The organism is Nostoc sp. EspVER01, assembly GCF_034530635.1.
Taxonomy (GTDB): domain Bacteria; phylum Cyanobacteriota; class Cyanobacteriia; order Cyanobacteriales; family Nostocaceae; genus Nostoc.
Genome location: NZ_JAVRCS010000012.1, coordinates 1 through 115,343, shown reverse-complemented (window position 1 = coordinate 115,343; position 115,343 = coordinate 1). Strand labels below are relative to the sequence as shown.

Here is a 115,343-nt window from a genome sequence, read left to right as displayed (position 1 = left end):
TGCTTTTTGTCATTCCCTCTTGCTTCTTTCCAGAACTAATGTTGACGTTCCTTAAAATGCATATACCAGAGCCAATTATCTGGGTTCGTGCTGCGGGAATGCTGTTGTTTATTATTAGTGCATTTTATATTCCTGGGGCACTTGACCCGTATCGATATCAGGCAACTGCCTGGATATCAATATTTCCTTCAAGAGCTTTTGGATCAACATTTTTCATTTGTGCAGTACTTTTCTTTGGACAAGATAAAGGATTTTTATCCATTGCCTTTGTAGACCTGTTTTTTGGATTAGCGGAACTAATTCTTCTGACCTTAGCGATGCGTAGCAAAATGCAATCGCTGCAATTCCAGTGAAGCAATTCTTCTAATTTTATCCCTAGTCTAGTGTAGGTATATTGCCTGCACTACAAACAGATTCTTCTGCAAAGGAGCAAAAGAGTGCCATGACAATACTCAAAAATAAAATAGGTAGGGTAATCACAAGCATTGTTTTAATTGTGATCCTTTTAGCTGGTGTAGTTGGGTATGTGGGATGGTACAACCTTTTTCGAGAGGTTCCCACATATTATGAATCGCCTGAAGAACACTTTAAATATGGTTCTATTGGCACAGAAGAAGCGCAAGGTGTTCCCTATTGGATTTGGCTGGTACTACCAAGAATATTCCCTGATAAATTACCAGGGCCAGGTGGTTATACTTCCTTGGGAATCACATGGGAAGAGGGTAAAGAAATGCCAGTTGGGTTTACGAAAAAAACTATTGGCTTCCCTCGTGTCGGTATAACTTGCGCTGTTTGCCATACTGCTACCTATAGAAAAACAGAGAAAGATAAACCCACAATTGTAGCTGCTGCTCCTGCTAATAAGTTTGATTCGCAAGGCTATTTACGATTTTTGAGTTCAACTGCTGGTGATGCCAGATTTACAGCAGATTATATCCTTGACGAAATCAAATATAATTACAACCTTTCATGGTTAGAAAATTTACTTTATCGCTATGTGCTAATTCCTCAAACTAAGAAAGCACTGCTGCAACAAAAAGAAGACTATAGTTGGACAGATTCTCGTCCTAACTGGGGGCCTGGTCGAATTGACCCTTTTAATCCAGTTAAATTCAATACTTTAAAGTTGCCCAAAGATAACACTATTGGCAACTCTGATATGATGTCTCTTTGGAATCAAAAGATGCACAAAGGGTTTGCACTTCATTGGGATGGGTTAGAAACTTCACTAACAGAAACTGTTCAAACTGGAGCAATTGGTGACGGTGCAACCAAAAAATCACTTCCTGTAGCAGATTTACAACGAGTAGAAGATTTTATTCAAGAACTACCACCTCCTAAATATCCATTTGCGATTGATGAGCAAGTGGCTGCAAAAGGAAGTCAAATTTTTGCTAATACTTGTGCATCTTGCCACGCTTTTGGTGGTGAAAGAACGGGTACTGTTATCCCTGTGGAAGAAGTGGGAACTGACCGCCATCGGTTAGATATGTGGACGCAAGAAGGAGCGGATACTTACAATCATTTTGGTGATGGCTACCCTTGGGACTTTAAGAACTTACGTAAAACTAATGGGTATGTATCTGTTTCTCTAGATGGATTATGGTTAAGAGCGCCATATTTACATAATGGTTCAGTTCCATCTCTACAAGATTTGTTCGAGAAACCAGAGAATCGTCCTCAAGTTTTTTATCGGGGATATGATGTCTACGATCCGAAAAAAGTCGGCTTTATTACTGAGGGAGATGAAGCCAAAGCTATAGGTTTTAAATACGATACGACGGTAACTGCTAATTCAAATCAGGGACATATTTATGGCACTGATTTATCTGATGAAAAGAAAAAAGCTCTGATTGAGTATCTGAAAACTCTGTAATTCAAGTTGTTGCTATATCCTGACGTAATTTAGTAACTTTTTGACGTTAATCATTTACTACCAAACGCTAAAAACCCGAATTGGAGATAATCGTGAAACCATATTTACCACAAAAAGATCCTGATGTTAATGTCCGAATCAATTGGCTAGATAAAAATCGAGAAGAGTACAAATTTAATTACGATTATCTAGCTCCTCTACCAGTCATTGATAAAGTTCCTCATAAAGAAATATTCTCGGCGGAATATACTGCTAAACGTTTGGCAAGTATGGCAAGTCTTGTACCAAATATGCTAGCTGCCAAAGCCAGAAATTTCTTAGACCCATTAGATGAATTGGAAGAATATGAAGAACTTTTGTCACTACTACAAAAACCCGATGTCATAAAAAATTACAAAACAGACTCTTGTTTTGCGGAACAACGACTCTCTGGAGCGAACCCATTAGCTATCCAAAAAATTGATGTATTACCTGATAGTTTTGCTGTAACTGATTCCCATTTTCAGAAGGTAGCAGGTACAGAACTTACTTTGGAAAAGGCACTTAAGGAAGGCAAGCTGTATTTCTTAGATTATCCTTTGTTATCTGATATTAAAGGTGGTGTCTATGAGAATGTTAAAAAGTACCTTCCCAAGCCACAAGCTCTATTTTATTGGCAAAGTAATGATAGTCCTAATGGTGGTTCTCTAGTACCTGTTGCCATCCAGATTAATCATGATTCTGGTGCAAAAAGCGTAATTTATACACCAGATGACCCCCATTTAGATTGGTTTTTGGCAAAAACCTGCGTTCAAATTGCTGATGGCAACCATCAAGAATTGGGTAGTCATTTCGCCTATACCCATGCAGTTATGGCTCCGTTTGCAATTGTCACTGCGCGGCAACTAGCAGAAAATCATCCCATCGCTTTACTGTTAAAACCCCACTTCCGTTTTATGCTATTTGATAACGATTTGGGGCGCACTCAGTTTTTACAACCTGGAGGCCCGGTTGATGAGTTTATGGCAGGTTCATTGGCGGAGTCTCTTGGGTTTGTGGCGAAGGTTTATGAAGAATGGAGTGTGGAAAAGTTTACTTTCCCTCGGTTAATAAAAAGTCGGCGAACGGATGACCCAGAAATTTTACCGCACTTTCCTTTCCGGGACGATGGCATATTAATTTGGAATGCTGTCGAAAAGTTTGTGGCTGAATACTTGCAACTCTATTACAAAACCTCACAAGATATCATTGATGACTATGAGTTGCAAAATTGGGCTAGAGAATTAGTGGCTCAAGATGGTGGTAGAGTCAAGGGAATGCCAGCCAAGATTGAGACTCTAGAACAACTGATTGAAATCATCAGTGTGGTAGTATTCACTTGCGCTCCTCTACACTCTGCTTTAAATTTTTCTCAGTACGAATATATGGCCTTTGTACCCAATATGCCCTATGCAGCCTACCACCCAATTCCAGAAACTAAGGGTGTAGACTTGGAAACTATTATGAAGATACTTCCTCCCTTTAAACAAGCTGCCGACCAGGTGATGTGGACTGAGATTTTAACATCGTACCACTATGATAAATTGGGTTTTTATGATGAGGAGTTTGCCGACCCATTGGCGCAGGAAATTGTGGTGCAATTTCAACAGAATTTACATGAAATAGAACGGCAAATAGACATTAGAAATCAGACTCGTCCCATACCTTATAACTACTTCAAGCCTTCGGAAATTATTAACAGCATTAATACTTGAATTAGTTTTAGTAAAAAAGAGGAACCACAATGTCAAATCAGAAAGTAACTGTCACCGCTCGACTAAAAGTAAAGCCAGGTTTGGAAGACAATTTTAAGCAGGAATTTCAACCTGTAATAGCTCTCACTCTTGCAGAAGAAGGTTGTATTAATTACGATTTGCACCAATCTGTTGATGACCCATCTTTGTTTCTGTTACATGAAAACTGGGTCAGCCAAGAAATTTTGGCTCAACACTTAGAGCAGCCGTATATTAAAGCTTTAGGGGAAAAATCAGGACAATTTTTAGTTGAACCACCTGAAGTCAGGTTATGGCAGCAGATTGCGAACAACTCCTAGCTGGTGATAATTAATGACATCAAGGGTGTTATTGTATGGTGCAACTGGCTATGCTGGAAAACTCATTGCTGAATCTGCTAAAAATAACGGACTGGAATTAATTTTAGCTGGACGCAATCAAAATTCACTAGCAGCTGTAGCCAATGAATTAAGTTTGGACTTTCGGGTTTTTGGCTTAAATGAGCCGCGATCGCTCGCTCGCTCTCTTGAGGATATAATTGCTGTCATCAACTGCTCTGGGCCTTTCTCCAAAACCTCAAAGCCACTTGTCGATGCTTGCCTCCAAACTAAAACTCACTATTTAGACATAGCTGGCGAAGTACCTGAATTTCAGGCGCTACAAGCACGAGATGCTGAGGCTAAAAGTGCAGGGATCATGCTTCTCCCTGGTGTGGGATTTGGAGTTGTCCCTACTGATTGTGTAGCTGCTTACCTCAAACAGAAGTTAGCAGCTGCAACGCGACTGATTTTAATCTATGAAACAGTAGGCGGTGTATCTCAGGGAACTGCAAATACAGTACTGCCAACTTTACATCATATCGGGGTAGTTCGAGAAGCAGGTAAGCTCATCCCATCTGCTCCAGCATCGAAAAGACGTAAGGTTGATTTTGGTTATGGCCCGGTGACAGCAGTAACAAACCCTTGGCGTGCTGATATTATCACTGCGTTCCAAACTACGGGTATTCCCAATATTGAGGTTTATACCGTATTCCCTAATCCTGTGCGCTTCCTGATGGAGTTGAGCCAGTATTTGGGATGGTTATTTAACTCGTCTTTATTCCAAAGTGCTTTAGCAAGTCTAATTAAAACTCTACCCACTGGGCCAACGGCGGCAGAACGAGCCAAGGGGCAAGTTCGAGTAATTGGTATTGCTGAAGATGAAACTGGTCAACAAGTAACTGCAAAGCTTTTAGGGCCGGAAGCATACGATTTTACGGCATTAGCGGCTGTAGCAGTGATCAAACGCGTGATTCAAGGCGAAGTTAAAGTAGGATTCCAGACTCCTGCATCTGTATATGGGGCAGATTTTGTCCTTGAAATTCCGGGAGTTACCGGGTTCGAGTAAAAATATAAAAGAAAGCTGGGTTTTTTAGGCTTGATAGCGAAAAAACCCGGCTTTTTTTTGCAGACTTAACAAATAAGCCCTTATTACGATCGATAAAAATTCAATTTTATTGAGATTTATTATCTTGCAAAACATCCTCAAGCATAGATGCTAATTCTTTATTTAACCGACCAGATTTGACAAATTCTGCATAAGTATCTGCCTCAATTGCCAACAGTTCTCCTCGAAATTGTTCTGTTGTAAAGCTCTGAAGATTCGGATATTCACCCTGTAATTTGTCAATTTCCATCCGTAGATCTACAAGTTCACCTTTGATTAGTGTCTCTTGATAACGGCGAAATTCTGGGTCAATACCGGGGCGTTGGTCTGCCTGGAGGTGTTCTAAAACGCGTTCTAAGGCAACATGACGGGCAACGAATTCTAAATATTGCTCGCGCAAGGGTGCATCACCAAGCAAATTGAGTTTTTCCAGCAAAGGTTTGATGGTCAATCCCTGAACAAGCAGAGTAAATAAAACTACTCCAAATACTGTTGCAATGATTTTTTCTCGCTCTGGCAGTGTCGTCGATACACTCAATGCCAGGGCAATGGAGACGGAACCGCGTAACCCACCCCACCAGAGGATAGTTTGTTCTGGTAAAGAAATGTCCGATTTGGTGATGCTAGTACTCAATTTGCTGAGAATGTAAATACCAACTGCCCGCATTACAATCATTGCTGCGACTGTCACCATTATGATTTGCAGGTTTTCGCCTAAACTAGCAAAGCGTATTTGGTCGCCAATTAGCAGAAAGACAATTGAATTAACAAAGAATGCCAGAAATTCCCAAAACTCGGAGACAATAATCCGGGTGCGGGGATTCATGCCGATACGAGAGCCAAAGTTGCCTAAAATCAAACCTGTGGTGACAACTCCAATTACTCCAGAACCGCCTAAGTCTTCGACAATTAGGTAAGTGCCGTAGGCGGAAACTAAAGTTAAGGATTGTTCCACTAAAGGCAAATCGAAACGCTGGGTAAGGTAGGAAATACCAAATCCGATAAAAGCTCCCACCCCTATACCAATGCCAACAACTGTAAATAACTGTAATAAAATTGGCTGGAATTCCAATTCTACAGTTCCCAAAGATAAGGCTACCAAAAAACCAAAGGCAACTACAGCCATACCATCATTAAACAAGCTTTCGCCTTCCATTAAGGTGGTAAGACGACTACCTACGCCGAGTTGGCGAAACAAAGCGGTGACAGAAACAGGGTCAGTTGCAGATAGACTGGCTGCAATGAGTAAAGCTGTAGTTAGGGAAATACCAACGAGTTGATTGAGAGCGATCGCTACCCCGGCGATCGCAATTAACACCCCGAACACTGCATACAGGCAAATTGGCACTAAATCTCGCTTCAGTTCCGCCCATTTCAAATTCCATGCGGCTTCAAATAGTAGCGGTGGTAAGAAAATGAACAAAATTAATTCGGGGGAAAGGGTTACTAAACGGACATCGACAAAGGCCAAACCTAACCCGACAATCACCAATAGTAAGGTGTAAGGTATATTGCGAAACCAGCTAAATATCTGCGGTAGTGTCGCCACGCCTAGAGACACCGAAAGTACCAACAGAAATTGCTTGAGATTATTTGTAATGACTTCCTCGGCGATCGCTGATTCAAGTACCATAAGTAAATTCCTGGTATAATTTTGCATTTATCGAAACAGAATTCAAAATAAAGCCGTGAATTCTGTACGTCTGGTGGACTTCAACATGACTATTTTCAGATGACACTAGTTCAATGTAAGACTTTAATTAACAGAGAAAGAAGATTTTACAGTTAACCGAACATTTAGGAGGAAGGTCTTGGGTAATAACATTCGAGACCGGTTTAAAAATTTCCGCCGCCGGGGTTCGCAGCCGGAACAACTACAACAGCTACAAACCGACTTGCTGGCTGAATCGACTCTAGATTCAGCTTACATAATTTTAATTATTAGCTCTTGTGCGATCGCAACTTTGGGTTTATTATCCAACAGTGCGGCCGTGATTATCGGTGCAATGATTATTGCCCCCCTGATGTTGCCGATTCGTGGGTTAGCTTTTGGTGCTTTGCAAGCAGATATTACTTTGTTTCGCAAGGGGATAATTGCTGTAGCAGTAGGCACTATGTTAGCGGTAGCGATCGCTTTTACTCTGGGCTTGCTGGTGGGATTGCCGAGTTATGGTGGCGAAGTACTGGCTCGATCTAGACCAACATTGTTAGATTTGGGAATTGCTGTAGCAGCTGGTGGTATTAGTGGCTACGCGAAAATTGAAACGAAAATATCTACTAGTTTAGCAGGAACTGCGATCGCTGTTGCCCTCATGCCCCCCATTTGTGTCATTGGTTTAGGCTTGGCACAAGGAAATTGGTCACTCAGTTTGGGGGCAACTCTACTTTATCTCACCAACTTATTAGGTATTGCCCTCTCCTGTATGGTGACATTCTTAGTAGCAGGTTACACTTCAATGGCGCGAGCCCGTCAACCCCTAATTTGGACTATGGCTTTGACAGCTATTCTACTAATTCCCTTGGGAGTCAGCTTTGCCCGACTTGTACGACAAGCACAACTAGAAACCAGCTTACGACGGGCATTATTGAATCGAACTGTCACCTTTGGCCGCTTGCAGTTGCTTAATAGTAATACCAATTGGTTGACAAATCCCCCAGAAGTGCGTTTGAGCGTCCGAGCAAGAGAACCTGTCACACCTCGGCAAGTAGAATTATTAGAAGCATTTATCAAACGAGAGATGGGGCAACCATTCACCCTAATTTTTGAAGTTGGTCAAGTGGAGGAAATTAGAAGTTCTGAAACCACACCCTGAACTTGCTAATTTGGTATGAATGAAGAGAGAATCTATCAGCAAAGTCAAAATAGCTTTTCTAATGTGGATGTTACTGAATTAGTCAAAGTTTCAATTATCCTCTTGCTGCTTGCTACAGGAGTAGCTTTGCTATCCCGACGGTTGGGAATCCCTTATGTTACAGGTTTAGTATTAGCAGGTTTGCCCATCACTGAGTTATTGTCTCGTCGGATTGGTTTAAATCCAACCCTTGTTTTAAATCTTTTCTTGCCAATTCTCATCTTTGAAGCTGGTATTAATACAGATGTTAGCCGCCTACGCAGCACCTTTAAACCAATTGCCCTACTAGCTGGGCCAGGGGCTGTGATTTCCAGTGCGATTATTGCCCTCCTGTTGAAATTTGGGCTGGGACTGAGTTGGATACCTGCGTTATTTGTCGGAGTAATTCTGGCAAACACTGATACTGTTTCCATGATTGCTGTATTTAAGGATATACCAGTACCCTCGCGGCTTTCCACCATCGTTGAAGGGGAAACCCTATTCAATGATGCCGCTGCCCTAGTTTCCTTCAACTTGATTGTGCAAGTATATTCAACAGGCTCACTCACATTTATAGAGGGAATCCAACAACTGCTATTTATCTCTCTAGGAGGCTGCGTTGTGGGGTTGGTCTTGGGCTACTTGAGTATACCTGTATTCGCCCGTTTAGATGATGCTCTTAGCAGTCTTTTGCTGACAGTCGCAGTTGCATTAGGAACTTTTCAGGTTGGGCAATTTCTCGGTGTATCAGGTCCTGTGGCCGTAGTTGTCGCTGGATTAATTTTTGGGAATTTTGGGCTTTCTCGCAATACTTCTGCCTCTAGCCGCATTACCTTGTTGAGTTTCTGGGAATATGCCAGTTTTACTGTCAACACCTTTATTTTTCTGTTGATTGGTGTAGAAATAAATTTGGTAACGCTCTGGAAAACTTTACCTGCAATTCTACTTGCAGTTTTGGCTTATCAAATCGGGCGAGTTCTTACGGTGTATCCACTGCTAGCAGTAGTTCGTTGGATTGACCGCCCAATTCCGCTGCGCTGGCAACATTTACTGTTTTTAGGCAACATCAAAGGTTCACTCTCAATGGCTCTGGCATTGAGTTTACCCACTACATTACCAGGGCGAGAAGTCCTGATCGCTATAGTCTTCGGCTGTGTGCTGGTTTCGTTAGTGGGACAGGGTTTAAGTTTGCCTTGGGTGGTAAAACGCTTAAAGTTATCTAAATTTTCTGAAGTTCAACAACAGGTTGAAGAGTTGCAAGCCCAGTTGATGACGGGTAAGGCGGCACAAGATGAATTAGATAGCCTGTTAAAATCAGGGGTATTACCAAAAGCCGTTTATGAAGAGATGCGTTCAGCTTATCAGGTACGAATTGCCGGTGCAGAAAAGACACTGCGGGAATTATATAATCGTCGCCCTGATGAGGTGGAAGCTAGAAGTGGCAAGAGCAGTAAACTTGAGGCTATTCGCCGACGTTTACTGCTGGCAGAAAAAGGAGCGCTCAATGAGGCAATGCGGAAGCGAATTCTTTCAGAAGAAATTGTGCGCGGACGGATACAAATTCTCGATGAACAATTACTGAAATTAGAAGATGATTAACCCGGATTTCTCAGCACACCTCTTAAAGCCTGCGCATGTGCCGGGGAGAAGTAATGAGTAAGAAGTAAGAAGTTTTTACTCATTACTCATTACTTATTACTCATTACTTATTACTCATTACTTATTACTCATTACTCATTTGTGGGATTCTTTCTTCAAGTTGGTATTAACAAAGTGCTAGGTGATTACAGTTGGCTGTTCCCGTCCTGTCAGTTCGCGAATCTGGACTATCTCTTGAGCAATAGTGATTAAAGAAGCAAGTGCTTGCTGTGGCTCAAGGTCATGTTTGGCGGGATCTGGCTCGTAGCTTTCTAGATAAACTCTTAGGGTTGCACCTTGAGTGCCCGTGCCAGAAAGTCGCACGACAATGCGGGAGCCATCGGTAAAGCCAATGCGAACACCCTGTTGATGGCTAATGCTACCATCAACAGGGTCGGTATAACTAAAGTCATCACTGTATTCAACTTGATAGTTACCGAATTGCTTGCCTTTAAGATTTGGCAATAAGGAACGCAGTCTTTCTATTAAAGTGTTGGCTGGACCTGTCTCTATCTCTTCATAGTCATGGCGTGAGTAATAATTGCGTCCATAGGTTTGCCAGTGTTCCCGGACAATCTGCTCAACAGATTGTTGCCGGACTGCTAGGATATTCAGCCAAAACAGGACAGCCCATAGCCCATCTTTTTCACGGATATGATTAGAGCCGGTACCAAAACTTTCTTCACCGCACAGAGTTGCTTTCCCCGCGTCTAAGAGATTGCCGAAAAACTTCCAGCCTGTGGGTGTTTCATAAGATTCAATCCCAATCTGAGCAGCAACTCGATCTACTGCTTGGCTAGTAGGCATCGATCGCGCTACCCCGGCTAAACCTGCACTATAACCAGGGACTAGCTTGGCGTTTGCGGCTAACACTGCGAGGCTATCGCTAGGGGTGACAAAGAATTTACGCCCTAAGATCATATTGCGATCGCCATCTCCATCAAAAGCTGCCCCAAAGTCGGGCGCATTCTCTCCGTACAAAATATCTACTAAATCATGGGCATAAACCAGATTTGGGTCAGGGTGGCCGCCGCCAAAGTCTTCTAGGGGTGTACCATTTTGCACAGTTCCCACTGGTGCGCCTAAACGTTGCTCGAAAATAGCATGGGCATAAGGGCCAGCCACCGCATGTAAGGCATCGATGCTGAACCGAAAATTTCCTTTTGTCAACAGTTGGTGAATCTGTTCAAAATCAAACAGGGACTCCATTAACTCTTGATAATCATGTACGGAGTCAATCACCTCAACTACCGTCTCTCCTAAATGTGACTCACCCAAAGTTTCTAAATCTACATCTGATGCTTCCAGAATTTGGTAGCTATCAATCACTTTACTGCGATTGTACATAGCCTCTGTCACCTTTTCCGGGGCTGGGCCACCGTTGTTAATGTTATATTTCACGCCAAAGTCACCATTTGGCCCGCCCGGATTATGGCTAGCAGACAAGATGATGCCACCAATAGCCTCGTACTTGCGAATAATCGCGGAAGTTGCAGGAGTAGACAAAATCCCCCGTTGGCCAACTTTAATCCGCCCAATTCCATTGGCCGCAGCCATTTTCAAAATGATTTGAATGGCTTGGCGATTGTAATAACGACCATCACCACCCAGGACTATGGTTTGTCCCTGCAAGTCCCCTACAGAATCGAAGATGGATTGGATAAAATTTTCCAGGTAGTGGGGCTGCTGAAAAACCTTAACTGCTTTCCGCAGCCCAGAAGTACCAGGCTTTTGGTCGCTGAAGGGAGTAGTAGAGACTTTATGGATGTTCATAGATTTAACAAGGCATTTTTCTTTTACAGCTTTACATAAGTTCGTTACAAAAAAAAATTGCTTACGTATTATCTACCTATCGGCTATCAACTTCCCTATTCTGCGATTCCCGATAGCGCCGCATCACACAAGTCCCCTTTACCATACTGAGTGCTGACTCCTGAATTCTGTTCGATAAATTAGCTTTTGAAAAATTCTATTTTAAAGGCGATCGCTTATAGTTATTTTGACTTTTAATCACTCTACCAGGACTGATAAAAGAAATTCCTTGCTGAAAGTCAGTACCAATCATGACTGCCTCCACTATCGGTTCGGATATTTCTGTTTGGGCTACCCACTCGACAATGAAGTTTGCGCCTAAACCTCCACTGGTGTCATTTCTATTGATAAAAAAATCTGTCGAAGCTAGGGCATCAAGTTGAATAGGGCGCTCCAAATACTGCTTAATTAGTTTCCCTTCCGAGTTGTAGTAACGTACAGAAGTAATAATCATCGGATTGGTCAAATCTGTATTCCGAATACTAAGCGTAGCTGCTAACTCAAAAATCTCTTGGCGATTGTGATGATAGATATGAGAGTAGACAGGAACATAAACAGTTTGACCGCTTGCTATCTTAAAATTCTTATCCAACGTCACTGTTTTTTGCAATGGGGTTGCTGGAATGGCATTGGGTTGTGACTTGGGTGTTGATTCACAAGATGCAAGAATAATAACAGCGATCGCTAAATAAATATATCTATACAGCTTCATCAAAACTCACCAATTTTTTATATGTGTAGCTAACCCTACCTAATAAACAATTTAGGTAGGAACTACGCTCAACATCTTTGTTCAATAAAATCAATGACTTGATGTAAGCATCTTGGTTTAGTCACAATCAGCACAGTTGAATGAGGTTCCAGTATTGTACTGCCGTTAGGAATCATCAAATCTTCGTGGGGATGAGATTGATAGCCAATAATTAGCGAACCAGTGGGGAATTGGGGATCTTGAGCAATTTCGGCAACACTACGACCGGCAACATAGCAATTGTTGGGGATGGAAAGTTTCAGAACCTCAATCTGTCCCTGCTCAAAATGCATCATTGATTCTACTTGCGGATACTCAATGGCATTCACCATTGTTGAAACTGATAGTTCAACAGTACTGATAATATGGTTAGCTCCAGCTATCCGCAGCGGTTCGGCAAAATCGGGGTGGCGCATCCGACTCAAAATATGGGTGACGCCGTAGTGTTTAGCAAGAGTTACCATTGCCAAGTTTAAGGCATCACTTCTCAGAACTGCTGCCAAGGAACCGGCTTTGCGAATCCCCGCTTCTAATAATACTTCTGTACTCACAGCACTGCCTTCAAAAGCCATTGCTCCTACTTGTTCGCGGGCGTAGCGACAAGCAATAGGGTCAATGTCAATTACGGCAACAGTATGTCCTAGTTCTACCAGTTTTTGCGCTAAACTTAAGCCTACTAAGCCGGCTCCACCAATTAGTACGTACATTAATTCTCTTTATGCTCTCTTCCACTTACTTTACAAGTTAGCAGAGGATTGACATACTCACCGAGAAAGAAGGGTCGGTGATTCTGGAATAATAAGTAATGAGTAAATACCCATTTCTCATCCACTCATTACTCATTACTCATTTAAAGTCCTATGATTTCAACTGTTGGGAATGTCAAAAACTCGCCATTCCTGAATACCCCAACGCCTAAGAATAGATTCAGCTTGACGGATATCGTCTTCTGTACTTTCTATCGTCACTAAATAATCACCTTGGAATACTCGGTCATTGTAGAGTTGGGCAACTTCTTCAGGAAGAAACCAACCTCGTAGTGCGCCAATCAGACCGCCAGCAGCTGCGCTAGCTCCACTTCCTAACAGGGTGGCTAAAACAGACTCTGCTGCTAGCGCTGGGCCAAAACCAGGAATAAGCAAAATACCCAAACCCGCAACTAAGGTAAGTAAACCTCCCGCCGTAGCGCCTGCTAATCCACCCGCCCTAGCACCTTCAGCAGGAGCAATATTACTTTCACTCGTGTCGGAACTGTCAAGTTGCTCATTGAGCTTGGGTTTTTTAGTGATTACAGAAATTTTATTCATCGAAAAGCCACTACTTCTCAGTTCGTCGAGCGCCTGTAGTGCAATTTTGCGATTACGAAATATGCCAATAGCGTGTTGAATTTGACCAGAAGCCATTTTGCCTCCCAAGCTTTTGCTGGTAATTGATTTGTTTAGAGTATTACAAACAATTGTTACCAGAAAGTGTTAGCACTTGTGAGCAATTAGGTTTATTAGTAGCCAAGAAATTAACCTTGTGATTATTTTGATTTATGCCTAGTTGAAGATGGCAGAACAAAGCTAATATGAACCTTTGCGTTATTTTTAACTACAAAGTTATTTTTACTATGTTGCACTTATAAGTAATATCAATTGTACTTTTGGAATTGGTATTTTTCGAGTAACTCTTTAACTTGAGCAACTACCAAAGGATGTGGATCTTTTTGTAGCTGGGGGAGGATTTGCAGGAGAACGCGATGTGAAACCATATTTAAATATGCGATCGCAGCTTCTCTGACAAAGCCGGTGGGATGACGCAAACTCACTAATATCTCAGAACTGGTCAGTCGGATGCGTGTAACTTGAGCATAATGAAAACAGCAAGCTAGACACCAGTCAGAAAGGAAATTACCCAACATCAGCAATCTGTGGAGGCGATCGCTAACTATCATATTCTCATATTCTACGATCTTGGCTTCGACAAGATATTGTAATTTTTCTGCCTGTGGTCGGTTATCTAAAATATTCAGCAATAAAGATTTTGAAGACAAAGTGACAGTATGCTCTAATATTTCTAAGCCCCGCGCTAAGTTTACCACTGAGAGCGATCGCAGATTAAATGCTGCTGCCTGCATCTTTTCTGGCGAATAAAGCAGTTTCAATAGCAGTAGCAGCCGCTCTTTGACATCCAATTCCAATTCTAAAAGGGCGCGTTGCAGTAATTCCGAGACAATCACAATCCTTTGATTGGATTGATAATTTTCTTTTTGGTCTAGTGTTTGCAAGTCAATGTATGCGGCGTAAATTTCACCTAAAAATTTTAATTCCTGCTTAATTAAATTTTCTACCCGACTTTCATAAAATCGATCTACTAAACCTTTAATTCCTGGTTGTTTGTGAATTTTTAGTAAGCTGCGGAGAATATGATCCCTAGTAGTACCCCAGGATATTTCCAAGTTTTCCCATAAAGTCTCTAATGCTTGCTGGGTACCGACTTGAGCAATGGTACGCCAAGCATACATCCGCACTACTTCTGGTTTGTAAATATTGGTTGCCAACCGCAACAGCATTTCTAAAGCTTCATTTTCTAGTCGCACTAGGGCTGACATGGCTGTGCTGCGCGTTGATTTGTAATAAAGTGCTGCAATCAGTGCCGAATAGTACTCTTCTAAATGGGTGGCTGAAATCATTTCTAATACGGCACAGCGCACCCGTAAGGACTCATCTTGTAATAAATTCGGGATATGAATCCGCAACGCCTGCAAATAAACTGCTTCTCTCAGCGCTCTAACTCCATTCACCCGTTCCCGTTCTTGCTTATGAGTCAGCATCCGGCGCATGGTTTGAGTAGCTGCTACCTTTTGCATCGGCGTTCCCTGGCGTAAGACTAAAGCGGCGGCAGTAGCGCGGATGAGTGAGTTTTGGCGCGGGTGTAAATATCCTTCTAAAAGGCTTAAATTGGGATTTGGTTCAGCCAGCCAAACGTAGCGCAGCGCTAAGGCAAAAACTTCGGGGTTAGTTTCTTGGGATTCTTCTAATAAAGGACGGATGGCGGCTAAATAAACCGGATTTACACCTCCCATCAGCATCACTTCCAAACTTTGGCGCTGCAAATCTGGGGTTAACTTCACTAGTAGCGGGGCTAAAACTTCCGCCGCGCCTTGGGAGTCAATTTGGGCTAAAAGTTCAATACAAGAGCGTTTATCAGCCTCACTGCCTTTTTCTGCTAAAGCTTTAACTACTCCCTGCTTGAAAAAACGTAAGCCGACATTGCTTGCACTCAAGTGACCCCGCGCCACACTCAAGACTAACAGTTCCACATAGCGCGATCGCAATTCCCAAACTACTGTTAAACAAGTGCCAGTTATCAGCATGGTTTCTGCTACCAACACCCATCTTTGTAGTGGTTCGGGTACAAACCGCCCACAAAACAAGATAGTTGCAAAAATTAGCACTCCTGTCAAACCTGTGGCGATCGCTTCGGCGGTTCCACCAGATAAAGTCTGCATCCGGCTGCGAATTCCCTCTGGAATCGGTTGGTACAGGATGGGGCCGCTACTCATCACAAAGGTGTAGCGCAAAAGTTCATCAAAGAATTTGACAATTATCAAACCCCAGAAAAAGCTTTGCGATTGCATGGCTGGAATTAAATGCAGCAATACCAGCACTCCTGGGAGTGAAAAGCCGACGGTAATTGGTAAAAGCGTCGCAGTGAAAAATACCCCCATCCGTTCGATGAGCCGACTGGAAAAAAACCACTGCAACAACAACTCACACAGTCCCAACATCCCCCCAAACAGACCCAAAAAGCTCGCAAGTTCTCGGTCGCTCAAATTGGATTGGAGTTCGCGCAGATACTGAAAATCTATTAACAAGCCAATAACTTGCAACAGTCCCACAAAAGCAAACAACTGCCAGACGTACCGCTTCAGCGGGCTTTTAATGAAACGCTCCCGTGAAGCTTGTTGTTCGGGAACTAGTCTTTGTGGGGTTTCAGGGAAAGCTGCTCGATAGTGATGAGTTAAATAGAATAGAATCGCCGATCCTAATAAAATCACAATACAGGCGATGAGGATGATCTTATTCAGCGTGGTGTATTGCACTAGCCAAGGCAAACTAAAGCCACTGATCACATCTGCTACCAAAAGACCACTACTCACCAGTGGGTAAGTCCGTTTAATCTCCCGAATATTAAATATTTGGTTGGCGACAATAGAAGTGTTGAGGTCATTGACCACATAAAGTGCATCTACCCACAGCCGCAGCAGAAATGCCGAAATCACAGCCAGGTAGGAAAAATGATATCCCCAACGTAATACAACTAATAAAACTAATGGCATCAACATGCAAGGTGCGATCGCCACAATTACCCGACGTAAGGGAAAAATCTTTTGCAGCCAAGAGTATAAAAAAACCAGTCCGGCACTCATTACCGCACTAGCAATATACATCCACGGCAGCAGGTGAGTTCCATATTCATCCAAAAACAGCGCCACCGTACTGTCTTCTGCCCACCGCAATCCTACACAGACAATTGTGTAAAAAAGAAACATTATCTGGGTTCGTTCGCTCTCCTCTGGTCGGAGATTCACCCACTGTAGTAGTCGTGGTAAAGCAACTTTATTTGCAGCCAACCAGTGATTTTTCAGTTCCATGCAGTTTTATTTTCTGGTAGTATCACCGCGTAATGGGGAGGCAGGGGAGCAGGGGGCAGAGGGGAAAGAAATATACCTCCTTGTCCCCTTGTCCTCCTAGCTCCTTTGGAAATAGCAAAAGTCCTGAGCAACTGAGTATTATGTTTCCCACTCAGCGTTCAGGACTATCGATTTTAGATAAATTTAAATGCTTTCGTAGGAGTGCATAGCTAAGGGACTTCCAAGAAATAAATTATCCATTTTGTGGGGTGGGCAACATGAGCGCCCTAAATCTGGGACGGGTGGGGACACCCATCCCACAAGAAAATTTGGGATGTTTTTTTATTTGGAAGTCCCTAACTATGCGCTCAAAGCGTATATTGCATTCAAATAAAACATGAAAAAATCCCCCGACTTCTAGTCAGGGGATTTTCAAACTTGGTCTATTAAACAGTTAGAGAATTATTTTTTAGGCGAAATGAGCATCATCATGTTTCGTCCTTCTTTTTTAGGGGCTTGTTGAAGCTCACCAAAAGGCTCCAAATCCGTTGCCATTCGCTTGAGCAAATCTTCTGCTAGGTCGCTGTGTTGAATTTCTCGACCCCGGAACATCACAGTCGCTTTGACTTTATCGCCATCTTTCAAAAAGCGCTCTGCTTGCTTAACACGCACGTTGTAGTCGTGTTCTTCTATTTTGTAGCGCATCTTAACTTCTTTGACATCAGCCGTGTGCTGTTTTTTCCGGGCTTCCCGCGCCTTTTTTTCTTGCTCAAACTTGTATTTCCCGTAGTCCATAATCCGACAAACTGGCGGGTCAGCTTTATCGCTGATTAGCACCAAATCTAGCTCTTTTTCTTCTGCTAGTTGTAGTGCTTCCTGTGGGGGCATAATTCCCAGTTGGGCACCGTCAGTGTCAATGACCCGAATTTTCGGGAAGCGAATTCGTTCGTTAATTTGGGGCAGATCGCGAGTTCTTTTCTTCTCAATCACAGCCATTATGATTAGTGGGAGCTCTTAAATGAAGGATTTGGTGTGGTCTAAATTGGTATGCCTCAGAGGCAAAATACAGAAGTAACTCAGGACTGAAAACATAGTCTCCAGTTCTAGGGTAACTAATCTATAAAATAGTTGCCTCGTTGTATTTGTCATTTTACTCAGTCTGAGAGAATTTCTCTGCAATAGTTAATCTAAATTACACAACCTAGACTCATATTAAATATTATTACAATTCTTGAGCAAGACTTTTTGCGATGGTGTATCGCCCACCGCAGGCGAAAACTTCTTTACTGGCAACGCCCGAAATACTGATTATTGCGTTGCCAGTTTTTTGTTAAAGTTCTTTTTTGGAGAAGGTGCTAATACCAATTATTTATGAAGCTGCGCTAAATAGAGCTTCAAGGATAAAGTCGTAGGAAGTCACTGAAGCAATCATCTCAGGTGTAATTGCTTTGAGGACATCAGTTAACTTCTGCTGTAATTGTGCAAGGGTTTTACAGTTTTCCCATTGGAGTTTTGATTTGAGAAGTTCCCAAAACCGCTCAATGGGATTGAGTTTCGGAGAGTGAGGAGGTTGAAAAATCGGGATAATGTTATCAGGGTAGTTAAGAGTTTTGGCTTTGTGAAACGATCCTTGATCAAACTGGATAACCGCGATATCATCACCAAGCTCAGCAGACACTAATTCCAAAAAGTGTTGAAAACAATCAGCATTAAGGTAGGGAAACTCGTAGAAAAAGCTATAGCCACTAAGGATCGTGTATTTAATAACCTGTGTAGTAGCGCGTCCACACTAAAATGTTGGGTTTAAGCAGCAGGGACGCAGAGTGCACGAGAGAAGAAAAAGAGACTAATTAACCGATTGTTTTTTACCCAATATTTTAACCTTGCTGCGCTAGTCGGTTGGGTTGAGTCTGCGAAACCCAACATCTCTAGAGCGTTGGGTTTCGTGCCTCAACCCAACCTACAAAAGTCGATGTTATTTAATTCTCATTCCTAAGCGGTTCTACGACACCGTATAAATAAAAATTCTCATGACGCCACTGGCTGTGTTCTAAAGGTTTGATTCCTTTTGCAGTAATTAAACGTCGCTCTCTTTAATCTCAATAATCAATCTCATACCCATAACGCTTTAACCAGATGCACCCATCTCATATTTTAGCGCATCTTCATACAGAATTGGTATTACTATCGTGGTTTTCGATCTGTCCATGAAATGTTAAAAATGCTTCCCGAAATCCCTGAGCCTATTTTATTAACCCAGATTTTTGCCAGGCTTGCTACTTTAGGTCGTATTCATCCCGTTTCTACGGGCGTTGAACCCTCGTAAATTGGCAGAAGTATTGTAAGTAATGATTAATTTATTTTTGAACAGTACAACAGGGCAAGAAAGGCTTGTTTACAACTTCTTTAATGTCTACTGAATTCAACAAATCTTCCCAATATTTCTGAACTTCGGGATCGTTAGGACGTTGGCGGCGTAAATTAGCTAAAGTTCTTAGAGAATCTTCCCAAAATCCAGCCGTTGCAAATAAAACTGCGCGATCCAAATCTGTGTTTGGTTGGTTTAGCTGAAGGGATAGGTTTTCATCTTGCGATCGCACAATTGTACCTTCTATATAAGAGTCTTTATCGCGGTTATTAGGATCGCAAATCATCGAAAAAGTCCAATTATATTCTTTACCGATTTGTAGAGATGGCTGATTTACAGGTACATTTACACTAACAATACCATTCTGCCCAACAGGTTTGAAAGTTCCCTTATATAATGGGTCGATGCTATCACCGTCGCGCAAAACAAATTCTAGTGCTTGTACTGTTGTCGAGGTTTGAGGAACGTAGAAAAAGAATGTGGGACGCTCTGATGTGGTGCGTTGAGCTTCCTTATCTGTCGGTGTCAGGGGAATCAGATATTGTCCAGTTTGAAAGCAACTTCCCCGTGTTCCAGCTGACCTTACTCTACCAGGTCTACCTGGGACAAAGGCGATACGATTTCTACCGCGTTGAATGTAACTTGTAACATTTCTAATTGCAGAAGTAGCATATCTATCTCCAGGACGTAGCCGCTCTGCTTGCTGAAAATTCAATAAAGCTTTTCTATAGTTTCTCCGTTTGGTTTCGTTATAACCAAGCTGCATATATTGGGTGTAAGCAGATTTTGCTTGTGCCAGTTGATAAACTGATGTTGCCAAAACCTGAGTCATGCTTACAGGCTCGAAGGGCAGAAATGCTAAAGTAGCAAGCAGATAAGTTGCCCAAAATCTATATTTCATGATGTTTATGTTTACTTGTAGTACATTTTTTGGGTATATATAATACAATAGCCTAAGCTTTACAGTGACAAGACTTTATCTGTGCTACTTTCTGGGAAGGCTGAGGTAGCATTCTGAGTTTTTTGACAACACAATTCCCGACTTTTTGAAGAAGTCGGGAATCTTAACCTTTGGATTTTCAGTAGTCTATATTGACTTTTACCTGTTCCTTAATAGACATCTGGTGAAATTAAAGATGCATCATCCAGAACCCTTGTAGAGACGTAGCAGTGCTACATCTCTACATTATTTATCACTCATATTTTTAATGAGGTACAGCCAATTGTTCATCGGCTACCTGAACATGATCGGCAACAATTTTGCGGAATACATCACCTTCAATTGTTTCCTGTTCTGCTAGCAAATCTACTAAACGCTCCAAAACTATGCGGTTTTCTTCCAAAAGTTCTTTGGCCTTAATGTAGGAATTGCTAACAATTTCGCGCACTTGTGAATCAATTTTGGCAGCAATTTCCTCAGAGTAGTCTGATTTATTCATCCAGTCGCGTCCTAAAAATACCTCTCCACTCTGATTTTCCAAGGACAATGGGCCTAATTCTGACATCCCGAAGCGTGTCACCATCTGCCGCGCCATCCCTGTCACGTGTTGCAGGTCATTGCTTGCACCTGTGGTCACTTCTGGCTTACCAAAAACGATTTCCTCAGCGGCGCGACCACCCAAAGTAGCAGTAATCCGGGATTTGAGCTGGGAACGAGAAATTAACCCCTGTTCTTCGTTGGGAGTAAACCAAGTTAATCCTAGTGCTTGTCCTCGTGGAATTAATGTAACTTTCTGTACAGGATCGTGGTCTTTGAGCAATGTGCCTACTAAAGCGTGTCCAACTTCATGATAGGCAATTAAGCGCTTGCTCTTGCTGTCTACTAAGGCGGTACCTTCCATACCTGCAACAACTCGGTCTACAGCAGCATCAATTTCTAAAAGAGTGACGGCTTCTTTACGTCTTCTAGCGGTGAGAATAGCGGCTTCGTTGAGTAAGTTAGCTAAATCTGCGCCAGTAAAACCAGGAGTGCGGCGAGCGATCGCTTCTAATGATACGCTAGGATCGATTTTCTTATTCCGGGCGTGGACTTTCAAAATTTCTAGTCGCCCTTTAAGATCGGGTGGATCGACCATCACTTGTCTGTCAAAGCGTCCTGGTCTGAGTAATGCTGTATCTAAAACATCTGGGCGGTTTGTGGCAGCAATAATAATGATACCTGTGTTACCTTCAAAACCATCCATTTCTGTGAGCAGTTGGTTGAGGGTTTGTTCGCGCTCGTCGTTACCACCACCGATCCCAGCACCCCGTTGTCTACCTACTGCGTCAATTTCATCGATAAATATTAGACAAGGGGCATTCTCTTTGGCTTTCTTGAAAAGGTCGCGCACGCGAGATGCACCTACGCCAACGAACATTTCTACAAATTCTGAACCGGAAATACTGAAGAATGGTACACCTGCTTCACCTGCGATCGCTTTTGCTAGTAAAGTTTTACCAGTACCAGGAGGGCCAATTAACAGCACACCTTTGGGAATCCGTGCGCCTACAGCAGTAAATCTTTCTGGCTGTTTCAGGAAAGTCACAACTTCTTCGAGTTCTTCTTTAGCTTCTTCAACCCCGGCGACATCTTCAAATTTCACTCCAGTTTTTGCCTCCATTTGGAAGCGAGCTTTGGATTTACCGAAATTCATCGCTTGGCTAGAAGCATTTGTAGAGCGCCGGAGGAACAACAGCATTAAAGCCACCAATGGCAAAATCCACATCAAATTAATTAACAGCCCTACAGCAGCTCGACTATTAGCAGAGGAAACTTCGCCAAAATCCACATTCTTATCTTTGAGAATGTTAATTAACTCAGTGTTTTGCGCCAAAAGTCTCACCTGTTGCGGTGGTGTATTATCTTTTTGTCCCTTGAGATAAACCTTTGCTAGCTGTTCGGTTTCGTCAAGCTCTACTTTCTCGACTTCTCCCGCCTTCACTTTCTTGATCAAATCACCATAATTTAGCGAGGCGGTTTCTGCTTTTTGTGCCATGACAGGAGTACTTCCGAAAATTCCTGGCAACATAATCAAACTAGCAGCAATTGCACCAACCCAAGCAACGCGCTTTGAAGACTGCCTTTTTATCAATGCTTTTTTTCCCGAATTTGTCATAATAATTACCCTTTGTCTGCTGGCACAAGTTAAGCGCTGGTTTTATGCCTATTCTTCTATCAAAAATTGTAATAACTGGAAATTACACTTTTCTTATCTAGTCTAACTTCCTCACAAAAGCATTCCCAAGTTTCTTCAGGCTATTACATAAAGTTGAGCGATCATTATCTAGATTTTTGCAGTTGTTAAGACTAGACATTGGGCACAAGAGGCAAAGGTGCGCAGATAGGGGAGAACTTACTCCTACTTCTCCCTTGCTCCTCTGCTCCTCGGTCACTGAGCGTAGCCGAAGTGCTGCTCCCCTGCTTTTCCAGTCCCCAATCCCCAGTAGATATTAATTTGACACATTCCAGCACAAATCGCTAAGATAAACATAGTCATAACGATTCCGCTTTTTACAAATCTGACGATAGTAGCTAGTTAATAGTTTATGGGTTAATTATGGTGAAAATTATTGGTATTGGTGGTAGCTTAAGACCCAACTCTTATACCCAGCTTGCTTTAGAAGTCGCAGCGCAAAGAGTTGAGGCTGTAGGTGCAGAGGTAGAAATTCTCGATTTACGGCAGTTGCAGCTACCATTTTGCACTGGCGCAAAGGAGTATCCAGAGTATCCAGATGTTCAGCGGTTGCAAGAAACAGTTAGTCAGGCTGATGGGTTAATTTTAGCGACACCTGAGTATCATGGTGGCGTTAGTGGTGTACTGAAAAACGCCCTGGATTTAATGAGCTTTGACCAACTGTCTGATAAAGTAGCAGGATTTATTAGTGTTTTGGGTGGTCAGTCTAATAGCAACGCTCTAAACGAACTACGGTTAATTACCAGATGGGTGCATTGTTGGTCTATCCCTGAACAAATTGCGATCGGACAAGCTTGGGGTGCTTTCAGTCCTGAAGGCAAACTCGTAGATGAGAAGCTCTCTCAAAGATTCGATCAATTTGCTCAGAGTTTAGTTGATAATACTCGCAAGCTGCGGGGCGTAAATTAATTGTAGGGTGGGTCTAGCTTTGCCCACCCTCGTAAACTCAAAAATTAATGATGGTGGTGGTGATGATGGTGATCCCCTGCGAGTTGAGGATTCACTGCCACACTTTGTTCTGATAACAACTCTGCTATATGAGTATCAGCCCATTGCGCCACCATTGCCAAGAATTCTGGGCGATCGTTGACACAAGCCATTTGCACGTAATTCGTACCAGGATGCTGTTTCTCTAAAGCATGGATGATATGGTGTACATCCAATAGAGTTTCGTGGTTTTCTGTGGCAAAGCCAATTGGCATAAAGATCACTACTTTCGCACCCAATTGAATCAGGTTATTAGCAGCTTGCTCTGCATTTGGCTGCGTCCAATCAATTAGGGGTGTGTCATGATTGAGCCAACCCACGCAGATTAACGGATAGCGGTTAATCAACTTATCCCGAACCAAGTCGTACATTGCTTCACTTTCGGCAATCCCAGAAGTAAAGCCTTTAGCTTTATGAGGACAGCCGTGATTCATTAAGACAATACCGATTTGAGAAGGTAGATAAGCTCCGGCTAACTCAGCAATTTTCTCTTCAACTAGATGAGCCATTAAATCGATGTAGGCTGGTTCGTTGAAGAAAGAAGGAATGTAGCGTTGTGCTTTAACCCAGTGTTCTTCACCATCAGTCAACTCAACGAGAGCATTGTTAACTTGCTCGATCGCAATACCACTGGTAAATATAGAATCAACAACCAGCAAAGGGTAGATTAATAGCTTATCGAAACCTTGGTTTTTGATTTCCGCTAAGACTTGATTGGGTAGAAAAGGGGCGCAGAAGTTGAAAGCCTTGAAAACTTGAACCTTATCGCCCCATTTTTCTTGTAAATTCTTCTCAATCCCAGCCCGCTGCTGTTCAAAGATGGCGTTGTGTGGGGAGATAAAATCGTGGTGTGTGTGTCCCCACTCATGGCGGTCAAATAGCGCCAAAAGCTTTGCCAGAGGCGGATAAATCCAGGTTGGTACTGGTGCGAATTTTGCTGTCAGTAGATTTAAAGCCTGTTCGTTATAGTTGGCGAAATCTTCGTAGCTTTCGACTTCGCCGTAGCCCATAAGCAATACGGCTACACGGTCTTTACCTGATAGATGCTCGTGGGTGTGTTGTACTTTTTCCGGCGTGGCAACCACAATTAGTTCCTCAATATAACCAGAGTGCAGAGAAATATAAAGTTAGGGAATAGTTTGCACATTTTCCCTACTTGTAACTTATTATCCCATCCAGGGGGATAGGATAGGTGGGAAAATCAAGATAATACATCAAAAGACATACAAGACATACAAGATTTTTAATTTTTATTTAGGCATAACCCCGATGAGCGCTGTTTTTATCTGTTGCAGGGCTTTGTCAATGACATTTAATTAGCTACAGCGCTTTCATTCTTTCGGTGTGATCGCTCCCAGCCTCCAGTTACCAATTTAAGTTTTGTCTACCACCAGTTCAAGAAGATATAAAAAGGCAACAACTTTTCCGAAATAGTTAAGTTAGTGGGTGTAGTAAATATCAACTTACTAAATAGGAGAAGTTTAAATGCTAAACAAACGTTTTTTTGCTGGTTTTTTTGCCTTAACAACTATTTTTGTTTCAGCACCATCTGTATCAGCAAATTCTGTAAAAGAAATGCCTATTCTAACAGCGAAAGAAACGCGTGTTTTAACGGCTAATCGTATGTTCTTAGCATTGGTGCCAGATGCTGTTTCGGAGTATTATCATGTACCTTCTTATTTTAAGAGAGTATCTGTCTTTTTTGATCAGGAATTTATCACAGTGCCAATCAAAAATACAGCTAATCAAATAGTGGGCTACCTCAATTGGCGCATTGACTGGAATACTGCAATAGATTCTAGTTCTATGTATTCAGATAATCACTATAAGCAGCATAAAAATCTTACTAAACGGAACTTACAAAGAATAAATGATTCCACAAAAAATAAAGAGGCAGCATTTATTAAAGAATAATTGTGATTTTTACCATAATTTAGCCAAACGGTCACGAAATACTTCAAAAGTACTTAGAAACATGGATTAAATAACTTGCAATTCTAAGTCTTGTTGGGGTTGGGGTCAAATGAGCAATCGTACCGAAAGTTACGCTAAGACTGAAAACCTTACTAGGTAGATAAGCACTCTATCCACCAATATTTTTTGCAATTCTCAAAGTATCAGTTAAGCTATAAGCTATTTGATACAGCTTTTTTATACGGCTAATCTTGGGTTTGAAGCTTCTAAATTTCAAAGGCTTCAACTGGTACAGGTTTCTCTCAGGTAGACAGGATGTTGAAAACAGGTCATCAAGTCCTTAGCGTAAGTTTCTGAACAAATGCTCATTTCACACCGTTCACAGTATTTTCTTCACCTAGAAACGACATTTTTATCTCATTTAAAATTTGCTACCCCAAAGAAGGTAGAATACGCTGATTAGCTTCTATAGCAATCCGAATTGAAACGTGAGAAAATACTGAGATTAAAAGTACGTGTTTTAGAGCTTTTCAGCGATTTTCTCTCTCACGAATGATTTAGGATTGCTATATTAATAAATAAGGTGCGTTTGTCCCGATTCTTACATTAGTGCCAAACTTAAGAAACACCCATTTCGTCAATAAAAACTAACTTTTCTGAGTCTATTTGTTTAACTTGCTACCAATACTCAATTCTCATTGGACTCTTTTAAAAAATCATTATAATTTTTTTGGAATTGCGTTGTTGTTGGATGATCTACCCCTAACTGTTGTTTACAAATCGTTAAAGCTTTTTCATACTCTCGTTTCGCATCCGTGTACCGTCTTTGTTTACGGTAAACTTCAGCCAGACCATTGTAACTCTTAGCAATATCGGGATGGTCTTGTCTCAGCCGCGGTTCTCTTATTTTTAGTGCTTTTGTATGGAGATTTTCCGCCTCTGTGTATTTCCCTTGATCGTGGTAAAGTGAAGCCAGATTAGAGTAAGTAATGGCAACATCAGGATGGTCTTCTCCGAGCATCTTTTTTCTGACTTTTAATGCTTTTTGATACAGGTTTTCTGCCTCCGTGTATCGTCCTTGATCATGGTATAGTGAAGCCAGATTGTTGTTATTGGTGGCGGTATAAATATGATTTTCCCCGTAAAGTTGTTTTGTTAATTCTAGACATTTTTTAATCAAATCCTCAGCTTCCTTGTACTGTTTTTTATCTAAATACAGAAGAGCCAGATCGTTGTAGATTTGTGCCTTAATCTTATCGATTTGTGTCTTAGGGAAAATGCCATCTATCGATAGCCTTTCGCTTAATTCTAATCCTTGGTTAAAGTAAAGTTCCGCTTCGCTATACTTTCCTAAATAACGATAGATTATTCCTAGATTGTCGTAACAGTTAGCGATATCTATATGATTTTCTCCCAATTTATGTTTTTTTAGTTTTAATGCTTGTTGATAAAATAGTTGCGCTTCGTTGTACTTTCCTTGATTTAAACAAACAAGTCCTAAATTGTTGTTACATGTGGCGATATTAAAATTGTGATCTCCTGACAGCCTTTTGTATATATTTAATGCTTCGTTATACAGATTTTCCGCCTCCATGTATTTTCCTTGGTTACGATAGAGTACGGCTAGATTATTGTAACTGGTAGCAACATCAAGATGTTCTTTTCCCAAACGTGATTCTAATACTGACACGCACTTCTCATACCAAACCTTTGCCGATTCATATAACCCTTGATCAGAATAAAATTTGCCCAACCCCTGAAACACCCAAAGTAAATCTTTGTCAATCACCATTGTTTCCAGATGTTCTGCCACTTCTGCCAGATGGGGTATAGAATTTTTGACTAATTTAATATCTTCTTCTTGACTTGGGGAGCCAAGGATTATTTGGGCACTTTCTACTAATGTTTTTATAAAAGCCTGTTTCAAATTATTAGTTTGTTCTGAGTCTGCTAACTTGACTTTTAAAAACTCCCGTATTAAAGGATGTATTTTATAATTAGTGTCTTTTAACGATTGAATCAAATTAAACTTGTAAAGTTGCTTTTTTGCCTCAACTACATCAGATTCTCCCCAAGAAAGTGACTTACTAATTGACTGTACTAATGTCCAAAAAATTTGCTCTGGTGCAAACAAGCTTAACAATTCACCTACACGCTGCGTAGCAGGATTTAGTTCTTGCCAACTTAATTGAAATGCTGCTTTTACGCCTCGCTTGGCGGTCATTTCAGTATTCTGCAATACCTTCTCTGATAGATCAATGACGTTATCTTGCAAACTCTGAGTTTTTAGTAGCGTTAACACATCTGTTAAAGACAAATCAGGGTCTTGCACTAAATATCGCCCTACTAATTCCAACCCTAATGGTAAGTAACCTAGCCATGCACATAAACGTTTTGCTTCTGGTGATTTTCGTTTCACTCGTAGGTCTTCTTTAACCAGCACGCTTGCCAACAGTTTTAAAGCATCCTTTTCTGAGAGTACATCTAGCGATATTTCTGCAAAGCTAGTTTCCAACCGTCGCTGGCGAGTTGTCATTAATATTCTAAAACGATTACTTGTTGGCAGTAGCCCTCTACAACTTGTCCAATCTGTGACATCATCAAGTATTATCAACACCAAGCCTTCTACAGGTTTCCAATTAGCCCAAAACCACAGTATCTGATCTTTAAGATTAAGATTTTTCTCCTTCAACTCTTTTTGTACATCTAAATTCATAGACGACTTAGCAAACTTAAAAATATCTGCGGCTAAATTTGCTCCTCTCATTGAAAGCCAACAAATACCACCAGGATAATTTGCTTCATATTGTCGTGCATACTGTCTTGCTAATTCGGTTTTGCCCACCCCTGCCATACCTGACACAGCAAGAATTCCTCCTGTGGACGGTTTTATCAACTTTTCACTTAGTTGACCCAGATCATCCTCTCGTCCTACAAAATTGGCATTACCATGAAATACAAGATTATTTGGGGGATTTAACTTTGTCCCTTCCCCAGAGGACGACATCACTCAATTAGTATTATGTATCGTATTGTTACCTTGATAAATTGTGCCTGAATTATTATTGGCGTTATTTTGTTGCGCCTCTCCACCATACACATTTTGGACGTTTTGACCTTCGATCTGTCCAATATTTATTTCTTGCTGAATCTCTGAGGCTAATTTTTCTACTTCTGTAGCAAAACTTGTGTCAGATTTCATTACCTCTTGTAAGTAACTAACTACCCAATCCAAATCAACCTTTGACCCTTTTTCTGCCTTTACAAAAGCTGTTGCTGCCTCTTCCTTACCTTGAAGCTTGTTCCAAATCTTGTTACGTAGCACATTTATCTTTGCTAAAGTTACTTCTGTCAGCTTCTCAATTGTCTTGCCAAAAACTGTTTTCAAGGCCAGAGTTGCGATCGCACCCGCAGTTAGTGGTTCCATGTACTACCTCACCTATAAGCATCAGATTCTACTGATATTACAAGCTTTCTCTAATGGATTCCGCAATTGAGGCAAAATTTGGAATTACACATTTTGCCACGGAGTCATTGTAAAGACAGACAGCTTGTAAGACCTACGGATTTTTTCTAGAGCTGCCAAGGGCGCTTTACTCACCCATACCTTGGCATCGGTCTTGGCTTGCCAGTCAATCTCTTCTTTAGGTGGTGAGACTTTCGCTATAGTTGCAGTGGGAACGGAAATAGGTACGCTCAATGCTCCCTCTTAAGTTAACTTCTTCACCACTTCAACAATTTTCTTTTCTAGCCAATATTCCAACTCTGTGACGTTGCAGGGCTATTTCCTGGAGTTGCGAAAAAGTGGACTCGATTAATTTTTTTCCTCTTGCAATTGGTTGTGGCTTTCTTCTAACTTGTTATTTATTTCCTGTAATAGATGATTATAATTATTTGCCCTGGAATTCATGAGCCAAAGTTAACTGAAAGCTTTAGAGTCGGATTGTTAGATTTAGTTTCTAATAGTGCGATCGCACTCAACTCAGTAAATATATTTATTTATCCGGGCGAAGATGTTTTGGTTTTATCAGCATTGCACATTTTGCAGTTTTTGCGCGTTAGCGTAGCTCACCGCAGGTATTGCTTGACCGACTCTCTAGAATCACCAATTATATTCATAAGCTTTAGTGCTGGCGTAGTTGGGGCAATAGGGGCAGCACATTTGTGGCAACTCTTGGGTGGTCGTGTCAAAGCGTTTATTGCTATAGATGGATGGGGAGTACCACTACAGGGTAATTTTCCTATTCATCGGATGAGCCATGATTATTTCACCCATTGGAGTTCATCTTTGCTAGGCAGTGGGCAAAATAACTTTTATGCAGAGCCATCAGTCGATCATTTGTCCATTTGGAAATCTCCCCAAACTGTACAAGGCTGTTGGGTAGATTCGTCTATTGAGATTATTCCACCCAAAGGTCGTCTGACAGCAACTGAGTTTTTGCTTATGCTGTTAGAGCACTATGAAGCAAATTAATCCGGACAATGGAGTAAGTAAACAGGAGTTAGGAGTGAGGAGTGATGAAGGGAACAGGTTACAGGTGACAGAAGACAGCCAAGAAAAACTATACCCTATCCCCATACCCTATCCCCATACCCTATCCCCATCTACCCCAAGAAAGTATCTAATGTTTCCAACTGAACCGGCTGCTGTTAATAACGGCTTTGGCGCACTGCTAAAAAATCGTGGTTTTATGCTCCTGTGGATTGGGCAATTGGTGTCCCAGTTAGCAGATAAGGTCTTCTTTGTTTTGATGATTGCTCTGCTGGAGAACTACTCACCGCTTCCTGGGTTGGCACAAAATTCGATGTACTCAACCTTAATGCTGTCGTTTACAATACCAGCAATTTTGTTCGGCTCTGCTGGTGGTATCTTTGTTGACCGCTTCCCAAAAAAGCTGATTATGGTTGGCTCAGATGTCGTGCGGGGAATATTAACGCTGTGTCTTCCCTTATTGCCACGAGAATTCCTGATTCTATTAATCCTGACTTTTGCCATTTCTACAGTGACGCAGTTTTTTGCACCAGCGGAGCAAGCAGCTATTCCCTTGTTGGTGAAGCGAGAGAATTTGTTGGCAGCCAATGCGCTGTTTAGCAGCACGATGATGGGAGCTTTAATTGTTGGCTTTGCAATAGGAGAGCCAATTTTGAGTTTGTCGAAAAGCTTGATGGGAGAACAATACGGTCAAGAGATTGTAGTTGGTGGATTATACATATTATCGGCTGCGATCATGCAGCCAATTAAGTTTAAAGAACCCAAACCCCACCAAGAACATCAAGCATCAAATAACCCTTGGGCTGAATTTACTGAGAGCCTGCGGTATCTCAAGAAAAACCGTTTGATATTGAATGCCATGCTGCAACTGACAACTTTATATTGTGTATTTGCAGCCTTAACGGTGCTGACAATTCAATTAGCCGAGGAGTTTGGTTTAAAAGAAAAACAGTTTGGCTTTTTCTTGGCAGCAGCCGGTGTGGGTATGGTATTTGGTGCAGCGATTTTAGGCCACTGGGGTGATAAATTGCATCATAAACCCCTACCTTTAATTGGATTTTTGATAATTGCACTAGTTTTAGGGGTGTTCACTTTTACGCACAACTTATTACTGGCGCTGGGACTGTGTGCATTTTTGGGTGTAGGTGCTTCCCTAATTGGCGTACCCATGCAAACTTTAATTCAACAGCAAACACCATCTACCATGCTCGGTAAAGTATTTGGCTTTCAAAATCATGCCGTCAACATCGCTCTGGCCTTACCTCTGGCTATTACTGGGCCATTAACTGATGTTCTGGGCTTGCGAACTGTGCTTGTAGCAATGAGTATTGTTGTCGTAGTTGTCGGTGTTTGGGCTTGGCAAAATACCCGCAAAGTCTTGCAAAACGTAATTTAATTAATGTAGGCTAATAATCTAGATTTATATTTAATATAAAAATTAATAAGATTTTGATTGAAGTTTTCAATTAAAATGAAATCTTAACTACAGAATTCAGCATTAACTTTAGCTATAGTCTGAGGTTTGACCGTGCGATCGCTTTCCCCAATTAGTCTCCCACAAACCGAGAATCACAAACAGTCTCGTGCCTCTAGCCCGCCAGCCTTGCCCAAACGAGCATCTGGCGGTTTTGCTCTGCTTGACAGCCTTCATCGCCACGGCGTTGATTATATTTTTGGTTATCCTGGTGGGGCAATTCTCCCAATTTACGATGACCTGTATAAGGTGGAAGCAACTGGTGCTATGAAGCACATTCTCGTGAGACACGAGCAAGGCGCAGCCCACGCCGCTGATGGTTATGCCCGTGCTACAGGCAAAGTAGGAGTATGCTTTGGTACTTCTGGCCCAGGAGCAACTAACTTGGTAACAGGCATCGCCACCGCCTACATGGATTCAATCCCGATGATTGTGGTTACAGGACAGGTAGCACGTGCATCGATTGGTACAGATGCGTTTCAGGAAACTGATATTTACGGGATTACCCTACCAATCGTCAAGCACTCTTATGTAGTGCGTGACCCTAAAGATATGGCGCGAATTGTCGCCGAAGCCTTCCATATCGCTAGCACTGGGCGTCCGGGGCCAGTTTTGATTGATGTCCCCAAAGATGTAGCTTTAGAAGAATTTGACTATGTACCTGTAAAACCAGGTTCAGTAAAGCTACGCGGTTATCGTCCCACGGTGAAGGGAAATCCCCGACAAATTAATGCCGCGATTCAGTTGATTACTGAAAGCCGCCGTCCCTTATTGTATGTCGGTGGTGGTGCGATCGCATCTGGTGCCCATGAAGAAGTTAAACAACTAGCTGAATTATTCGATATCCCTGTCACCACAACCTTAATGGGGATCGGTGCATTTGACGAACATCATCCCCTAGCTTTGGGAATGTTGGGAATGCACGGCACAGCTTACGCTAACTTTGCCGTTAGTGATTGTGACTTGCTGATTTGCGTCGGCGCTAGATTTGACGATCGCGTTACAGGTAAATTAGACGAATTCGCTTCCCGCGCCAAAGTAATTCACATCGACATCGATCCCGCAGAAGTTGGCAAAAACCGCATTCCCGAAGTGCCCATTGTCGGCGATGTGCGGAATGTGTTAGTAGACTTGTTGCGTCGCTGCAAAGAAACAGGCGTTAAGGCTACACCAAATCAAAACCAAGAATGGTTAAATTTAGTTAACCGTTGGCGCGAAGAGTATCCTCTCATCGTGCCGCATCATCCCGACAGCATTTCACCCCAAGAAGTGATTGTAGAAGTCAATAGCCAAGCACCCAACGCTTTCTACACCACAGATGTCGGACAACATCAAATGTGGGCAGCACAATTCCTGAAGAACGGCCCAAGGCGCTGGATTTCTAGCGCTGGTTTGGGAACTATGGGTTTTGGCTTACCTGCGGCAATGGGCGCGAAAGTGGCCTTTCCTGATGAAGAAGTCATCTGTATTAGTGGTGATGCTAGTTTCCAAATGTGTTTGCAGGAACTAGGAACAATTTCACAGTATGGAATAAATGTCAAGACAATAATTATCAACAACGGCTGGCAAGGGATGGTGCGCCAGTGGCAGCAAGCCTTCTATGGTGAGCGTTACTCATGCTCCGACATGGAAGTAGGGATGCCAGATGTAGAGTTATTGGCAAAAGCTTATGGCATTAAGGGTATGGTAATCAGCGATCGCAGTCAATTAAAAGATGCGATCGCCGAAATGCTAGCACACAATGGTCCAGTAATCTTAAATGTCCACGTCACCAGAGACGAAAACTGCTATCCAATGGTAGCCCCTGGTAAGAGCAACGCTCAAATGGTCGGCTTGCAGAAGCAACCGCCGAAAGCGGCATCCGAGCCAGTGTATTGTAGCCATTGCAATGCTAAAAATGCTCCTACCCACAACTTCTGTGCTGAGTGTGGGACGAAGCTGTAACGCTTTTTGATAATTCAGACTAGAGAGGTAGGGGAGCAAGGAGAAGGGGAGAAAGATGCAGGAATATCCCCCTAATTCCTGCCCCCTTTCCTCTTGCGTAGGTATAGCTTAATCTTCCAGATTAGGTTGAGGTAAAAAATATTTCCTAAGTAATTTACTACATCGCTTTGACTGTTGAAATCTAACAGCGCCTCAGCTATATAACTCTTCTAGTTGAGTAATCGATTTACATAAATCAAAAAAATCTCATTTTAATTAATTGTTATCTGTCTTATCTAATAGGAATGGGTTGTAGTTTAAGGATGTCTACAGCTAAACTCATATCGAGCAAACCTAAATCATCTGTGGGTTTATATTCTCAATACGCTTGGGTTAAGAAGAATAGTAGGTTGGGTTGAGCAACAGCGAAACCCAACAAAGCCTTTATACAGCACTGACAGCTATTATGCAATACAGACCGCCAGGGAATAGAATTCCCTGTCTAATGGTGCAAGTCCTCTAGAAGAGGACTAGAAAAACTTGGGTTAAAGCACTGACAGCTATTATGCAATACAGTACAGTTTTTCTTTTTGCCCTTTTCTATCATAGCTTTCAGCTTTGAGGATGTACCTCATAGCTGCCGGAAGTGCTGTAATGTTGGGTTTCGTTCCTCAACCCAACCTACTAGCGCGGCGCGGCAAGCTTAATTTATTGGGTTGGTAATTCTGTTAATCATTGGATTTTGGTTTTAGTGAGTTTTTGAAACCTAAGATTTTAAGTATGTCACGCTACTACGGCAGTTTTAGTTTTTAGCTTTAACTGAACCGTATTGGTTTATGTTCTCAATATTTACTTAATATAGTCAAACTTAGTGTACATTGCTGAAATATACACGCATTTATTAACGAAAACTACTTTATCAAACTTAGGTTTTATTAAAAATTCATATACTTTTGGCTTTAATTAGTTAAATATGCGAGTTAGAGTTGATTTTATATAAATCATTTTTATCAAAAAGTTCAGTAACATTCCTCTTTTATTAATAAGTTAAATATCACTAGAATATTAATAGTTGTGCTGGCTTAGTTGATTAAAAAAACGTCAATTATTCCCGGTGTATTTATTTCTAACTCTCTTTCAAGCAGATTTAGTAGTATTAAAATAACCGCTCTCTTTCTTTTACAAAAAAGAGTTTAGCTTCCCTTGATTGAGGGAGGTTAGATTGTTGTTAGCGAATTAATGTACTAAGCATTAATAGTCTATTCATTTAGAAATCGCTGTGTTCAAGTTTTCTTGGGCAACAGCGTCATGATTTCTATTGGAAAATTGCAGTTTTATTTCCAACTAAGAACAAACACAACTTCTTTAACCTTTGAATATTTATCAACCCATTTTACCAATCCCTATGCAACAATATATTTCTCATTTGCTCATACTGGTATTAGGAACAAGTTCAACTTTGCTCATTACTCCATGTCAAGCTCAAACTCCGGTAAAAACCAACAGTCAAAATCCTGAGAATGTTACTTCCATACCTTCAAGTTCACCTTCGGCTACAAAATTAACTGATTTTGCCAATTCTACTAATAGCAAACCACCTCTCCTTTCTGAGGTAGTTAATAATTCTTCTGCTACTAATGCCAATATAACAGCAAATAAACCTCGTCCACGAGTTCCTATATTCAGCAGAATTTTTCGCACACCTTCGATGCAGCAATAATTAGCAGCTAAACATTTAGTTGATTTGCTTGGGTTGATCGGATTTTGCATTCATACGTTATGTACAATGTACATAATCTAGTGAAAATACTACCCCAGCAAGAGGGATTCTAATTGACCCCAGCAAGAGGGATTCTAATTGTTCTCTCTTGTTGGGGTGGGACGAATATCATCTGGGTAGGTAAATTTTGCATTTGTGCAAGAAGTCTAATATACTGTGACCTCTCTCCTTTTAGAAGAGAGGTTTTGAGTGTTACTCCCTAACGCTTGTGGGGAAGTGCTGTTTTTGTTAGGTATATATCGGACTCAACTGAGAACCGCTATATATATGAGGCGTACTTTGATTTGCTTTATGCTTGCAGCTGACACAGCAGTAAACCAAACCATTGATTTGGATCTGTCCACACATGAAGAGGTAATAAACCTTGTGCGGTTAGTTGGTGTTTGATGATATTAAGGTCAAATTTGCGGGAAATTTCGGTGAGGATAGTCTCATCTAGTGCAAAATTAAGCTTAAGATTAAGAGCGCGTAATTCTACAATTTGCGATCGCAAGCTGCGTAAATGCATTTCTATTTGATGCTCGCTTTCATTGTAAAATGCCCGGTGTTCAAACTGGGTGGTGTCAAAGTTACCCTCAAATCGCTGATTTAAATGTTCTAGCATATTGAGGTTAAATGCAGCTGTTACTCCCTGGCTGTCGTTATAAGCTGGTTCCAAAATCTGCTTTGGCTTTCGTAAATCTATCCCCAATAAAAAATACTCACCTACTTCTAGAGCATTGGTAATTTGAGAGAAGAACACATCACACTCATCAGGGGTAAGATTACCTAAGCTGCTACCAATAAAACAAATCATCCGACTGGGTAATTGCGTCGGTAGGAGTTTTGCAAGGGCTAATTCATAGGTTCCCGCTAGTGCATAAACTTGGAGTAAGGGATAATCTTTTAATAACTGCTTGGCACTACTTTCCAACATACCTGCACATACATCAATTGGTAGGTAGTGCAGGGGATAACTTAGTTGCTGGTAGGCATCTAGTAAAATTCGGGTTTTACTAGAACTACCACTACCAAGTTCTACCAATTCACAAACACCAGTTATCTTGGCAATTTCATTAGCATACTGCTGTAAAATTGTTGTTTCTGTGCGTGTAAGATAATATTCTGGTAAATCACAGATTTGCTCAAACAGATCGGAACCACGGTCATCATAAAAGTAACAAGGGGGTAGAGATTTAGGTGTTTGAGTTAATCCCTTCACTACATCACTCCCAGCACTAGGTGCAACTATTTGAGTTGCTCCTATCAAACGCTCTATCTGCAAGCGTTTTTCAACGCTGCTTTGAGAAGTAACCTTGCTGTTAACAGCTTTAGATATCGACATGAAACCTCCGTTTGCTTGGCGTAATAGGTTACTTTGATAGCAGACCTTTACCCCAATCAGTGAAACACATAGCCATAGTTAATAAAATCATGCTTGAGCAATATAGCTCAAGCTTTAAAGCTATTTTTCAGCATTTTCTCACTAAAATAGTAGCAAGTAAGTGTCTAATTGCTATGTTCCCGCAGCGAGAAAGACTCGATATAGACAATATGTCCCAAGTAGCAGCCAACAGCAGATGAAATCAGAATGAGGTTGACTAGAGAATGTGGCTTCGTCATATCCTGGAATAGTGCAAAAGTTTTCGAGGAACATTTATCAAAGGCTTGAGAAATAGCCTCTTTCACACTAGATTTGCTCAATTTGGATCTCACAGTCTGCTCCCACACTAATGATGCTATTTTCTGGGCAAGCAATCCAATTACCTAGAAATAGAGGTTCAGAAGCAATAATTACAGATTGTGGGAAAGTCGGATCATCTCGTATCCAGTAAAGAGATGGAGGCGGTGAAGTGGTAGCAAAACGAGAAGCTATTAAACGATGCCCGTCACTAAAGATTACATTGAGTGAGGCTTCTACTTGATAGCGCTTTGCCATCTCTAAAAGCGTTAATAATGTGGTGCGTAAGGCATACTCTGGAGGTCGATGTTTGTTAATTTGACTTTGCGAAAGTAACAATGCAAAAATGTGTTCTGAGTCAGTACTGCCATTAATTTTTTCGTAAAGTTCTTGGGTTAAAGTGCTGCGAATTTTTCTGTGTAATGTTTTGCGGAAATTTTCGATTCGTCCATTGTGAATAAATAGCTGTTGTTGATGGTTAAAAGGCTGACAGTTAGCAAAATCTACGGCTTGTCCTGGTGTAGCACTGCGGACATAAGCAAGTACACACTTTGATTCGACGTAACGACTGAGACTGGGTAGATTTATATCATTCCAAATAGGTAGGGTATTTTTGTAGATAAAAGGATCGGTATCTTTTTGACTATGATACCAACCCACACCAAAACCATCTGCATTTACCACCTCAGAGATCATTTCGCGGGGTTGAGAACTCTGGACTATAAGTGAGTGTTCTGGTTTATATAGAATATGTTCTAAAGAAATAGGCGAACCGAGGTAAGCAAGTAAACGGCACATTATGAATATTCCAACTTCTATTAACACAATTATTGGGCAACAGCCTTACCCGTTTTTATTCACCATCATCAGTGGTTCCCACTTATATGGCTTTCCCTCAGCCGATTCTGATTATGACTTGCGTGGTGTGCATATTTTACCAGTTCAAGAAGTAGTGGGATTACAGACTAGAAATGAAACTATTGAAGTTTCAGAAGTTCGCGAATCTTTAGAGATTGATTTAGTAACTCATGATGTAAAAAAATTCTTTTTGATGCTACTTAAAAAGAATGGTTATGTATTAGAACAATTGTATTCTCCTTTAATATTAATAACCTCACCTGAACATGAGGAATTGAAAATTATTGCTAAAAATTGTATTACCCGTCACCATAGCTACCATTATATTGGTTTTGCCGCAACCCAATGGAAACTTTTTGAGCAAGAACATGCGCATCGAATTAAGCCATTGCTTTATGTTTACCGAGTTTTATTAACTGGGATTAATCTGATGCAAACAGGAGTAATTGAATCTAATTTAATTAAGCTAAATGAGATTTTCGATTTACCATATATTTCTGATTTGATCGCCCAAAAATTAGCAGGTACAGAAAAGTCTGTTTTGTCAGATATTAATGTAGCTTTTTATCAAAGAGAATATGAACGTCTGCGTAATAAGTTACAGGAGGCACATCAATCCAGCCCATTACCCGAAACATCGTCAGCTAATGCAGCTTTGGATAATTTATTAATACGTCTGAGAGCAAAAAGCTATAAAATATAAGCTTTTAAATTCTCAGTAATAGCTTTCTTAAAAAAGATCAATTTAGGAATTTTACATTCTGCGTTATTTCTAGATAACGGTACTAGTTTATTTGTGTTTTCATAAGTAAAATCATTGCCAATTCCGCCCATTGCTGAAATTATGATTGATGAATTGGCTAATTTTATTTGTTAGAAAATATTTTTGTTTATTTATTAGTTTTTGTACATACAAAAGAGTCACTTTGCCTACTTAAAAAGTAAGGAATCTAGTTCGTAATTTGTAGCTTATAGGTTGGGCATTACAACGCTAAATTTAGTATGGCATACTTGTATAAAATATGCTGTAAAAACAAGGTAAATAAGTCTCGAAAAATGGAGTTAGGAGTTAAGACTTTTTAACTCCTAACTTTTTTACAACTTCAAATTCCAAGCAGCAAAAGCTAAAGTACCCCAAGCTGCAAGAAAGGCTGTGCCGCCTAGTGGTGCGTAGGCGTAGCCCGTCGTAGACATCGCTCCCAAGGATTTAATACCGGTTAAGCTAAGGGCATACAAGCTACCTGAGAAAATAGCAATACCAATGATAAACAGCCATCCACTGGCTACAAGTGAGGGTTGAGGCGACTCAGTGCGGCTCATTAGGATTGCTACTAAGAAAAGTGCTAGAGCATGATACATTTGGTAACAAGCGCCAGTTTCAAAAATTTCTAGCGTAGGCGTAGCCCGCCGCAGGCATCGCTCACTAATTTTTTCCCGTAACGCATGGGAAGCAAAAGCACCAGCAGCGACCGACAAACCGCCTAAAATGGCAGCTACGCTCAAAAAAATCTGCGTCATTAGAACTAGCCGTAAGTTGGGTATTGTAGTCATTAGTCATTGGTCATTAGTGAATAATAAATGACAAAGGACGAAGGACAAACGACAAATGACTAATGACAATTAAACATCAAAATGATATGATACAGCCCCTTCTTCGTTCACCTTAAAGTTTGCATTGAATTCTTTAGCTTTTTCATCTAAATATTGTCTGGCGTGGGCTGCTGGTAGTTGTGACTGGATGGCAAAGCCTAAAACAGTTACACGCCCGTGATTTTCTTGTAGCATCTCATAAAAAATCGATTGCAGGCGATCGCTAACTTGTTGATTAATCGCCTTTTTCTCCTGCCGACTTTGACGGTACAATCCCAATGCTAACCACGTGCCCAGTGTTAGGGTAGGGACACCAAAAATTAGACCACCAGCAGCAGCATTATTATCTTCATAAGTAGCATTCGGTGCATTAAACTCATACTCACCCGTGGGTATTATGATGGCTTTACGTGTAGCAAATTTTTCTAAGGCCGCTGTTGCTGATAGAGTTACAAACATGAATCCGAGTGTCAGTAGCCAACCGGCAGCTAGTTTTTCAGCAGTTTTCATAGTTTCACTTCAGATTTACACTTTGCTAGCGATTTTAACCTGACTTTCATAAAGGTTCCAATATATCAATCTACTCCCAGCGACAGTTTTTTAGCTTTTACACAATCTTTTTCAGGACTTACGCAACTGGCACAATGCGATTGATTGCTAGTTGATAGTAAATCAGCCAATCTTTACCGCTCTGATGGAGGTGCAAACTGTGCAAATACCTCTGCCCCTGTTAGGTTCTTGGTTTCATTGGCAAAACAGTAATATTTGGGCTTTTCATCAATGAATATCTGATGATCGAAAACAAGACCTTCACAGCTATCGAATAGTCCAACGGGTATGAAATACTGGTTACTTTGTTTCAATTTGTAAAATAGATGGCTACCACACTTCTTACAGAATCCACGCTCTGCCCATTCTGAAGATTGATAAACTTCGATATATTCTTCACCAGAGAAGCTAACATCACTCTCACACTCAACTACTAACAAAGGTCCTCCACCCCAGTTGCGACACATACTACAATGACATGCTCCTACCTGATTACTCATACGGGTTGTAGAAACGTTTACTACTCCGCACAGGCAGCTACCTTTTGCAATGCTCACATTAGACATATTTTTTCTCTAAGCTATTGCGCCTTTAGTTTGCACTAATATTTTTCAAATATGATTGTGGGGTGGGCATCTTGCCCGCCCTGATAATGTAAGTTGTATACGTAACAGCTTACTCCCAAAAATGCGCTGCAATTTTACATTCTTTTTTGTTTCATGCTGGAAGTATCTGCACTATTGAGTTTAAAGGCTGATACAACTAATCTAGTCGCTTTTTGACGCTGCTTAAAATCAACATTGATGTTACATCTCCAATTTAAAATATGGAGTTTTGCGTTTATCGCGTAGAGCCTAACTTGATGGATGGGCTGAGGTACAAAGCCCATCTACCGTGCTTGAGTACAAACGTCTTATTTCAGTTTGCAGCTTGCGGTAAGTTCCAGATTGTAGAAAGTCCCTGGTTTGGGATTAATTGAACGCAACTGCTGGATAAAAGCATTAAATGTTGTATTGCTTATGCCGAAGCCAGCTTCAGCACAAGCAGATAAACCTCCTTCGATGGGAATAGATCCGGTTCTGGGACTATATACAATGAATTTATCGACGGTGCTAGTGCCGACTGCAAACCCGATAACCTGGCGAACTGTTCGCAAAGCGGCATTATCTAAAGGACCACCAATACTGCCAATACTGATATTAACCGCACGACTTTCAGCAAAAGCCGGCGCACTAATCGACAATACAGTCCCGACAATCATCAAACAGGTGAACTTCTTCATTTTCCTCTCCTCCAAAAAATTGAAAAACTAATAATTAGGTTTCGACATGGATGAAGTACATCAGAGACTTTACCATGTAAGGTTTTCAGACACTAGGGTATGTGTAAACTACAAAATCTATGATTCTGAACTTTTGGGGATTACTTCAGCATTAGGTCTTTCGTTTTCTGAAAAATGTTAATTTCTTAAAAATTCTTTATAAAATCGCTTTTGCAGACCCTGGCTGTCTAATTGGTGTTGTTTACAGGTAAGCTGAAAAAACATCTACCAACGGCGGTACCAGCGTGAGACTACTATTAGTTCGGTTCCACTCTCAGATAAAATTGCGTAGCCACAAACTTAACATCTCTCTTGGTCGGGTTTAAGTCGTCTACTACCTTAGTTGTACCCACAGCAATCAAACCTAGAGCGAAAATTTCTTTGTTTGCAGCTTCAATTTGTTCTGGTGTTGCAAGCGTTTGGCTCAAATCGATTGACGAAACTTGAGAACTCTGAGGCTGATTCAAAATAAACCGATCCGTGGAGAAGCAAGGGGTGGTGAAACAGACAATGCCATTGTTTTTAAGCGCAACAAAAGTACCTTTTGCTGGAGCATCTGTAGCAGCTATGAAAGCTTCTTTAACTCTCAATTCTCCAAACTTACCAATTTCACCAAATTCCACTGGAACTATAGTACCTCTGAGAATCAAACGGCTAGCATCCTGATTTTGAATTTTTGTCAGTTTGTCAAGTGGTAATTTCAGGGAACTCCAATCAATTGAAGACACATAGCATTCATTGCGAAAGACACCATCAACACAGGGAGTAGCTTTTAGATTGTTCTGCTTGATGAAAAATCCCCCGCATCTCGGAGAAGCACATCTGCGAAAATCCCTCCGCACCGTGTAATATCCCCACTGGGAAAAGTCTTGATTTTTGACACTGATTGCAACAGAATCAGTAGTGTCTGGAGAAGAAATGTCCTGAGCATGTATCTTCGGGTAAAATCCGAAGCTAGCTAGAAGAATTGCACCTAATGGGAGAATGATTCGGTATTTGTAGTAAATTGATTTTTTGCTCATGGTATCTTGAAATTTTGTTTAAGGTTTTTCAGACATCTTGTTGCACCTGACTCGACTGAAACCCTATGTAGATAAAAAACGTGGAATAACTACCTATTATACTGTCATGGTGTTTTTTTAGTGTATCAGTGATTGATACTGAAACTGTTGTTAACTATATTATGAGTGCCTTTTCTGACTATAGACTTTAGCATTACGTTGAATAAAAGTTAGAGGTGTGAGAAAGCTGCGCTTAACTGCTTCAGGGTTCATGGCTAATGCTAATAGTAATTATTTACAAAGGAGCATACCATACGGTCTTAAGGCGCTACATGATTGTTACACTACTTAGTTACTGCGATCGCAAATTAGACTAGATCCAGGAGCAGGCTCAGTCTACATTGATATTTCGGTTACTGTACTACTGTCACCACGAATGCAACTCCTCAGCGATTTCACGAAAGCTATGTGCTGCGACGAGTCAATCATGTTTCTAGCTCAACTCCAGAGCAGCGTAGATGGTATTTCCACTCGGCGAATATTTGCAAATGGTACGCACTCAAGGTTTTTTCTTACAGAGATACGAGTATCATTTTTATGATCGTGACTGCGTTTATTATTTGTTTGTTCCAGTGTTAATGATGAATTAAAAAAATTAAATTATACAAATAGCATCCGGAAAATGAAGGTGAAGTGAGGAAAAATAGTGAAGATATGATTGTAATTTTCTTTGATTGAGTTAATATAAAAGGCTTTCACAATGGTTACTACTCCTGTATACTATTTCCAAATTCTGGGCAATCCGAATATTGAAATTTCTCAAGATGAGTTGCGATCGCTTTTAGGAGACATAGAAGTACAACTGCATCGTAGCCGAGTTTATCGACGTGCTTTAGCGATTGTGCAGAAGTTAATAGGTGAAGAAACAGATCAGGCTCAAGATTTATTAAAAGCCGTAGGTAGAGAAGCGATCGGTTTGGCATTTCGACAATTTGCCCAACAAGATCAAAAAGTTGAAACAGCTACAGATACGAAGCAAGCTACAGAAACAGTCAATTCTTCATCAGAGATACAGCAGGAGCATTGCACCCAAACAGAGCAATCCTCTAAAAATGCAGCAGAAAATTCGCTGTGGAAAAAACCACTACAATTTCTGAATCATCAGAGAATTTCTCAAGCAGAACTTGCCTTGCAAGCAGATCAACAACGCATGGTGTGCCTACGTCAAATCGGGCAACAACTCCAAAAAACCCGTCAGTCCAAAGGGCTTTCTTTTGACCACATCCAGCTTTCCACTCATATCCGAACCGAGCTGATAGAGGCATTAGAAAACGGCAACTCGAAAGAATTACCAGATGACATTTTTTTACGTGGATTTATACGACGTTATGGAGATGCTTTAGGACTTAATGGTGTTGCCTTAGCTGCTTCTTTGCCAGTACAAGCAGCTATACCAGTAACTCAGACCCTTTCGTACCAATCTAAAAAAGGAATGGGATTGGAAATTCGTCCGACGCATTTATATGTAGGTTATACAGCTCTTCTTGCTGGTGCAATGGGAGGATTAGCCTTGATGTCCCAGCAACAAGCAACTACCAATATATCAACTGAGCAAGATAACTCTTCTTCTGTTTTACAATCGTTAAAACAACAATCCCCTACTGTTAAACCAGGGATTAAATCTACTAACACTGGTGTAGCTGTCGGATCTGATATTTCCCCACCAGAAGGATTATATTAACGACGCACCTTCTAGAATTATCTCAAGCGATCGCTTTAGCCATGAACAACTATCCCAAGCGATCGCAGTCGATTTATTAACAAAGCTGTGCAATATTATACTACTCAAAAAGCCTGAATCAATCTTAGAGAACAGTTAAAAGAAGGAGCCATCCAACGGGCAAAACGCGATTTGGAGTTGGTGAAGTTTTGAGGCTATATCTGGTGAAAAGCTACTTTCTATCTGCGCTTCCCACCTTTCTAGAAGACGCGATTAATCGCGTCTCTAATCGTTTGGCTCAGACCTTAGTGTAATTATTGATTACTTTGGCTAAATCTGGCACTGCTTCTTCCACGTGCTTTTTGGCTGAACCACGAAGTTTTTCATAGGTTCCTCGCACGATTTGGCGGTTTGAGTTCTTGACTCTCGCATCGGTAACACCTAGTAGTGCATCTGCTGTATTAGAGCGATTCGCACTCAGATATTCAACTGGGTCGCCTTTCTCTACGCCTTGACTCCAGATGGGATCAAGAGCTGTAAAGCATTGCGGTAATATCTGCTCAACGACATAGGGAATATACCCTGGCTTAACCCCCTTCAAAGCAGCAAAGGCAGTTTTCAAAGCGATGCCGCTCATGCCTGACTTGGATGCAAGCTGTCCTTCAATCATGTTGCAACAATCATCTATGACCATAGCCTTTTTGGTCGGGTTCAAAAGTCCGTCGCTAAGTCCCATTTCACTCTTCCTTATCTAAGTACTTAATTCTATTCGACTAATTTTTTTAGCAAGCAGGAAATTACAGAAAATGGTATCAGAGTTAGAGGATATTGTGGATAAGCTGATACGCTTTTAACCTGCATAGTTGAGAAGAGGCAGGGAGCAGAGGAGCAGAGGGGCAGGGGGCAGAGGGAAAGAAAAGACCCTTTACTGCTACCGTGAATCAGAGCGGAACATGGGTTTAAGTACATACACTTAATTATAAGAAGTGGTTCTCGTACCCTACAGGAAGGTAGCACAACAGGTGGCGTTAATCCCTTTTCTGTTTTGTCCCCCCTGCTCCTCTGCTTCCTGCCCCCTGCCCCCCTGCCCCCCTCTTTCAAGGGCAGGTTTTTAGGCTTTCGATAAATAGTTGAGAATGTTCTCAATTATTGAACGTAGTTTTAAGTTCTCAGACAATGATTTTGATTTTAAAATCCCAAAAATTTGTCTAATCAAAAAAACCTGCCCCAGAAAGCCTGCCCCCCTGCTCCCTGCCTCTTTTGAAAGAGTTACTCTGCACTTTGCTATGAGACTTAAGGGCAAAAGTTAGGTTATCCCATCCTCCTGAGACCTAAATTGCGTCTCTGGCTGACTTGAGCCAGCTGGTAGAGCTTCATGTCTAGTTCCCGAAGCTCCTGGAGAATCTGGAGGATTTGAACCTCCTCGCTTCCCAGGTAATATAGCCTGAGCCAAGGTTTTAACCAAAATATAGAGAATTGGCACTAAGAACAAACTCAAAAACGTCGAAAGCATCAACCCCCCAAACAACGCTGTTCCTAAAGACCAACGGCTGCTGGCTCCAGCCCCTTCAGAGATTACCAAGGGCAAAAATCCTAACAACGCTGCAAAGGATGTCATTAAGATTGGTCGCAGACGTTCTTCCCCAGCTTTCACTGCCGCCCTTGTGTAGCTCATGCCCTGCTCATGCAGTTGATTGGCAAATTCTACGACTAGAATTGCATTTTTCGCAGCTAGACCAATCAAAGTCACCAAACCTACCTGGCAATAGATATCATCCACTACTTTCGGGAAGAGGCTGCCTGCCATGAAAATATTGGAACGCAGCCAAATCGCTGTCATTGCTCCCAAAACTGCTAGGGGAACTGTCAGCAAAATAATAATCGGGTCAATGTAGCTTTCATACTGAGCTGCCAGCACCAGAAAGACAATAACGATCGCTAAGGCAAAAATCAAGCCTGTAGCTCCCCCAGATGTCTTCTCTTGGAGATAAGTCCCTGTCCACTCATAACCAAACCCTTGAGGTAAGTTTTCTGCTGCTAGTTGCTCCATCGCTTTAATCGCCTGTCCAGAGCTAGCACCGGGAGCCGGAGCGCCCTGTACTTTGATTGACCTGTACAAGTTGTAATGGGCAATGGTTTTCGGGCCCACAAAGGGAGTAATTTTCACCAAACTGCTCAACGGAATCATTGCCCCACTGGCAGAGCGAACATACAGCTTGCCAATATCATCTGGATTCGAGCGGAACACCCCGTCTGCTTGGACATATACCCGATACTGTCGCTGTCCCTGCACGAAGTTATTCACATATTGCGATCCCAGGTAAGTTTGCAATGCTCCAAAGATATCGTTAATTTCGACATTGAGAGCTTTGGCTTGATTGCGATTTACCTGAATGTCAAATTGGGGAGTATTTGCGGTGAACTGAGTGAAGACTCCTTGGAGAGCAGGGTTTTTATTGGCCGCCCCAATCAATTTTTGAGCAGTCTCAATTAGGGTTTCAATCGGCGCACTGCCGGTTTTGTCTTGAATGATAAACTCAAAACCACCCGTAGTACTTAATCCTCTCACTGGAGGAGCATTTACTGCGATCGCTCTGGCTTCTGTAATTGTAGAGAGCTTTTTGTTCAGCCTCTGAAGTATGCCATAAACAGATTGAGATTCTTCAGTTCTCTCTTTCCAGGGTTTCAGGTTAGCAAAGGCAATGCCTAAATTAGAAGCATTGCCATCGAAACCAAAGCCACTGATCATAAAACTAGCTCTAACTTCGGGAGCCGATGTGACTTCTTTGGCCACCTTGTTCATCACAGATTCGGTATATTTCAAAGAAACGCCATCAGGTCCCTGGACAATGACAAAGAAGTAACCCTGATCTTCTTCTGGAATAAATCCGGTAGGTACTGCTCTGTACATCAAAACCGTTGCTAATAAACCAGTAACAAAAACCCCAATTACAATTGGCTTGACATGGGTAAGGTAGCTAACAAACCCGACATATCGCCGCGTGAACCAGCTAAATCCCCGATTAAACTGTGTAAAAAACCACCCCAAAGGGCCCCGTGGAGTCTGAGCAGGGCGCATAAGAATGGCTGCCATACTCGGAGAGAAAGTTAAGGCGTTAAAGGTCGAGATGGCAATGGAACAAGCAACGGTTAAGGCAAATTGTTTGTAAACAATCCCTGTTGTACCCGGAATGAATGCAACGGGAATGAATACTGCCATGAGTACAAGTGAAGTTGCAATGATTGCCCCAGTTAACTCCTTCATGGCTTCAACAGCCGCCTCAAAGGGCCTCATACCCTGCTCTAGTTTGACTGCAACTGCCTCAACCACAATAATGGCATCATCCACAACGATCCCGATCGCGAGAACGAAACCAAATAAGGTCAGTGTATTAATTTGAAATCCTAAAACTAACAGAGCCGCACACGTCCCAATCAAGGAAACGGGGATCGCTACAGTCGGAATGATCGTAGTACGCCAGTCTTGCAAAAAGACAAAAATTACCAAGACTACTAGGACAATCGCCTCAACCAGAGTGTGCAGAACTTCTTCTAAAGAAATTTCTACAAACGGAGTGGTATCAAATGCCAACTGTGCTTTGAGTCCAGGTGGAAAACTTTTCTCTAAAATCTTGATCTGTTCTTCAACAGCATGAGCAACCTTGAGGGCATTACTACCAGGAAGTTGATATATCCCCAAACCCACGGCTGCCTTGGGAGCATTTCCTGGGATGGTGAATTTGGCATCAGCCAGATAGCTCTCTGCTCCCAGTTCAACTCGACCGACATCTCTGACTTTAACTAGAATGCTGCTAGTGGGGCTATTAGTAGTGCCAGCTGGACTCACCTTCAGCACCATATCCTCAAATTCAGCCGCATCTTTGAATCGACTGGTTGCCCGTAAAGCAAATTCAAAGCTTTGATTATCTGGTGCTGGTTCCTTACCAATAGCCCCTGCACCCACTTGAATATTTTGTTGTTGCAGGGCAGTTGTCACATCTTGAGGAGTTAGTTTATGTTGGGCAAGCTTGTTGGGATCGAGCCAGAGACGCATGGCATATTTGCGTTCCCCAAAAACCCTGGCACTTCCTACACCAGGAAGCCGTTTGATCTGATCGAAAATATACAGGTCGACATAGTTACTGATAAAAATGTTGTCATACTCGTTATTTTCTGAGTAAAACCCATAGACGAGAAGGAGACTGCTCGATGCTGTTTCAACAGTCACACCTGTTCGTTGAACAGTATCTGGCAATTGAGGTGAAGCCAGTGCTTCTTTATTTTGAACGTTTACTTGAGCAATATCGCTATTGACATTAGTCGGAAAGGAGACAGTTATATTGCTCGAACCATCATTACCCGTATTAGAAGATATATAAGATACATCTTTAACACCATTAATTTGTCGCTCAATAATGTTGGTGACAGTATTTTCTGTTGTTTGAGCATCCGCACCAATATTGTTGGAGCTAACAGTAATTTGCACTGGAGCAAGGTCTGGTAGCTGAGAAATGGGAAGAATAAGTATACAGATGCTTCCCAGCAGCAAGATGATGAACGTGCAGACCGTCGTCAGCACTGGCCGTCTGATGAAGGTATTGACAAACATAAATCAAGGAATAAAGGAAAAGTTTCAGACTAGTTAGGAACGTAGTAGCTTTTTATTAATATAAGGATTTATTAAGGTTTAATGTTGGCGATCGGGCAAGATTAGGAGTTAGGAGTTAGGAGTTAGGAGTACAGACGCGATTAATCGCGTCTGTACAAGAGTTAGGAGTTTTGTTTATCCCCTTGTCTCCCTTGTCTCCCCAGTCCCCAGTCCCCAGCTAGGAGAGGTTGCGATTTGCTCTAATCAACTGAAAAATGCGGTAATGAATCCAAATTTCTAATTAGCTTTGCCATTACTCGGAAAATTTAACAATTGATCGTCATTGACCCAAATTGCTTGTTGAGGTACAGAGATGGAAATTCCAGCTTCGTCTAGGGCAACTTTTAGGCGGCGGCGAAGTTCCCGTGCGACATCCCATTGTTTGAGGGGCTGTGTTTTAATCCATACACGAATAATCAAACCGCGATCGCCAAATTGATCTATTCCCAAAACTTGCGGCGGTTCCAAAATTTGACTCTGCCATTGCATTTCTTGATTCATCTTATCGGCAATAGTTGCAATCAAGTTCAAAGCCTTTTCTGTATCGGCTTGGTAAGCGATGGGAATTGTTAAATCGGCTCGCGACCAACGACTAGAAAGATTGGCAACAACTTTGATTTCACTATTAGGAATTGTGATTAAGCGTCCTTCGGAATCTCGTAGTTGAGTCATCCGCAGATTTAGATTTTCTACTAAGCCTCCCACGTCTCCCACATTAATTACATCCCCTAAAGCATACTGGTCTTCTAAAATGATCAGGAACCCGTTAATTGCATCTTTAATTAAGTTTTGCGATGCCAGAGATAATGCAACACCAACTAAACTAGCACCCGCCAGTAAGGGAACGATATCTATCCCCAAGGATACCAGCGCTATCAAGAAACCTACTCCTACCCAGATAGCAGTAGTAATACTTTTAGTGACACCAGAAAATGTGGAAACTCGCAGTTGCAGACGTGCAGAACTTTCTGGAGTGAGGAAAGCACCACTGCTAATCAGAGTGGAGGCGAAGCGGTCAATCAGGGCGTAGGTCAAACGAATTGCTACATAGGTTGCCAGGCATACGACACCTAATCGCAAAGGAAATTGGGCGGCTGTGAGAATTGCTACCTGAAAACCTCGTGTATAGGGAAATAAGCCCAAAATAAAGAAGCTTCCACCTCCCCAAATTCCGGCTTGACTTAGCTGAAACAATCGTCTCTTGGCTTCTTGGAGATGTTGCTGTTGTCGTTGATTTAGTTGTGTTGTAATTGCTTGATCTGCTGGTTTTGGGTAGTTGAAGAGTTCCCTTTGGGGTTGGGAGGCAAGGGAGCGTTCTAAATTCTTTTGGGAACGCTGCTGCCAACTATATACTCCCCAACTCATGACAATCATTGCTAGTCCGATACCGCCAGCAATTTTACCTTGGTCGATTAAATATTGAATTTGCCTTTCTTGCCTGGCTTGTTGCAAGTCTTCTTGTAATGATTCGGCGACTTGATTTGCCGATGTCGATATATCTACCTGTCGCAGTCCCGCGTCTTCAGAAGTAACGGTCATCAGATATTGACCGTTGACATAAATTACTGGTAATTCGTTTACTTTGCGAACATCCACCTTGACTGGTGTTTTTGCTGGTGATTGAAAGTAATTTTGACTAATTTTCTCCAACTTCTTTTGAATATCTTCTGAACGCTCAGGAAAGTTGGTTCTTGTTGCCGCTATTTGAAATAACCGACGACCATCTAAATAAATCCAGCCCGAAACAACTCTGTTATCTGAATCATTACTAATACTGCTGGGAGCTTGCAGTTGCGGTACAAAAGGAATCTGGGCTGTGGCTTTTGGCACAGATACAACGCCTATGGCCATTGAACTGGCGATGCCTACGGCGGGCAAAGCCAACGCCAAAAATTGAAAACGCACTCAAACACCTCCTTGAATTAAATCTACTGGTGACTACTTCGATAACTATCCTCCGCAATTACTTTGGGTAGATGTACCTATCTAAAGTTGAGGTTTTCTCTTTAGACGATGAAATTTTCATATTTTTTTGTTTGTCTTCTATCTTTAGAGAGATGACAAGGTACTGAAAATCAGCAGATAAGGCTGATAAGATTATTACTCTTACCAAAGATAAAACAAAAAGGAAGAAGCTGGGGAGGAAGTTGACATTAGGGTAATCAAACGTCAAGCTAGTTTTGAGGACTCTTGACTAGTGATTTGCTTTCATACAAGCAAAAATCGCCAGTAGTAGAATAACCTAGTAGAGTGCGTAAACTTTACGTAGCTTTTTTTATTTTTTGAGGTAACTTTTGATGACCGCAACTTCTCCCCGATTAAAGCACGAGGTTAAAGACCTCGGCCTAGCTGCCTTGGGAAGACAGCGCATTGAATGGGCTGGACGCGAAATGCCAGTTTTGAAGCAAATCCGCGATCGCTTTGCGATCGAAAAGCCCTTCGCTGGTTTACGCCTTGTAGCTTGTGCCCACATTACAACCGAAACAGCACATTTGGCGATCGCTCTGAAAGCCGGTGGTGCAGACGCGCTTTTAATTGCTAGCAATCCCCTATCAACTCAAGATGACGTAGCAGCTAGCCTCGTCGCCGATCATGAAATTCCCGTCTTTGCTCAAAAAGGCGAAGATAACGCAACTTATAACCGCCACGTCCAAATAGCTTTAGATCATCGCCCCAACATTATTGTTGATGACGGTAGCGATGTGGTTGCAACTTTGGTACAAGAACGTCAACACCAAATTGCTGATTTAATTGGTAGTACCGAAGAAACCACAACCGGTATCGTGCGGCTACGCGCCATGTTTAGAGAAGGCGTTCTCACCTTCCCCGCAGTCAACGTCAACGACGCTGATACCAAACACTTCTTTGATAATCGCTATGGTACTGGGCAATCAACCCTAGATGGCATTATCCGCGCCACAAACATTTTGTTGGCTGGGAAGAACGTTGTTGTCGTCGGTTATGGCTGGTGTGGGAAAGGTACAGCCCTCCGTGCCCGTGGGATGGGTGCTAACGTCATCGTCACCGAAATCGACCCCATCAAAGCAATTGAAGCCGTAATGGATGGCTTCCGCGTTCTGCCAATGGCTGAAGCTGCACCCCAAGGTGATATATTTATCACTGTGACTGGTAACAAGCACGTCGTTCGCGGCGAACACTTCGATGTCATGAAAGACGGTGCGATCGTTTGTAACTCCGGTCACTTTGACTTGGAACTTGATTTGAAATACTTGGCTGCACAAGCTAAAGAAGTCAAAGAAGTTCGTCCTTTCACCGAAGAGTATAAATTGAAAAATGGTAAATCAGTTGTCGTTCTTGGACAAGGACGCTTAATTAACCTAGCTGCGGCTGAAGGACACCCCAGCGCAGTAATGGATATGAGTTTTGCCAACCAAGCTTTGGCTTGTGAATTCCTGGTGAAGAATAAAGGTAAGTTGCAACCTGGTTTGCACTCAATTCCTGTTGAAGTCGATCAAGAAATTGCTCGTTTGAAGTTGCAAGCTATTGGTATCACAATTGATAGCCTAACTGCCGATCAAATTGAGTACATCAATTCTTGGACTTCAGGAACTTGATACATTGATTAGTTGATTTTTTGAGGGATAGGCTTTTGGGCTTATCCCTTTTTTTGTATTTCGCGCGAACAGGTAAAGGAAGATAGGTAATATTTTTGATACTATAATTTGCTAATACGATATATTACATCATGCTTAGAAATTTTATTATGAAACAACTTAAGCAAGCAGTCCGGCAAGCCATATCAGAAGCTCATTAGATAACCCTGAAATTAGGGTGGTTAAAACACGCTATCTAAACTGGTATAACAGTTATATAAAAGAAAAGTATACTGGGATTGGAGGCAGATGGAATGAAGAAAAAGAATATGTATATGACGAAAACGCAAAATCGATTTTTCTTAGTGGTGAAGATTGTTATGCTTTACGATGTGCATACTTACATAATGGTCTAGATGAAATTACAGAACAAAAAGCTCGATAATCACTTAATAAATTTCTATTTGTAACTCCACCAAAAGCAGGTGAGTCATCTAAACACTTAATAAGAACTACTACTTGCTATGACAATCGACGAGTTTTACAATTACAAATAGATATATTTTGCGAAGACATTTGTAGTGGAGTAGACGAATGGGAAGCTAAGGTTGCAACGCAAAAGTATATTCAGGAGAAAGTCGGACAGCTTTTAACAATTTATGAAGGTTAGTCACGAGCAACTAAAAAGCCTAAATGATCGAGCATCGATGCTACTGTTCGTATATCTTATACAGTTGCTCGATTAAATAATTTTTTATAGGTTAATTTATCAATTAATATCTAAGCAAAGTAACTTATAATCTTATTTTTTTAGTCCATGTTCGCATAGATTCCTAAGGAAAGTTAGACTTTATTTGTGTAGCTAGGATTTCTAATCGCCAGATTTTTTTTGTATGATATGAAAGCCAAAAATATGGCATCATTAATCGTTAGGAGGATGCCAATTTAAACTAATCCAAATTGCTCTAGCTTGTACAATATCTTCATTGTTTAACCTTAAAGCTAAAACCGTTGCCCTTCCACAAGCAGTTATCCCAATAATATGAGTACCACCATTTGCCCACTGAAAATGCTCTAACCATCTTTGTTGACGAGGATTAAACAAAGAAACAGATTCATTAGTAACAGGATCATTAGCAGTTATTTTTGCTCCTTTAAATTCATTACAACGATAACAAGAAGCACATAAATTTTCTCGCCCATCACTTCCTCCTAATGAAGTGGGAAAAATATGATCCATTACTAATGGCATACCTATTAAACGGCTAGATGTGCAGCAATATTCACATCTATATCCAGCTTCATTAATAACTTTTTGACGAATAGATTTAGGGATAGATGACACAGCTATTACTTTACTAGTTGCTCAAAATCTGGAATAGAATAGCCTTTCCATTTTAAAAGTGCATAAGCATAGGCTTTTTTCAGCATTAAATAATCAGCACTCACTCGGAGCGATCGCAGCAATAATCTATCTGATTCACTTAATTGATTATTTTGATTTTTTTGTAAAAGTTGTAAATGTAGTTCTTGTTGACTTTCTGGAACTTGACTTTGAGCAATAGTTAATAAATCCCCAATCGTTAATTCTTGCATGGCGATTAATTCCCCTTGTAATTCTAGAGGTGCATAATCAGCAGCAGGAGGAGCATTTGTTTGGTTAGTCATAATTTTTGTAGAAAATGCTTTAGGGCAATATATCAATATATCTTATATTACTATATTCTCACTCGCTTAGAACCTGACCGCCGCTTGTATCTGGCTATTCGTCAAGAAACCTACTCAGAACTATTTCAAGAACCAATTGGTAAAATATTATTAGAAAAGCAACGCCTTTGTTTACTTGTCTTCGACTCAAAGCGAGAGGTCATACTGCAATGGATACCTTGACAAAGCCATTAAGATAACGACAAAGAAAGAAATTTTATATACTTCTTGTGGGAAGAGATACCCCAAAAAATGAATCTAAACGTCAATTCCTAGTTCTTGTAAACTAATGGTGTCTTGAAATGTTAGGCATAATTGTTTCTTGAAGATTTACGCCGCTGAGGTTAGCTCCCCGAATATCGGCTCCTCTAAGGTTAGTTCCTCTAAGATTCGCCCCTGCCAAATTCGCGTCTCTAAGATTAGTCCAACTCAAATCAGCTTGACTCAAATCAGCTTCACTTAGGTTAGCCCGCAACAAGTATGCACCACTTAGGTGAGCCTTGGTCAGATTAGCTTTGTACAGGTCAGCTTTGTAAAGATAAGCCCCTAAAATTTCTGCTTCGTACAAACTCGCCTCACTGAGGTCAGCCGCAATCAAGTTAGCTTCAATGAGGTTGGCAAAAGAGAGGTTAGCCCGCATCAACTTTGCTGCACCTAAATCGGCATCTCTCAAGTTAGCGCCTTTTAAGTCAGTGCCAATTAGATTAGCGTATGCGATCGCAGCACCTCTAAGATCCACCTGACTCAAGTCAGCTCCAATCAAATCGGCATGACTCAAATCCGCCTGCGTAAGTATAGCGCCACTCAAGTTAGCAACACTGAAGTTAGCTGCACTCAGGTTAGCTTCATTCAGGAGGGCTTTGTAGAGGTTGGCACTACTGAGGTCAGCACCACTGAGGTTAGCCCGCACAAGTAAAGCATTACCCAAATCGACTTTTCTCAGGTTTACCCCTTGAAGGTTTGCACCTCTGAGGTTATTGCCTTGCAAATTCGCAGCGCTGAGGTCTGGTTCAATCTGGGGATTTTTCTTTCTCCACTCAATCCATTTAACTGCACCTGCTTTGAGTAAAGTTAGATGCTCTCGATTTGCCATTTTCTCTCCTTTACTCCTGACGCCCACCCAGAGAATTTACCCGACCAGCGACACTTTCAATAGCCGTTAATGCTCCCGCTGCTCCTGCTAGAATATCCTGTTCTTGTCCACCTAAGTAAAGCCTTCCAAAACTACCTACAGCTTGAACTTCTAAAATGTTAATCCTCGCTGCTTTCTCCGCTTCATTGGCAGCCAGTGCGGCGTAAGCAGCAGGCTCCACTTCTAATACATACAGCGTTTGACCTGCTAGTAATAGCTGTCCCCGGCGCGTGCGATTAATCAGTTGTGTTTGATAAGCATCGATGTTGCGGATAATCTGGCTAGAAATAACACGCGGTTTCAGACATTCCTCTCTTTTGACTCCCAGGAACGCCAAAATAGCTTGACCAGCAGCTCTGGTTTCGCCTTGAGAGCTAGAATGAACTTCCAATAGTCCGTATAGTCGTTCAACTACCTGTACTCCCGGACGGACAGAGGCGGATTTCAGGGCTATATCCGTAATTTTATTAATTTCAATACCAGGAGAGATTTCAATCCACAGTGATGTATCTCCTGGTAATGGTAAGAAGCCTTGGGCTACTGTTCCCATATATGCTGCATGTTGAGGTTGCAGGTTGTCGAGAAATACGAAACTGCGTAATTCTATGCCCAAGATTTTGCTCTCCAGTCGTGAGGGTAAAAGTTATGTATATGCAAGATATAAGTGCCTAAGTTGACAATATAGGGTATAGGGGAGCGCAAAATCCGTTTAACGGATCTACACCCGTGTGTCAAATGGCAATTATAGAAGCTAATGCTTATTTAAAAGACCATTGTCGTCTTGGGATAAAATCTACTTTGATCGGACGACATAATTTTTGTTTAACACGGCTGCTTTGTAAACATCTTGACCCTTTTACATTACCCCAGTTTTACCCCAAATATTTATTTCCCCAACATCTCCCAGGTGGAATCGCAAGGATTAGATCCCAATGAATATGGCTCTTTCTAGCTCAAGTTGTTTTTCCTAAAGTATTTTCATCCCGATCCCCCCAATCAGGTAAATAAGCAGATACAAAGCACTTAAACACTTTGTCGTGGTTTGGGATTTCGGCGCGATCGCTTGGAGTTGAGATTCACGCAGCAGTGACAACGACACGCTTTCCTCTGCTAGAAAAACTGCCGATTAAGAGCGTCACTATCGGCGATTTGGAAGACTTTGAGCAATTGGCGGTTGGATCTGATTTGCTAATAACCAACTCTCATGGAGTGGCGATCGCTCAACGCTTAAAAATTCCTCTCTACCGTCAAGGAATTCCCATTTTTGACCGCTAGATAGTGGTCAGTTCTGCAAAGTTGGCTATCGCGGGACTATGCAACTTTTATTTGATATTGGCAATCTGTTTTTAGAGCAGGAAACAAAGGTTAAGCATTAATATTAGTGATCATGCCAATGTTTCCTTCACTGACACAGACATTTTAAATAATGATGAAAAGGTTTGTAGAGTGGTGTGTTGAGTTTTCTTCTTGGTGGAATATTCGCCAAAGTAGAAAGTCTCTTTTGTTTATCGTTATGCTTACCTTGAGTGCGATCGCTACAGCGATGTTGTCGTTCCCCTTGAACGCTCAGATTAATCTGCCGTCAACGCCAAAATCTGAGTTAAGGGGGGTGTGGTTAACCAATATTGATAGTGATGTGTTATTTGAGCGCGATCGCCTCAAGGGATCTTTGCAACGCCTTGATGAACTCAATTTTAACACGATATATCCGGCGGTTTGGAATTGGGGATATACATTGTATCCTAGCAAAGTTGCCCAAAAAGTTATCGGGCGATCGCTCGATCCCACACCCGGACTCAAAGGGCGAGATATTCTCAAAGAAATTGTGGATGTGGGACATCAAAAAGGGTTAACAGTGATTCCCTGGTTTGAATTTGGCTTCATGGCACCAGCAGATTCTCTATTAGCTAAAAATCGTCCCCAATGGCTCACTAGTCGCAGTGATGGGACTCGGATTGTCAAAGAAGGGACACATAATCGCGTTTGGCTAAATCCCTTTCGCCCAGAAGTACAACAGTTTATCCAAGATTTAATTGTTGAAATTGTTAGAAACTACAATATCGATGGCATTCAATTTGATGATCATTTTGGCTTACCATCAGAGTTAGGATATGATGCCTATACAGTGGCACTCTACAAAAAAGAACACCGTGGTAAAGCTCCTTCTAAAAACTTTAAAGATCCAGAGTGGGTACGCTGGAGAGCTAATAAAATCACCGACTTTATGAAACGGGTATTTACAGCTATCAAAGCTACTAAAAAAAATTGCTTGGTTTCAGTTGCACCCAATCCTCAACGTTTTTCTTATGACTTCTTTTTAGCAGACTGGCAGAAGTGGGAACGGCTGGGAATTGTTGAAGACTTAGTTTTGCAGATATATCGAGATGATTTGAATATCTTTGTTCGTGAATTAGAGTATCCAGAAGTGAAAGCAGCTAAGAGCCATATTCCAGTGAGTGTAGGCATTTTGGCTGGCTTGAAAAATAAATCCGTACCGATGCAGCAGATTCAAACACAAGTGCAAAAAGTACGCGATCGCAACTTTGCTGGAGTCTCTTTCTTTTTCTATGAAACCCTCTGGAACATGAGCAAAGAAAAGCCGCAAGAGCGTCAAACTGGCTTCCAGAATATTTTTCCCACACCAACGGCTTACCCGAATCTGCTAGCAGGTTGGAAACCATAGAAATGTGGGGAGTAGGGAGATAGGCAGAGTTCTTCAAACTCCTAACTCCTAACTCCTCACTCAGAACTCTCTATCCTATTCCCAAACGCCCAGCCAAGGCGGGAGTTAGGGGTAAAAGAGTAGTAATCATCAAGAATAGAGCTAAAAGACCCAAAGCGGCTCTAGCATCATCAGGTTCAGTGACTTCATTCAAACTGGGGCGTTCTTGATCCCGTTGCAAAAAGAAAATCACGATCGCCCAGTACATGGCAATCATATTACCAAGAGACACTAGCGCCAGTAAAATTAAAGTTGCGATCGTTGCCCTTCCTGCGGTTTTGCGTCCATAAATCGCCTGCACAATCCGCCCACCATCTAGTTGTCCTGCGGGCATTAAGTTCAAAGCGGTAATTACTAACCCCAGCCAACCAATCACCACTAGGGGATGAACGCTTACTAGGGGTGACTGCAACGCCGAACCAAGGACAACTCGCGCCAAACTTCCCACCAAAATCGACCCTTGGAAAAACTGATTGGGCAATTGAAATAAACTACCTGGGCGGGAAAGTAGCAAGCCTGTCACCAGCATTAACAAAGAGACAATACCACCTGCGGCTGGCCCTGCCAAGGCAATATCAAATAATACCTTGCGGTTAGGCAACAGAGACTCAAAGCGGGTAATTGCCCCAAAAGAGCCAATTTGCACTGCGGGTAGAAAGAAGGGCCAGCTAAGGCGAATTTGGTGACGCTGTGCAAGTAACCAATGACCAATTTCGTGAGCTAGTAAAATCGAAAATATTCCAGCACCTATGGGCAAAGCTTCTTGAAACCGCCCTGGATTGCCAAAAAAATCAAAATTCAGTAGTAATCCCGCAGCTTCTAAATTAGTAGCAATGGTCGCTACCAACAGAATACCTGCAAAGACTTTTTGCGATAACAACATCGGCCGGGGATCGTTACGGCTCGGTAGGACAATCATCACGGGTCTACCGTCTGTGTTTTCCACTAAAAACAGACGATAGCGATCGCCAAGGCGTTGCTGTAAACTTGCAGTTAAACGGTTGTGAGTCTCTTCTGGTTCTCCCCGCAAATTACCTTTGAAAATGGCTCCATCTTGGTAGGCGATGGTTTCTGTGGCAAAAAATGTATCGATACCAAAAATGCCTTTAATTGCATTCAAGTCATCTTCCGGTATTGGTGGAATTTCCGCTTTCAGTTCTGCGACTGCTAATTGTGGGGAATTTGCTTCAAGTGAGGAAGCAGCAGCGAGTCTTTCGGTTGCACGTTGCTTGAGGATGGCATCTTGCCCAGCTGCGCGTAACTGTCTGCCCAAATAAACGTACAATCCAGCGGATGTCACCACTAAGAACAATATACCCGCTATATTAATGTAAATCCCTGCGGCAAACAATCCAAAAAACAGGAGCCAGGGAGTCATCAACACCACCGACTGTAACCAGGCTAAAATTCCCAGTTTACCAAAAGGTCTGGCGCGATAAAAGCCCCAGCCTAAAATGCCTAAAGCTACCAGTAGGATTGCTGCCAGGATAGAAGTTTCTGATAAAGTAAACATCTCCAAACCTTTGCTATTGAGACTAAGCCAGAACAAGTCCGGTATTGCAGATACACTTATTAATGTATAACGCCGCCTGTAATCTGCTCAAATTATCCAGCTTTGCGACGCCGAATAGCTCAATACAGCCGGTTTCATTTTTTTCCTTTCTCAATTGGTGCTTGATATCATGTCCGCTTGATTGCTTATTAAACCCGAAGAACCCCACCCCGCCAAAGCTGTGCTTTGTCTCCCCTCCCCGCAGGCGGGGAGGGGGTTGGGGGTGGGGTTATTTTATTATGGGTAATTTGGCAGACATGATATGATATCATAGACTTTTCTACGTATTTGCTACATAACCTCAAGTTTTGGAAGAGGCGATACTTACGGTGAGCTACGCTAATGCACCTCATAAAGCGATCGCAATTTGAGAATATCTTGCCATTCAAGATCAGTGAATGGTTGGGTAACTAGTTCTATACCAAAGTGCTGTTTTGCTGTCTCTGTCAGCGTATCCACAATCTTTGCAATCCACCCATCCTCTTCCTGCGTATTACAAAGTGAGATATTCCACGGAGCTGGTTGTTCAAAGATTTCCTGAAATAAACCTTTGTCTGTAGATAAAATCATCGAACCGTGTTGAAGAATGGTATTTCTTCCCTTGCGTTGGGCGCTACCAATAAATTTACTTCCATCAGCAGTAACTAAGTCCGCAGCTGTTGCTGTATTGAAGCAACTGGGATTATGAATGTAACCTCGTCCAGCAGAACCATAATTTAACTGGATACCCAATGTTTGCCAGCCTTGGATTAAAAAGTTACAGATTTTTTCATAAGTACCCCAGCTTTTTCCACTACTAGCTGAGGTAATCAGGGCGTAGCTTAAATCTCCTTGGTGGAGAACAGCTCTACCTCCCGTTGGCCGACGTACTAGTTCGAGGAGCTGTCCCTGGTAAGTCAGATTATGCCACTGGGTAGGCCATTGTCTTTGCAGATGTCCCAAGGAAAGCGCGTGTGGATACCAGGTATAAAAACGCAGCGTGGGCGGGTGCTGCCCCTTTTCACATTGATTGAACAACCAAGCATCGATCGCCATTTGCACTCCTCCTGATGTCTGAAGCATAGGGATGAAACGCCAGGTGGATGGTGATTCGATTGCTAATTCTCTCATCGATTTCGGACTCTGGAAAAATATTGATATCCTAAAATTTGGCGATCGCAAAATCAAATAATTGATGTGCCATTTCTAATTTAGAACAAGGTGCAATTTCTACCTGATTTCCTTGGCTATCTAAAAATATCGCTTGATTATTATCGCTCCCAAAACCACTATCAGGTTGATCGATGGGATTAGCAACGATCGCATCTAATTTTTTCTTCTGTAATTTTTCTAACGCAGGTTTGACAATATCTCCAGTTTGTGCAGCAAAGCCAACTAATATCTGATGCGGCTGTTTGAGTTCTGCTAATTGGGCGACTATATCTGGTACGGGTTCCAAGGGTAAAGCTTGAGGGAGCGATCGCTTGGGCAATTTCTCTGTACTATAATCTCGTGGCTTCACATCGGCCACGGCTGCTGACATCACAATGATATCAGCGTTGGGTAAACATTCCACCATGACGTGCTGCATTTCGTCTGCACTAACAACGGGAATTGCTTGTACTCCTAATGGTACATCCCAATTAGCTGGGCCATGTACCAAGGTGACGTTTGCGCCTCGGTGAAATGCGGCTTGTGCTAAAGCTAATCCCATTTTACCTGTGGAAGGATTACCAATAAACCTTACTGGGTCAAGATACTCTCGCGTTCCCCCAGCACTAATTAAGACTCGTTTCCCGACTAAATCTCGTTTGCCTTGAGTGTGTAACAGCGATTGGATGTGAGCCAAAATTTCTGGAGGTTCTGCTAATCTACCAGCACCGATGCGATCGCACGCTAATAACCCTGATGCTGTATTCATTCCATGATATCGGCTATCTGGCAATAACTGTTGCCAATTCCGTTGCACCGATCGCTGTTCCCACATATCAGTATTCATCGCTGGTGCTAACAGCACGGGACAAGTAGAAGCCAGCACGGTATTTGTGAGTAAATTATCCGCCATCCCGTAGGCTAACTTGGCTAATGTATTAGCTGTCAAAGGGGCAATTACCATGACATCTGCCCATTCACCCAACTCAATATGCAAGGGACGAGAGTGAGTTGGCTGCCAGAAATCATCATCTGTGTAGGCGGGATGACGAGATAGGGTGGATATTGTCAGAGGCGTGATAAATTTTTGCGCCGAACGGGTGAGGATAACTCGAACCTCTACCCCAGTTTTAAACAGCGTCGAAACCAATTCACAGATTTTGTAGGCGGCTATACCGCCACCTACACCAATAAGAACCCTGTTCAATTTTGGATTAGTCATGGTAAAAAGTTAGGAGTGAGTCGTTCAAAAATTAGTACTAAATAGTTATAAATCCTAATTCTTAACTCCTAACTCCTAACTCTCAACTAAGCTTCATCATAGGGTTCCAAGTCTAAGAGGTAGATATAGGGTTCAACTAACTCTGGACGCTGAAATGCGATCGCTCGCAATAGATGCCAATCGTTTAAACCCTCAAAAGCATTACTATAATTATCCAGTTCCAGACGTGTAGCTAGTTCTTCTACTTCTACTGCACTCATGGCAGCAATTTCTTTTTGGGAAATGCTTAAAGTTGTCATAATACTTGCCCCTCCCTTATGCAGCACTCGCCTTCAGCATGGGTTAAGTTGCGCTGAACGCAGCCACCCAATATATATTACTCATTAGAAGTCATTAAGTTCGTGAAAATTGTCAGAATTTGTACCAGAATTTATCAAAAATTCGTAATCCTGACTAAGCAATTGTATTTACAACGAAATTTCGTAGCACCTCTAACGTTTTTGGATCTATTTCATGCCCCATATCAAATTCGTGGTATTCTACTGCCACTCCTAGAGACTTGAGAGTTTCTCGTGCCTTCAAAGCAGCTTTCAGGGGCACAACTTCATCATACGTACCGTGAGTGATTAAAGTCGGCGGAATCCCACTTTTAGCTGCCGTTAGCGCGTCAGGATGTAAATACCCGCTCATCACAACTAAACCTGCTAAGGGTAATTTTGAACCGACATCTAAAGTCATTGCTCCGCCTTGAGAAAATCCACTCAAAATGGTACGTGACAAAGGTATGCCAGTGGTACTTTCTAAAGATTCCAAGAAATCTGTTAGCAGTTGCCGACTTTCTGCCAACCCTTGATACATATTTTCCACCCGCAGGTCATACCATGCCCTCCCTATAGGGGAATAGGGATAAGGATAAGGTGCATTGGGCAATACAAACTGGTAATCGGGTAAGTTGAGCAAGGGTAACAAAGATGCTACATCCTCAGCATTAGCACCCCAACCATGCAAAGTGACAATTAAGCCTGCTGGGGGTTGAGAAGTTGCTGTGGGAACGGTAATGGCTTGTAAAGACAGAGGTTTACTCCTAAAATTCTACTCTTTTCATAGATCCTATCTGTTTGCCCAAAAAATACCTACGTTGTTTTGGTGCTAGCAACCAAAAGCCAGACGGTAATTTTGTCTGAAAACATTTTTTCACCAATTTATATAAGAATAATTTCCAGATAGAAATTATTGCTTTTAGGCATTTTTTATTTAATAAAAACAATTATCAATTCTTTTTCAAAAAATTATTCTAATTAATTGACAATAATATGGATAAATAATTATCTTAACTAAGAACTTAATTGCTTCTGTCTATTGAATTAGCAATATATTAATCTGAGTATACATTAAAATGTCATTAGGTAAACTGCCTAAATTAATAGTAATATATTTCAATAAAGTTATTAATAGTGTGTGTTCTATTGGAGAAAGCTTATGAAGCGCCGCAAATTTGTCTATATAGTAGGACTAGCAACTGCTAGTGGTGGATTAGCGATCGCTTGTAATCCTAATCAAACTCCCACCGATACTGCCGAATCGCCTTCAGGGCAAGCTACACCAGCTACGGCTGCTACTGGTGTCTTAGAAAAAGAGCTAGTAATCTACTCAGGACGCAACGAAAAACTCATTGGCGAGCTGATCAAACAATTTGAGCAACAAAGCAATGCTAAGGTACAAGTCCGCTATGGCGATACTGCTGAGTTAGCATCAGCAATTTTGGAAGAAGGGGCAAACAGTCCCGCAGATGTCTTCTTCGCCCAAGATGCTAGCGCCCTTGGAGCTATTCAAAAAGCAAATCGAGCAGTACAGTTACCAACATCTCTTCTCAATCAAGTAGATAGTACCTATCGTTCACCAGAGGGGAAATGGCTAGGTATTTCGGGGAGAGTGCGTACAGTAGATTACAACTCTAAATTAGTAAAACCAGGGGAATTACCATCGTCTATTTTTGGCTTTACTGAACCGAAATGGAAAGGTAAAATTGGCTGGGCACCTACAAATGGTTCCTTTCAATCCTTTGTCACCGCCTTACGAGTTGCAGAAGGAGAAGACAAGGCTAGGCAATGGTTAGAAGGTATTAAAACTAACAATGCTAAAGTTTATCCTAATAATACTGCGATCGTAGAAGCCTTATCTCGCGGCGAAATTGCTGTGGGATTTGTCAATCATTATTATCTAGAACGAATCAAACAAGATAATCCTCAAGTTCCTGTGGAGCATCATTTTACTGATGATGTGGGTTCCTTGGTAAATGTCGCAGGTGTAGCAATTCTTAACAGCGCCAAACATCCCAATATTGCTCAAAAGTTTGTCGAATTCATGCTGAATGAAAATGCCCAAAACTACTTTGCTAATCAAACTTTTGAGTATCCTCTAACTTCGGCTGTTGCGCCCAAAGGTAAGCTAAAATCTCTCCAAGAAATTAAAAAACAAACTCAAAAAATCGACTTGAGTAATCTTAGCGATTTAGAAACAACACTCAAGCTCATGCAGCAAGTACAAGTCATATAACTTGCTATTGACTGGAATACATCTGGCCAAGGTAGGAAAAATCTAAATTTTTTGAGAAAGTTTATTGCTTACCAGTACAGGTTAATGGTAAAGGTTGAGAATACCAAGATTATTGCAAAAACTTCCTGGTAAGTATTAAGGTGGAGGATTGGAAATTGAAAAGTTTACCATTGCTAAAAGTTTCAGCCTTAGCTCTAGCTGTAACGCTAGGTTGGGGAATCGGGGTGGCTGTAAATGCTCAAACGAAAACCCTCGTAATCTATTCAGGCAGAGAAGAAAAACTAATTGGCCCCTTAATTGAGAAAGCCAAAAAAGACTTGAATCAGGATATTCAAGTGCGTTATGGCGATACTGCTGAATTAGCGATCGCACTTTTGGAAGAAGGTAAAAATAGCCGTGCAGACTTGTTTTTCGCTCAAGACGCTGGTGCTTTAGGCACTTTGGAGAAAAAACAGGTAACGCTACCAATTGCCTCTAAACTGCTAAACAAGGTTGATTCTCGCTTTCGTTCTGCTAAAGGGCATTGGCTAGGAATTTCCGGTCGCGCCCGTGTCATTGACTACAATACAAAGTTAGTTAAATCGGGGGAACTACCGACATCAATTTCGCAGTTAACAGAACCAAAATGGCGCGGTAAAGTTGGCTGGGCACCGGCTAACGGCTCATTTCAGTCATTTGTTACAGCAATGCGAGTCTTAAATGGAGACGAAAAAACTCTCCAATGGCTCAAAGCGATGAAAGCTAACGGTGTCAAAGATTACGGTAAAAACGCTGCGATCGTTGAAGCTGTGGGGCGGGGAGAAGTTCATCTTGGTTTAGTGAATAATTACTACTTGTATCGCTTCAAAAAAGATAATCCGAACTTTCCTGTTGCCCACCACTATACAAGCAAAGATGCAGGATCAATGATTAATGTGGCAGGAGTAGCTATTACGAAAACCACAGATCAAAAAGCTGATGTAGAAGCTTTAATTGATTACCTGCTCAAACAGAGTTCACAAAATTACTTTGCTCAAGAAACTAACGAGTATCCTTTAGTAAAAGGAATCCCAGCGCCATCAAAACAAATACCAATTAGTAAGCTAAATCCACCCAATGTTAACTTGACAGATTTAGATGATTTGCCAGCAACGTTGAATTTATTACAGCAGGCAGGAGTTTTGTAACAGTTGAAAGCGGTTCGCCCTCCATTATTTCTCACATTATCGGCAGCGGTAGTGGCAGTTGCCATTGCCCTGCCATTGCTATACTTAGTAATTCGCACCGCAGGTATTGGCGGGGAAGAGTTCTGGGAATTGATTTCTCGTCCCCGCAATATCATGGTTTTTTTCAACAGTGCGGCGATGGCGGCAACGGTGACGTTATTTTCTACACTAATTGCCGTACCATTGGCGTTTTTAACTGTGCGGACAGACTTACCAGGAAGACGTTTTTGGTTAGTGGCGACAACATTACCCTTAGCGGTTCCTAGCTATGTAGGCAGTTTTGCGCTGATTGCAACTTTGGCACCACGGGGTAGTTTTTTGCAGCTGTTGCTTCAACCATTAGGAGTAGAAGAATTACCTTCAATTTATGGTTTTCCTGGGACAGTTTTGGCAATCACTTTGTTTACCTATCCCTATATGCTGCTGAGTGTGCGTTCTGGATTACAAGGTATTGATCCATCTCTAGAAGAAGCGTCTCGTAGTTTGGGTTATGGTAGTAGAGAAACCTTTTTTAAGGTAGTTTTGCCACAGTTGAAACCATCACTAATTGCAGGTGGATTATTAGTAGCTTTATATGCCTTGCGCGACTTTGGTACACCTTCGCTGATGCGATTTGATGCCTTTACGCGGGCAATTTTTTTACAATATAAAACTAGTTTTAATCGGAACTCAGCCGCAGCCTTATCTTTGATGTTGGTGACATTGGTGCTGCTGATTTTGTGGTTAGAATATCGAATGCGATCGCGGGCAGCTTATTATAGTCGTGGTTCCGCCTCTCTACGTCCACCAAAAATTGTCAAATTGGGAATTTGGAAATGGCCGGCTTTCGGTTTTTGTCTACTAATTACTAGTTTTGGTGTAGTTTTGCCAGTAGGTATCACCCTATTTTGGCTGATTCGCGGACTTAATAGTAGCTATACTTTCCCCAATTTATTCCCCACCATTCTCAACTCCATTGGCGCAGCTGGATTAGCGGCTTTAGCTACCACCATCTTTGCCCTACCAGTAGCAATTTTAGCAGTCAGATTTCCGAGTAAAATCACCGCCATAATTGAACGCTGTTCTTATATAGGTTTTGGAGTTCCAGGAATAGTTGTTGCCTTATCTTTGGTATTTTTTGGTGCCAACTATTTGCCGGCATTGTACCAAACTCTGCCGATGCTGATATTTGCATATTTAGTTTTATTTTTACCGCAATCAGTGGGAACAGTCCGCAGTTCGCTTTTACAAGTAAATCCCCAGCTAGAAGAATCAGCCCGTAGTTTAGGTAGGAATGCTTGGCAAACTTTAAGAGAAGTTACCCTACCTCTGGTACAACCAGGTGTGTTGAGTGGTGCGGTGCTGGTATTTCTCACAGCGATTAAAGAACTACCCGCCACAATGCTGTTAGCGCCTATTGGCTTTAGCACCTTAGCAATGCAAATTTGGCAAGCTACAGAAAATGTAGATTTTGCCGATGCGGCGGCGGCTTCGTTAGCGATGCTGTTGGTTTCTATGGGTTCAACTTTATTGGTGCTATCTCAAGAGAACGTCAAAAAAGAGCAAGTCTTGAAGGAGACAGGGGGCAGTAGGCAGGAGGTAGAAGGAGTAAATCACTTATAGAATTCCACCTCTACTGATTTGAAACTTTTCAAGTAATTGAACTATAGTACTCTCCACTCCCTATGCAACAAGTAATTCTAGATTTACAAAATGTCACCAAGCGGTTTGCAGAAAGTGCCTTCCCTGCTGTAGATAACGTATCTTTGACGTTGCAACAAGGAGATATATTGGGATTACTCGGCCCATCCGGTTGTGGTAAAACTACGCTGTTGAGAATGATTGCTGGTTTTGAGCGATCGCAAGTAGGAGAAATTAAAATTGGTGGGCAGATAGTTTGTAATAATTCTACTTGCATACCAGCCGAACAGCGTGACATCGGCGTTGTTTTTCAAGATTATGCCCTGTTTCCCCATCTAAATGTGGCAGAAAATGTGGCTTTTGGGTTGAAACATTTCAGTAAACAACAAATACAAAAACGCATAGCCGAAGTCATTAATTTGGTGAGACTCGAAGGCTTAGAAAAACGTTACCCTTATGAACTCTCAGGTGGACAGCAGCAAAGAGTTGCCCTCGCCCGTGCTTTAGCACCCCAACCCCAACTCATGCTTTTGGATGAACCTTTGAGCAATCTTGATATCCAAGTTAGGTTGCGCTTGCGAGAAGAAGTGCGCGACATTCTCAAAGCTGCGGGTACTTCAGCAATTTTTGTTACCCACGATCAAGAAGAAGCATTAGCTATTTCAGATATAGTGGGTGTGATGCGCCAAGGACATTTAGAGCAATTAGGCACGCCAGAAGAAATTTATACTCATCCAGCATCAAGATTCGTCGCCGAATTTGTCACTCAAGCTAATTTCCTTCCCGCCCATCGTCAAGGGAATTTATGGAAAACAGAAATCGGCAGTTTTGAGTTAACAGCAAATCATACTGATGATAGTGGCGAAATCATGATCCGCCAAGAAGACTTTATCTTAAAGCCAGCCACAGATGCGCCCGTAGTTGTCCGTACCCGAAGGTTTTTAGGACGTGAATACCAATATTGTTTACAAACTCCCTCTGGTAAAGAACTCCATGCCAGGACGCTGAAAGATATAGCGTTACCTGTGGGTACAAGAGTAGAGTTATCTATAGCCAGTGAGACTGTAAAGGTTTTTCCCCGCTAGATTTTTTGGCATTGCTAAATCAAAATATTAATTTTATGTAGCCCTTCTCTGCAATTTCACCAAAAGTTTGACCAGGTGAAATGATTTCGATGACTAATTCAGGTGCGACAGGACAAGCTTCGTCTAATAGCCAATCAGCAGGAAGACGGTTATGAGAAATATAGGTCAGATCGGCTACAGGCATCCAATCTTGTTGATTTCGTGTTAGTTTAATTGCCCATTCAATCACAACTCGACCCTTTGCTTGTGCCCATGCAGACAATAGTATAAATAAAGCACCAGTAGTTGAGCTATGAAAAAATTTTGGTGACATTTCATTATCTTTATATTTTGGTACAGCTTCACCGTTAACAAACTCGTGTGTAATATCTCCTTCGGGAAGTGCGAGAAATTCTTCTAGAGTTAAGCGTTGATTAGAAGACTGAACCATAGATGTTATGTGGGTAAAAGATGCTTACTTTTAGTTTAGGCGATCGCAAATATTAGAGACTAAGCCTACTTAGCCCTTATTTCCAGCATTTTCAACAGTGCTGACTCTGAGCGATGTAACCATATAAATTACAAGAGTCAATATTATTCCTCATGGTCTTGAAGTGAACCAAGGCTTATGCAAAACTTGAGATCCTTCGCTTCTAGCCTACTTTTAAGGAATTGATCAATGGCGCGTCTAGCCCTGCTGAGTGTATCTAACAAAACTGGTATAATCGACCTAGCCCGTAGCTTGGTTGAAGAATTCGACTTTGATTTAATCAGCAGTGGGGGAACAGCCCAAGCACTTAAAGATGCGGGACTCCCAGTTACCAAAGTTGCTGATTACACAGGTTCTCCAGAGATTTTAGGTGGCCGAGTCAAAACGCTGCATCCCCGAATTCACGGTGGGATTTTGGCGCGGCGAGATGTTCCCGAAGATATAACAGATTTAGAAAATAACCAAATTCGCCCGATTGATTTAGTGGTGGTGAATCTATATCCTTTTGAGGAAACGATCGCTAAACCAGGGGTAACATTATTAGAAGCTGTTGAACAAATTGATATCGGTGGCCCAGCAATGTTAAGGGCATCATCGAAAAACTTCGCTCATCTGGCTGTATTATGCGATCCGGCACAGTATGACGAGTATTTGCAGGAATTGCGCCAAAATAACGGTGTAGCATCCCTAGAGTTTCGGCAAAAAGCGGCATTAAAAGGATTTTCGCACACTGCTAGTTATGATCAAGCTATAGCATCTTACCTCGCAGAAGCACAGCAGTACACCCTTAGCGGCACACAATTGCAATCTCTGCGTTACGGTGAGAATCCCCATCAACCCGCCGCCTGGTATCAAACTGGTACTACCCCAACTGGATGGGCAGCCGCTACAAAACTCCAAGGCAAAGAACTTAGTTACAATAACTTAGTTGATTTAGAAGCCGCACGCCGAATTATTGCTGAGTTCACTGATACTCCAGCCGCAACGATTATCAAACATACAAATCCCTGTGGTACGGCATTGGGAAGTACTATTTCAGAAGCGTATCAAAAAGCTTTCAATGCTGATTCGACTTCTGCCTTTGGTGGAATTGTCGCACTCAACCGCCCGATTGATGCGGCTACAGCTAGCGAGTTAACCAAAACATTTTTAGAATGTGTGGTTGCACCAAGTTGTGAAGCCGAAGCTCAAGAAATCCTGGCAAAGAAATCTAACGTGCGGGTTTTGACTCTAGCAGATTTGAGCAGTGGCCCTAAAGATACAGTGAAAGCGATCGCAGGTGGTTTTCTTGTCCAAACTAGCGATGATATAATTGCTGACACCAGTCAATGGCAAATAGTCACTGAACGTCAACCCACCGACAGCGAATTAGCCGAACTGCTGTTTGCTTGGAAAGTTTGCAAACACGTTAAATCGAATGCCATTGTTGTCACAAGCGATCGCACTACACTAGGAGTAGGCGCTGGTCAAATGAACCGCGTTGGCTCAGTTAAAATAGCTCTAGAACAAGCTGGAGAAAAAGCCAAAGGTGCAACTCTAGCCAGCGATGGATTCTTCCCCTTTGATGATTCTGTGAAAACAGCCGCAGCAGCAGGAATTACAGCCATTGTTCAACCAGGCGGAAGTCTGCGCGATAAAGATTCAATCAAAGCTGCTAACGAACTGGGTTTGCTGATGGTTTTAACTGGTGTACGTCACTTTTTACACTAAATTATTGACTGTAAGGTGTGCAGTTTACAAAGTGTCACATAATTTACTTGCTTTTGCATTGGACTAGTGATATATTTTAGTCGTGTGTGAGGAGCAAGTTAAAAATAAAAAGCGCCTGGGGTGGAAACACGGCAACACTCCCAAGCGCTTTTTAATTTGTCAGAAATTGGATTGCCTGTGTGGTTTTAGAATTGTCACTCAATATACTTGCCATCTGATAGAAGTAGTGATATTATCTATTTGTGTGTGAGGAGCAAGTTAAGAATAAAAAATGTCTGGGGTGGAAACACGGCAACACTCCCAGGCATTTTTTAATTTGTATATAAAAATTATAGAAATTAACGCTTCCAAAATAATTTCATATTTTTACTTCCAGTTAAAGACACGAATATTGTTAAAGTTAATCACGTCAACTTCTAAACTCTGAAGATAACTTGCTAGCTTGAATCATCAGTTAGTACAAGATACTTCCCTTTAGATAAAGTCAGGATTCCACTGTCAGTAAGTCCGAACTTGATAAATTTATTAGTATTAACAGCATTTAAACTATTTACGTAGTATTCATCCAAAAGAGCAACATTTTTAACAAATTGAGCAAATATTGCAAAGCATTGAGAACGTTCAGGTTCACCAAGTTGATTTGCAAGGCTATTAACTTATGTCAGAATATTCGGAGTTGTTACAAGCTTTTGAAAGTATGCAATAAATTCTAGCAGAAGCTCATAATCTTCTTGTATAAATTGCTGGGTTCGATTAAATTTAGTTATTCGTTCTTGATTGACACTCCCAACTAAAAAGAGAAGCAGGATATTTGTATCAATTAAAATCCCTTTTTGGCAATAACGACGAACAAGGGAAGCAATCAAATCTTTCATACTTGTCTAATTTTCATTGCTTCTACTTCGCCAGTTTCAGAATTCACTTTAAAAAGTTTATATTCTCGTTCATACAACACAGGGGTAGAAGCAAGAGAGGTAGGAATTAATTCTTCTAATCGGCTTTTAGGAGCTTTTTTAGGAATATCAAACCCTAGAGTAATCAACCAGAAGCTTTTATCCTCAGAAAGTTCAACTTCTTCAAGTCTCAAATCTCCTAATGAAGAACCCATCATGTCTTGTATGGATTTTATGTATCCATAGGCAGCATTTACTGCTGTTTTGACATCAATCATAATCTTATTTGCTCCCTGACATAAATTTGCCAATTTAATACCTTCGAGAGTACCGCCATAGTTACCATCCATAATCCAAGATTCTCGTAGGGTTAGGTCTTGGATTATGCTTTGCCATTCAGTTTTTGGAGTCTCAACCCAACCAGGATTCCAGTACCAAGCATCCAAGTGAATCACTTCTAAACCTAAGATGGTTCCGAGTTCACGGGCTAGGGTAGATTTACCAGCACCTCCAGAACCAATGATTAAGATTTTCTTCACCTTAGATGTGCATCTCCCTTTTCAAGCTCAAAAGGTAAGCATTGCTCACCCAAATAACCGTCTTCTGAGCAACTCAATACGCCGCTACAATAGTACCACTACAAGGATTATGCCCAAATTATTGATATTATGACCACTGCGACGACCGTAAAAACTGAGTATGAAGCGATTATTGGTTTAGAAACCCATTGTCAACTGAGTACCAATACCAAGATTTTCTCTAATAGCTCTACGGCATTCGGCTCTGACCCCAATACTAACATTGACCCGGTTTGTATGGGTTTACCTGGGGTTTTACCTGTACTCAATGAAAAAGTATTAGAATACGCAGTCAAAGCTGGTTTAGCACTAAATTGTCAAATCGCTAAATATAGCAAATTTGATCGTAAGCAGTATTTTTATCCAGATTTACCGAAAAATTACCAAATTTCTCAATACGATCTACCGATCGCAGAACATGGTTGGTTAGAAATTGAGTTGCTAGATGCTGAGGGTAATCCGATTCGCAAACGTATTGGTATTACGCGTCTGCACATGGAAGAAGATGCGGGAAAATTGGTACACGCAGGTAGCGATCGCCTCTCCGGTTCTTCCTATTCTTTGGTAGACTACAATCGCGCAGGTATCCCATTAGTAGAAATTGTTTCCGAACCCGATCTACGTTCTGGACTAGAAGCTGCTGAATATGCCGAAGAATTGCGTCGGATTGTCCGGTATCTCGGCGTGAGTGACGGCAATATGGAACAAGGATCTCTGCGGTGCGATGTCAACATTTCTGTGCGTCCAGTGGGACGAAAGGAATTTGGCACCAAGGTAGAAATTAAAAACATGAACTCCTTCAGCGCCATCCAACGGGCGATTGACTACGAAATTGAACGCCAAATCGCCGCCATCGAAGCAGGCGATCGCATCATCCAAGAAACTCGGCTGTGGCAAGAAGGCGCACAATGTACAAGTAGTATGCGGGTGAAAGAAGGTTCTAGCGATTACCGCTACTTCCCGGAACCAGATTTAGCACCAATTGAGGTGTCAAATGCACAATTAGAGCAATGGCGTAGCGAACTACCAGAACTACCAGCCCAAAAACGCCATCATTATGAAAGCGAATTGGGGCTTTCTCCTTACGATGCGCGAGTGTTGACAGAAGATCGTTCAATCGCCGAATATTTTGAAACTGCGATCGCATCTGGAGCAAATCCCAAAGCTGCTGCCAACTGGATTACTCAAGATATTGCAGCACACCTCAATAAGCAAAAACTCACTATTACTCAAATCGGACTGACTCCAACCAATTTAGCAGATATTATCACTCGCATTGAAACGGGCAAAATTAGCAATGCTCAAGCTAAACAAAAGTTGCCAGATTTACTCAGTGGTATTTCTCCTGAGAAAGCCTTTGCAGGTCTTGAGTTAATCACCGATCCTAGTGTACTAGAACCCATTGTTGATGAAGTCATAGCCGCCAATCCCAAAGAATTAGAAAAGTATCGCAACGGTAACACTAACCTCAAAGGCTTCTTTGTCGGACAAGTTCTCAAAAAGACAGATAAACGTGCCGATCCTAAGCTGACTAACGAATTGGTCGAGAAAAAACTGAACGCCTAGTGGTTCATCGCATTAATTTTGCGGGGCTGCTAGATCCCCGACTTCTTCAAGAAGTCGGGGATCTGAACACCACTAACCTCTTAAAACTTTTGCGATAGACCACTAGTACTCTGTCAACTCAACTTTGCTGGGTGAGGGAGCAGAGGGGAAATAACCAATTCCCAATTCCCCAACTAAGTATTTTCCCGGTCTTGCTTCACACAATCTTCATATAAAAACTGGTGACAACCCTCATACGTAAAATGATATGCTGTGGTAAGTAGATGCACCCTGATGATCTGGAGAGCTGCCTAAGTAGCTCTCTTTTTTATTTTATTTTCGTGGTATTTACGGATAAACCTCAAAAATTTTTAGAAATAATCTCAATAAATAAGTATTAACCCTTAAAAAGTAAATCAGAGAGATTAGTAAGTAGATGTATCCTAACGATCTAGAGAGTGACCCAAGTGGTTATCCTTTTTTGTTTTGGTTTTTCGTCATAAGAAAGGTAAAAACAATTATGCCAATCGCTAACTGGTGCATTATTATTGCCATCAGCAAATAAAAGGGACTGGGGAATGGGGAAGTAAGGAAAAACTAATAACTCCTAACTCCTGTACAGACGCGATTAATCGCGTCTCTCCTAACTCAGCACTTTTGTAAAGTACAAATTGACCTATCCAACCTGATAGTTGTAAGGAAGAAGAATGGCAGATTGGCAAGAAATAACAGGTGGTATCACAGCACCAAGGGGGTATCAGGCTGCGGGAATTACCGCAGGATTGAAACCTTCGGGGTTGCCAGATTTAGCTTTGATATTCTCAGAAGTAGAAGCGATCGCAGCAGGTGTGTTCACCACCAGCCAAGTGAAAGCTGCCTGCGTAGAATATTGTCGCCAACGCTTGCAAGCCAAACAGAGCGCTCGTGCCATCCTCTGCAACGCCGGACAAGCAAACGCCGCTACAGGGACTCAAGGCTACCTTGATACCTTAGAATCTGCTCTGGCAGTAGGTCAAGCATTAAACATTCCATCTGAATCTATATTATTGGCTTCCACCGGTGTGATTGGTCAAAGAATTAAGATGGATGCTTTGCGAAGCGGGATTCCCAAAGTAGTAGCAGCACTATCAGAAACAGGCTCAGATGCCGCCGCCGGAGCGATTATCACTACAGACTTGGTAACAAAATCCATTGCCCTAGAGACAACTATAAGTGATCGCCCAGTACGAATTGGTGGTATTGCCAAAGGTTCCGGTATGATTCACCCCAACATGGCAACCATGCTGGCATTTGTTACTTGTGATGCTGTGGTTTCGCCTCACCTTTGGCAACAGATGTTAGCAAGGGCAGCTGATAGAAGCTTTAATTCCATCACTGTGGATGGTGATACCAGCACCAACGACAGCTTAATTGCCTTGGCAAACGGTCAATCTCGCACCCCAGCAATTATAGAATGGGGTGCAGAAGCAGAGAAATTAGAGGCGATGTTAACAGCAGTTTGCCAGCATTTAGCCAAAGCGATCGCTCGTGATGGTGAAGGTGCAACCTGTCTAATTGAAGTGGAAGTGACTGGCGCTCATGATGAACTCTCAGCCCGACAAATAGCCAAAACCATCGCCGGTTCATCCTTAGTTAAATCTGCAATCTTTGGACGCGATCCAAATTGGGGACGCATCGCCGCCGCCGCCGGACGTGCAGGTGTGGCATTTGAGCAAGAAAACCTGCAAATTAAGCTAGGGGATTTCTTAATGTTAGAAAATGGGCAACCTCTACAATTTGACCGTGCAGCAGCAAGTGCTTATTTGAAAAAAGCATCGGTGGGTGCTTATCTCCAACAGGATACGGTGTTAATCTCCGTTAACGTTGGCAATGGTTATGGTGTGGGTAAAGCCTGGGGTTGTGATTTGAGTTATGACTACGTGAAGATTAATGCCGAATACACTACATGAGCTACTCACAGCTGTTTGCTAAGTTGAGACAATCATAACTAAGGGACTTGCGTGAAAATAAAGTACCAATAAACCGAGTTTCGACACTTCGACTGCACTGAGCGCAGTCGAAGTGTCGAAACCCTCCTGGCTGGGACACTATTAACCCGCAGATCCCTAACTAATTATCTGGACATGACATAGCAATCCGTAGAGGAGTTACGAACAACAAGATCCCCGACTTCTTGAAGAAGTCGGGGATCTGAGCCTCTCGGTGTTTCCAAATCAAATAGTATTGCTACATAAATCATAGTCTCAACATAATAGTCATGATAAATGAAAACTTATATATGACACATTACGACTAAAATTAAGTTAGAAAATAAACCGAGACAGTAAATCATAAGGTAAACATAATAGTCTTCATAAGTAAGAGTTGATATATTAAAAATTATTTTTATAGTTGAGGATAATAGATAAATTTTTACTTATACATCCAATCTAATATTTGTTTAATAATCTCCACTCCAAGTTAACAATTTCGGCTTCAAAAGCTGTAAACTGATTTCAACAAGGTGAATGACACCTCTGCATCACACTATAAAAGCAGAGCCAATAATTTAACCGAGTTCTTAATATAGGTAGCTATTTCATTTATGAGATGGCTGCGATCGCTTGGTCAAATATAGCTTGATTAATCATTAATAATGCAAGAAACACAAGGTTTTTTGCCTAAATTGTCATAGCTATAAAAAATAACATTCACGTTTTCAGGAGATATTTATGACAGAATTTTTTAATCAAATTTCTCGCCGCAAATTTATCTTCACAGCCGGAGCATCTGCGGGTGCTGTATTCCTCAAAGGCTGTTTGGGTAATCCTCCTGAAAACCTAACTGGTGGAAGCACTCAAGTACAGCCAACTGCTCAAACGGTTGCTAATATTAGTCCCGAACAAACACCAGAAACTACTACAGTCAAGCTGGGATATATCCCCATTGTAGAAGCGGCTCCTTTAATTATTGCTAAAGAAAAAGGCTTTTTTGCAAAGTATGGGATGACTAATGTTGACCTTTCCAAACAAGCTTCTTGGGGTGCAGCTAGAGACAACGTAGAAATTGGTTCTGCCGGTGGTGGGATAGATGGCGGTCAATGGCAGATGCCAATGCCACATTTAATTACAGAAGGTTTAATTACCAAGGGCAATCAAAAAATTCCCATGTATGTATTATGTCAATTAATTACGCATGGAAATGGAATTGCGATCGCCAGCAAGCATCAAGGCAAAGGTATTAGCTTACAACTCGCCAGCGCTAAGTCCCTATTCACGGAATTAAAATCTTCAACCCCCTTCACAGCTGCATTTACCTTTCCCCACGTCAACCAAGATTTATGGATTCGCTACTGGTTAGCAGCAGGTGGCTTAGACCCGGATGCAGATGTCAAGCTGCTCACAGTACCAGCAGCGCAAACTGTAGCCAACATGAAAACCGGAACAATGGATGCCTTTAGTACAGGAGATCCCTGGCCTTATCGCCTGGTTCAAGACAAAATTGGCTACGTAGCAGCATTAACCGCAGAAATTTGGAAAAATCATCCTGAAGAATATCTAGCCATGAGAGGCGATTGGGTTGATAAAAATCCCAAGGCTACCAAAGCAATTTTAAAAGGAATTATGGAAGCCCAACAGTGGTTAGATAATTTTGATAATCGCAAAGAAGCGGCTCAAATTCTGGCTGGACGAAATTATTTCAATCTTTCTTCACCCGAAATCCTGGCTGATCCATACCAAGGGAAGTATGACATGGGTGATGGTCGCAAAATTGATGATAAATCAATGGCTGCTTACTACTGGAAAGATGAGAAAGGCAGTGTTTCCTATCCATATAAGAGTCATGATTTATGGTTCATCACTGAAAATGTTCGTTGGGGATTTTTACCAAAAGATTACATTGACAATAATGCTGCTAAGGCTAAAGAACTTATCAACAAAGTCAACCGCGAAGATATTTGGAAAGAAGCTGCAAAAGAAGCTGGAATTGCTACTGCTGATATTCCCACAAATACATCCCGTGGTGTAGAAGAGTTTTTTGATGGCATCAAATTTGACCCTGAAAAGCCAGAAGAATATTTGAAGAGTCTCAAAATCAAAAAGTAGAGACGCGATTAATCGCGTCTAGAGATATTACAAATGACAAATAAAATTTGAGGAGAACTCAGCATCATGACACTCGCCCAAAAACGCCCTGCAAGTCCTAGATTGAGTAATAGCTTTATATCCAGTCTGAAAAAGCAATTTCCTGACCTGATACCACCAACGATCGCCATCTCAATTTTCCTCGTTCTCTGGCAACTCTTCGCTTGGATTCCAGGAGCCACATTACCAGGGCCGATACAGGTTATCCAAGACACTTGGGTTCTGATTTTCTGGCCATTTTATGACCGAGGTGGCATTGACAAAGGCCTATTTTGGCAAATTCTCGCCAGTCTACAACGGGTTGCTATCAGTTATACCCTAGCTGCGATCGTTGGTATTGGTTTGGGCATTTTGATTGGGGTGAATAAAACCATGTCCAAAGCTTTAGACCCCATCTTTCAACTACTGCGGACAGTACCACCTCTAGCTTGGGTTCCAATTTCTTTAGCAGCCTTACGACAAAACGAACCCGCCGCCTTATTCGTAATTTTCATCACCGCCATTTGGCCCATCTTAATTAACACTGCTGTCGGCGTTACCCAAATTCCCCAAGATTACAACAACGTCGCCAAAGTTCTGCAACTTAGCCGCAAAGAATATTTCACCAATATTTTGATTCCGGCGGCATTACCCTACATCTTTACCGGCTTGAGAATTGCGATCGGTTTAGCTTGGTTAGCGATTATCGCCGCCGAAATCGTCATGTCCGGTATTGTCGGAATCGGCTTCTTTATTTGGGACGCTTATCAAAATAACAACGTCAGCGAAGTAATTTTAGCTCTAGTTTATATCGGCGTTGTTGGGTTGCTTCTAGATAAGGCGATGGGCTGGCTTCAAAACAAGATTTTACCAACAGAACAGAAATAGTTATTCGTCATTAGTCATTGGTCATTAGTCATTTGTAAAAAGCTAAGGACTAATGACCGCATACTAAGGACTAATGGCAAAAGACAAATGACAAATGACAAAGGACTAATGAGATGTTTGTAGCTGTTGACCAAATTGATAAAGTTTTTGAATTAACTGGTGGTGGCAAATATATCGCCCTGAAAGGAATCGATCTCCAAATTAAAAAAGGAGAATTTGTCTCTCTTATTGGTCACTCCGGTTGCGGTAAATCCACTCTATTAAATATGATTGCGGGTTTGGATTTGCCTACAGAAGGTATTGTCACTCTCGAAGGACAAAGAATCACCAAACCTGGCCCAGACAGAATGGTGGTTTTCCAAAATTATTCGCTATTACCTTGGCGGACGGTAAGAGAAAATATTGCCCTCGCCGTGGACTCAGTAATGAAAGGTTCATCCGCAGCCGATCGCAACGCTATTATCGAAAAACATATTAATATGGTGGGTTTGCGTCCCCATGCTGACAAACAACCGGGAATGTTATCAGGTGGACAAAAGCAGCGAGTTGCGATCGCCCGCGCCTTAGCGATTCGTCCCAAATTACTCTTGCTAGATGAACCCTTTGGTGCATTGGATGCACTCACACGCGGCAATTTGCAAGAACAACTGATGCAAATTTGCGAAGAAAATGAAGTAACTGCGGTGATGGTGACACATGATGTCGATGAAGCTGTGCTGTTATCTGACAGAATCGTGATGCTGACCAACGGCCCCGAATCTAAAATCGGCGACATTCTCGAAGTGGATATTCCCAGACCCCGTAAGCGGATGGAAGTAGTAGAACATCCCAGCTATTACAGCTTGCGAAGTGAGATGATTTACTTCCTCAATCAGCAAAAACGAATTAAGAAAATTCGGGCGCGCAAAACTGCTGACATTGCCCGTCATGGATTAGAAAAAGTTAACCTAGAAATTGGATTTTTACCTCTGACAGCTTGTGCCCCCTTAGCAGTTGCTAAAGAAAAAGGTTTCTTTCTCAAGCATGGTTTAGATGAAGTTAACCTCGTGCGGGAAAGTAGCTGGCGGGGTATAGAAGATGGCATAAGTGGTGGTTATTTAGATGCGGCTCAAATGCCTTCAGGGATGCCGATGTGGCTAACTTTGGGAGGACATAATAACCAACCTTTGCCCGTTGTCACTGCCCTCACCATGACTCGCAACGGTAACGCCATCACCTTGGCAAAAGACTTTCTCGACCAAGGTGTACAAACCTTATCAGATTTTAAAAGATACCTGCTTCGCACCCGCGAACAACGGCACACAATGGGAGTAGTACATGCTGCATCAATGCACAACTTGCTACTGCGTTACTGGCTAGCGGCTGGTGGAATTGACCCCGATAGCGATGTGGATATGAAGACCATTCCCCCAGCGCAGATGGTAGCCGACCTCAAAGCTGGAAGCATTGATGGTTACTGCGTGGGTGAACCTTGGAACTATCGCGCTGCTGTGGAAAATGTCGGCTTTACCATCGCTACCGATTTAGAAGTTTGGCTGGGACACCCCGGTAAAGTTCTTGGTGTGCGGGAAGATTGGGCAGAAAATTATCCAAATACGCATATTGCCTTAACCAAAGCTTTGTTAGAAGCTTGCGTGTATTGTGCAAATCCCGAAAATACCCAAGAAATTCGGCAAATTTTAGCAGGGCGAGATTATGTCAGCACTGATTTAGAATACATTCAACTCGAAGATCCAGATAGTCTCACCTGTGACTTAAACCATCCGTTGCGAGACTATGCCCATCTCCAGTTTTATTCCGATTCTGCCATTAACCGCCCCAGTCGCACCGAACAAATTTGGATTATGAGTCAATTGGCGCGTTGGGGTGACACTCCTTTCCCCAGAAATTGGGTAGAAGTTGTGGAACGGGTGTGTCGCGTGCGTGTTTTCAGCACCGCCGCACGAGAATTAGGTTTGGATATTAGCTATATTCGCCAACCGATCCAACTGTTCGATGGTACTCCCTTTAACGCCGACGATCCGATCGCTTATCTCAACAGCTTGAAAATTAAACGTGATTTTTCAGTCGCGGAAGTTGTTCTTGATGCACCGAGAAGGAGACTTGCTTCATAAAAAAATCGTGAGAGAAAGAGGGAGTGGAAGGACTAGGACATCACGCGCGAACCTCTGAACTCCGTTAACGAGTCTTTGAACTTCATTAAGAAACCTCTAGGTTGCAGCGACTAGTCCCCAATACCCAATACCCAGTACCCAATCCCCAAATACCATGCAAAACCGCAACTCAACAGCTACAACCACACTAGGAAAACCATTCGCCCCTGCAACCACCAGCCGCAGACCTTTCCTAGAAATTAAAGACGTTACCAAAGTCTATCCCACAAAGAAAGGCCCCTTTACCGTACTCGACGGCGTTAACCTCAACGTCGAACAGGGAGAATTTATTTGCGTCATCGGCCACTCTGGCTGTGGCAAATCGACACTGTTAAATATGGTATCCGGTTTTAACTTTCCTACCTCTGGGCAAGTGTTACTCGAAGGAGAACCCATTACCAAGCCAGGCCCAGACAGGATGGTTGTCTTCCAAAACTATGCCTTGCTACCTTGGCGGACTGCTTTTGAAAACATCTACTTAGCTGTCAACGCCGTTTATCCCAACAAACCACAAGCTGAAAAAAGAGCGATCGTCCGCGATCATCTAGCAATGGTGGGACTGGCTGATGCGATGGAAAAGAAACCAATGCAAATGTCTGGCGGGATGAGACAACGGGTTTCTATCGCCCGTGCTTTGGCGATTCGTCCAAAAGTCTTAATTTTAGATGAACCTTTTGGGGCGCTGGATGCCATCACCAAAGAAGAATTACAAGAAGAATTGCTGAAAATTTGGGGCGATAACCGTTGTACAGTGCTGATGATTACCCACGACATCGACGAGGCACTATTTTTAGCAGATAAATTGGTAATGATGACCAATGGGCCTCATGCGAAAATTGGTGAAGTTATGGAAATTCCTTTTTCTCGTCCCCGCGATCGCAGCCGTATTATGGAAGATCCACAATATTACCAATTGCGTAACTATGCCTTAGACTTCCTCTTTAACCGCTTTGCCCATGATGACGTAGGTTAAGTGCGATCGTCATTGATTTTTCCAGAATAATTCTTTGTTCCTCCCGCCATCATTTTGCATAGTGGCGGGAGGAACGTTGCAATCAGTAGGGGTAATTCATGAATTGCCCCTCCAACTGCGTCCACAAGTTATAAAGTATGTGTAGATAAAACAGCAAGTATGTTGAGAAAAAATCTGTATGACAAGCTACCCAGAAACCCTAACTAATGACGAATCCATTAATCAGCTAATCGCTGAGACTACAGGCATTAACCATCTGGAGGTAATTGAAAATGTCATCGATTCTCTGGAACAAGATGATAGTGCGATGGTTAACCACACTCCAGAGGGTGGTTATCTTTGGAAATTTAAGTATGGAAGTGTGGAAGTATTTGTCCAACTCAACGGGACAACCGATGAAGACACCATAACAGTTTGGTCTGCGGTGCTAAATCTACCTGCCAAGGATGAACCTAAGTTGATGCGGTATCTTTTGGAGTTAAACTGCTCCAGCACTTTTGAGGCACGTTTCGGCATTATCGAAAACCGGGTGGTTGTCATATCAACACGCACCTTAGCAGAGTTATCTCCTGGCGAAGTGTCCCGGCTAATTACCATTGTGGCAACGATCGCTGATAATAACGATGAAGCCTTACAAACTGAATTTGGTGCAACTTAAGGAATTTTAGATTTTAGATTGGGCTATTGCTACATCCGATGCATAGCAATCCGGTTTGGGCGAATCTGCAAAGACTTTTTTCTGTGTACCAATTAAAAAACGCCTGGGAGTGTTGCCGTGTTTCCACCCCAGGCGTTTTTTATTTTTAACTTGCTCCTCACACAATTAGATAGTATCACTGCTTCAATCAAAAGGCGAGTCTAGTAGGTGACACTTTTAAAACTGCACTGTCAAGTGAGTTTAAATTTATACTCCCTTGACTTGACCCCATCTCCCGCATTTCTCACAAGCTTGAGGGTAAGGATGGGCAGAGGAGCAGAGGGGCAGAGGGGAAAGAACTTGGTATTTGAACTCTCCCCTGCTCCCCTGCTCAAGCGCAGGCTTAATCGAGATGTGGTGAGAAATCCAGGATCTGTATTTTGGGTGCGATCGCTCCAGAAAGGCGGTTTGGTTGGCAGACTTGATAGCATCTAGCATACGTGTTGGACTGCTGATTTCATTACACAGCCACTTTATTGATCATCACAAGCCTTAAAAATATGGATTAGGCAGGAGCTAGCTTTTACAAGCCGTAACGTAACTAATTAAATAATTATTAAAGATATATACATCCTTGAATTAATGCCCGAAACTCTTTATTAATCAATCAAACTCTTAAATAAATATTAGCACTCAACGCTTGTCAGTGCTAATTTATAGCTGAGGTTTAACGCCTATGATATGGATCAAAACTGCACTTTTTGTAGATGCTTTAGTTCCTTTCCAGATATTATTTTAGAAATAGAAAAAACTAAATATTTCCTGTAAGTAATATAAAGTTGAGAGTACTGGCATGAAATACACTTTTGATATTGTAGGAATATCTCCACTTTTGCAGTTTTTTAATCAGCAACAGCAAAATGGGCAAAAACCACCCCACCAAGGTGTGGAATACTTGGGAATGCATAGGTGTACGCTAGATACGTTTTTAGAATCGGTGGAATCAGTTCCAGCAAAGTGGGATTGGAATCTGGATCAAGTCGTAGATACGGTGATTAAGTTTTGGTTGAATAACTCAGACAGTATTCGTTATTGGAAAGTGCGTTTAAATGATGCTGGTAAGGATAATTTACTAGTCACAAGATTGGCAGATATAAACGCCTTACAAGCTGAATTTGAATCCCTACTAGATAAGGAGTGGTGAAGAGATAGAATTGAAAAAGAACTCAGGAGGGGAGCAATCCCTGCTTCGCCTCCAGTCAAAATCAATTGTTTACTCTGCTAAGCTGTTACGTATACAACTTACATTATCAGGGCGGGCAAGATGCCCACCCCACAATCATATTTGAAAAATATTAGTGCAAATTAAAGGCGCAATAGCTTATTCTCGCTTTCAAGTACTTTGAGAACTTGGAGATATAAATTTTCTACTCTTTTCGTCTGAACTTCACCAAATGACGCATAGTGAGTTAAGCTAGGAGCGCCATTTACTTCAATAATCGTATAATCTCCCATTGGTGACGTTATATCACTAGCAAGAATATCTACACCTGCTAATCTCAATTCCATATCTTTTGTAATATTTACTGCTAATTTTTTAAAATCAGCATGGATATTGTCAGTGAAGTCTATTGCCTCACCTCCAGTTGATAAATTCGCATTATCTAAAAGATAGACTATATTATTCTTAGGTATAACATTACTAAAACTTAGCTTCCGTCTTCGCAAGTTTTTTTTGATTCTGTAATCTTCAAAATCTATAATTTCTTTTCTACCATTTTTGATAAAAGTTTCCTGCTTCTGTTGCATAAGTTGCAAAACAGTAGATTGACCATCTCCGATGATAAATAAGGGAATTCTTTGATATGCCGAAATTACTTCATTATCAAGTACTACGATTCTATAATCATTGCCACTATAAAATCTCTCAACAATAAATCCTGGTATTTTTTGCAAGATTTTCTTAGCTACTTGATAATATTCTTGTTTATTGTGAACTTTAGTAACAAAGATTCCTTGACTAAGATTAATCGGCTTGACAATTACAGGAAATCCCAACTCCTTAGCATAATAAAATCCTGCATCTATATTTCTAGGATTAGCTATTTCTTCGCATAATTCGTCACTAAAAAATGTTTTTCCTTCAGTAACTTTATAGCCAAATTTATTTAAAAAAAAGTTTGAAACTCCTTTGTCTTTAGCGATTGCTACTGAACCAGAAGAATTAATACTAAACCTGGCACTACGAAAAAAGGTTTTATTGCCGTTTTTAAATGTAATCAATCCCATAAAACTGCATTCTGGGTCTACTAAAACTACTGCTCCTATTTCCTTTGCTACTTTTTGAAGTATTGATGTTACAAATGGTGTTTTCATTATCGATAACTATAATTTTATCGAGAAGATTGTAACTATTTTGTGACAATTAGTCAAGAATTTTTAATTTCAACAATTGCATCATGTTTTTTCCTAAAGCTCTAGTCCAAAGCTAAAGAAAAATTCATCTTTGAATATTTCAATCAACTATGAAAATTTAATTATTCTCAACTAACTATAAAAAATGTAACTGCCTGCAATGTAGCTTTACTAATCACACTATAAAAAAATTAAGACTGTGTACGTGCTGATTAATTCTAGGTACGTTATTATTCATTTTCTCTTCAGTTTCTAAATAGTATGTTTTCAGACATTAATGTTTGTTTTAGCACTGATGCGGACTTTACTTATGTGTATGCATATAAATCATGCAAACCCAATAATTGCCAAACTTTCTACTTGAACATTGTTGTGTCCTGGAAACAATTGCAAGTTAAGGCTTTGAGATTCATTGTCACCTGAAAATTCCAACTTAATTGGTCTAAAATATAGCGCTCAGTGTTGACAATTTATTAATAATCGAATAACAAGGTGGCAGCAGCATTAAAAAAAGCGTTAGTGCATTCCTACCTAGAAACTAATTAACGCCCTTCATTAAACTTCATACGGTTAACATAATTATGCCAGAAAATACGGATAACAAAACTTCTCAATTAGACAATCAGACTATTGCGTATAAAGAACGCCTCAATTCTTGGGCGATCGCTCGTCTACTTCCGAATACGCAACGGGAGATTGTTGCTCGCTTCCGCAGCCGTTCTGATGCCGATGGCTACATGCGACACCTTCCTCAAGAAATACCAAATGCTTCCTACATGGTTGTTTTTGATTGTCAACGCCAAGAAGCTGTAATTTAAAGTGCAAGCGAATGGCATTAACCCTTGTTTTTCATCCAATACGCTTGAGTTAAAGGTTATTGGTGTAGATAATTGGTCTTCAAGACGCGATAAATCGCGTCTCTACAATCTGGTTTTGGGTTTATCTGGACTGTATTGGTTTTTAATCTCCATTACCCTTTTGTTGCGATCGCGGGCGTAGTCTACTTAAAATTTGCGTGAACCACTATATTTAATTTGCTCTCCAACGAGAGGCTTAGATCCCCAACTTCCTTCAAACAGTTGGGGATCTTTTGATTTGTTGTACCTTCTTCCATCTCAATAAACCAGACAAGCTGTTCCACATTTAAATTACATATACTGGACGGGCAAGATGCCAATACGGTTCAGTTAAGCATTTCTTTCTTCTCTCTGCGTCCTCTGCGTCTTGGCGGTTCGTTAAAAAATTGACTTTGATTAACAGAGTTTTAGCCTTAACTGAACCGTATTGGGCGTATCCCGGCTGAATCCCTATTGCGCCATTGGGCGATCGCCAAGTTTGTCTTGCTGCTGGTATGGATGACTACATTAGCAAACCCATTCAACTGCAAGAGTTAGCTCAGGCACTCAGCAAATGTCCACCCCAAAGAAATTCTGAATTCACTTCCATCAAACAACAAGAGGAAGTGATGCACCGAGAATTGCAACCTTCGTCAAATCTCTTACAATCAGGGCAAAAACAGACATTAAAAAGTGCCAAAATCCTCCCATCTTTACAGCTTATACTTAGAGGAGATCGTGTGGCATTTGCTGAACTCATTGAGTGTTATCTTACAGAGACAGCTAGACTAGTGCAACATATCAGCACAGCGATCGCAACTCAGGATATCCAGACTATATGGCAGACAGCGCACAAACTCAAGTCCAGCACTGCTTCTATTGGAGCGATCGCCTTGGCGCAGCTTTGCAAGGTGTTAGAAGTACAGGCACACAGCAGTAACTTAGAAAACAATTTAGAATTACTTTCACTACTGTATCAGGAATATGAACAAGTTAAAACTGCCTTAGAAAAAGAACTTGCGAAGGAAGCACCATGAAAGCCACTGCTCAAGAAAGCCAATGTTTAGTTTTAATTGTTGATGATGAACCTTTTATTCGCCTGATATTGCGGCATTTCTTGGAGCAGGAAGGCTATCAAATAGCGGAAGCTCAAAATGGCATAGAGGCAATAAATGTTTTTAAGCAACTGCACCCTGATATAGTACTCCTTGATGCCATAATGCCGGATATGGATGGATTCGAGTGTTGCACTCAGTTGGAGCTTCTGGACTGTAATAAGCACACTCCAATTTTAATGATTACAGGACTTGAAGATCAAGAGTCAGTTGACCGTGCATTTGCAGTGGGAGCAATGGATTTTGTGACCAAACCGATTCATTGGCCAGTTTTGCGACAACGGGTAAAACGCTTGATTCAGCAATCTCAGTTACAGCAAAAACTGGAAGCCGTAAATCTGGAATTGCAGCGATTAGTTACTATCGATGGATTAACTCAAATAGCGAATCGCCGACGCTTTGAAGAGTATTTTTCCCAAGAGTGGCACCGCCTAAAACGCGAGCAACGTCCGCTTTCCTTGATTCTTTGCGATGTTGATTTTTTCAAATTATATAATGATACCTATGGTCATCGGGTAGGCGATCGCTGCCTTCAGAAAATTGCTCAAGCTATCAAAGATATTATTAAACGTCCCGGAGATTTAGTTGCCCGTTATGGTGGGGAAGAATTTGCTGTAATTTTACCTAACACAGACATTGACGGGGCGATTCATGTTGCCAAAAAAATTTGTCATACTGTGCGAACACTAGCAATTCCTCATCAAAATTCCCAAGTTAGTTCTTATGTAACTATTAGTGTTGGGTTTACGACAGAAATTCCTCAGCCAGATTCTGACTTAGAAGAAATGATTGCCGCAGCGGATCGGGCGTTGTATAAAGCAAAGGCAGCAGGACGCGATCGCTTTGTGCAAAATATTCTACTACCCGAAAGTACAAATTCCCGCTAGTATGCCAAACTTCACATATTTCTATCCTATTTTCAATATATGGACTTTCGTCTGCTTATTCTATGCCTTGAAAATGCAAGCTCACTTTTAAAGCATTCATCCAAGACTGATCAATTAGATGATCGTGTTGCAGCCGACCTACAACAATAGCAGGATGAATATTGATACATTCCGCAAGAGCAATCACATCAGTTTCAGATTTAAGCTTCGCTAATTCCCCCTCATACTCAGGTTAAAAATCTACACCTCGTTTAAGTTCTACACCTTGATTAGCATAGTGTTTGTGGCAATAAACCTCTGAGTGGACGCTAGCCAAGTCGAAGTATGCAGGTGGATTTTGGCAACGGCCAGTGATAATAATTTCGGTGTCGCGGGGTTTGCGGAGTAAAGCTTGGACAATGGGTTCAACGGGGAGTAGTTCTAAGTCAACGGTGGGATTAAGTTCATCAAGAATAATAGTTTTATACAATCCAGAGGCGATCGCAACTTTTGCAATTTCCCAACCTCGTTCGGCTTCTACATAATCTAATTCTTGTCGGGAGTTTCGCCAGACGATCGCATCTCCACCGCAACGCTGATGATCCACCACTTCTGGATATGACTGCTGCAAAGCGGCGATCGCTGCGTCTTCTGTGTAGCCGCTACCACCTTTAAGCCACTGCATAATCAATACACGAGTAGACCCTGGATGATTAATTCCCCTACCAATGGCCTGTAAGGCTTTGCCCAAAGCACTAGTAGATTTACCTTTACCAGCACCAGTATAAATTTCAATCCCTTCCAGGAAGAGGGCTTTGGCTGTTGGGTGGTGATGAGGTTTCATTTCTGAGTGCAAATCTGCAATATCGAGCAACTTTTGGGGTGCAGCGCGTCCGGTAGCGATGATTTCCAACTCTTGGGGTTTGGATTTTAATGTCTTTACGACTTCATCCACTGGTAGCAAACCCAAATCCAGAACTGGGTTAATTTCATCTAAGACGACAACTGAATATAAACCACTAGCGATCGCACCTTTGGCCACATCCCAACCCCGCATTGCTTCATCTCGGTCAAAGGTGGTAATTTCCTCTGGGCCAAAAAATTCGGCTCTCCCGGTGCGAACCTGGTCAATTAAATGGGGAAACCCGCGTTGTAAAGCTGCGATCGCGCCATCTTCATCATAATCACGTTCTGGCCCTTTTAAAAAGCGCAGCAGTAAAACACGATTAGAATTGCTAGGCGTATTTATTCCCAAGCCAATGGAGCGCAAAACCACCCCCAAAGCCGCTTGAGATTTACCTTTACCCAGACCATCGTAGACGTGAATTTGACCAATAAGCCGTTCTTGACGCACTTGCGCCGTCCTAATCCCAATACCGTTCCTTGTCATCTCTCGAAAAGCTATAACTATGGCAGTCTTTAATCTTACCTAACCTCTTGTACTCTCAGTTAGAGAAACTGCCCCTCTAACGTGTCTGTACAAGGGTCAATTCGATCTATTAACAATATCAATAGACCAGAAAGCACAAGTAACTTTTGCTTTCCAGTTGGGGAAAGGTTAAAGGTTAAAGGGGAAGGAATAATTCCATACCTTTACCCTTTACCCTTTACCCTTTACCCTTTACCCCTTAGCCCTTAGCCTTTTCCCCACTTCTGGAAGAAGTCCAATAGAGGAATACTGGCACACTCGCATAGTAAAGGACAAGAACAATGGGATAATTTCCCCCATCACCCTTACTATCCCAGTTATACTCACTACAGTTAACCCTTACCCGTAAACATTTATGCCTGACAATTGGATGCTTCCCAGGATTTTTCCCATTGGTGGATTTCTATTTGACTTTTTATTTGTACTGATTGCTATCCCCATCGAAGCTTATGTTTTACATTCTCGACTAAAATTTGACAAAAAAACCAGTACTTTTTATGCAATTTCTATCAATCTGTTTTCCAGTGTAATTGGTTGGCTCATGTTTTTTATCTCCGAACCAATGTTGCCAATACAGGTGAAATCAGAATTAATTAACTATATGTTTTTTAATAATTTCAAATCACCGAACACACAACCTTTAATTATTTTAACTGCTTGTATAATTTTTTTTGCTACGTTTTTGATGAAATTTTTTATTTTAAGGGTTTTGTTATTCTCATTAAATGAATCATTTGCGAAAAAAGAAGAGGAACCTAAAACATCCCAGCGGATGCAAAGGCGTCGTTTTACCACCCTTAATTTCCAAAATACTAATTTAGTTACAACTATACTAATAGCAAATTCTCTAAGCTATACTGCAATAACTATTATTTTATTATTTCGCTCAAAATAACAAGAAATTACTTGTTTAATTCAGATGGAAAATATTGATTAATCGGGTGTACGGAGGAATATGAATACGCTACTAAAAGATGTTTTTGGGGTTTTTAAATTTGCTGAAGGGCTTTATGCAGGAATTAGAAAATTATTAGTTCCACCCAAAGCTTATTCTTGGCAGACATTTATTTATATGAGTGTTTTCTCTTGGGTACTCTCATATTTTGCCACAGGTTATATCAAAGATATAATTGCCTTTTTCGGTTGGTTATTTTTAATTGCCGGTACAGCTTGGTATACAACTGAAGATCCTTTGAGGGTTCCTGGGACTTTTATGCCAGTTGGGGCAGTAATCACTGGATTCTTAGTGAGTGTTTTTGCATTTGGAGATCAACGAGATGTAATTACACCAAGAACAATCGTTTTTTGGCCAACAATTTCAGCACTAATTACGGCAATACCAGAGTTTATTGAAGGAAATGACACCGACGCAAAAGCTCGCATTCCTAAGCCACAAGACCGCCAAAAAATCATAATTTTAGTTGCTAGTAGTATGCTGCTAAGTTGCTGGATTCAGTTTCACTTTGTGACGGATAATTGGTTACGACAATATCCGAGTTTGCAAGCAGATACTTTTAAAAATAGTACCTTTATTGTCAGAACAGAACAGGCAGTGAAAATTCCCCGAAACGGCGTTGTAATTCTCCAGAGACTTCAACCAATAGTAGTAGAGCAAATAGCTGAAAGACCTTGGTCAGAAGTAGAGAAATGGTTGCTAGATGCAAAAGAGCGGGTAGGAAATCTGGGTAGGGAAATCATTAAAAAGAACCTGAGTAAATATGAAGAGAAGGAATTATGGCGCGTTGAACCACGTGTAGCTAATACGAAGTCTGGATATATATTAGATTTATTAAGTATTTGGATAGGCCCGAGTTCTAACCCACGGGGCTATTACTTAAAAAAATCTTGTCGCATTGAACCAGTTGCAGAAACTACTAATTCAGAGAATAAGATTACAGTTGCAGAAATTGAATGCGATCGCGCCAGTAAATTAATTCCTGGTTCACCGCCTCCGCAGCAGTGAGGAGTGGGGCAGAGGAGCAGAGGGGCAGGGGAGCAGGGGAGCAGGGGGAAGAATAATAAAATTACCTTTTTACCCTCTGCCTCTTCCCAATGACAAATGACCAATGACAAATGACAAATGACCAATGACAATTAACAGAATTTTTGTATTAGCAAAGAATGTGTTTCAGGAAGTGGTACGCGATCGCATCCTATATATTATTGGTTTTTATGCGCTAGTACTCGCCACTGCCTTCCGCGTCCTTCCTGAATTTGCAGCTACGACTGAAGATAAAATGTTTTTAGACTTTGGGATGGCAGCGATGAATGCCATCGGGTTAATTATTACAATATTTATTGGTACGGGACTAATTAATAAAGAAATTGAAAAACGCACTATTTTAGTATTAATTGCTAAACCTGTTAGTCGCAGCGAAATTATCGTCGGCAAATACTTGGGTTTATCCGCAGTCCTAGCTGTGCTTGTGGCCACGATGACAGCAATTTATCTGGTATTTCTGCAAATTGGTAATATTCCTCATCCAACAGCAAGCATTCTAATTGCTGCAATTTTCTTATTTTTGCAGTTGTCATTAATTACTGCCGTGGCTATTACCTTCGGTGTTTTTACTGCTTCTCTGCTAGCGACTGTTTTAACCTTTGCGGTATATTTAATCGGAAATATTACTCAAGATTTAGTACAACTTGGTCGTCTTAGTCGTAACCCTGGTATGGAACGTCTAACTCAAGCTTTGTTTCTTTTCTTGCCAGATTTATCTCGATTAGATTTGAAAAATGATGGCGTTTATGGTCTGCAAGCACTACCTGACACCACTGCACTGATTATGAATGCTGGTTATGGCTTACTTTATAGTGCCATGTTGTTAGCGATCGCTATTTTTATCTTTTCACAACGCGAATTTTAGACATTGGGCATTGGGCACTTGTACTGAGCTTGTCCTGAGTTTCGACTACGCTCAACTACCGCGTAGTCGTTCGCACAGCGTCTCCGACAGGAGAAGGGCGTAGTCGTAAAGCCTGCGGCATAGCTTCGCTTCGGGCGTAGCCTCTCGTAGAGAAGTATTGGGCATTGGGAATTGAAAAGAAGCAGAGGGGCAAACAGAAAGTTCTTCCCTCCTGACAAATGACAAATGACAAATGACAAATGACAAATGACTAATAAATAACTATTTGAGGTTGCTCAATTGTGCCATCAGGCATAATAGTATCTCGCAACTTTGCATAAATCAAATTTGTCTTCCAAAGGTTTGCCTTACTCAAGTTTGCTTTAGTTAAATTTGCCCATGTCAAATCTGCACTAGTTAAGTTAGCCTCAGTCAAATTAGCTTCTAGTAATTTTGCTCCACATAGCTTTGCTCGTGTGAGATTTGCAAAACTTAAGTTAGCTTCAATCAGTGATGCTTCAATTAATTTGGCTTCACTTAAGTCTGCTTCTCTCAAATCCACATCACATAAAGAAGCACCCCAAAGATTACTACCTGTGAATTTCACCCGCCATAAGAAAGTTCCGCACAAATTTGCTCTTGTTAAATCAGCATTAGTCAAATTGGCTTCACATAAAGATGCTTCGTACAAATTAGCTTCACGTAAGCTAGCTTGCATCAAATTTGCGCCACTTAAATTAGCACGAGTCAGAACACAGCCAGATAAGTTTGCATCACGCAAATCTGCTCCGATAAAGTTAATACCACTTAAATTAATTCCTTTCAGGTCGATTCCCCTCAAGTCACATCCACTGAAATCCCGACGCTGAAAATATTTATTTGTAATTTGACTTAAAATAAATTCCTGTTGTTGAGCATAATTGTTCATGGTATTCACCTCTGGGTGTAATTGATCTCAAAGGTTGAGTGTAGTAGTTACCGTATATTGAGATTACACCGCAAACGGAGATTAGCTCAGTAAATAATCAAAAATAAATTAACAAAAAATCGGCAATCACTTGAAAATACGTTTTTTCAGTGGTTTATAAAACAAAAAATGCTGACATAAGTCAGGAAATATTTATATAACAAGAGTCATGTTGCTTACTGCAAATTCAAAATTAACATAAGTAATATTAATGGCGTATCCTTTTGTTGCTTTCATTACTGTGCTTTTTGATTTACTTGTAACCAAATTTCTAAACTAGCAAGCAACCACAGCTTTACTCCATAACGACTCCAAGTATCGCCTTGATAGTTTAACCAATTACGAATTGGCAACTGGTTTAAGTAAGGAGTGATAGCTGCATTCCGATTTAGCAATAAATCTCTGGCTTCTTGCTGCCAATATTTCCGAAATCCTAACTGCACCGGTACCATCATGCCACTTTTGGGACGATGAATAATTGTGTCTGGTAAAATATCTGCGATCGCTTGCTTTAAAACTGCTTTTTCTTCCACTCCAGAAAGCTTATATTCTGGAGGTATTTCCATGCTTAAGTCTACTATTCGTTGGTCAAATAAAGGAGAACGACCTTGCAAAAGAGCAGCTTGAGTCAAGTTACTGACTTTGGTCAGAATTTGGTCAGCGCCTTTAAATTTGATATTCATTGCCATCAAACGATTCAGATAGTTTGCTTGGGAATATAAATCTTCTGCAAAAACCCAAGGCGCTGTTTGTACTGCTGTCCAAACTTCTGGTTTTAAAAGTTGCGGTAAATCAACAGCACACTTTTGAAAGGAAATTAAATAAGCTTGCAATGCATCTTGATTGGTAACGGAGCCATATAAACTATTAATTAGCATCGGCTGATTTTTTGGGCCGCCAAAACAGGGGTCGCCACCTTCGCCATTCAAAACTACTTCTACACTTTCTCTCGCCAGTCGTCCCAGCAAAAGGTTGGGAACAGTCAATGGGTCGCCAATGGGGTCATCTAAATAAGCCATTGTTTCCGGCAAACGTGACCACATATCCTTAAAAGTAATTTCTAAAATGTGATGCTGCGTTTGACAATGGGATGCAACGAGATTGGAAAATTCTAACTCATTGGGACATTCTGAACCAAAATGAATCGAGAAGGTGTGGACTGGTGCTTTGTGGAATTTTGCTACTAAAGCAGTGATACTGCTAGAGTCCAAACCACCAGAAAGAAAAACGCCAACGGGTTCATTTACTGGTGGTAAATATTCTTGAACAACTTGCTCTAGGAGTTCTCGCAAGCGATCGCCATGCCATGCTAAGGATCGATCTATTGCTACAATCTGTTCTTGAAGTTGCCAATAAGCTGTAACTTTGTGGTCAGGAAATTCTAAAACGGTTCCAGGTCGCAGTTCCCGCACCTGTTCCCAAAGGGTTCGTTCGCCAGGAACAAAGGCACAACAAAGATAATCTCGCAACGCCACCAAATCTAAATCAGATGAACGATGGGGTGATAAAGTTCTTAGCTGAGGCGCAATCCAACGAACTGAACCAGTGGTAGTGTAATAGAGAGTACGAACACCGATGCGATCGCGAATCAATCTCAACACCTGTTTCTCTCTATCCCAAACCACTAGCGCAAACACCCCCACAAGTTGGCTAAGACTTTCATTACCCCATCGTTCCCAAAGATTGGCCACCAGTTGCAGAGAACTTCCTTGAAAGCTATCCGGTTCAATTCCCAACTTTTGCAGCAATTGCACTCGGTTAGTTAACCAAACATCACCAACAACAACAAATCGTCCTCTAGAACTGATTGCTAATTTCTCCGTCGGCAATTCCGAATTTGTGTGTGGTAAAATTACAGAAATTTTTTCATCTCGCCAAGCTATATCTTCATAGTTTGCATCAACTGTTCCCCACGCTACGCGCCAGGTTGGGTTAGTTTTGATGAATTCGATTTTAGGAGATTTACGATTTTTAAACGCATCAAATAGCATGGTAAATTTTCAACGCATAATTCAGTAAGAACCTCATCTCCAAGCACCTAAGAGCGAGGCTAAAGTGTACGCACAAGTCTTTCTGACCCCCTCTAACTCCCTACGGTGTACACACAAATCGAAAAATCCTCTACAGTGAAACTGTCACGCCCACCCATATCCCGCCCAGAACTGAAGTTCAGGGCTGATAGCGAAACTCCACTGAAAGTGGACTAAATAATTAATTCAGTCCACTTTCAGTGGACTTGGGCTATGAGACTCGGAATTCATTCCGAGGCGGGATAAAAACACAGTGCGAGATTCATTAATAAACAAAGATATGGCTGCGGCAAGACTTGTGTGTACACCGTAGCCTTTACAAGGGGAGGGTTAGGGTGGGGTAAATCCAATTTACTCCTTATAAAGATCCAGCAATCATCCCAGCAAGTAAAATAAAACCAATCCACACATTTTGCCGGAACATCTCACCATAAGCAGAATTAGGTAAGTATTGGTCTCTTAATCGCAGAGACTGCCAAACCCATCCGATAGTAGCAACTGCAAGGCTAATCCAGAAGGCTAAGTGCAGATGTATAACTATGCCTAACCAAGACAATAACAAGATTGTGCCAGCAAAGAAAATTCCAATAGCTAGAGGGGCATAATTACCAAAAAATAGGGCGCTGGATTTAACACCAATGCGGCGATCGTCTTCCTTGTCGCTCATGGCGTAAACTGTATCAAATCCCAATGTCCACAATACAGTCGCGCCCCAAAGCAACCAAGTTGGTTGAGAAATGCTTTGTGTTACTGCACTCCAACTAATCAAGACCCCAAAACCCCAAGCGATGGAAAGTACTAGTTGCGGTACAGGAAACACCCGCTTTGCACCTGGATAAAGCAAAATTACAGGCACTGCTGCTACACATAACCAGAAACTCAGGGGATTAAGATAAAAGGCCAAAACTGCTGCACATACTAAAGAGACGATCGCGACTACAATCCCAACTTTCACAGATAAAGCGCGAGAAGCAAGGGGGCGATCGCGTGTTCTCTCCACTTCTGGATCGATATCCCGATCCCACAAATCGTTGACAACACACCCAGCCGCACTCGTAGCCAGAGTACCCAATATAATCACACCAACCAGAGGTAAAGGGGGTTTCCCTGAAGCTGCCAAAAACACAGCCCAAAGGGCAGGAATCATTAAAATTAACCGCCCTTCTGGTTTATGCCAGCGTAAAAGCCGGATAATTACAAGCCAAATTGGTGACTGGGGGCGTTCTGGCGTCGTTAACATAGAAATCAACAAATAACTTTAGAGAGATGAATTCACACTTCTTTACATCTATAGAATAACGTTATTTGTTATTTGTAAAAACATAACCTAAAGTGGCAACTTTAAATATCTTTAAATAGTCACTCAGGTTATAAATAGTAGGGTGAATATACATAGCTCAGTTACCCTCGATCAAGCTGAGTTGCGAATGCTGAGTATTTTTTAATTTACTCAATATTCAGCACTGGCTCAACGCCCTGCTACCGCTAACAGCACTCAGTCTGAGCAAGTGTGTTGTCATAAATATCAGTGCTAGCTACCCCGACGTATCACCGTTTGCCATCATTTCTTAATAAAGAGAGAAAACTAGATGCTGAATTTAGTTTCTAGCTGGGAGAGTATTCCTACTCAACCATCTAAGCAACATCGGATTATTGCTGCCATTGACCTGGGAACAAATTCTCTACACATGGTAGTAGTCAAGATTGACCCCACACTACCAGCTTTCAGCATTATTGCTAAAGAAAAGGAAACCGTGAGGCTTGGCGATCGCAATCTTACCACTGGAGAACTCAAGCCAGAGATAATTGAAAAGGCGATCGCTGCTTTAGGACGCTTCCAAGAAGTTGCCAAAACTATCAACGCTGAAACAATCATCGCTGTGGCAACTAGTGCTGTGCGGGAAGCCCCGAATGGTAAAGATTTTTTGCACAAAATAGAAGCGGAGTTGGGTTTAAGCGTTGACTTGATTTCTGGTCAAGAAGAAGCGCGGCGAATCTATCTTGGCGTGCTATCGGGGATGGAATTTCACAACCAGCCCCACATGATTATTGATATTGGCGGTGGTTCCACAGAATTGATTTTAGGCGATAGTCACCAAGCCCGCACTCTCACCAGTACCAAAGTTGGTGCAGTGCGACTCACTAGCGAGTTAATCACCACTGACCCCATCAGCAACACTGAGTTTAACTACTTGGAATCTTATACACGGGGCATGTTAGAACGTTCCGTGGATGAGATCCTAGCCAACCTAAAGCTTGGGGAATCTCCCCGTTTGGTGGGTACATCTGGCACAATTGAAACCCTGGCGATGATTCATGCACGGGAAAAGTCGGGTGTTATTCCTTCCACTCTCAATGGCTACCAATTTAGTTTTAAAGACTTGCAAGAGTTGGTAAATCGCTTACGGAAACTGAATAATTCCGAAAGGGCTGAGATTCCTGGTATGCCAGAGAAGCGCCCTGAAGTTATCCTCGCGGGCGCAGTGATATTACAGGAAGCAATGACCCTTTTGGGCAGTGAATCGGTAACAGTTTGTGAGCGTTCTCTGAGAGAAGGCGTAATTGTAGACTGGATGCTAACCCACGGTTTAATTGAAGATAAGCTACGCTACCAAAGTTCAGTTCGGGAACGGAATGTTCTCAAACTCGCGGATAAATACCACATCAACTTAGAATACAGCGATCGCGTGGCAAAATTTGCCGAGAGTTTATTTGACCAAACTCAAGGTAGTCTACATCATTGGGGAACTGACGAGCGACAAATGCTTTGGGCAGCGGCAATATTACACAATTGCGGTCATTATATTAGCCATTCGTCTCATCATAAGCACTCTTACTATTTAATTCGCAATGGTGAATTACTCGGTTATACAGAAACCGAGATTGAAATTATTGCCAATTTAGCGCGTTATCATCGCAAATCGCCGCCCAAGAAAAAACATGAAAACTACCAGAGTTTGTTGACTAAACAACAGCGACAAATTGTTAGTCAATTAAGTGCGATTTTAAGATTGGCAGTCGCATTAGATAGACGACAAATTGGTGCGATCGCTCAAGTGCAATGTGAGTATTATTCACAACTTAATCAGGTCAATTTGCTAATTTTCCCAACTCAATTGGATGATGATTGTGACTTAGAACTTTGGAGCTTAAATTATAAAAAAGGAGTGTTTGAGGAAGAGTTTGGAGTGAAATTAGTAGCGAGTTTAGAAAGGTCTAGTATTCCTAACTTGTCTTAGAAATTAGGGTGCGTTAACTAGTGTAACGCACCTGCACATAGCTTATGTTTATGGTTGCGATCGGTAATCAGCTTGAGAAGTTAGTCTCAATATAAAAGTTTAAGGTAAAAATCAAAAAATTTATTTAATGACTTTTTAAGAAGGTATTATTAACCAGTAATGTTGTATTATACAACAAAAATCCTAATTAATTTTGCAAAGTGTATCAATTTAAATAATATATATAATTTTGACATCTAACTTAAGGATGAATTTATAACTGTCCCAAGGAACCATTTAAAAACAAAAAATAGTAATTAGAATAGAGTTAACAATCTATTAAATGTAGGTTATGTTGCTAGTGGATATCTAAGCCGGGAAACTTAGATATCCTTATATAAAATTTCACTAGTTTAATAAGTAATTATGCAGACATCATATTGAGGGCTGTAAAAGAAACTTGCGCAGATTCTTACTGATAGGTATGGCGATGTCTACGACGGGTGGTTCCTGAGCGCAGCCTCTCGCAGAGAAGGGCTACGCCTACGCAGTTGCTAGACACTTCAAGGTAAAATTTCGGTAGGCTCATCACGATCAACTTGCACGCATTCTTCCCGACGCTCCCCAAGAGTTTTTTCCTTTTTTAATAAGTTGAAGATAAGTATCATGTTTTACACAAAAAACGATAGATACCGTATGATTTTTATTGGTGAAAAGTATGTTTTTTGGGGAGGATAATGTAATGCGCTTACCGACTCGACAGCAACGACACCAACAATTAATAGAGAAATACATCCTATCGCGCCGTACTATGCTAGCTCTATTAGGTCTAGCCTGTACCCCTGGCTTGGAAAACTTGGTCAGAGGCGATACTCACCCTTCAAAGCCAAGTCCTCCTGTCAATCCGCACATCCCAACTTTACCGCAACACGATTCACTGACATATCAGCAAGAGCGTCAACAGCAGCTACAACAAACACGTCAAGAATATCAGATTGCATCACGGCTACCGGCTTCTGTCCGTGTGGCAACTTTACCTGCCCAAGAGATTTTTTCTGAGGAATATAACAGTAATCGGGGAATTTTGGCAGAGAAAGTGACAGCGAATCAACAGGCGTTTCTCAAGAATCCTCAGTTGTTTCTCAAGCTAGAAGACTACACTGCGGTTTTTCCTATTCTGCCTTTACCAGATGTAGCCAAGAAGAACTTTCAAAGCGATGCCACATTCGCGCAACAGCGGCTTTCTGGGCCCAACCCAATGGAACTAACCAATGTCTTGGCGCTCAATTACAGCCTGACTCAAAAACTTGGAATAACGGATGAGATTTTTCAAACTGTGCTTAGAAGTGTATATAAAAAAGGGTACGTTAGAGAAACTCTCAAAAGTGCTACTCAAAATGGCAATCTGTTTGTCACCGATTATGCATTACTTGATAGTGATACCATTACTCCGAAAAAGAATCAATTTCTGACTGCCCCAATTACACTTTATTATAGCGATCGCAGTCGCAGGGATTCGCGCTTAATCCCTATTGCCATCCAACTAGGACAAGTTCCCGGAATCAGCTTGCTTTGTACACCAATGGATGGAGTTGACTGGACTTTAGCTAAACTGATTGCTCAGATGGCTGATTTTTATGTCCATGAGTTAGTACGTCACTTGGGGCAGACCCATCTTGTTTTAGAACCAATTGCACTAGCTACTGTTCGTGAACTAGCAACTCGCCATCCCGTGAATGTGCTACTAAAACCCCATTTTGAGTTCACAATGGCAATCAATGCCCTTGCGGATCGGGTACTAATCAATCCTGGAGGATTGGTAGATATCATTTTAGGAGGCACTCTTGAAAGCTCACGCAACCTTGCAAATCAAGGAGTTACTGAGGTTTTTAACAATTTCAGCAAATTTGCTCTTCCTACTAATTTACGCCAGCGCGGTGTCGATGATCGTTCTGTATTGCGAGATTTTCCCTATCGTGATGACGGGTTGCTAGTCTGGAAAGCCTTAGAAGAATATGTTAGTCAATATGTAGGAATTTACTACAAATCCAACCGAGATATCCGTGAGGATTTTGAACTACAAAATTGGATACAAGCTTTACAAAGACCCATTAGCGAGCAAGGTTTTGGTATAGCTTCTTTGCCGCCCCGTCTGACCAACCGCGACCAGTTGATTGATATACTCACACAAGTCATTTTTACTGCTGGCCCACAACACTCAGCTATTGCCTGGATTCAATACCAATACATGGCTTTTATTCCGAATATGCCAGGAGCCATCTACCAGCCTATTCCAACTATTAAAGGAATCGTTCAAGGCGAGAACCTCACTAGTTTCCTACCTGGCGTTGAGGCAACCTTTGCTCAGGTTAACGTTATGGCAGTGATTGGTACCAAACAAGATCCCAAGGCATTTACAGATTTCGGTGTGAATAGTTTTCAAGACTTTCGAGCTATTAATGTTTTAAGAGGCTTGCAATATCGACTTCAAGGTTTAGAAAAACTCATCGAACAAAACAATAAACGCCGAAAGGAATGTTACTCTGGCTTTCTACCTTCTCGTATGGCTAACAGTACAAGTGGATAAGCTTCTTGTGAGCTGCACTGCTTACCGACGATGCGGTGAGACAGTTCCGTATGGCTAACAGTACAAGTAGGATAAGCTTCTTGTGAGACCACGCGGTAGGGGCACAAGGCCTTGCGCCCTGAAGTTATTACGAAAATACCACGCACTGCGATCGCCTAATACACTTTTTGGGAGTTAATAACCTGATTTAGTATAAGTTTTAACTGTATCCATATCAAAAGCTAAAGGAACTAAAACCGATCCAGGCTTATTATTTATGTGATTGCACTGAATAAATTTGCTAATTAGTGCTTTTTAGCTTGATTAGATAGATAATAAAACTAAGTATGAGCAAAAATAGAGAACTCACATTTAAGGAGCTTTAATGACTAGACCTATTAGCAGTGCTGTAAATTCATTAGTAGCAAACTTCTCGCGACGAAATGCACTTTTGTGGCTTGGAGGTAGTGGAATAACTACCGCCTTGATGGTGGCAACACAAAAGGAAGTAAGCGCTAAAGACAACAAAGAGTTGAAATTAGTGAACCCACCAACATTATATAATGCACCCCAAAATGGCTATAGTCATATAGCTGTGACACCATCAAGGGCGAGAACCGTCTATATTTCTGGTCAATTTGGTTCCGATTTACAAGGTAATCTTGTCTCAGATGACTTTGAAAAGCAGTTAATACAGGCTTTTAAAAACCTCCGTTATGCCTTAGCAGCGGTTGGGGCACAACCACAAGATGTCGCAAAAACTACTGTTCTGATAGTGGATCACAACCAAAATAAATTGATCCCGTTAGGACGTGAAATTATAAATTTATGGGGGAATAAACCACCAGCAAACACTCTTATTCCCGTTCCTAGACTTGCACTTGACGGTATGTTGTTTGAAATTGATGCTTATGCGGTAATTCCAGATAACCGTAGTTGAGGACTGGTTATAACATAACCCTATCTAATAACAGTCGGCAGAGTAATAAACTTCCGCTACTGTCAATCAATAATAGTCTCTCCTATTTGAGTAGATAATTGCGTTAAGTCAAACTGCGAAACTTAACTAAAAATCCCAGCAGGTACTAGTAGTTTGCTCTTGTTAACTTGGTTCTTTAAAGTTTAAAGGGAAAAGGTTGAAAATTTTTCACCTCTTCCCTTTTCATCTTTCTCCAGCCCTTACAAGCATATTTTTGAGTTCAAAAATTCCTGCTTGACTCTTTGCAGGTTCCTAATTTACTACTGAGAATTTTGACGCTTTGTGTGAGATAGTCTATCTCTGCATTGGATGTTTTAAAGCTAAAGCAGCGTGTAATGTACCCTACAATTTAAAGCTTATCTTCATAAATGGTCTCAAAAGTAAAGCCATAGTAATCTTTACTAATTAACATTAAACTGCCGTTATTAATTTGGGAATAATCAAGTTATAACTTACTCGGATTTAACAGTATGTTTAGCACTAATATTAATATTTCTGGATATAAAATCATTGAAGAAATCTACAATGGTTCGAGAACTATAGTTTACCGAGGGTATCGAGAAGGTGACTCATTACCTGTAGCGATTAAACTGCTGAAAAATCCATATCCATCCTTCAACGAACTGGTGCAGTTTCGCAATCAGTACACCATTGCCAAAAATCTAAACTCATCTTTAATCGTCCAAACCTACAGCCTGGAGGTGTATCAAAATGCCTATGCGTTGGTGATGGAAGATTTTGGTGGTATTTCTCTAAAAGATTATTTTGCTCGCGATCAAACGCGAGATATTAGGTTTTTGCAAGAGTTTTTTCAAATAGCGATCGCACTCTGTAATACCTTAGAAATACTCTATAGTCAGCGTATCATCCATAAAGATATCAAACCGAGCAATATTTTAATTAATCCTCATTCCAAACAAGTTAAATTAATCGACTTTAGTATTGCCTCTCTATTACCAAGAGAAACGCATACGCTAATCAGCCCCAATGTGTTAGAAGGAACACTAGCTTATATTTCTCCAGAACAAACAGGGAGAATGAATCGGGGAATTGACTACCGGACTGATTTTTATTCACTTGGTGTAACTTTCTACGAATTACTCACAGGTGAATTACCTTTTCAATCAAACGAGCCAATGGAGTTGGTGCATTCCCATATTGCTAAGGTAGCCTCATCAATAGATGTAATTAACTTACAAATTCCGGCGGTAATTTCGGATATCGTTAGCAAATTAATGTCAAAAAATGCTGAAGACCGCTATCAGAGTGTATTAGGATTAAAGTATGATTTAGAAAATTGTTTAGCTCAACTGAAAACAACTGGTAAAATTGAAAGTTTCCCAATTGCTCAAAGGGATGTGTGCGACAGATTTATTATCCCTGATAAACTCTATGGACGAGAAGCAGAAGTAGAAACTCTGCTAGAAGCATTTGAAAATATCAGCCTGGGAGCAACAGAAATAATCCTGGTAGCTGGGTTTTCGGGGATTGGTAAAACTGCTGTTGTTAACGAAGTCCATAAACCTATTGTTCGTCAACACGGTTATTTTATCAAAGGCAAATTTGACCAATTTAATCGGAATATTCCTTTTTCGGCATTTGTCCAAGCTTTCCGTAACTTTATGGAGCAATTACTGGCAGAAAGTGATGTCCAAATACAAAAATGGCGAAATAAAATTATTCAAGCATTAGGTGAAGACGGACAGGTAATTATTGAAGTCATTCCCGAATTAGAAAAAATTATTGGCAGACAACCACCTGCACCAGAATTATCAGGTAACGCAGCACAAAACCGATTTAATTTATTATTTCAGAAATTTCTCCAAGTATTTACAACTAAAGAACATCCTTTAGTTATATTCTTAGATGACTTGCAGTGGGTAGATTCGGCTTCATTGAAACTCATGCAATTATTAATGAATGAAGCTAATCAGGGATATTTATTGTTAATTGGTGCGTATAGAGATAATGAAGTATTCCCAGCACATCCATTGATGGTAATGTTGGATGAAATTCGTAAAACAGGTGTAAATGTAAATAGTCTTAACCTAAAACCACTCAACCAATTACAATTGAATCAACTTGTAGCGGATACATTAAATTGTGCAGAAAATGTGGCATTATCTCTTTCACAGTTGATTTATCGAAAAGCTCAAGGAAATCCGTTTTTTGCAACTCAAATCTTGAAATCATTACATCAAGATCGGCTTATTCAATTCAATTTTGCCGAGGGATGTTGGCAATGTGATATTTCTCAAATAAATCAGCAAACTTTAGCAGACAATGTTGTTGATTTTATGGTTTTTCAATTACGAAGACTACCAGAATCAACTCAACAACAATTGAAGCTAGCCGCTTGTATTGGTAATCAGTTCGATTTAAAAACATTAGCGATTGTTTCTAAACAATCAGAGATAGAAACCGCAGATTGCTTGTGGAAGGCTTTGCAAGAAGGGTTGATTTTGCCGCAAAGTGAGGTTTATAAGTTTTTTGTTGGTTCCGAAAATCAAGCAGCTACTCAAGAACAGTCTGAGATGGTTGTATATAAATTTTTACACGATCGCGTCCAGCAAGCTGCCTATTCACTCATTCCAGATGCACAAAAACAGTCAACACACTTGCAAATTGGGCAATTGTTGTTGCAGAATACACCTAAAGAGCAGCAAGAGTCAGGAATTTTTGCGATCGTCAACCAATACAATTACGGACTGGAATTATTAGAGGAAGCTGACGAACGAGAACATTTATCCCGGTTAAATCTGATAGCTGGTTGTAAAGCCAAAAACTCAACTGCTTATGCGACAGCAGTTGAGTATTTAAAAGTGTCAATTCTTTTATTACCGATAAATGCTTGGCAAAGCAGCTACGATTTGGCCCTTGCTGTTTACGAATCTGCGGCTGAGGCAGAATATCTGAATACAAACTTTGATTCATCAAAATCATTAGTAGAGATTATCCTCAAAAACGCTAAATCTCCATTAGAAAAAGTTCGTACCTATGAGATTCAAATCCAATCTTATACGGCGCAAAATAAATTCATTGAAGCAATAGCCACAGGTAGAGAAGCACTGCAATTACTAGATTTGACATTACCTGAAGACAGTAATACTCAAATTATTTTTGAGGAACATGACCAATTACAACAAATGTTGGTTCATCAATCGATTGCAGCATTGGCAAATCTGCCAGAAATCATTGATCCCCAAAAATTAGTTGCGCTCCGCATATTATCGGGTTTGTTTGCTCCAGTTTATATAGCCAAACCGATGTTATTGCCGCTCAAAATTTTTACAATGATCAAAATTTGTATCAAGTACGGCAACTCACCACAGGCAGCTGTTGCTTATAGTCTCTATGGATTATTTTTGTGCAGTATTGGTGCAATTGAAGATGGGTATCAGTTTGGTAAACTGGCAGTACAGCTTTTAGAAAAGTTTCAAACTAAAGAACTTAAAAGTAGGGTTTATTTAACCTTTAGTCTGTTTATTAAACATTGGAAAGATTCAATTAAATCCACATTGAATCTATTTTTGGAGGGATTGCAGAGTGGATTAGAAACCGGAAATTTAGAATATGTAGGCTATTGTGCCAATTGCTATTGTCAATTTCTCTTTTGGAGTGGAGAAAATCTAGAAAATGCTGTGCTGGAAGCAGATAAATATTGCGAGCTAATGCAGCAAATTAAACAAGAGGTATCTCTGGTTTGGGGAAATATCTGGCGGCAGACGGTTCTAAATTTACAAGGAGAAGCGGCTAATCCCTGTTTTTTAATTGGTAAGCATTTTCACGAAGTTGAAATGTTACCGACTTTAATTGAAACTAACAATATCAATGGTATTTGTTATGTCTATCTAGCAAAAACGCTACTGGCTTATCTTTTTGGTGAATATGAATCTGCTTGGGAATATTCCCAAAAATTTGAGCAGTATGAGCAGGGAGCAGCAGGATTATTAATTGTTCCTTTGCGGAATTTCTACCAATCTTTGAGTTTGTTAGCTCTTTGTTCTCAGGTAAATGAAGCACAGCAACAGCTTTATCTCCAGAAAGTAGCCGAAAACCAGTCGAAAATGCAAAAATGGGCGGCTCATGCACCCGTAAATTATCAGCATAAGTACAATTTAATTTTAGCTGAACAAGTTCGTGTAACGGGCGATCGCTTACAAGCCGCAGATTATTATGAAATAGCTATCCAAGAAGCGATCGCCAATGATTATGTTCAAGAAGCAGCGATCGCTAACGAACTTGCGGCCAAATTTTACTTAGAATGGGGTAAAGAAAAAGCCGCAGAAGGATATCTGCAACAAGCATATTACAGTTATGCCCATTGGGGAGCAAAAGCCAAAACTGATGACTTGGAAAAACGCTATCCCAAATTACTCAAACCCATTTTGCAACAGCAAGAATTCAACTTAAATCCCTTAGAAACCATAGCCAGCATTGCTCGTACATCTACTTACACTACCAGCAGCACTAATATTTCTGATGCTCTAGATTTAACCTGCATTCTCAAAGCATCTCAAACTATCTCCAGTTGTATCGAATTAGACGCACTTATCAGCAGTCTCACTCGCATTATCTTAGAAAATTCTGGTGCGAAAACATCTGTATTAATTCTTCCTCAAGAGGATACTTGGCAAGTGCGGGCAATTACCTTTATCGATCAACAGTTAAATTCACAGACTGATGTCAAAACCATTCTTGAGTCACAACTAATAGATGCTTGTCAATATATTCCGAGAAAACTCATCAATTACGTTAAAAATACTCAAGAAACTGTGATCATAGACAATTGTGAAACGAGTATCCCTGGTGTAATTGGAGAATATATGCTCCTACATCAACCTCAAAGTGTATTATGTACGCCCATTATTAACCAAGGTCATTTGATGGGTATTCTCTACCTAGAAAATCAATTGAGTCAAGGAGTATTTACTAGTAACCGTTTACAGGTGATTAATCTACTATCTTCCCAAGCAGCAATTGCCTTAGAAAATGCTCGGCTTTATCAGCAAGCTGGGCAAGCTTTACAAGATTTGCAACAAGCTCAATTACAAATCGTCCAAAGTGAAAAGATGTCTGCGTTGGGTAACTTAGTTGCTGGCGTCGCTCATGAAATGAACAATCCTCTTGGTTTTATTGCTGCCAGTCTTAAACAAGCTAAACCAACATTTATTGATGTTATCGAACACTTGAAACTATATGAACAAAAGTTTCCTACTCCCGGAGATGAAATTTTTACCCATGCTGAAGAAATTGATTTGGAATATAGCTTAGAAGATTTGCTCAAGATGATTGATTCAATGACGATAGCGTGTGACAGGCTCAAGAATATTAGCACCAGTCTCCGTACTTTCTCCCGTGCTGATAGAGATTACAAAGTACCGTTTAACATTCATGAAGGCATTGATAGTACGATTTTAATTCTTAAACATCGCCTGAAAGCTAACGAAGAACGTCCAGCTATTGAAATAATCAATGAGTACGGAAATTTACCCAAAATTGAATGTTTTCCTGGACAATTAAACCAAGTATTTATGAATATCTTAGCAAATGCCATTGATGCCTTGGATGAATCAAATACAGGTAGGAGTTTTGAAGAGATTCAAGCCAATCCCAACCGGATTACAATTACCACCTCTTTAAAAAATAAACAAGTTGAGGTGAGTATTGCTGATAATGGTCAAGGGATGAGTGAATCAGTTAAACAAAAAGTATTTGACCACTTATTTACTACGAAAGGTGTTGGTAAAGGAACAGGATTAGGATTAGCGATCGCTCAGTCTATTGTTATAGAAAAACATGGCGGGTCACTGATTGTAAATTCTACCCAAGGTGAAGGAACAGAATTTGTAATTACCTTACCGATTCTGGCTCAAACTCAAAATTAACTTGGAACCACTAGCCTAATAGTAAAAGTTAGAGTTGAGCTATAGCGGTTATCAGTATAATTGCTCTCTCCTAAGTGTACTGAACTGGACTGATAACCGCTATAATGCCTCATATCATGTCCGCATAATTAGTTATGATTTCCACAGTCATTGCACCCCACCCCCAGCCCCTCCCCGCTCTTCGGGAGGGGAGACAAAGCGCAGCTTTGGCGGGGTGGGGTTCTTGGGTTTTAGTAAGTAATCAAGCGGACATGATATCATTCATGCTTTTTTATCTCCCTAATTGACGCTGATTATTTTATTATATAAAAAAGCTGGAAATGATTTTGTGGCAATTATTTCAGGCTTCAGATTCTCTAATTTCATAATTATTAAATCCGCTTTAATATCTGCGGAATTTTAGATGCGTTTCCCCTGATGTTCAAAAGGTACTATCAGGAGTTTTTAAGTCAATACCGCGTTTGGCAAAAGTATTGATAATTAAAGTGCGGTTGGCGTTTTTATAGAATAATTTGTCTGCTTTAAGTATCTTTGCTAAACCATCACGGAATTCATCTTTTTGATCAATTTTTTCATTTCGGCGAATTTTGCGTTTTGCTTTTGGGTTATCTGCTTCAATCTCACCAAACAACAATAATGTTTTCATCAGCAGCAAATCGGTTTTGCGACCATCGCCGATCGCTTGTCGTAAGTCCCATAGTGTGGAACTCCAAATGTTACCGTTCTCATGAGGGTCGCCGTCTTGGACAAAATTGGCAGTTGTGCGAGGGCCGCTGAGATTGCGATTGCTTTTATCTGTTAGTTTTTCGTTAGCTCTTTGCCATTCGTAAATGTCAGGAGAGTTTAGCATTACTGCTGTCCAATAATCACAAGTTCCTTCATCCAGATGGATTTTACGGTTGCTATATTGATTATTTTGGCGGTTCTGGTTTTCACGGAAGTCTGCGGTGTGGCTGACAATATGATGTGCTGTTTCATGAATAATAATTGCGGCGTTGTGGGAAGGATTTTCGTTATAAGGATAGCTGTTAACAACCACGCGATCGCCATTAGCATCTTTAATAAAGTCATTACCAGGGCCTAAATGCACTTCTCCTGTAGAATTAATTTCTTCCACTTGATGCTCAAAGCCTTCATCATCGAAGCGATCGCTTGGTCGGCGATAATGGCCCCCACCAAAAGAAAGCGCCTCACCACTACGCTTGTCACAATCATTTTGTCGGTAGCCTGGTAATTGTGAACAAGAATGGTCATTTACTACTACGCGCAAGTAGGGAAGCGGTTTTTCGCCCAGTTCTGCTAGTAAACTATTAGCGTAGGTTAATGTCCGATCGGTGTGGTAATAGGCATTAACTTCACCGAAGCGTGCCGCACTTAAAATGAGATCGTTTTCTCTTCCTTTAGCCTCCTCATTTTGTCGGGGAGTCGAACCACCACTAGCCGGATCGTACAAAAACGAATCTCCCTCAGCATTCCCCATTGGAACACCTCGCAATTCCCCTGTTTTGTTATCTTTCTCAACTAGCACCCCGTAGTTAACAACTTCTACTTGTTTACCCTTCAAACGCCAAGGTTCATTTGTTTTTTTTAACAAGTTCGGTAATTTCACAATCTTAGGCTTAATTTTATCGGCTGTTTTGGCATTAACCTGACTTTGGGGTAAACCGAGATAGACACGAGCTTGAGGAGCATTAATAATTTCAGATGCAATGGCGTTTTTGGTGCTGTTAGTTTGAAAACTATTATCTTTCATGACCACAACTACTCCCAAGCTTAATAAAGCAATCAAAACGAAGTTAAAAAGACGAGAGGTTTTCATAGTCCGTACCTAGAAAGAAAAAGTAGTTCTAACAGTTCCTATATAAATCGTGTCGCTATTGTATTTGTGTTCTGGATTGGTAATTACTAATAAACTAGGGGTAATAGCAATATTGTCGGTAGCTGGAAAACGGTAAAACAGTTCTAAATGCCAAGAATTAGCTTCGTCTGTAAACTCTCTGCCGTATTCGTTGCTAATAACTTTCGGCGGTTGACCAATAACAATGCCAGCTAAATCACCATCTTTCCCTGCATCAGGAAAGGCAAGGGTTATTGCATAGTTAAAAATATCGGCTGTTGGTTTGCTTGATAAATCTTCGGCTGTAGCTTGTGTAAAACCGACCCAACCCCCAAGATTAAAATGACGATTCAATCGCCAACTTCCTTGGACTCCATAAGAATTGGCTGTGATGCGATCGCTATCATTATCAAAGGGTTTGTTAGCAAGTTCGCTTCCAGTCCCCGTGTTGATATTGTTGTATGAGCGCACATAAGTTAAACCAATTTCCGCATTTTTTATCGGTTCCAAGGTCAACTGTGCAATTGCACCGTAAGGACTTTCACTAATTCCCACTTCAGGATCGTTAGCACGATCAGCAATATAACCTACACTCAAACTTACAGCATCGCTAAATTCGTAATTAATTCCTACTCCTGTACCAAAGCCTTGACGGTAGATCGGGTTACGTCGCCCGAAACGCGAGATTGCACCACTACTACTACTGCTAAAAAAGGGATTGAGAATATCAGTAAAATCATTGAGTTCACCAGCTGTCGCCTCAACATAACCTCTTGCTTGTTTGCTAATTGGGAAGCGATACTCTAAGCGACTGATTTCTAATTCATTATTACTATCTCCATCAAACCCCAAACGAGCCATTGCAGTACCTGTAACTCTATCGAGTGAAGAAGTATTTGTAGCTTGCAAACGAACTCTCAGACGGTCTTCACCTGTGAAACTTGTATCAAAATTCAAACGTACTCGACTACCAACAAAGATATTATCGTTGATGGGTTCATCTCTATCATCAGCTCTGTTTGTGCCAGTGAAGCCTGCGATCGCAAATATCGCTTCTCCGCTCAACTTGGTGGTTATGGAAAACTGCTGTGCTTGTAATTGAGTTGTCTCCACCTCCAAATTGTCAACTCGTGCCTGTAAGCTATTTAACTCGCCAGCAAATTCCGTTTGTAACCGCCGCAAGCTAGATAAATCATCTTGATTTACCAAGTGATTACTACCTGCGGCTATAAGTTGATTTATACTGAGCAAACAAGCATTCAAACTTATTGCAAATTCGGAACGAGTGAGAACTCGCTCGCCTTCATAGGGACTAAAATCAGCTTTGCAACCATAGCGTTTTACTAAAGATTGCAAAGCTGGAAATTCCCAGTCCGTAGGTTTGATATCTGCTAACTGAGAAAAGCTGGTCATCTGGGCTAAGGAAGAATTTTGTTGTTCTGTGACAGCAAAAGCCTTTCCTGTTAGCACGAGACTGACAGCTAAAACTACTGAACCTAGCTTGAAAACTTTGGACATTACAAATTCACGCACTGACCTTGTTTTTGCTTGGCGATATTATTACCACCGGTAGGGGGCGGATTGTTGTCCTGACATAGAACTGCGGTAAATTGTGAAATTACAATCTTTTTCATGGTTTTCTCCTCACTAAACTGATTTATTTGTTTTGTAAATTTTTAAGCAGACAAAACTTTTTCTTCGCTGTCTTGAAACAACCGTGCGGTGAGACTATCACTGTTGAGCAGCACTTCTGGTGAACCTGTTTCAATCAACCGTCCATTTTCTAAGTACCAAATTACATCGGCACAGAGAAGACGCTCTTTGCGGTGGGTGATAATTAATACTGTGCCTTTGTGTTCCGCTAGTACGCGGTCTACAATGGCTGTAGCTTGGGCATCTAAATTAGCATCTACTTCATCAAGCAGTAATAGTGCTGGATTGCCTAAAATTGCCCGTGCTAGTGCGATGCGTTGGCGTTGTCCAGCTGATAAACTCTTTCCACCTTCAGAGACTTTGGTTTCCTCACCTTGGGATAGTTCTGCCAGCACTTGATCAATGCCGCAAAGTTGCCAAACTCTGGTAATTTCTTCAATGGGAGCATTGCGCCAGCGATAGCGGAGATTTTTAGCAACAGTTCCCCGCAGTAAGGGTAAATCTGGGCCAGCCATGCCAATTGCTCGGCGGACTGATTGTAGGCTGTGTTGTGATAAATCCTGCCCATCCAAGCGAATCACACCTTCATCGGGGTCAATCAGACGTGCGGCTAGAGAAATTAAGGTGGACTTGCCAGCGCCATTCGGCCCCACTAACGCAACAATTTGACCTGGTTGGGCGATCGCACTTACTTTGTGCAATGACCCCTCTAAGCTGACATCATCAAATTCTAAAAGTCCGTTCCCTAACTTGAGTTTCGGAGCATTTGCCTTTTGGGTGACTAAAGAAGGAGTGTCCAGAAACTGTTTAACCTTTTGCAGTGCTACCCGTGAGTTGTGCCAGTATTCCTGTACTCGGCCCAAGTCTCGCAGTGGAGGAACTAAAAGCCCGACAATGGTCATTGCCGCTACGACTACACCGACAGAAGTGCGCCCAGCAGATACTTCCAGCGCCCCCACAACCAAAGCTGCACCAGAAGCGATCGCGGCGGTTCCTTCTGTAATTCCCCGCAATTGACCAGCTACCATTGCCCGATCTACCATTGCCTTCTCTAAACGACGACTCTGGCGAGCAATGCGCTTTTTCTCCCGTTGCGACTGCCCAAAAACTTGCACTACAGCAATAGACGCTACTTTTTCATTAATATTTGCCGCTAGGTTACTCAACCGCCGCCTAGACTCTTGAGCAACTAACTGCATTCGTTTACCCAACTTCAGGGAACTTAAGCCACCAATTGCCAAAACTAAGCCAACAGTCAAAGCTAAAGGAGTACTGACAATCGATAAAGCTGCTAAAGAGGCCACAGTTGTAGTCAGAGCTACAGTTAACCGCGCCAAACCTAAGCTTACCCACTGACGGAGAGCAGTCAAATCACCTACAAAGCGCAGCATGACTCCTCCCTGACTGCGATTTTGGAGAGCGCGAGGCGCAAGGCTCATCAAACGCTCGTATAAAATCATCCGAATTTCGTAGGCGTAATCTTGACCGATCCGTTCAGCATCAGCTCGTTCTAGTACCCGAAGTAAGGCTGTGACAATTGCTGCTGCTGCCAAACCCAACCCAATCTGCCACAGCAGTTTGTTATTTAAACCAGGATTGACAGTTGTAATCAACTCGTCAAATGCCATCTCTACTAGCAAAGCATTTGCAACAGTAGCAGCAGCCTGACAAAAACCGTTAATTACCAAACGCGTAAGGAACCAGCGACGGTTGCCACTAATTGCACGAGGAATCTGCATCATATCTCCGTAGCAATTAGTTGGTACTCACCTGCTGAGTCAGCATTAAATCGGGAAGAGGGCGAGGAGATGGAAGAACTATTTTTGCTGCTTTTATACTTTCTAATAAATCTGTCGCTTGTTCGCGCAGCATTTGGATATCGAAAATCGGTAAATTTGTGGCTTTTTCAGTTTCACGTGCAGCTAACGGAGATGCAGTTACCAAGCCACTAACTGCTAAGACGGGCAGATTAAAGCTTTGCAACCATTCTATGCCTGCGGCTGCTCCCAGAGCGCCACCAGTGGCAAACAAAACACCATCAATAGCCTCGCGGAAGGCAACAGAAGAAACTAATGCTGATGTTTCTTCTTGATACAATCCATCTGCTACCTCTAGCACGATCGCATCTACACCCTCTGCTCCTAGATAATTAGTTAGAGTATCTAGAATTCCTTCGACTTGTTCAGGGGTAGCTCGGTAAGTGGAGGGAAACCCGGCATGGGTGAAATCTAAAACTAAGCTAGCTCCGGCATCGCGCATCAGCCAAATGTCTCCACCCGCGCCAGTGCCAGTAATTTTTGCGGCTCCTACTTTCATACCTGCATTAACTAAGCCCCTAATCAGGTTGGCTGCTGTGGTAGTTTTACCTGAGTTCATCGATGTACCGACAACAGCAATTGTGCAAGGGCGCTGGCCGATATAGCTAGTTGGTGGTAAAGCCCAATCTGCAATGTTGATCCGTTTTCCTTGTTGATCGCCCAGTAAGCCAATAGGAGTAATGGCTGTGGGTGGTTTCATTTTGACGTGCTGGGATAAAACTTTTGCTGCTATGCCACCTGCTGCTGCGAGATTGCATGGTGACAAATCTTCGGGAATCTCCGCTTCAAATTGATCTGGGGCGTAACGATTCCCGTAACAAATTATTATTTCGTCACCGGGAAACATGATGGCTTTGCGACTATCGCAGAGTTCGAGACGCTCGTGCTGTCCTGTTTCGTCTACTCTTGCCAATACTAAATCACCACATTCAGGCTTTATGTCTCCGGTAATCAGTGTAGCGATCGCATTTACATCTACGTGACGCGTAGTGTATGCCATTTTCGCTTGAGCAAGTCTATCAGATTCTAATACTAAAATATTCATTGAATTGGCTCCTCAAATGCTGGAAAATTTTTATTGAATCAGAATTCTCATGGATTCCAATCACAAAAACTCTGAACTATGAAGGATAAAAAAGGAAAATTAGTGGTAATTTCCTGATCCTCATAGATTCAATTTTGAGTTCTAAACTTTCAGCATTTTCTTTGATCCCCCTTTATTTTTATGCTATTCCTAAAGAAGTATGCCTTTAGCAATAGAAAATTTCAATCTTAATAAGCAAACAAATATTTGTCTGATTGCTATTATTTAGCTTCCCACATCAAAATAAATTGAAATTAAGAAAAACATGAGAAAATTCTCATAATCCCAGTCGATAACCCATGCCTCTAACTGTTTCAATAAACTTGTTGCCTAGCTTCTTGCGGAGATAACCCACATAGACATCAACTATGTTATTGCCAGGGTCATGGTCATAACCCCAGACATGGCTCAGGAGTTGTTCCCGGCTGAGGACTTGTCCAGGATGACGTAAAAAAGTTTCAGTTAAGGTAAATTCACGAGCAGATAATTCGATTATGCGATCGCCTACTTTGACTTTACGAGTACGGAGGTCAAAAACAACATTACCTGTGCTGAGTATCATCTCATCTTCGCCGTTGGGTGAGTGGCGATCGCGCAACCGCGCACGCACCCTAGCTAAAAGTTCTTCAAATCGAAATGGTTTAGTAACGTAGTCATCAGCTCCTCTTTCAAAACCGTTGACTTTATCCTTCACATTGTCATGAACAGTGAGAATGATAATAGGCAACTGCTGCCCTTGTCCGCGCAATTCTTCTAAAACAGTCCAGCCATCCTTTTCAGGAAGACCAATATCAAGGATAAGCAGGTCAAAATTATTGCTGTTAGCCATAACAATAGCTTTCTCACCGTCTTCGACTACATAGGTAGTAAAGCCATTAGCCTTAAAACCTTTCTGTAAAAAGCTAGCAATGCGAGATTCATCTTCAGCAATCAGAATTCTTTTCATGTAAAAATACTTCCTGTGGCGGTTCTAAGGGAAGGATTAGAGTAAAAGTCGCTCCACCCATCTTACGACTAAAGACTTTGACCGTTCCTCCGTGAGCAAAGGCTATGGCCTGGACAATTGCCAATCCCAAACCAGCACCATCAGAACGGCGACCGTTAGATCCACGCGCAAAGCGCTGAAAAATCCGTTTTTGGTCGTTAGGGTTGATGCCGTTACCAGTGTCACGTACCCATAAACGCACCCGACCTTTTTTCAGGGATGAACCCAGTGCAATTACATCTACCTCCTGAGTATGCTGAGTGGCATTTACAGTTAAATTCATAATTGCCTGCGTCAGCCGTTGTCGATCAGCTACAATGCAACCTGAAGCTTTTGCCTCCAACCGCCAGTCTCGAACGCCTAAAGCTTTAACTTTGGCGTATAGTTCTTCAGTTAACGAACCAATTTCTACAGTTTCTAAGTTTAAAAAATCTGGTTGCTCTGCCTTAGCTAGTAACAATAGATCATCGACAAAACGATTCATCCGATCTAGTTCGTCGGTGACTAATTCTAGTGTTTCTCGTCGCTCTTTGGGGTCATCACCTACACCCAATAGTTCTAGATGACCCCGGATAATAGTAATTGGCGTTCGTAGTTCATGGCTGGCATCGCTGATGAAGTCTCTTTGACTAGAGAAAGCGGCTTCAAGCCGTTGCACCATGTCATTAAAGGTAACAGTGAGTTCAGCAATTTCGTCTGACCCTTGTACAGGAATGCGTCGACTGAAGTCAGATTCAGTAATCGAGCGAGCTGTTTCAGTCAGTAAACGTAGAGGGGAAAGTACTCTTCCAGCTACTACCCAAGCTAACAACGAAGCTGCAAACAGTACGGCTATAGTTACCTGAGTAACGATCATAATTGCCTCATTTACTTCTTGATTCTCAAGGGCAGTAGAATGAACTACTACCATTACCCCACGGTTTTTTTCCTTGATTACTGGTTCAGCTACATAGTAGATAAGAGTACCAGATGAAGTGATGTGTTTGCCTTGCTTGGGCTGGGTCAGCTGTGCCCAATAGTTTAATAATCCTGTATCTGGATATATAGATTTTGGAATAACTTTAGGGTCTGATTTATAAAATTTACCATTTAAGAGCGCAATGAAATACTCGTTTTCGTCAGGAAAGTTACGAGCCACGTATTTATCAAAGATAGAAATCACATCAGAAATGTTGAATCCTAATACAAAACTTTACATATCTAGTTACACTAACTCT

Annotated in this window: 90 protein-coding genes and 3 pseudogenes (1 of these 93 running past the window's edge); 44 read left to right on the top strand and 49 right to left on the bottom strand. The window is 41.4% G+C overall.

Annotated elements, in window-relative coordinates; all coding sequences use genetic code 11:
• The 5 genes from RMX69_RS13225 to RMX69_RS13205 form a co-directional block, all read left to right on the top strand.
• On the top strand, window positions 1-353 hold the 3' portion of the coding sequence (locus tag RMX69_RS13225) for a hypothetical protein (RefSeq protein WP_289798300.1). The gene continues 58 nt to the left of window position 1, outside the view; only the last 353 of its 411 coding nucleotides appear in the window; the start codon falls outside the window, past its left edge; it ends in the stop codon at window positions 351-353.
• 89 nt (window positions 354-442) lie between these two features.
• Window positions 443-1,876: a c-type cytochrome gene (locus RMX69_RS13220; protein ID WP_322637718.1), complete on the top strand. Its 1,434-nt coding sequence runs from the start codon at window positions 443-445 to the stop codon at window positions 1,874-1,876.
• 92 nt (window positions 1,877-1,968) lie between these two features.
• The gene (locus tag RMX69_RS13215; RefSeq protein ID WP_289798297.1) at window positions 1,969-3,609 is read left to right on the top strand and encodes a lipoxygenase family protein; all 1,641 of its coding nucleotides are present in this window, start codon (window positions 1,969-1,971) and stop codon (window positions 3,607-3,609) included.
• Between the two features lie 29 nt (window positions 3,610-3,638).
• Complete coding sequence (locus RMX69_RS13210; protein WP_289798296.1) at window positions 3,639-3,947, top strand: putative quinol monooxygenase; 309 nt, start codon at window positions 3,639-3,641, stop codon at window positions 3,945-3,947.
• 13 nt (window positions 3,948-3,960) lie between these two features.
• Complete coding sequence (locus RMX69_RS13205; RefSeq protein WP_322637717.1) at window positions 3,961-5,013, top strand: saccharopine dehydrogenase family protein; 1,053 nt, start codon at window positions 3,961-3,963, stop codon at window positions 5,011-5,013.
• A gap of 106 nt (window positions 5,014-5,119) precedes the next feature.
• Here RMX69_RS13205 and RMX69_RS13200 read toward each other — a convergent pair whose 3' ends face one another.
• Window positions 5,120-6,685, bottom strand: coding sequence for a cation:proton antiporter (locus RMX69_RS13200; RefSeq protein WP_289798294.1), 1,566 nt, complete (start codon window positions 6,683-6,685; stop codon window positions 5,120-5,122).
• A 178-nt stretch (window positions 6,686-6,863) separates the two neighbouring features.
• Here RMX69_RS13200 and RMX69_RS13195 point away from each other — a divergent pair, with 178 nt between their 5' ends.
• Both RMX69_RS13195 and RMX69_RS13190 read left to right on the top strand, forming a co-directional pair.
• Window positions 6,864-7,865 (top strand): DUF389 domain-containing protein, encoded by a 1,002-nt coding sequence (locus tag RMX69_RS13195; protein ID WP_289798293.1) that lies wholly within the window; start codon window positions 6,864-6,866, stop codon window positions 7,863-7,865.
• Window positions 7,866-7,928: 63 nt separating this feature from the next.
• The gene (locus RMX69_RS13190) at window positions 7,929-9,482 is read left to right on the top strand and encodes a cation:proton antiporter (protein WP_322637748.1); all 1,554 of its coding nucleotides are present in this window, start codon (window positions 7,929-7,931) and stop codon (window positions 9,480-9,482) included.
• Between the two features lie 177 nt (window positions 9,483-9,659).
• Here RMX69_RS13190 and RMX69_RS13185 read toward each other — a convergent pair whose 3' ends face one another.
• The 7 genes from RMX69_RS13185 to RMX69_RS13155 form a co-directional block, all read right to left on the bottom strand.
• Window positions 9,660-11,294: an alpha-D-glucose phosphate-specific phosphoglucomutase gene (locus RMX69_RS13185; RefSeq protein ID WP_289798291.1), complete on the bottom strand. Its 1,635-nt coding sequence runs from the start codon at window positions 11,292-11,294 to the stop codon at window positions 9,660-9,662.
• Between the two features lie 196 nt (window positions 11,295-11,490).
• Window positions 11,491-12,045: a DUF3124 domain-containing protein gene (locus RMX69_RS13180; protein ID WP_289798290.1), complete on the bottom strand. Its 555-nt coding sequence runs from the start codon at window positions 12,043-12,045 to the stop codon at window positions 11,491-11,493.
• Between the two features lie 68 nt (window positions 12,046-12,113).
• Complete coding sequence (locus RMX69_RS13175; protein WP_094352965.1) at window positions 12,114-12,791, bottom strand: potassium channel family protein; 678 nt, start codon at window positions 12,789-12,791, stop codon at window positions 12,114-12,116.
• 159 nt (window positions 12,792-12,950) lie between these two features.
• Window positions 12,951-13,487 (bottom strand): general stress protein, encoded by a 537-nt coding sequence (locus tag RMX69_RS13170; RefSeq protein ID WP_289798289.1) that lies wholly within the window; start codon window positions 13,485-13,487, stop codon window positions 12,951-12,953.
• 230 nt (window positions 13,488-13,717) lie between these two features.
• Window positions 13,718-16,723, bottom strand: coding sequence for an MFS transporter (locus tag RMX69_RS13165; protein ID WP_289798288.1), 3,006 nt, complete (start codon window positions 16,721-16,723; stop codon window positions 13,718-13,720).
• 441 nt (window positions 16,724-17,164) lie between these two features.
• Window positions 17,165-17,698 carry a translation initiation factor IF-3 gene (gene infC / locus RMX69_RS13160; protein ID WP_104908867.1) on the bottom strand — a complete coding sequence of 178 codons (534 nt, stop codon included), beginning with the start codon at window positions 17,696-17,698 and terminating at the stop codon, window positions 17,165-17,167.
• A 373-nt stretch (window positions 17,699-18,071) separates the two neighbouring features.
• Window positions 18,072-18,455, bottom strand: a complete 384-nt coding sequence (locus RMX69_RS13155; RefSeq protein WP_289800063.1) for a transposase — start codon at window positions 18,453-18,455, stop codon at window positions 18,072-18,074.
• 429 nt (window positions 18,456-18,884) lie between these two features.
• On the opposite strand from RMX69_RS13155, the pseudogene RMX69_RS13150 reads away from it, so the two are divergent.
• Window positions 18,885-19,028, top strand: a pseudogene (locus RMX69_RS13150) (IS4 family transposase); the annotation flags it as partial.
• 31 nt (window positions 19,029-19,059) lie between these two features.
• Here RMX69_RS13150 and RMX69_RS13145 read toward each other — a convergent pair.
• Window positions 19,060-19,971, bottom strand: coding sequence for a DUF928 domain-containing protein (locus RMX69_RS13145; protein WP_322637715.1), 912 nt, complete (start codon window positions 19,969-19,971; stop codon window positions 19,060-19,062).
• Window positions 19,972-20,275: 304 nt separating this feature from the next.
• Entirely contained in the window at window positions 20,276-22,165 is a 1,890-nt protein-coding gene (ftsH, locus tag RMX69_RS13140) for an ATP-dependent zinc metalloprotease FtsH (RefSeq protein ID WP_289798286.1), read from the bottom strand.
• A gap of 441 nt (window positions 22,166-22,606) precedes the next feature.
• Between ftsH and RMX69_RS13135 the strand changes: the two genes are divergently transcribed.
• On the top strand, window positions 22,607-23,152 hold the full coding sequence (locus RMX69_RS13135; protein ID WP_094353353.1) for an NADPH-dependent FMN reductase: 546 nt from the start codon (window positions 22,607-22,609) through the stop codon (window positions 23,150-23,152).
• Window positions 23,153-23,196: 44 nt separating this feature from the next.
• On the opposite strand, the gene RMX69_RS13130 is transcribed toward RMX69_RS13135, so the two are convergent.
• A complete protein-coding gene (locus RMX69_RS13130; RefSeq protein ID WP_322637714.1) occupies window positions 23,197-24,315 on the bottom strand; it encodes a ferrochelatase in 1,119 nt (372 codons plus the stop codon).
• Between the two features lie 400 nt (window positions 24,316-24,715).
• Between RMX69_RS13130 and RMX69_RS13125 the strand changes: the two genes are divergently transcribed.
• Window positions 24,716-25,144 (top strand): hypothetical protein, encoded by a 429-nt coding sequence (locus tag RMX69_RS13125; protein WP_289798284.1) that lies wholly within the window; start codon window positions 24,716-24,718, stop codon window positions 25,142-25,144.
• Between the two features lie 688 nt (window positions 25,145-25,832).
• Here the strand turns inward: RMX69_RS13125 and RMX69_RS13120 are convergent.
• The 3 genes from RMX69_RS13120 to RMX69_RS13110 all read right to left on the bottom strand — a co-directional run bounded on the left by RMX69_RS13120 (window position 25,833) and on the right by RMX69_RS13110 (window position 28,844).
• Window positions 25,833-28,151, bottom strand: a complete 2,319-nt coding sequence (locus RMX69_RS13120; protein ID WP_322637712.1) for a tetratricopeptide repeat protein — start codon at window positions 28,149-28,151, stop codon at window positions 25,833-25,835.
• Window positions 28,152-28,154: 3 nt separating this feature from the next.
• Window positions 28,155-28,571, bottom strand: coding sequence for a hypothetical protein (locus RMX69_RS13115; RefSeq protein ID WP_322637710.1), 417 nt, complete (start codon window positions 28,569-28,571; stop codon window positions 28,155-28,157).
• 84 nt (window positions 28,572-28,655) lie between these two features.
• Entirely contained in the window at window positions 28,656-28,844 is a 189-nt protein-coding gene (locus RMX69_RS13110) for a hypothetical protein (RefSeq protein WP_322637709.1), read from the bottom strand.
• 180 nt (window positions 28,845-29,024) lie between these two features.
• Between RMX69_RS13110 and RMX69_RS13105 the strand changes: the two genes are divergently transcribed.
• The 3 genes from RMX69_RS13105 to ilvB all read left to right on the top strand — a co-directional run bounded on the left by RMX69_RS13105 (window position 29,025) and on the right by ilvB (window position 33,054).
• Window positions 29,025-29,618: a hypothetical protein gene (locus RMX69_RS13105; RefSeq protein WP_322637708.1), complete on the top strand. Its 594-nt coding sequence runs from the start codon at window positions 29,025-29,027 to the stop codon at window positions 29,616-29,618.
• A 151-nt stretch (window positions 29,619-29,769) separates the two neighbouring features.
• Window positions 29,770-31,032, top strand: a complete 1,263-nt coding sequence (locus RMX69_RS13100) for an MFS transporter (RefSeq protein WP_322637747.1) — start codon at window positions 29,770-29,772, stop codon at window positions 31,030-31,032.
• Window positions 31,033-31,158: 126 nt separating this feature from the next.
• Window positions 31,159-33,054 carry a biosynthetic-type acetolactate synthase large subunit gene (ilvB, locus tag RMX69_RS13095; RefSeq protein WP_322637706.1) on the top strand — a complete coding sequence of 632 codons (1,896 nt, stop codon included), beginning with the start codon at window positions 31,159-31,161 and terminating at the stop codon, window positions 33,052-33,054.
• 1,485 nt (window positions 33,055-34,539) lie between these two features.
• Here the strand turns inward: ilvB and RMX69_RS13090 are convergent.
• The 4 genes from RMX69_RS13090 to egtC form a co-directional block, all read right to left on the bottom strand.
• Complete coding sequence (locus RMX69_RS13090; protein ID WP_322637705.1) at window positions 34,540-34,803, bottom strand: hypothetical protein; 264 nt, start codon at window positions 34,801-34,803, stop codon at window positions 34,540-34,542.
• Between the two features lie 299 nt (window positions 34,804-35,102).
• Window positions 35,103-36,137: an L-histidine N(alpha)-methyltransferase gene (gene egtD / locus RMX69_RS13085; protein ID WP_322637703.1), complete on the bottom strand. Its 1,035-nt coding sequence runs from the start codon at window positions 36,135-36,137 to the stop codon at window positions 35,103-35,105.
• Window positions 36,138-36,301: 164 nt separating this feature from the next.
• Window positions 36,302-36,496 carry a hypothetical protein gene (locus RMX69_RS13080; RefSeq protein ID WP_322637702.1) on the bottom strand — a complete coding sequence of 65 codons (195 nt, stop codon included), beginning with the start codon at window positions 36,494-36,496 and terminating at the stop codon, window positions 36,302-36,304.
• Window positions 36,483-37,271, bottom strand: a complete 789-nt coding sequence (egtC, locus tag RMX69_RS13075) for an ergothioneine biosynthesis protein EgtC (RefSeq protein ID WP_322637701.1) — start codon at window positions 37,269-37,271, stop codon at window positions 36,483-36,485. Before egtC ends, RMX69_RS13080 begins: the two co-directional genes overlap by 14 nt.
• A gap of 1 nt (window position 37,272) precedes the next feature.
• Here egtC and RMX69_RS13070 point away from each other — a divergent pair, with 1 nt between their 5' ends.
• Complete coding sequence (locus RMX69_RS13070) at window positions 37,273-38,034, top strand: DNA polymerase beta superfamily protein (protein WP_289798276.1); 762 nt, start codon at window positions 37,273-37,275, stop codon at window positions 38,032-38,034.
• Window positions 38,035-38,426: 392 nt separating this feature from the next.
• Here RMX69_RS13070 and RMX69_RS13065 read toward each other — a convergent pair whose 3' ends face one another.
• The 5 genes from RMX69_RS13065 to RMX69_RS13045 all read right to left on the bottom strand — a co-directional run bounded on the left by RMX69_RS13065 (window position 38,427) and on the right by RMX69_RS13045 (window position 41,813).
• Window positions 38,427-38,849: a DUF423 domain-containing protein gene (locus RMX69_RS13065; RefSeq protein WP_322637700.1), complete on the bottom strand. Its 423-nt coding sequence runs from the start codon at window positions 38,847-38,849 to the stop codon at window positions 38,427-38,429.
• A 102-nt stretch (window positions 38,850-38,951) separates the two neighbouring features.
• Window positions 38,952-39,431 carry a hypothetical protein gene (locus RMX69_RS13060; RefSeq protein ID WP_289798275.1) on the bottom strand — a complete coding sequence of 160 codons (480 nt, stop codon included), beginning with the start codon at window positions 39,429-39,431 and terminating at the stop codon, window positions 38,952-38,954.
• 173 nt (window positions 39,432-39,604) lie between these two features.
• Window positions 39,605-40,036, bottom strand: a complete 432-nt coding sequence (locus tag RMX69_RS13055) for a GFA family protein (RefSeq protein ID WP_322637699.1) — start codon at window positions 40,034-40,036, stop codon at window positions 39,605-39,607.
• 347 nt (window positions 40,037-40,383) lie between these two features.
• Window positions 40,384-40,752, bottom strand: a complete 369-nt coding sequence (locus RMX69_RS13050) for a hypothetical protein (protein WP_322637697.1) — start codon at window positions 40,750-40,752, stop codon at window positions 40,384-40,386.
• Between the two features lie 296 nt (window positions 40,753-41,048).
• The gene (locus tag RMX69_RS13045; protein ID WP_322637696.1) at window positions 41,049-41,813 is read right to left on the bottom strand and encodes a DUF6748 domain-containing protein; all 765 of its coding nucleotides are present in this window, start codon (window positions 41,811-41,813) and stop codon (window positions 41,049-41,051) included.
• Between the two features lie 739 nt (window positions 41,814-42,552).
• Between RMX69_RS13045 and RMX69_RS13040 the strand changes: the two genes are divergently transcribed.
• The gene (locus RMX69_RS13040) at window positions 42,553-43,533 is read left to right on the top strand and encodes a helix-turn-helix domain-containing protein (RefSeq protein ID WP_322637695.1); all 981 of its coding nucleotides are present in this window, start codon (window positions 42,553-42,555) and stop codon (window positions 43,531-43,533) included.
• A 277-nt stretch (window positions 43,534-43,810) separates the two neighbouring features.
• On the opposite strand, the gene RMX69_RS13035 is transcribed toward RMX69_RS13040, so the two are convergent.
• The 3 genes from RMX69_RS13035 to RMX69_RS13025 form a co-directional block, all read right to left on the bottom strand.
• The gene (locus RMX69_RS13035; RefSeq protein WP_099103615.1) at window positions 43,811-44,248 is read right to left on the bottom strand and encodes a DUF6918 family protein; all 438 of its coding nucleotides are present in this window, start codon (window positions 44,246-44,248) and stop codon (window positions 43,811-43,813) included.
• A 570-nt stretch (window positions 44,249-44,818) separates the two neighbouring features.
• Entirely contained in the window at window positions 44,819-48,121 is a 3,303-nt protein-coding gene (locus RMX69_RS13030; protein WP_322637694.1) for an efflux RND transporter permease subunit, read from the bottom strand.
• Window positions 48,122-48,397: 276 nt separating this feature from the next.
• Window positions 48,398-50,065 (bottom strand): mechanosensitive ion channel family protein, encoded by a 1,668-nt coding sequence (locus RMX69_RS13025; RefSeq protein ID WP_409879345.1) that lies wholly within the window; start codon window positions 50,063-50,065, stop codon window positions 48,398-48,400.
• Window positions 50,066-50,457: 392 nt separating this feature from the next.
• On the opposite strand from RMX69_RS13025, the gene ahcY reads away from it, so the two are divergent.
• Window positions 50,458-51,735, top strand: coding sequence for an adenosylhomocysteinase (ahcY, locus tag RMX69_RS13020; RefSeq protein ID WP_289798270.1), 1,278 nt, complete (start codon window positions 50,458-50,460; stop codon window positions 51,733-51,735).
• A gap of 217 nt (window positions 51,736-51,952) precedes the next feature.
• The gene (locus tag RMX69_RS13015; protein WP_322637693.1) at window positions 51,953-52,159 is read left to right on the top strand and encodes a hypothetical protein; all 207 of its coding nucleotides are present in this window, start codon (window positions 51,953-51,955) and stop codon (window positions 52,157-52,159) included.
• Between the two features lie 477 nt (window positions 52,160-52,636).
• Here RMX69_RS13015 and RMX69_RS13010 read toward each other — a convergent pair whose 3' ends face one another.
• The gene (locus RMX69_RS13010; RefSeq protein WP_322637692.1) at window positions 52,637-53,059 is read right to left on the bottom strand and encodes an HNH endonuclease; all 423 of its coding nucleotides are present in this window, start codon (window positions 53,057-53,059) and stop codon (window positions 52,637-52,639) included.
• Window positions 53,060-53,064: 5 nt separating this feature from the next.
• On the bottom strand, window positions 53,065-53,382 hold the full coding sequence (locus RMX69_RS13005; protein WP_289798267.1) for a hypothetical protein: 318 nt from the start codon (window positions 53,380-53,382) through the stop codon (window positions 53,065-53,067).
• On the opposite strand from RMX69_RS13005, the gene RMX69_RS29435 reads away from it, so the two are divergent.
• Complete coding sequence (locus RMX69_RS29435) at window positions 53,371-53,604, top strand: element excision factor XisH family protein (protein WP_322687277.1); 234 nt, start codon at window positions 53,371-53,373, stop codon at window positions 53,602-53,604. The genes RMX69_RS13005 and RMX69_RS29435 overlap by 12 nt on opposite strands.
• Window positions 53,605-53,707: 103 nt before the next feature.
• Here the strand turns inward: RMX69_RS29435 and RMX69_RS13000 are convergent, their stop codons facing one another.
• Both RMX69_RS13000 and RMX69_RS12995 read right to left on the bottom strand, forming a co-directional pair.
• Window positions 53,708-54,514: a pentapeptide repeat-containing protein gene (locus RMX69_RS13000; RefSeq protein WP_322637691.1), complete on the bottom strand. Its 807-nt coding sequence runs from the start codon at window positions 54,512-54,514 to the stop codon at window positions 53,708-53,710.
• A gap of 10 nt (window positions 54,515-54,524) precedes the next feature.
• Complete coding sequence (locus RMX69_RS12995; protein WP_069068805.1) at window positions 54,525-55,166, bottom strand: hypothetical protein; 642 nt, start codon at window positions 55,164-55,166, stop codon at window positions 54,525-54,527.
• Window positions 55,167-55,609: 443 nt separating this feature from the next.
• Between RMX69_RS12995 and RMX69_RS12990 the strand changes: the two are divergent.
• Window positions 55,610-55,929 (top strand): annotated as a pseudogene (locus tag RMX69_RS12990) (nitrogenase component 1); the annotation flags it as partial.
• Window positions 55,930-55,982: 53 nt separating this feature from the next.
• Complete coding sequence (locus tag RMX69_RS12985; RefSeq protein WP_289800059.1) at window positions 55,983-57,236, top strand: glycoside hydrolase family 10 protein; 1,254 nt, start codon at window positions 55,983-55,985, stop codon at window positions 57,234-57,236.
• Window positions 57,237-57,306: 70 nt separating this feature from the next.
• Here the strand turns inward: RMX69_RS12985 and RMX69_RS12980 are convergent, their stop codons facing one another.
• From RMX69_RS12980 to RMX69_RS12960, 5 genes are all read right to left on the bottom strand, one after another.
• On the bottom strand, window positions 57,307-58,788 hold the full coding sequence (locus RMX69_RS12980; protein ID WP_289798264.1) for a site-2 protease family protein: 1,482 nt from the start codon (window positions 58,786-58,788) through the stop codon (window positions 57,307-57,309).
• A gap of 378 nt (window positions 58,789-59,166) precedes the next feature.
• Window positions 59,167-59,937 (bottom strand): biotin/lipoate A/B protein ligase family protein, encoded by a 771-nt coding sequence (locus tag RMX69_RS12975; protein ID WP_322637690.1) that lies wholly within the window; start codon window positions 59,935-59,937, stop codon window positions 59,167-59,169.
• 31 nt (window positions 59,938-59,968) lie between these two features.
• A complete protein-coding gene (gene coaBC / locus RMX69_RS12970) occupies window positions 59,969-61,180 on the bottom strand; it encodes a bifunctional phosphopantothenoylcysteine decarboxylase/phosphopantothenate--cysteine ligase CoaBC (RefSeq protein ID WP_322637689.1) in 1,212 nt (403 codons plus the stop codon).
• 86 nt (window positions 61,181-61,266) lie between these two features.
• Entirely contained in the window at window positions 61,267-61,479 is a 213-nt protein-coding gene (locus RMX69_RS12965; RefSeq protein ID WP_094351471.1) for a DUF2555 domain-containing protein, read from the bottom strand.
• A gap of 154 nt (window positions 61,480-61,633) precedes the next feature.
• Complete coding sequence (locus tag RMX69_RS12960; RefSeq protein ID WP_409878234.1) at window positions 61,634-62,239, bottom strand: alpha/beta hydrolase; 606 nt, start codon at window positions 62,237-62,239, stop codon at window positions 61,634-61,636.
• A gap of 420 nt (window positions 62,240-62,659) precedes the next feature.
• On the opposite strand from RMX69_RS12960, the gene RMX69_RS12955 reads away from it, so the two are divergent.
• From RMX69_RS12955 to RMX69_RS12940, 4 genes are all read left to right on the top strand, one after another.
• Window positions 62,660-63,736 (top strand): iron ABC transporter substrate-binding protein, encoded by a 1,077-nt coding sequence (locus RMX69_RS12955; RefSeq protein WP_322637688.1) that lies wholly within the window; start codon window positions 62,660-62,662, stop codon window positions 63,734-63,736.
• Window positions 63,737-63,891: 155 nt separating this feature from the next.
• Complete coding sequence (locus RMX69_RS12950; protein ID WP_322637687.1) at window positions 63,892-64,902, top strand: iron ABC transporter substrate-binding protein; 1,011 nt, start codon at window positions 63,892-63,894, stop codon at window positions 64,900-64,902.
• A 3-nt stretch (window positions 64,903-64,905) separates the two neighbouring features.
• The gene (locus tag RMX69_RS12945; protein ID WP_322637686.1) at window positions 64,906-66,543 is read left to right on the top strand and encodes an iron ABC transporter permease; all 1,638 of its coding nucleotides are present in this window, start codon (window positions 64,906-64,908) and stop codon (window positions 66,541-66,543) included.
• A 62-nt stretch (window positions 66,544-66,605) separates the two neighbouring features.
• A complete protein-coding gene (locus tag RMX69_RS12940; RefSeq protein ID WP_289798258.1) occupies window positions 66,606-67,646 on the top strand; it encodes an ABC transporter ATP-binding protein in 1,041 nt (346 codons plus the stop codon).
• A gap of 43 nt (window positions 67,647-67,689) precedes the next feature.
• Here the strand turns inward: RMX69_RS12940 and RMX69_RS12935 are convergent.
• Window positions 67,690-68,076 (bottom strand): annotated as a pseudogene (locus tag RMX69_RS12935) (Uma2 family endonuclease); the annotation flags it as partial.
• 228 nt (window positions 68,077-68,304) lie between these two features.
• Here RMX69_RS12935 and purH point away from each other — a divergent pair.
• The gene (gene purH / locus RMX69_RS12930; RefSeq protein WP_289798257.1) at window positions 68,305-69,825 is read left to right on the top strand and encodes a bifunctional phosphoribosylaminoimidazolecarboxamide formyltransferase/IMP cyclohydrolase; all 1,521 of its coding nucleotides are present in this window, start codon (window positions 68,305-68,307) and stop codon (window positions 69,823-69,825) included.
• 656 nt (window positions 69,826-70,481) lie between these two features.
• Here the strand turns inward: purH and RMX69_RS12925 are convergent.
• Window positions 70,482-70,700: a hypothetical protein gene (locus RMX69_RS12925; protein ID WP_322637685.1), complete on the bottom strand. Its 219-nt coding sequence runs from the start codon at window positions 70,698-70,700 to the stop codon at window positions 70,482-70,484.
• Entirely contained in the window at window positions 70,697-71,257 is a 561-nt protein-coding gene (locus RMX69_RS12920) for a hypothetical protein (RefSeq protein WP_322637684.1), read from the bottom strand. Before RMX69_RS12920 ends, RMX69_RS12925 begins: the two co-directional genes overlap by 4 nt.
• A gap of 129 nt (window positions 71,258-71,386) precedes the next feature.
• Here RMX69_RS12920 and gatB point away from each other — a divergent pair, with 129 nt between their 5' ends.
• The 9 genes from gatB (at window position 71,387) to RMX69_RS12875 (ending at window position 82,799) form a co-directional block, all read left to right on the top strand.
• On the top strand, window positions 71,387-72,862 hold the full coding sequence (gene gatB, locus RMX69_RS12915) for an Asp-tRNA(Asn)/Glu-tRNA(Gln) amidotransferase subunit GatB (RefSeq protein ID WP_322637683.1): 1,476 nt from the start codon (window positions 71,387-71,389) through the stop codon (window positions 72,860-72,862).
• 686 nt (window positions 72,863-73,548) lie between these two features.
• Window positions 73,549-74,790 (top strand): bifunctional ornithine acetyltransferase/N-acetylglutamate synthase, encoded by a 1,242-nt coding sequence (argJ, locus tag RMX69_RS12910; RefSeq protein ID WP_322637682.1) that lies wholly within the window; start codon window positions 73,549-73,551, stop codon window positions 74,788-74,790.
• A gap of 762 nt (window positions 74,791-75,552) precedes the next feature.
• Complete coding sequence (locus RMX69_RS12905) at window positions 75,553-76,926, top strand: CmpA/NrtA family ABC transporter substrate-binding protein (protein WP_322637681.1); 1,374 nt, start codon at window positions 75,553-75,555, stop codon at window positions 76,924-76,926.
• A 66-nt stretch (window positions 76,927-76,992) separates the two neighbouring features.
• Window positions 76,993-77,832, top strand: a complete 840-nt coding sequence (gene ntrB / locus RMX69_RS12900) for a nitrate ABC transporter permease (RefSeq protein WP_289798252.1) — start codon at window positions 76,993-76,995, stop codon at window positions 77,830-77,832.
• 113 nt (window positions 77,833-77,945) lie between these two features.
• Window positions 77,946-79,946, top strand: a complete 2,001-nt coding sequence (locus tag RMX69_RS12895; protein WP_289798251.1) for a nitrate ABC transporter ATP-binding protein — start codon at window positions 77,946-77,948, stop codon at window positions 79,944-79,946.
• Window positions 79,947-80,100: 154 nt separating this feature from the next.
• On the top strand, window positions 80,101-80,958 hold the full coding sequence (locus tag RMX69_RS12890) for a nitrate ABC transporter ATP-binding protein (RefSeq protein WP_069073991.1): 858 nt from the start codon (window positions 80,101-80,103) through the stop codon (window positions 80,956-80,958).
• Window positions 80,959-81,136: 178 nt separating this feature from the next.
• Window positions 81,137-81,616, top strand: a complete 480-nt coding sequence (locus RMX69_RS12885) for a YbjN domain-containing protein (RefSeq protein WP_289798250.1) — start codon at window positions 81,137-81,139, stop codon at window positions 81,614-81,616.
• Between the two features lie 303 nt (window positions 81,617-81,919).
• Window positions 81,920-82,090: a hypothetical protein gene (locus tag RMX69_RS12880; protein ID WP_322637680.1), complete on the top strand. Its 171-nt coding sequence runs from the start codon at window positions 81,920-81,922 to the stop codon at window positions 82,088-82,090.
• Between the two features lie 358 nt (window positions 82,091-82,448).
• Window positions 82,449-82,799 carry a hypothetical protein gene (locus RMX69_RS12875; protein ID WP_289798248.1) on the top strand — a complete coding sequence of 117 codons (351 nt, stop codon included), beginning with the start codon at window positions 82,449-82,451 and terminating at the stop codon, window positions 82,797-82,799.
• A 161-nt stretch (window positions 82,800-82,960) separates the two neighbouring features.
• Here the strand turns inward: RMX69_RS12875 and RMX69_RS12870 are convergent, their stop codons facing one another.
• Window positions 82,961-83,971, bottom strand: coding sequence for a cyanophycin synthetase (locus tag RMX69_RS12870; protein ID WP_322637679.1), 1,011 nt, complete (start codon window positions 83,969-83,971; stop codon window positions 82,961-82,963).
• 620 nt (window positions 83,972-84,591) lie between these two features.
• Here RMX69_RS12870 and RMX69_RS12865 point away from each other — a divergent pair.
• From RMX69_RS12865 to RMX69_RS12855, 3 genes are all read left to right on the top strand, one after another.
• On the top strand, window positions 84,592-84,828 hold the full coding sequence (locus RMX69_RS12865) for a hypothetical protein (RefSeq protein ID WP_289798246.1): 237 nt from the start codon (window positions 84,592-84,594) through the stop codon (window positions 84,826-84,828).
• 500 nt (window positions 84,829-85,328) lie between these two features.
• On the top strand, window positions 85,329-85,883 hold the full coding sequence (locus tag RMX69_RS12860) for an Hpt domain-containing protein (protein ID WP_322637678.1): 555 nt from the start codon (window positions 85,329-85,331) through the stop codon (window positions 85,881-85,883).
• Complete coding sequence (locus RMX69_RS12855; protein WP_322637677.1) at window positions 85,880-86,848, top strand: PleD family two-component system response regulator; 969 nt, start codon at window positions 85,880-85,882, stop codon at window positions 86,846-86,848. Before RMX69_RS12860 ends, RMX69_RS12855 begins: the two co-directional genes overlap by 4 nt.
• 232 nt (window positions 86,849-87,080) lie before the next feature.
• Here RMX69_RS12855 and RMX69_RS12850 read toward each other — a convergent pair whose 3' ends face one another.
• A complete protein-coding gene (locus RMX69_RS12850; protein ID WP_069068662.1) occupies window positions 87,081-88,217 on the bottom strand; it encodes a cob(I)yrinic acid a,c-diamide adenosyltransferase in 1,137 nt (378 codons plus the stop codon).
• Window positions 88,218-88,611: 394 nt separating this feature from the next.
• Here RMX69_RS12850 and fraC point away from each other — a divergent pair, with 394 nt between their 5' ends.
• The 3 genes from fraC (at window position 88,612) to RMX69_RS12835 (ending at window position 91,123) form a co-directional block, all read left to right on the top strand.
• Entirely contained in the window at window positions 88,612-89,151 is a 540-nt protein-coding gene (gene fraC, locus RMX69_RS12845; protein WP_289798242.1) for a filament integrity protein FraC, read from the top strand.
• 60 nt (window positions 89,152-89,211) lie between these two features.
• A complete protein-coding gene (gene fraD, locus RMX69_RS12840; RefSeq protein ID WP_289798241.1) occupies window positions 89,212-90,219 on the top strand; it encodes a septal junction protein FraD in 1,008 nt (335 codons plus the stop codon).
• Window positions 90,220-90,343: 124 nt separating this feature from the next.
• A complete protein-coding gene (locus tag RMX69_RS12835) occupies window positions 90,344-91,123 on the top strand; it encodes an ABC transporter permease (RefSeq protein WP_322637676.1) in 780 nt (259 codons plus the stop codon).
• A 250-nt stretch (window positions 91,124-91,373) separates the two neighbouring features.
• Here RMX69_RS12835 and RMX69_RS12830 read toward each other — a convergent pair whose 3' ends face one another.
• The 3 genes from RMX69_RS12830 to RMX69_RS12820 form a co-directional block, all read right to left on the bottom strand.
• Window positions 91,374-92,030, bottom strand: a complete 657-nt coding sequence (locus RMX69_RS12830) for a pentapeptide repeat-containing protein (RefSeq protein WP_289798239.1) — start codon at window positions 92,028-92,030, stop codon at window positions 91,374-91,376.
• A gap of 275 nt (window positions 92,031-92,305) precedes the next feature.
• Window positions 92,306-94,060: an asparagine synthetase B family protein gene (locus RMX69_RS12825; RefSeq protein WP_322637675.1), complete on the bottom strand. Its 1,755-nt coding sequence runs from the start codon at window positions 94,058-94,060 to the stop codon at window positions 92,306-92,308.
• Window positions 94,061-94,457: 397 nt separating this feature from the next.
• The gene (locus tag RMX69_RS12820; RefSeq protein ID WP_289798237.1) at window positions 94,458-95,339 is read right to left on the bottom strand and encodes a 4-hydroxybenzoate solanesyltransferase; all 882 of its coding nucleotides are present in this window, start codon (window positions 95,337-95,339) and stop codon (window positions 94,458-94,460) included.
• Between the two features lie 349 nt (window positions 95,340-95,688).
• Here RMX69_RS12820 and RMX69_RS12815 point away from each other — a divergent pair, with 349 nt between their 5' ends.
• The 4 genes from RMX69_RS12815 to RMX69_RS12800 all read left to right on the top strand — a co-directional run bounded on the left by RMX69_RS12815 (window position 95,689) and on the right by RMX69_RS12800 (window position 106,750).
• Entirely contained in the window at window positions 95,689-97,338 is a 1,650-nt protein-coding gene (locus RMX69_RS12815; protein WP_322637674.1) for a Ppx/GppA phosphatase family protein, read from the top strand.
• A 721-nt stretch (window positions 97,339-98,059) separates the two neighbouring features.
• Window positions 98,060-99,904, top strand: a complete 1,845-nt coding sequence (locus RMX69_RS12810; protein ID WP_322637673.1) for a lipoxygenase family protein — start codon at window positions 98,060-98,062, stop codon at window positions 99,902-99,904.
• Window positions 99,905-100,268: 364 nt separating this feature from the next.
• Entirely contained in the window at window positions 100,269-100,823 is a 555-nt protein-coding gene (locus RMX69_RS12805) for a RidA family protein (protein WP_289798234.1), read from the top strand.
• A gap of 509 nt (window positions 100,824-101,332) precedes the next feature.
• Window positions 101,333-106,750: an AAA family ATPase gene (locus RMX69_RS12800; RefSeq protein ID WP_322637672.1), complete on the top strand. Its 5,418-nt coding sequence runs from the start codon at window positions 101,333-101,335 to the stop codon at window positions 106,748-106,750.
• 421 nt (window positions 106,751-107,171) lie between these two features.
• On the opposite strand, the gene RMX69_RS12795 is transcribed toward RMX69_RS12800, so the two are convergent.
• The 6 genes from RMX69_RS12795 to RMX69_RS12770 all read right to left on the bottom strand — a co-directional run bounded on the left by RMX69_RS12795 (window position 107,172) and on the right by RMX69_RS12770 (window position 115,288).
• Window positions 107,172-108,569 (bottom strand): M36 family metallopeptidase, encoded by a 1,398-nt coding sequence (locus RMX69_RS12795; RefSeq protein WP_322637671.1) that lies wholly within the window; start codon window positions 108,567-108,569, stop codon window positions 107,172-107,174.
• Window positions 108,570-108,578: 9 nt separating this feature from the next.
• A complete protein-coding gene (locus RMX69_RS12790; protein ID WP_322637670.1) occupies window positions 108,579-110,105 on the bottom strand; it encodes an iron uptake porin in 1,527 nt (508 codons plus the stop codon).
• A gap of 158 nt (window positions 110,106-110,263) precedes the next feature.
• Entirely contained in the window at window positions 110,264-111,982 is a 1,719-nt protein-coding gene (locus RMX69_RS12785) for an ABC transporter ATP-binding protein (RefSeq protein WP_322637669.1), read from the bottom strand.
• A 13-nt stretch (window positions 111,983-111,995) separates the two neighbouring features.
• Entirely contained in the window at window positions 111,996-113,102 is a 1,107-nt protein-coding gene (locus RMX69_RS12780) for a molybdopterin-guanine dinucleotide biosynthesis protein MobB (RefSeq protein WP_322637668.1), read from the bottom strand.
• Between the two features lie 316 nt (window positions 113,103-113,418).
• Complete coding sequence (locus RMX69_RS12775; protein ID WP_289798228.1) at window positions 113,419-114,087, bottom strand: response regulator transcription factor; 669 nt, start codon at window positions 114,085-114,087, stop codon at window positions 113,419-113,421.
• Window positions 114,065-115,288: a HAMP domain-containing sensor histidine kinase gene (locus tag RMX69_RS12770; RefSeq protein ID WP_322637667.1), complete on the bottom strand. Its 1,224-nt coding sequence runs from the start codon at window positions 115,286-115,288 to the stop codon at window positions 114,065-114,067. The genes RMX69_RS12775 and RMX69_RS12770 overlap by 23 nt, the downstream gene beginning before the upstream one ends.
• Window positions 115,289-115,343 lie beyond the last annotated feature (55 nt).

What these genes read in the sequence shown, in the direction of transcription:
- RMX69_RS13220 (WP_322637718.1), top strand. Translation starts at nt 443, where the DNA reads ATGACAATACTCAAAAATAAAATAGGTAGGGTAATCACAAGCATTGTT.
- RMX69_RS13210 (WP_289798296.1), top strand. Translation starts at nt 3,639, where the DNA reads ATGTCAAATCAGAAAGTAACTGTCACCGCTCGACTAAAAGTAAAGCCA.
- RMX69_RS13205 (WP_322637717.1), top strand. Translation starts at nt 3,961, where the DNA reads ATGACATCAAGGGTGTTATTGTATGGTGCAACTGGCTATGCTGGAAAA.
- RMX69_RS13200 (WP_289798294.1), bottom strand. Translation starts at nt 6,685, where the DNA reads ATGGTACTTGAATCAGCGATCGCCGAGGAAGTCATTACAAATAATCTC.
- RMX69_RS13185 (WP_289798291.1), bottom strand. Translation starts at nt 11,294, where the DNA reads ATGAACATCCATAAAGTCTCTACTACTCCCTTCAGCGACCAAAAGCCT.
- RMX69_RS13180 (WP_289798290.1), bottom strand. Translation starts at nt 12,045, where the DNA reads ATGAAGCTGTATAGATATATTTATTTAGCGATCGCTGTTATTATTCTT.
- RMX69_RS13175 (WP_094352965.1), bottom strand. Translation starts at nt 12,791, where the DNA reads ATGTACGTACTAATTGGTGGAGCCGGCTTAGTAGGCTTAAGTTTAGCG.
- RMX69_RS13170 (WP_289798289.1), bottom strand. Translation starts at nt 13,487, where the DNA reads ATGGCTTCTGGTCAAATTCAACACGCTATTGGCATATTTCGTAATCGC.
- RMX69_RS13165 (WP_289798288.1), bottom strand. Translation starts at nt 16,723, where the DNA reads ATGGAACTGAAAAATCACTGGTTGGCTGCAAATAAAGTTGCTTTACCA.
- infC (WP_104908867.1), bottom strand. Translation starts at nt 17,698, where the DNA reads ATGGCTGTGATTGAGAAGAAAAGAACTCGCGATCTGCCCCAAATTAAC.
- RMX69_RS13145 (WP_322637715.1), bottom strand. Translation starts at nt 19,971, where the DNA reads ATGAAATATAGATTTTGGGCAACTTATCTGCTTGCTACTTTAGCATTT.
- ftsH (WP_289798286.1), bottom strand. Translation starts at nt 22,165, where the DNA reads ATGACAAATTCGGGAAAAAAAGCATTGATAAAAAGGCAGTCTTCAAAG.
- RMX69_RS13135 (WP_094353353.1), top strand. Translation starts at nt 22,607, where the DNA reads ATGGTGAAAATTATTGGTATTGGTGGTAGCTTAAGACCCAACTCTTAT.
- RMX69_RS13125 (WP_289798284.1), top strand. Translation starts at nt 24,716, where the DNA reads ATGCTAAACAAACGTTTTTTTGCTGGTTTTTTTGCCTTAACAACTATT.
- RMX69_RS13120 (WP_322637712.1), bottom strand. Translation starts at nt 28,151, where the DNA reads ATGTCGTCCTCTGGGGAAGGGACAAAGTTAAATCCCCCAAATAATCTT.
- RMX69_RS13115 (WP_322637710.1), bottom strand. Translation starts at nt 28,571, where the DNA reads ATGGAACCACTAACTGCGGGTGCGATCGCAACTCTGGCCTTGAAAACA.
- RMX69_RS13105 (WP_322637708.1), top strand. Translation starts at nt 29,025, where the DNA reads ATGATTATAATTATTTGCCCTGGAATTCATGAGCCAAAGTTAACTGAA.
- RMX69_RS13100 (WP_322637747.1), top strand. Translation starts at nt 29,770, where the DNA reads ATGTTTCCAACTGAACCGGCTGCTGTTAATAACGGCTTTGGCGCACTG.
- RMX69_RS13090 (WP_322637705.1), bottom strand. Translation starts at nt 34,803, where the DNA reads ATGCAAAATCCGATCAACCCAAGCAAATCAACTAAATGTTTAGCTGCT.
- egtD (WP_322637703.1), bottom strand. Translation starts at nt 36,137, where the DNA reads ATGTCGATATCTAAAGCTGTTAACAGCAAGGTTACTTCTCAAAGCAGC.
- egtC (WP_322637701.1), bottom strand. Translation starts at nt 37,271, where the DNA reads ATGTGCCGTTTACTTGCTTACCTCGGTTCGCCTATTTCTTTAGAACAT.
- RMX69_RS13070 (WP_289798276.1), top strand. Translation starts at nt 37,273, where the DNA reads ATGAATATTCCAACTTCTATTAACACAATTATTGGGCAACAGCCTTAC.
- RMX69_RS13065 (WP_322637700.1), bottom strand. Translation starts at nt 38,849, where the DNA reads ATGACGCAGATTTTTTTGAGCGTAGCTGCCATTTTAGGCGGTTTGTCG.
- RMX69_RS13060 (WP_289798275.1), bottom strand. Translation starts at nt 39,431, where the DNA reads ATGAAAACTGCTGAAAAACTAGCTGCCGGTTGGCTACTGACACTCGGA.
- RMX69_RS13055 (WP_322637699.1), bottom strand. Translation starts at nt 40,036, where the DNA reads ATGTCTAATGTGAGCATTGCAAAAGGTAGCTGCCTGTGCGGAGTAGTA.
- RMX69_RS13050 (WP_322637697.1), bottom strand. Translation starts at nt 40,752, where the DNA reads ATGAAGAAGTTCACCTGTTTGATGATTGTCGGGACTGTATTGTCGATT.
- RMX69_RS13045 (WP_322637696.1), bottom strand. Translation starts at nt 41,813, where the DNA reads ATGAGCAAAAAATCAATTTACTACAAATACCGAATCATTCTCCCATTA.
- RMX69_RS13040 (WP_322637695.1), top strand. Translation starts at nt 42,553, where the DNA reads ATGGTTACTACTCCTGTATACTATTTCCAAATTCTGGGCAATCCGAAT.
- RMX69_RS13035 (WP_099103615.1), bottom strand. Translation starts at nt 44,248, where the DNA reads ATGGGACTTAGCGACGGACTTTTGAACCCGACCAAAAAGGCTATGGTC.
- RMX69_RS13030 (WP_322637694.1), bottom strand. Translation starts at nt 48,121, where the DNA reads ATGTTTGTCAATACCTTCATCAGACGGCCAGTGCTGACGACGGTCTGC.
- ahcY (WP_289798270.1), top strand. Translation starts at nt 50,458, where the DNA reads ATGACCGCAACTTCTCCCCGATTAAAGCACGAGGTTAAAGACCTCGGC.
- RMX69_RS13005 (WP_289798267.1), bottom strand. Translation starts at nt 53,382, where the DNA reads ATGACTAACCAAACAAATGCTCCTCCTGCTGCTGATTATGCACCTCTA.
- RMX69_RS13000 (WP_322637691.1), bottom strand. Translation starts at nt 54,514, where the DNA reads ATGGCAAATCGAGAGCATCTAACTTTACTCAAAGCAGGTGCAGTTAAA.
- RMX69_RS12985 (WP_289800059.1), top strand. Translation starts at nt 55,983, where the DNA reads ATGAAAAGGTTTGTAGAGTGGTGTGTTGAGTTTTCTTCTTGGTGGAAT.
- RMX69_RS12980 (WP_289798264.1), bottom strand. Translation starts at nt 58,788, where the DNA reads ATGTTTACTTTATCAGAAACTTCTATCCTGGCAGCAATCCTACTGGTA.
- RMX69_RS12975 (WP_322637690.1), bottom strand. Translation starts at nt 59,937, where the DNA reads ATGAGAGAATTAGCAATCGAATCACCATCCACCTGGCGTTTCATCCCT.
- coaBC (WP_322637689.1), bottom strand. Translation starts at nt 61,180, where the DNA reads ATGACTAATCCAAAATTGAACAGGGTTCTTATTGGTGTAGGTGGCGGT.
- RMX69_RS12965 (WP_094351471.1), bottom strand. Translation starts at nt 61,479, where the DNA reads ATGACAACTTTAAGCATTTCCCAAAAAGAAATTGCTGCCATGAGTGCA.
- RMX69_RS12955 (WP_322637688.1), top strand. Translation starts at nt 62,660, where the DNA reads ATGAAGCGCCGCAAATTTGTCTATATAGTAGGACTAGCAACTGCTAGT.
- RMX69_RS12940 (WP_289798258.1), top strand. Translation starts at nt 66,606, where the DNA reads ATGCAACAAGTAATTCTAGATTTACAAAATGTCACCAAGCGGTTTGCA.
- purH (WP_289798257.1), top strand. Translation starts at nt 68,305, where the DNA reads ATGGCGCGTCTAGCCCTGCTGAGTGTATCTAACAAAACTGGTATAATC.
- RMX69_RS12925 (WP_322637685.1), bottom strand. Translation starts at nt 70,700, where the DNA reads ATGAAAGATTTGATTGCTTCCCTTGTTCGTCGTTATTGCCAAAAAGGG.
- gatB (WP_322637683.1), top strand. Translation starts at nt 71,387, where the DNA reads ATGACCACTGCGACGACCGTAAAAACTGAGTATGAAGCGATTATTGGT.
- argJ (WP_322637682.1), top strand. Translation starts at nt 73,549, where the DNA reads ATGGCAGATTGGCAAGAAATAACAGGTGGTATCACAGCACCAAGGGGG.
- RMX69_RS12905 (WP_322637681.1), top strand. Translation starts at nt 75,553, where the DNA reads ATGACAGAATTTTTTAATCAAATTTCTCGCCGCAAATTTATCTTCACA.
- ntrB (WP_289798252.1), top strand. Translation starts at nt 76,993, where the DNA reads ATGACACTCGCCCAAAAACGCCCTGCAAGTCCTAGATTGAGTAATAGC.
- RMX69_RS12895 (WP_289798251.1), top strand. Translation starts at nt 77,946, where the DNA reads ATGTTTGTAGCTGTTGACCAAATTGATAAAGTTTTTGAATTAACTGGT.
- RMX69_RS12890 (WP_069073991.1), top strand. Translation starts at nt 80,101, where the DNA reads ATGCAAAACCGCAACTCAACAGCTACAACCACACTAGGAAAACCATTC.
- RMX69_RS12885 (WP_289798250.1), top strand. Translation starts at nt 81,137, where the DNA reads ATGACAAGCTACCCAGAAACCCTAACTAATGACGAATCCATTAATCAG.
- RMX69_RS12880 (WP_322637680.1), top strand. Translation starts at nt 81,920, where the DNA reads ATGGGCAGAGGAGCAGAGGGGCAGAGGGGAAAGAACTTGGTATTTGAA.
- RMX69_RS12875 (WP_289798248.1), top strand. Translation starts at nt 82,449, where the DNA reads ATGAAATACACTTTTGATATTGTAGGAATATCTCCACTTTTGCAGTTT.
- RMX69_RS12870 (WP_322637679.1), bottom strand. Translation starts at nt 83,971, where the DNA reads ATGAAAACACCATTTGTAACATCAATACTTCAAAAAGTAGCAAAGGAA.
- RMX69_RS12865 (WP_289798246.1), top strand. Translation starts at nt 84,592, where the DNA reads ATGCCAGAAAATACGGATAACAAAACTTCTCAATTAGACAATCAGACT.
- RMX69_RS12855 (WP_322637677.1), top strand. Translation starts at nt 85,880, where the DNA reads ATGAAAGCCACTGCTCAAGAAAGCCAATGTTTAGTTTTAATTGTTGAT.
- RMX69_RS12850 (WP_069068662.1), bottom strand. Translation starts at nt 88,217, where the DNA reads ATGACAAGGAACGGTATTGGGATTAGGACGGCGCAAGTGCGTCAAGAA.
- fraC (WP_289798242.1), top strand. Translation starts at nt 88,612, where the DNA reads ATGCCTGACAATTGGATGCTTCCCAGGATTTTTCCCATTGGTGGATTT.
- fraD (WP_289798241.1), top strand. Translation starts at nt 89,212, where the DNA reads ATGAATACGCTACTAAAAGATGTTTTTGGGGTTTTTAAATTTGCTGAA.
- RMX69_RS12835 (WP_322637676.1), top strand. Translation starts at nt 90,344, where the DNA reads ATGACAATTAACAGAATTTTTGTATTAGCAAAGAATGTGTTTCAGGAA.
- RMX69_RS12830 (WP_289798239.1), bottom strand. Translation starts at nt 92,030, where the DNA reads ATGAACAATTATGCTCAACAACAGGAATTTATTTTAAGTCAAATTACA.
- RMX69_RS12825 (WP_322637675.1), bottom strand. Translation starts at nt 94,060, where the DNA reads ATGCTATTTGATGCGTTTAAAAATCGTAAATCTCCTAAAATCGAATTC.
- RMX69_RS12820 (WP_289798237.1), bottom strand. Translation starts at nt 95,339, where the DNA reads ATGTTAACGACGCCAGAACGCCCCCAGTCACCAATTTGGCTTGTAATT.
- RMX69_RS12815 (WP_322637674.1), top strand. Translation starts at nt 95,689, where the DNA reads ATGCTGAATTTAGTTTCTAGCTGGGAGAGTATTCCTACTCAACCATCT.
- RMX69_RS12810 (WP_322637673.1), top strand. Translation starts at nt 98,060, where the DNA reads ATGCGCTTACCGACTCGACAGCAACGACACCAACAATTAATAGAGAAA.
- RMX69_RS12805 (WP_289798234.1), top strand. Translation starts at nt 100,269, where the DNA reads ATGACTAGACCTATTAGCAGTGCTGTAAATTCATTAGTAGCAAACTTC.
- RMX69_RS12800 (WP_322637672.1), top strand. Translation starts at nt 101,333, where the DNA reads ATGTTTAGCACTAATATTAATATTTCTGGATATAAAATCATTGAAGAA.
- RMX69_RS12795 (WP_322637671.1), bottom strand. Translation starts at nt 108,569, where the DNA reads ATGAAAACCTCTCGTCTTTTTAACTTCGTTTTGATTGCTTTATTAAGC.
- RMX69_RS12790 (WP_322637670.1), bottom strand. Translation starts at nt 110,105, where the DNA reads ATGTCCAAAGTTTTCAAGCTAGGTTCAGTAGTTTTAGCTGTCAGTCTC.
- RMX69_RS12785 (WP_322637669.1), bottom strand. Translation starts at nt 111,982, where the DNA reads ATGATGCAGATTCCTCGTGCAATTAGTGGCAACCGTCGCTGGTTCCTT.
- RMX69_RS12780 (WP_322637668.1), bottom strand. Translation starts at nt 113,102, where the DNA reads ATGAATATTTTAGTATTAGAATCTGATAGACTTGCTCAAGCGAAAATG.
- RMX69_RS12775 (WP_289798228.1), bottom strand. Translation starts at nt 114,087, where the DNA reads ATGAAAAGAATTCTGATTGCTGAAGATGAATCTCGCATTGCTAGCTTT.